Source organism: Streptomyces durhamensis (assembly GCF_000725475.1).
GTDB classification, from domain to species: Bacteria; Actinomycetota; Actinomycetes; order Streptomycetales; family Streptomycetaceae; genus Streptomyces; species Streptomyces filipinensis.
The window spans coordinates 57,672-173,014 of sequence record NZ_JNXR01000017.1; the positions used below are offsets into that span (position 1 = coordinate 57,672).

The 115,343-nt window shown below is 71.4% G+C and carries 79 protein-coding genes and 1 pseudogene (2 of these 80 cut by a window edge); 47 read left to right on the top strand and 33 right to left on the bottom strand.

Features of this window, described 5'->3' with window-relative positions:
• The 3 genes in view from IO33_RS0125765 to IO33_RS0125775 are tightly spaced (at most 57 nt apart) and all read left to right on the top strand, a layout consistent with a single transcriptional unit that may run on beyond the window.
• Positions 1–192 carry the 3' end of a hypothetical protein gene (locus IO33_RS0125765; protein ID WP_031169093.1) on the top strand. Its footprint begins 750 nt before the window's first position, so only the last 192 of its 942 coding nucleotides appear in the window; its start codon lies off the left edge, out of view; its stop codon occupies positions 190–192.
• A gap of 57 nt (positions 193–249) precedes the next feature.
• Positions 250–1,713 carry a 3' terminal RNA ribose 2'-O-methyltransferase Hen1 gene (locus IO33_RS0125770; protein ID WP_031169095.1) on the top strand — a complete coding sequence of 488 codons (1,464 nt, stop codon included), beginning with the start codon at positions 250–252 and terminating at the stop codon, positions 1,711–1,713.
• Positions 1,710–4,256 (top strand): polynucleotide kinase-phosphatase, encoded by a 2,547-nt coding sequence (locus IO33_RS0125775; RefSeq protein ID WP_031169097.1) that lies wholly within the window; start codon positions 1,710–1,712, stop codon positions 4,254–4,256. The genes IO33_RS0125770 and IO33_RS0125775 overlap by 4 nt, the downstream gene beginning before the upstream one ends.
• 398 nt (positions 4,257–4,654) lie before the next feature.
• On the opposite strand, the gene IO33_RS0125780 is transcribed toward IO33_RS0125775, so the two are convergent.
• Entirely contained in the window at positions 4,655–5,545 is an 891-nt protein-coding gene (locus IO33_RS0125780; protein WP_031169099.1) for an NAD(+)/NADH kinase, read from the bottom strand.
• Positions 5,542–6,720, bottom strand: coding sequence for an SPFH domain-containing protein (locus IO33_RS0125785; RefSeq protein WP_031169101.1), 1,179 nt, complete (start codon positions 6,718–6,720; stop codon positions 5,542–5,544). Before IO33_RS0125785 ends, IO33_RS0125780 begins: the two co-directional genes overlap by 4 nt.
• A 145-nt stretch (positions 6,721–6,865) precedes the next feature.
• Here IO33_RS0125785 and IO33_RS0125790 point away from each other — a divergent pair, with 145 nt between their 5' ends.
• The 3 genes from IO33_RS0125790 to IO33_RS0125800 all read left to right on the top strand — a co-directional run bounded on the left by IO33_RS0125790 (position 6,866) and on the right by IO33_RS0125800 (position 10,749).
• Positions 6,866–8,089, top strand: a complete 1,224-nt coding sequence (locus tag IO33_RS0125790) for an arginine deiminase (protein WP_031169103.1) — start codon at positions 6,866–6,868, stop codon at positions 8,087–8,089.
• Positions 8,090–8,151: 62 nt separating this feature from the next.
• On the top strand, positions 8,152–9,162 hold the full coding sequence (gene argF, locus IO33_RS0125795; RefSeq protein ID WP_031169105.1) for an ornithine carbamoyltransferase: 1,011 nt from the start codon (positions 8,152–8,154) through the stop codon (positions 9,160–9,162).
• Between the two features lie 120 nt (positions 9,163–9,282).
• Positions 9,283–10,749, top strand: coding sequence for an amino acid permease (locus tag IO33_RS0125800; RefSeq protein ID WP_031169107.1), 1,467 nt, complete (start codon positions 9,283–9,285; stop codon positions 10,747–10,749).
• Here the strand turns inward: IO33_RS0125800 and IO33_RS0125805 are convergent.
• Positions 10,706–11,161 (bottom strand): ATP-binding protein, encoded by a 456-nt coding sequence (locus IO33_RS0125805; protein WP_031169109.1) that lies wholly within the window; start codon positions 11,159–11,161, stop codon positions 10,706–10,708. The genes IO33_RS0125800 and IO33_RS0125805 overlap by 44 nt on opposite strands.
• A 296-nt stretch (positions 11,162–11,457) precedes the next feature.
• On the opposite strand from IO33_RS0125805, the gene IO33_RS0125810 reads away from it, so the two are divergent.
• Both IO33_RS0125810 and IO33_RS0125815 read left to right on the top strand, forming a co-directional pair.
• The gene (locus tag IO33_RS0125810) at positions 11,458–12,285 is read left to right on the top strand and encodes an enoyl-CoA hydratase family protein (protein ID WP_031169111.1); all 828 of its coding nucleotides are present in this window, start codon (positions 11,458–11,460) and stop codon (positions 12,283–12,285) included.
• A gap of 6 nt (positions 12,286–12,291) precedes the next feature.
• Positions 12,292–14,559 (top strand): bifunctional salicylyl-CoA 5-hydroxylase/oxidoreductase, encoded by a 2,268-nt coding sequence (locus tag IO33_RS0125815; protein ID WP_031169112.1) that lies wholly within the window; start codon positions 12,292–12,294, stop codon positions 14,557–14,559.
• Positions 14,560–14,617: 58 nt separating this feature from the next.
• Here the strand turns inward: IO33_RS0125815 and IO33_RS0125820 are convergent, their stop codons facing one another.
• Both IO33_RS0125820 and IO33_RS0125825 read right to left on the bottom strand, forming a co-directional pair.
• Positions 14,618–15,430 (bottom strand): PaaX family transcriptional regulator, encoded by an 813-nt coding sequence (locus IO33_RS0125820; protein WP_031169114.1) that lies wholly within the window; start codon positions 15,428–15,430, stop codon positions 14,618–14,620.
• 15 nt (positions 15,431–15,445) lie between these two features.
• Positions 15,446–17,038 (bottom strand): AMP-binding protein, encoded by a 1,593-nt coding sequence (locus tag IO33_RS0125825; protein ID WP_031169116.1) that lies wholly within the window; start codon positions 17,036–17,038, stop codon positions 15,446–15,448.
• 336 nt (positions 17,039–17,374) lie between these two features.
• Here IO33_RS0125825 and IO33_RS0125830 point away from each other — a divergent pair, with 336 nt between their 5' ends.
• Together IO33_RS0125830 and IO33_RS0125835 are read left to right on the top strand one after the other, a co-directional pair.
• A complete protein-coding gene (locus IO33_RS0125830) occupies positions 17,375–18,511 on the top strand; it encodes an acyl-CoA dehydrogenase family protein (protein WP_031169119.1) in 1,137 nt (378 codons plus the stop codon).
• Positions 18,508–18,906, top strand: coding sequence for a RidA family protein (locus tag IO33_RS0125835; protein WP_031169120.1), 399 nt, complete (start codon positions 18,508–18,510; stop codon positions 18,904–18,906). The genes IO33_RS0125830 and IO33_RS0125835 overlap by 4 nt, the downstream gene beginning before the upstream one ends.
• A 10-nt stretch (positions 18,907–18,916) precedes the next feature.
• Here the strand turns inward: IO33_RS0125835 and IO33_RS0125840 are convergent, their stop codons facing one another.
• Positions 18,917–19,120: a DUF5999 family protein gene (locus tag IO33_RS0125840; RefSeq protein ID WP_031169122.1), complete on the bottom strand. Its 204-nt coding sequence runs from the start codon at positions 19,118–19,120 to the stop codon at positions 18,917–18,919.
• A 233-nt stretch (positions 19,121–19,353) separates the two neighbouring features.
• Between IO33_RS0125840 and IO33_RS0125850 the strand changes: the two genes are divergently transcribed.
• Entirely contained in the window at positions 19,354–19,785 is a 432-nt protein-coding gene (locus IO33_RS0125850) for a DUF6299 family protein (RefSeq protein WP_031169123.1), read from the top strand.
• Between the two features lie 60 nt (positions 19,786–19,845).
• Here the strand turns inward: IO33_RS0125850 and IO33_RS0125855 are convergent, their stop codons facing one another.
• On the bottom strand, positions 19,846–20,664 hold the full coding sequence (locus IO33_RS0125855) for a GntR family transcriptional regulator (protein ID WP_031169125.1): 819 nt from the start codon (positions 20,662–20,664) through the stop codon (positions 19,846–19,848).
• A gap of 324 nt (positions 20,665–20,988) precedes the next feature.
• Here IO33_RS0125855 and IO33_RS0125860 point away from each other — a divergent pair, with 324 nt between their 5' ends.
• The 9 genes and pseudogenes from IO33_RS0125860 to IO33_RS0125900 form a co-directional block, all read left to right on the top strand.
• Positions 20,989–22,269, top strand: coding sequence for an extracellular solute-binding protein (locus IO33_RS0125860; protein ID WP_031169127.1), 1,281 nt, complete (start codon positions 20,989–20,991; stop codon positions 22,267–22,269).
• A gap of 97 nt (positions 22,270–22,366) precedes the next feature.
• Positions 22,367–23,365 carry a carbohydrate ABC transporter permease gene (locus tag IO33_RS0125865; protein WP_031169128.1) on the top strand — a complete coding sequence of 333 codons (999 nt, stop codon included), beginning with the start codon at positions 22,367–22,369 and terminating at the stop codon, positions 23,363–23,365.
• Positions 23,362–24,192 (top strand): carbohydrate ABC transporter permease, encoded by an 831-nt coding sequence (locus tag IO33_RS0125870; RefSeq protein ID WP_031169129.1) that lies wholly within the window; start codon positions 23,362–23,364, stop codon positions 24,190–24,192. Before IO33_RS0125865 ends, IO33_RS0125870 begins: the two co-directional genes overlap by 4 nt.
• A gap of 8 nt (positions 24,193–24,200) precedes the next feature.
• A complete protein-coding gene (locus IO33_RS0125875) occupies positions 24,201–25,712 on the top strand; it encodes a glycoside hydrolase family 3 protein (RefSeq protein ID WP_031169130.1) in 1,512 nt (503 codons plus the stop codon).
• 99 nt (positions 25,713–25,811) lie between these two features.
• Positions 25,812–26,846 carry a phytanoyl-CoA dioxygenase family protein gene (locus IO33_RS0125880; protein WP_031169132.1) on the top strand — a complete coding sequence of 345 codons (1,035 nt, stop codon included), beginning with the start codon at positions 25,812–25,814 and terminating at the stop codon, positions 26,844–26,846.
• Entirely contained in the window at positions 26,843–28,135 is a 1,293-nt protein-coding gene (locus IO33_RS0125885; protein WP_031169134.1) for a DUF6271 family protein, read from the top strand. The genes IO33_RS0125880 and IO33_RS0125885 overlap by 4 nt, the downstream gene beginning before the upstream one ends.
• 107 nt (positions 28,136–28,242) lie before the next feature.
• Positions 28,243–29,433: a type III PLP-dependent enzyme gene (locus IO33_RS0125890; protein ID WP_031169136.1), complete on the top strand. Its 1,191-nt coding sequence runs from the start codon at positions 28,243–28,245 to the stop codon at positions 29,431–29,433.
• Complete coding sequence (locus IO33_RS0125895) at positions 29,430–29,942, top strand: GNAT family N-acetyltransferase (RefSeq protein WP_031169138.1); 513 nt, start codon at positions 29,430–29,432, stop codon at positions 29,940–29,942. The genes IO33_RS0125890 and IO33_RS0125895 overlap by 4 nt, the downstream gene beginning before the upstream one ends.
• Positions 29,900–31,129: pseudogene (locus IO33_RS0125900) on the top strand (MFS transporter); the annotation flags it as partial. The gene IO33_RS0125895 and the pseudogene IO33_RS0125900, both read left to right, overlap by 43 nt.
• Here the strand turns inward: IO33_RS0125900 and sbnA are convergent.
• From sbnA to IO33_RS50510, 7 genes are all read right to left on the bottom strand, one after another.
• Complete coding sequence (sbnA, locus tag IO33_RS0125905; RefSeq protein ID WP_031169142.1) at positions 31,097–32,131, bottom strand: 2,3-diaminopropionate biosynthesis protein SbnA; 1,035 nt, start codon at positions 32,129–32,131, stop codon at positions 31,097–31,099. The pseudogene IO33_RS0125900 and the gene sbnA sit on opposite strands and share 33 nt — an antisense overlap.
• A gap of 36 nt (positions 32,132–32,167) precedes the next feature.
• On the bottom strand, positions 32,168–33,238 hold the full coding sequence (gene sbnB, locus IO33_RS0125910) for a 2,3-diaminopropionate biosynthesis protein SbnB (RefSeq protein ID WP_031169144.1): 1,071 nt from the start codon (positions 33,236–33,238) through the stop codon (positions 32,168–32,170).
• Complete coding sequence (locus IO33_RS0125915) at positions 33,235–34,239, bottom strand: TauD/TfdA family dioxygenase (RefSeq protein ID WP_031169146.1); 1,005 nt, start codon at positions 34,237–34,239, stop codon at positions 33,235–33,237. The genes sbnB and IO33_RS0125915 overlap by 4 nt, the downstream gene beginning before the upstream one ends.
• A gap of 42 nt (positions 34,240–34,281) precedes the next feature.
• The gene (locus tag IO33_RS0125920; RefSeq protein ID WP_031169148.1) at positions 34,282–37,563 is read right to left on the bottom strand and encodes a non-ribosomal peptide synthetase; all 3,282 of its coding nucleotides are present in this window, start codon (positions 37,561–37,563) and stop codon (positions 34,282–34,284) included.
• 13 nt (positions 37,564–37,576) lie between these two features.
• Positions 37,577–40,153, bottom strand: coding sequence for a Pls/PosA family non-ribosomal peptide synthetase (locus IO33_RS0125925; protein WP_031169150.1), 2,577 nt, complete (start codon positions 40,151–40,153; stop codon positions 37,577–37,579).
• Positions 40,154–40,483: 330 nt separating this feature from the next.
• Positions 40,484–44,659 (bottom strand): Eco57I restriction-modification methylase domain-containing protein, encoded by a 4,176-nt coding sequence (locus tag IO33_RS0125930; RefSeq protein WP_031169152.1) that lies wholly within the window; start codon positions 44,657–44,659, stop codon positions 40,484–40,486.
• A complete protein-coding gene (locus IO33_RS50510) occupies positions 44,659–44,826 on the bottom strand; it encodes a hypothetical protein (RefSeq protein WP_157857903.1) in 168 nt (55 codons plus the stop codon). Before IO33_RS50510 ends, IO33_RS0125930 begins: the two co-directional genes overlap by 1 nt.
• Positions 44,827–44,974: 148 nt before the next feature.
• On the opposite strand from IO33_RS50510, the gene IO33_RS0125940 reads away from it, so the two are divergent.
• Positions 44,975–46,630 carry an N-6 DNA methylase gene (locus IO33_RS0125940; protein ID WP_031169154.1) on the top strand — a complete coding sequence of 552 codons (1,656 nt, stop codon included), beginning with the start codon at positions 44,975–44,977 and terminating at the stop codon, positions 46,628–46,630.
• 84 nt (positions 46,631–46,714) lie between these two features.
• Here IO33_RS0125940 and IO33_RS0125945 read toward each other — a convergent pair whose 3' ends face one another.
• From IO33_RS0125945 to IO33_RS0125955, 3 genes are all read right to left on the bottom strand, one after another.
• Positions 46,715–47,962, bottom strand: coding sequence for an McrC family protein (locus IO33_RS0125945; RefSeq protein WP_245235890.1), 1,248 nt, complete (start codon positions 47,960–47,962; stop codon positions 46,715–46,717).
• Positions 47,959–49,785, bottom strand: coding sequence for a DUF4357 domain-containing protein (locus IO33_RS0125950; RefSeq protein WP_031169159.1), 1,827 nt, complete (start codon positions 49,783–49,785; stop codon positions 47,959–47,961). Before IO33_RS0125950 ends, IO33_RS0125945 begins: the two co-directional genes overlap by 4 nt.
• A gap of 105 nt (positions 49,786–49,890) precedes the next feature.
• Positions 49,891–50,337, bottom strand: coding sequence for an ATP-binding protein (locus IO33_RS0125955; protein WP_031169161.1), 447 nt, complete (start codon positions 50,335–50,337; stop codon positions 49,891–49,893).
• A 156-nt stretch (positions 50,338–50,493) separates the two neighbouring features.
• On the opposite strand from IO33_RS0125955, the gene IO33_RS0125960 reads away from it, so the two are divergent.
• Entirely contained in the window at positions 50,494–51,375 is an 882-nt protein-coding gene (locus IO33_RS0125960; RefSeq protein WP_031169163.1) for a helix-turn-helix domain-containing protein, read from the top strand.
• Positions 51,372–51,590: a DUF397 domain-containing protein gene (locus IO33_RS0125965; protein WP_031169165.1), complete on the top strand. Its 219-nt coding sequence runs from the start codon at positions 51,372–51,374 to the stop codon at positions 51,588–51,590. The genes IO33_RS0125960 and IO33_RS0125965 overlap by 4 nt, the downstream gene beginning before the upstream one ends.
• An 88-nt stretch (positions 51,591–51,678) precedes the next feature.
• Here the strand turns inward: IO33_RS0125965 and IO33_RS0125970 are convergent, their stop codons facing one another.
• From IO33_RS0125970 to IO33_RS0125980, 3 genes are all read right to left on the bottom strand, one after another.
• The gene (locus IO33_RS0125970; protein ID WP_031169167.1) at positions 51,679–54,624 is read right to left on the bottom strand and encodes a DEAD/DEAH box helicase; all 2,946 of its coding nucleotides are present in this window, start codon (positions 54,622–54,624) and stop codon (positions 51,679–51,681) included.
• A 41-nt stretch (positions 54,625–54,665) separates the two neighbouring features.
• Positions 54,666–60,992, bottom strand: a complete 6,327-nt coding sequence (locus tag IO33_RS0125975) for a protein kinase domain-containing protein (RefSeq protein WP_031169169.1) — start codon at positions 60,990–60,992, stop codon at positions 54,666–54,668.
• 215 nt (positions 60,993–61,207) lie between these two features.
• A complete protein-coding gene (locus IO33_RS0125980; RefSeq protein ID WP_031169171.1) occupies positions 61,208–62,737 on the bottom strand; it encodes a helix-turn-helix domain-containing protein in 1,530 nt (509 codons plus the stop codon).
• 207 nt (positions 62,738–62,944) lie between these two features.
• Between IO33_RS0125980 and IO33_RS0125985 the strand changes: the two genes are divergently transcribed.
• From IO33_RS0125985 to IO33_RS0125995, 3 genes are all read left to right on the top strand, one after another.
• On the top strand, positions 62,945–63,586 hold the full coding sequence (locus IO33_RS0125985; protein ID WP_157857904.1) for a hypothetical protein: 642 nt from the start codon (positions 62,945–62,947) through the stop codon (positions 63,584–63,586).
• A gap of 238 nt (positions 63,587–63,824) precedes the next feature.
• Positions 63,825–66,542 (top strand): aconitate hydratase AcnA, encoded by a 2,718-nt coding sequence (gene acnA / locus IO33_RS0125990; RefSeq protein WP_031169175.1) that lies wholly within the window; start codon positions 63,825–63,827, stop codon positions 66,540–66,542.
• A gap of 146 nt (positions 66,543–66,688) precedes the next feature.
• On the top strand, positions 66,689–66,925 hold the full coding sequence (locus IO33_RS0125995) for an ATP-binding protein (RefSeq protein ID WP_031169178.1): 237 nt from the start codon (positions 66,689–66,691) through the stop codon (positions 66,923–66,925).
• Positions 66,926–66,944: 19 nt separating this feature from the next.
• On the opposite strand, the gene IO33_RS0126000 is transcribed toward IO33_RS0125995, so the two are convergent.
• Positions 66,945–69,611 (bottom strand): SpoIIE family protein phosphatase, encoded by a 2,667-nt coding sequence (locus IO33_RS0126000; RefSeq protein WP_031169180.1) that lies wholly within the window; start codon positions 69,609–69,611, stop codon positions 66,945–66,947.
• Positions 69,612–70,109: 498 nt separating this feature from the next.
• Here IO33_RS0126000 and IO33_RS0126005 point away from each other — a divergent pair, with 498 nt between their 5' ends.
• Positions 70,110–73,382 (top strand): GH92 family glycosyl hydrolase, encoded by a 3,273-nt coding sequence (locus IO33_RS0126005; RefSeq protein WP_031169182.1) that lies wholly within the window; start codon positions 70,110–70,112, stop codon positions 73,380–73,382.
• Positions 73,383–73,441: 59 nt separating this feature from the next.
• Here the strand turns inward: IO33_RS0126005 and IO33_RS0126010 are convergent, their stop codons facing one another.
• The gene (locus IO33_RS0126010; protein ID WP_245235891.1) at positions 73,442–77,245 is read right to left on the bottom strand and encodes a GH92 family glycosyl hydrolase; all 3,804 of its coding nucleotides are present in this window, start codon (positions 77,243–77,245) and stop codon (positions 73,442–73,444) included.
• Between the two features lie 381 nt (positions 77,246–77,626).
• Between IO33_RS0126010 and ngcE the strand changes: the two genes are divergently transcribed.
• The 10 genes from ngcE (at position 77,627) to IO33_RS0126060 (ending at position 91,132) form a co-directional block, all read left to right on the top strand.
• Positions 77,627–79,072, top strand: a complete 1,446-nt coding sequence (gene ngcE, locus IO33_RS0126015; RefSeq protein ID WP_031169185.1) for an N-acetylglucosamine/diacetylchitobiose ABC transporter substrate-binding protein — start codon at positions 77,627–77,629, stop codon at positions 79,070–79,072.
• A 30-nt stretch (positions 79,073–79,102) separates the two neighbouring features.
• Positions 79,103–80,029: a carbohydrate ABC transporter permease gene (locus IO33_RS0126020; RefSeq protein WP_031169187.1), complete on the top strand. Its 927-nt coding sequence runs from the start codon at positions 79,103–79,105 to the stop codon at positions 80,027–80,029.
• A gap of 4 nt (positions 80,030–80,033) precedes the next feature.
• Entirely contained in the window at positions 80,034–80,957 is a 924-nt protein-coding gene (locus IO33_RS0126025) for a carbohydrate ABC transporter permease (protein WP_031169189.1), read from the top strand.
• Positions 80,958–81,183: 226 nt separating this feature from the next.
• Positions 81,184–82,395 (top strand): ROK family transcriptional regulator, encoded by a 1,212-nt coding sequence (locus tag IO33_RS0126030; RefSeq protein WP_031169191.1) that lies wholly within the window; start codon positions 81,184–81,186, stop codon positions 82,393–82,395.
• 134 nt (positions 82,396–82,529) lie between these two features.
• Positions 82,530–83,627, top strand: a complete 1,098-nt coding sequence (locus IO33_RS0126035) for a sugar ABC transporter substrate-binding protein (RefSeq protein WP_031169193.1) — start codon at positions 82,530–82,532, stop codon at positions 83,625–83,627.
• Positions 83,628–83,808: 181 nt separating this feature from the next.
• A complete protein-coding gene (locus tag IO33_RS0126040) occupies positions 83,809–84,600 on the top strand; it encodes an ATP-binding cassette domain-containing protein (protein ID WP_031169194.1) in 792 nt (263 codons plus the stop codon).
• Positions 84,597–85,889 carry a sugar ABC transporter permease gene (locus IO33_RS0126045; RefSeq protein WP_031169196.1) on the top strand — a complete coding sequence of 431 codons (1,293 nt, stop codon included), beginning with the start codon at positions 84,597–84,599 and terminating at the stop codon, positions 85,887–85,889. The genes IO33_RS0126040 and IO33_RS0126045 overlap by 4 nt, the downstream gene beginning before the upstream one ends.
• 129 nt (positions 85,890–86,018) lie before the next feature.
• Positions 86,019–87,947 carry a 1-deoxy-D-xylulose-5-phosphate synthase gene (gene dxs, locus IO33_RS0126050; RefSeq protein WP_031169198.1) on the top strand — a complete coding sequence of 643 codons (1,929 nt, stop codon included), beginning with the start codon at positions 86,019–86,021 and terminating at the stop codon, positions 87,945–87,947.
• A 151-nt stretch (positions 87,948–88,098) separates the two neighbouring features.
• Complete coding sequence (locus tag IO33_RS0126055; protein WP_031169200.1) at positions 88,099–89,598, top strand: amino acid permease; 1,500 nt, start codon at positions 88,099–88,101, stop codon at positions 89,596–89,598.
• A gap of 73 nt (positions 89,599–89,671) precedes the next feature.
• Positions 89,672–91,132: an ArnT family glycosyltransferase gene (locus tag IO33_RS0126060; protein WP_031169202.1), complete on the top strand. Its 1,461-nt coding sequence runs from the start codon at positions 89,672–89,674 to the stop codon at positions 91,130–91,132.
• 180 nt (positions 91,133–91,312) lie between these two features.
• On the opposite strand, the gene IO33_RS0126065 is transcribed toward IO33_RS0126060, so the two are convergent.
• Positions 91,313–91,738 carry a PIN domain-containing protein gene (locus IO33_RS0126065; protein WP_078963899.1) on the bottom strand — a complete coding sequence of 142 codons (426 nt, stop codon included), beginning with the start codon at positions 91,736–91,738 and terminating at the stop codon, positions 91,313–91,315.
• Between the two features lie 38 nt (positions 91,739–91,776).
• Entirely contained in the window at positions 91,777–92,751 is a 975-nt protein-coding gene (locus IO33_RS0126070) for a hypothetical protein (protein ID WP_037685969.1), read from the bottom strand.
• 20 nt (positions 92,752–92,771) lie between these two features.
• Between IO33_RS0126070 and IO33_RS0126075 the strand changes: the two genes are divergently transcribed.
• The 6 genes from IO33_RS0126075 (at position 92,772) to IO33_RS0126100 (ending at position 100,895) form a co-directional block, all read left to right on the top strand.
• Positions 92,772–93,989, top strand: coding sequence for a CapA family protein (locus IO33_RS0126075; protein WP_245235892.1), 1,218 nt, complete (start codon positions 92,772–92,774; stop codon positions 93,987–93,989).
• 254 nt (positions 93,990–94,243) lie between these two features.
• On the top strand, positions 94,244–96,652 hold the full coding sequence (locus IO33_RS0126080; protein WP_063765785.1) for a HAMP domain-containing protein: 2,409 nt from the start codon (positions 94,244–94,246) through the stop codon (positions 96,650–96,652).
• A gap of 6 nt (positions 96,653–96,658) precedes the next feature.
• Complete coding sequence (gene pgsB / locus IO33_RS0126085; protein WP_031169212.1) at positions 96,659–98,263, top strand: poly-gamma-glutamate synthase PgsB; 1,605 nt, start codon at positions 96,659–96,661, stop codon at positions 98,261–98,263.
• A complete protein-coding gene (locus IO33_RS0126090; protein WP_031169214.1) occupies positions 98,260–98,742 on the top strand; it encodes a poly-gamma-glutamate biosynthesis protein PgsC/CapC in 483 nt (160 codons plus the stop codon). The genes pgsB and IO33_RS0126090 overlap by 4 nt, the downstream gene beginning before the upstream one ends.
• 37 nt (positions 98,743–98,779) lie before the next feature.
• The gene (locus IO33_RS0126095; RefSeq protein WP_031169216.1) at positions 98,780–99,832 is read left to right on the top strand and encodes an NlpC/P60 family protein; all 1,053 of its coding nucleotides are present in this window, start codon (positions 98,780–98,782) and stop codon (positions 99,830–99,832) included.
• A gap of 46 nt (positions 99,833–99,878) precedes the next feature.
• Positions 99,879–100,895, top strand: a complete 1,017-nt coding sequence (locus tag IO33_RS0126100) for a PLL family lectin (protein WP_031169218.1) — start codon at positions 99,879–99,881, stop codon at positions 100,893–100,895.
• Between the two features lie 208 nt (positions 100,896–101,103).
• Here IO33_RS0126100 and IO33_RS0126105 read toward each other — a convergent pair whose 3' ends face one another.
• The 5 genes from IO33_RS0126105 to IO33_RS0126125 form a co-directional block, all read right to left on the bottom strand.
• Complete coding sequence (locus tag IO33_RS0126105; RefSeq protein WP_031169220.1) at positions 101,104–103,233, bottom strand: 3-hydroxyacyl-CoA dehydrogenase NAD-binding domain-containing protein; 2,130 nt, start codon at positions 103,231–103,233, stop codon at positions 101,104–101,106.
• A complete protein-coding gene (locus IO33_RS0126110; protein ID WP_031169222.1) occupies positions 103,230–104,447 on the bottom strand; it encodes a thiolase family protein in 1,218 nt (405 codons plus the stop codon). The genes IO33_RS0126105 and IO33_RS0126110 overlap by 4 nt, the downstream gene beginning before the upstream one ends.
• Before the next feature lie 374 nt (positions 104,448–104,821).
• Positions 104,822–106,111, bottom strand: coding sequence for a ribonuclease D (locus IO33_RS0126115; RefSeq protein WP_078963896.1), 1,290 nt, complete (start codon positions 106,109–106,111; stop codon positions 104,822–104,824).
• Between the two features lie 135 nt (positions 106,112–106,246).
• Positions 106,247–106,903, bottom strand: coding sequence for a response regulator transcription factor (locus tag IO33_RS0126120; protein WP_031169226.1), 657 nt, complete (start codon positions 106,901–106,903; stop codon positions 106,247–106,249).
• A gap of 291 nt (positions 106,904–107,194) precedes the next feature.
• Positions 107,195–107,872: a DUF3000 domain-containing protein gene (locus tag IO33_RS0126125; RefSeq protein WP_078963897.1), complete on the bottom strand. Its 678-nt coding sequence runs from the start codon at positions 107,870–107,872 to the stop codon at positions 107,195–107,197.
• Between the two features lie 103 nt (positions 107,873–107,975).
• Between IO33_RS0126125 and hemE the strand changes: the two genes are divergently transcribed.
• Positions 107,976–109,016, top strand: a complete 1,041-nt coding sequence (hemE, locus tag IO33_RS0126130; RefSeq protein WP_425347976.1) for a uroporphyrinogen decarboxylase — start codon at positions 107,976–107,978, stop codon at positions 109,014–109,016.
• A 1-nt stretch (position 109,017) separates the two neighbouring features.
• Here the strand turns inward: hemE and IO33_RS0126135 are convergent, their stop codons facing one another.
• On the bottom strand, positions 109,018–109,842 hold the full coding sequence (locus IO33_RS0126135) for a rhomboid family intramembrane serine protease (protein WP_031169231.1): 825 nt from the start codon (positions 109,840–109,842) through the stop codon (positions 109,018–109,020).
• Between the two features lie 91 nt (positions 109,843–109,933).
• Between IO33_RS0126135 and IO33_RS0126140 the strand changes: the two genes are divergently transcribed.
• Entirely contained in the window at positions 109,934–110,203 is a 270-nt protein-coding gene (locus IO33_RS0126140; protein ID WP_031169232.1) for an SMP domain-containing protein, read from the top strand.
• Positions 110,204–110,238: 35 nt separating this feature from the next.
• On the opposite strand, the gene IO33_RS0126145 is transcribed toward IO33_RS0126140, so the two are convergent.
• Complete coding sequence (locus IO33_RS0126145; RefSeq protein ID WP_031169234.1) at positions 110,239–111,633, bottom strand: FAD-dependent oxidoreductase; 1,395 nt, start codon at positions 111,631–111,633, stop codon at positions 110,239–110,241.
• Between the two features lie 43 nt (positions 111,634–111,676).
• Entirely contained in the window at positions 111,677–112,663 is a 987-nt protein-coding gene (locus IO33_RS0126150; protein ID WP_031169236.1) for a DUF4349 domain-containing protein, read from the bottom strand.
• A 180-nt stretch (positions 112,664–112,843) separates the two neighbouring features.
• On the opposite strand from IO33_RS0126150, the gene hemG reads away from it, so the two are divergent.
• Positions 112,844–114,298, top strand: a complete 1,455-nt coding sequence (gene hemG / locus IO33_RS0126155) for a protoporphyrinogen oxidase (protein ID WP_031169238.1) — start codon at positions 112,844–112,846, stop codon at positions 114,296–114,298.
• A gap of 5 nt (positions 114,299–114,303) precedes the next feature.
• Positions 114,304–115,035, top strand: coding sequence for a hydrogen peroxide-dependent heme synthase (gene hemQ / locus IO33_RS0126160; RefSeq protein WP_031169240.1), 732 nt, complete (start codon positions 114,304–114,306; stop codon positions 115,033–115,035).
• Positions 115,036–115,055: 20 nt separating this feature from the next.
• Here hemQ and IO33_RS0126165 read toward each other — a convergent pair whose 3' ends face one another.
• Positions 115,056–115,343: the 3' portion of an alpha/beta hydrolase gene (locus IO33_RS0126165; protein ID WP_031169242.1), read on the bottom strand. It continues 1,362 nt past the right edge of the window; the window shows 288 of its 1,650 coding nt (coding positions 1,363–1,650); the start codon falls outside the window, past its right edge; its stop codon occupies positions 115,056–115,058.

A 115,343-nucleotide genomic window follows, 5' to 3' on the forward strand; every position in this document is an offset into this window, starting at 1 on the left:
AAGGAGAAGAGGACGGCGACCGCCGACGCCCGCTGCAAGCTCGACACCGGCTACGTCCCCGCCGTGCACGCCCTCGAAGCGCGCGCGCAGGAATCCCTCATCCGCAGGCACAAGGGCGACCTGGAGGCGCAGCGCGCGGCGGAGCGGCGCGCGATACGGAACGCCCGGACGATCACCGGCCAGGCGAAATAACGGACACTACGAGAAATCCGGTGGTCAGCGGGCCTTGCGACCGGAAGACTCGGTCATGTGTTCCTGACGATCTCCACGCGCGGCGACGCCGCCCACCCGGCCACCGACCTCGGGTACCTGCTGCACAAGCACCCCGGCAAGGCGCAGAAGTTCTCCACGTCCCACGGCGCGGCGCACGTCTTCTACCCCGAGGCGGACGACCAGCGCTGCACGGCAGCGCTGCTGCTGGAGATCGACACGCTCGCGCTGGTCCGGCGGAGCAAGGGGAAGGGCCGTGGCGGCGCGCCCGACGCGGCGCTCGCGCAGTACGTCAACGACCGCCCGTACGCGGCTTCTTCGCTGCTCGCGGTCGCGCTGAGCGGTGTCTTCTCCAGCGCCCTGCGCGGGGTGTGCACCGCCCGCCCCGAGCGGGCCGCCACGCCGCTGCCGCTGCGGATCGAGGTCCCGGCCCTGCCCGCCCGCGGCGGCCCCGAGCTCGTACGACGGCTGTTCGAGCCGCTCGGCTGGAGCGTGGGCGCCGAACCCGTCCCGCTCGACACCGAGTTCCCCGCGTGGGGCGACTCGCGCTATGTCCGCCTCGTCCTGGACTCGGAGCGGCTCACCCTCGCCGAGGCGCTGCGCCACCTGTACGTCCTCCTCCCCGTCCTCGACGACGCCAAGCACTACTGGGTCTCCTCCGACGAGGTCGACAAGCTGCTGCGGGCCGGTGCGGGCTGGCTGCCCGGCCACCCGGAGCAGAAGCTGATCACCAGCCGGTATCTGTCCCGCCGCTGGTCGCTGACGCGGCAGGCGATGGAGCGGCTGGAGCTCGTACGCCTCGCCGAGGCCGACGACAGCGAGGTCGAGGCGATCGACAACGCGGTCGCCGAGGAGACGGAGGCCGAGGAGAAGCCGACCCCGCTGGCCGTCCAGCGCCGGGAGGCGATCCTCGCCGCCCTGCACTCCCACGGCGCCGCTCGCGTCCTCGATCTGGGCTGCGGCCAGGGCGAACTGGTGCGGGAGCTGCTGAAGGACGTGCGGTTCACCGAGATCGTCGGTCTCGACGTGTCCGTGCGGGCGCTCACCATCGCCTCCCGGCGGCTGAAACTGGACCGCATGGGGGAGCGTCAGGCGTCCCGCGTCCAGCTCGTCCAGGGCTCGCTCGCCTACACCGACAACCGGCTCAAGGGCTACGACGCCGCCGTGCTCAGCGAGGTCATCGAGCACCTCGACCTGCCCCGGCTGCCCGCCCTGGAGTACGCCGTGTTCGGGCACGCCCGCCCCCGCACGGTCCTCGTGACCACCCCGAACGTCGAGTACAACGTCCGCTGGGAGACCCTGCCCGCCGGACACGTCCGGCACGGCGACCACCGTTTCGAGTGGACCCGGGAGGAGTTCCGCGCCTGGGCGGCGACGGTCGCCTCACGGCACGGCTACGACGTGGAGTTCCGGCCCGTCGGCCCCGAGGACCCCGAGGTGGGTCCGCCCACCCAGATGGCAGTGTTCACGCTCACGACCGAGAAGGAGGCGAAGGCGGCATGACCGAGGCACAGAAGAACCAGGGGCGGGTCCTCCCCGTCACCGACCTCTCCCTCGTGGTCCTGGTCGGCGCCTCCGGCTCCGGCAAGTCCACCTTCGCCCGCCGGCACTTCAAGCCCACCGAGGTGATCTCCTCCGACTTCTGCCGCGGACTCGTCAGCGACGACGAGAACGACCAGAGCGCGACCCGGGACGCCTTCGACGTCCTGCACTACATCGCCGGCAAGCGGCTGGCCGCCGGCCGCCGCACCGTTGTGGACGCCACCAGCGTGCAGCAGGACGCCCGGCGCCAGCTGATCGAGCTGGCCAAGAAGTACGACGTGCTGCCCATCGCCATCGTGCTGGACATGCCCGAGGAGGTGTGCGCCGAGCGCAACGCGGCCCGCACCGACCGCGCCGACATGCCCCGCCGGGTGATCCAGCGGCACATCCGCGAACTGCGCCGCTCCCTGCGCGGGCTGGAGCGCGAGGGCTTCCGCAAGGTGCACGTCCTGCGTGGCGCCGAGGAGGCCGAGCAGGCCACCGTCGTCACCGAGAAGCGCTTCAACGACCTGACCCACCTCACCGGCCCCTTCGACATCATCGGCGACATCCACGGCTGCTCCGCCGAGCTGGAGGCCCTGCTCGCCAAGCTGGGCTACGTCGACGGTGTGCACCCCGAGGGCCGTACCGCCGTCTTCGTCGGCGACCTGGTCGACCGCGGCCCCGACAGCCCGGGCGTGCTGCGCCGCGTGATGGCGATGGTGAAGTCGGGCGACGCGCTGTGCGTGCCCGGCAACCACGAGAACAAGTACGGCCGTTACCTCAAGGGCCGCAACGTCCAGCACACCCACGGGCTCGCGGAGACCATCGCGCAGATGGAGGGCGAGAGCGAGGAGTTCAAGGCCGAGGTCCGGCAGTTCCTGGCCGGACTGGTCAGCCACTACGTCCTGGACGGCGGCAGGCTGGTCGTCTGCCACGCCGGCCTGCCCGAGAAGTACCACGGCCGCACCTCCGGCCGGGTGCGCAGCCACGCCCTGTACGGCGACACCACCGGCGAGACCGACGAGTTCGGGCTGCCGGTGCGCTACCCCTGGGCGGAGGACTACCGCGGCCGCGCGGCCGTGGTCTACGGCCACACCCCGGTCCCGGAGGCGACCTGGCTCAACAACACCATCTGCCTGGACACCGGCGCCGTCTTCGGCGGCAAGCTGACCGCGCTGCGCTGGCCGGAGCGCCAGCTCGTCGACGTGCCGGCCGAGCGGGTCTGGTACGAGCCGGCCCGCCCGCTGCGCTCCGAGGCGCCCGGCGGACAGGACGGACGTCCGCTGGACCTGGCGGACGTGTACGGCCGCCGGGCCGTGGAGACCCGGCACGCGGGCAGGGTGGCGGTCCGCGAGGAGAACGCGGCGGCGGCCCTGGAGGTCATGAGCCGCTTCGCGACCGACCCGCGCCTGCTGCCGTACCTGCCGCCGACCATGGCACCGACGGCGACCTCGCAGGTCCAGGGCTACCTGGAGCACCCGGTCGAGGCCTTCGCGCAGTACGCGGCGGACGGTGTGGAGCGGGTCGTGTGCGAGGAGAAGCACATGGGCTCGCGGGCCGTCGCCCTGGTGTGCCGGGACGCGGCCGCGGCGAAGAGGCGGTTCGGCGTCGACGGGCCCACCGGCTCCCTGTACACGCGTACCGGCCGCCCGTTCTTCGACGACGAGCAGGTGACCGAGGAGATCCTCGGCCGGCTGCGCTCGGCGGTCACGGACGCCGGGCTGTGGGACGAGCTGGCCACCGACTGGCTCGTGCTGGACGCCGAGCTGATGCCGTGGTCGCTGAAGGCCTCGGGCCTGCTGCGCAGCCAGTACGCGGCCGTCGGCGCCGCGTCCGGCGCGGTGTTCCCGGGCGCGCTGGCCGCCCTGGAGGCCGCCGCCGCACGGGGCGCGGACGTGGGCGGCCTGCTGGACCGGCAGCGGGAACGCGCCGCCGACGCGACCGCGTTCACCGCCGCCTACCGCCGCTACTGCTGGACCACCGACGGCCTGGACGGCGTACGCCTCGCGCCCTTCCAGCTGCTGGCCGTCCAGGGACGCAGCCTCGCGGCACTGCCGCACGACGAGCAACTGGCCCTGCTGGACCGGCTGGTGGAGCACGACGGCACCGGACTGCTGCAGACCACCCGACGGCTGTACGTCGACACCGGTGACCCGGAGTCGGTGCGCGCGGGCGTCGACTGGTGGCTGGAAATGACCGGCCGCGGTGGCGAGGGCATGGTCGTCAAGCCCCTCGGGGCACTGGTCCGCAACGGGGACGGCCGGCTGGTGCAGCCCGGCATCAAGTGCCGTGGCCGGGAGTACCTGCGGATCATCTACGGTCCCGAGTACACCCGCCCGGACAACCTCGCCAAGCTGCGGCAGCGCTTCCTGAACCACAAGCGGTCCCTCGCCCTGCGCGAGTACGCCCTCGGCCTGGAGGCCCTGGACCGGCTCGCGGACGGAGAGCCGCTGTGGCGGGTGCACGAGGCGGTGTTCGGGGTGCTGGCCCTGGAGTCGGAGCCGGTGGACCCGCGGCTGTAGGCAGGATCCGGCCGTCCGTCACAGAGCACCCTCGTGCCCCGCACACCGCTGTCCATATGGTGGACGGCCGTGCGGCACAAGGGCGTTCGCGCGCCGGGGGGAGCGGGGACCTGGAGCGCGAGTGCCAGGGCCTCGGCCTGGCGGTGCCCTGGCGGGCGGCGGGCGGTCCGCCGTACGGCACCGGCGTTCTGCGCCACCTGCCGCCGCCCGTCGAACTGCCCGGTGCCGAGGACTTCTCCTCGCCGCCTTCCTGCGCCTCCAGGAGCCCACACCGCTGGACGCGACCGACCCGGAGGCGGTGGCTGTCCTGGTCGCCGAGCGGCTGGTGCCGGCCGCCGGAGGCCGGGCGGTGGCCCTGCCCCGTGCGTCCGGCGCCGGCCCGTCCCGTGCACCGCGATCTAACCGACGAGCCGCAGCCGTTCCGCGCACACCCCGACCCGGACGCTCTGCCCCCAGGTGAGCTGGAGCGCGTCCGTCTCGATGCCGTCACCGAAGGCGATGAGCCGGTCCGACTCCACGGTGACCGTCAGCGCCGCCGAGGCGGCGAGTTCACCCGCCACCAGGGCCGTACCGGTGGCGGGTGACGGCCAGGCCTCCCGGACGAACCACACCAGCCGCTCCTCGGTGGGGGAGGGCAGCTCGATCCGGCTGCCCCGCTCCTGCCACACCGAGCGCAGCCAGCCGGTCGCGCCGGTGCCGGTGCCGACCAGCACCCCGGAGGAGGCCTGGGCCTCGACGACACCCCCGTCGTCGTCGAGGCCCAGCCGGTACCGGGCGGTCTGGTGGCCGGGCGTGCCCAGGTAGATCTCGTTGAGCGCCAGCAGCCGCTGGCTGTCGTCGGCGACGGCCTCCACCATGGTGAGTTCGTCCACCGACGTGCCCGCTGCCGCCAGCAGCCTCGCCGCGTCGCCCGGGCGGTGCCGGACCAGCACGCCCGGGTTGCGGCCGGGGTCGGTGTCGATGCCGATCACCGGCTGGCCCGTGAGGTACTTGGCGGCGTTCGCGACCAGCCCGTCCTGGCCGATCACCACGACGACGTCCTCGGGCGCGAACAGGAACCGGTCCAGGTCGCCCCGCTCCAGCCGCGCCTGCCGCCAGGCCAGCGGCACCGCCGCGGTCACCTCGGCCAGCGTGCGGCGGGCGCGCCGGTGGCGGTCGGCGACCTCCTCGATGTCCCGGCCCCGGGAGGCGAGGAAGAAGGCGGCCTGGCCGTGCGTGCCGTGCCGGGCCACCAGCTCCTCGTACTCCGTGGTGCGGTGGACCAGCACGGCGCGCGGGGCGAGGCTCACTCGGCCGCCCCCGGGGCGAGCCGGGCGAGCAGCCCGGTCAGCACGTCGGGTGAGACGGTCACGCTGTCGATGCGGGGGAGGTTCTCCGCCAGCCGGGTGGCGGTGAGCGCCTGCAGGGTCGTGGCGCCGTCGACGCCGGCCTCGGTGTGCACCCGCAGCCAGGCGGCCTGGGCCTCGGCCCGCGCCTCGCCCAGTTCGCGCGCGCCCTCGGCCTCGGCACGGGCGACCCGTACCGCCCGGGCCGCCTCGGCGTCGGCCAGCAGAGCCGTGCGCGCGGCCTCGGCCTCGGCGAGCTGGCGCGACCTGACCGTCTCGGCCTCCGTGAGCCGCAGCGACCGGGCGGCCTCGGCCTCCGCGAGCTTCACCGAACGCTCGGCCTCCGCCTCGGCGAGCCGCACCGAGCGGGCCGCCTCCGCCCGGGCGCGCACCGCGTCCGCCGCCGCCTCCTCCTCGGCCTCGCGGCGGGCGTTGGTGCCCCGCTGCTCCACCAACTGCTCTTCGCGGCGGGCGAGTTCGATGCGGCTGGCCAGTTCGTTCTCGGCGATGGTCCGTTCCCGTTCGACGGCCACGGCCCGCCGCTCGTAGGTCGCCCGGTCGGCCTCCTGCTGGATCTGCTCCCGGGCCGGGGTGCGCAGCGCCCGCTCCACCTCCGGCTCCGGCCGCAGCGCCATCACCCGTACGGCGACCACCTCGATCCCGGTGGCCGGCAGCCGCGGCTCGGCGCCGAGGCCGGAGGCGACGCGCTCGCGGACCGCCGTCACGCCGTCCACCAGGGCCGCCGCGAGCGGGGTGCGCGCCAGGACGTCCAGCGCGTGCTGCTGGGCCGTCTCGGTGAGGAGCGTGCCCAGCTGCTCCAGCGGGGTACCGCGCCAGGCGCCGGTGTCCGGGTCGACGGAGAAGTCCAGCCGCGCGGCCGCCACGGCGGGGTCGGCGATCCGGTAGGTGACCGTGGCCTGCACGGACACGTCCTGGAAGTCGGACGTCCGGGCGTGGAAGGTCATCGTCAGCTCGCGGTCGTCGACCGGCACCTCGGACAGTGCCGCGGACAGCGGCCGGAACCAGAAGCTGAGCCCGGGACCGTCGTGCACCAGCGTGCCCGACCGGTGGTGCCGGATGTGCGCGGTCGGCGCGCCCCGCAGATGGCGCCAGCCCAGGCGCCGGGTGATGTCGGCCATGGAACCCCCTCGTTGTCCCGCCCCCGTTTTTCGTCATAGAGACGATAAGACGGAGAGACGTTTCTCGTCAAGGCGACGAAAACAGGAAGTGGCAGAAACGGTCGACAAGGGCGTGAAGGCGGGCGGCGACGGCCAGGATGGAGGCATGGCATACCACGTCGACTCCGAGGCCGGGCGGCTGCGCCGGGTGATCCTGCACCGGCCCGACCTGGAGCTCAAAAGGCTCACCCCCAGCAACAAGGACGCCCTCCTCTTCGACGACGTGCTGTGGGTGCGCCGGGCGCGCGCCGAGCACGACGGGTTCGCCGACGTGCTGCGCGACCGCGGGGTCGCCGTGCACCTCTTCGGGGATCTGCTGGCCGAGACCCTGGCGGTCCCCCAGGCCCGCACGCTCGTCCTGGACCGGGTCTTCGACGAGAAGGAGTACGGTCCGCTCGCGACGGACCATCTGCGTGCGGTCTTCGAGGGCCTGCCCGCGCCGGAGCTCGCCGAGGCGCTGGTCGGCGGCATGACCAAGCGGGAGTTCCTGGAGGCGCACGCGGAGCCGACCTCCGTCCGCTTCCATGTGATGGACCTCGACGACTTCCTCCTCGGCCCGCTGCCGAACCACCTCTTCACCCGCGACACCTCCGCCTGGATCTACGACGGGGTCGCCATCAACGCCATGCGCCTGCCCGCCCGGCAGCGGGAGACCGTCCACTTCGAGGCGATCTACCGGCACCATCCGCTGTTCCGTGACGAGGCGTTCCACGTCTGGTCCCGCGGGCAGGCCGACCACCCGTCCACCATCGAGGGCGGCGACGTCCTGGTGATCGGCAACGGGACCGTGCTCATCGGCATGAGCGAGCGCACCACCGCGCAGGCCGTGGAGATGCTGGCGCACAAGCTGTTCGCGGCCGGCTCGGCGCGCACGATCGTCGCGCTCGACATGCCCAAGCGGCGCGCCTTCATGCACCTGGACACCGTGATGACCATGATCGACGGCGACACCTTCACCCAGTACGCCGGCCTCGGCATGCTGCGCTCGTACACCATCGAGCCGGGGGTCGCGGACAAGGAGCTGAAGGTCACCGACCATCCGCCGGAGCACATGCACCGCGCGATCGCCGCCGCCCTCGGCCTCGGCGAGATCCGGGTGCTGACCGCCACCCAGGACGTGCACGCCGCCGAGCGCGAGCAGTGGGACGACGGCTGCAACGTCCTCGCCGTCGAGCCCGGGGTCGTCGTCGCCTACGAGCGCAACTCGACCACCAACACGCACCTGCGCAAACAGGGCATCGAGGTGATCGAGATCCCGGGCAGTGAGCTCGGGCGGGGCCGGGGAGGCCCCCGGTGCATGAGCTGTCCCGTGGAGCGAGACGCTGTATAGAAATGTGAATGTTCGTATAGACTTCCAGAGTCATCTGTAGTCGTACCTCTGGAGCGCCCCCCATGGCGACAGTCCCGACCGCCCTCGCCGGCCGCCACTTCCTCAAGGAGGTGGACTTCACCGAGGAGGAGTTCCGCGGCCTGGTCGAGCTGGCCGCCGAGCTGAAGGCCGCCAAGAAGGCCGGGACCGAGACGCGGCACCTGCGCGGCCGGAACATCGCCCTGGTCTTCGAGAAGACCTCGACGCGCACCCGCTGCGCGTTCGAGGTCGCCGCCGCCGACCAGGGCGCCCACACCACCTACCTCGACCCGGCCGGCTCGCAGATCGGGCACAAGGAATCCGTGAAGGACACCGCCCGCGTCCTCGGCCGGATGTTCGACGCCATCGAGTACCGCGGGGACAGCCAGGCCAAGGTCGAGGAGCTGGCCGCCCACGCCGGGGTGCCCGTCTACAACGGCCTCACCGACGACTGGCACCCCACCCAGATGCTCGCCGACGTGCTCACCATGACCGAGCACAGCGCCAAGCCGCTGCGGCAGATCGCCTTCGCCTACCTCGGCGACGCCCGCTTCAACATGGGCAACTCCTACCTGGTCACCGGCGCGCTGCTCGGCATGGACGTGCGGATCGCCGCTCCCGAGGCCTACTGGCCCGCCCCGGAGATCGTCGACCGCGCCCGGCGGCTGGCCGCGGCGAGCGGTGCCCGGATCACCCTCACCGAGGACGTCGTGGAGGGCGTCGCGGGCGCCGACTTCGTCGCCACGGACGTGTGGGTCTCGATGGGCGAGCCGAAGGAGGTCTGGGCCGAGCGGATCAAGGCGCTCGCGCCGTACGCCGTGACCATGGACGTCCTGCGCGCCGCGGGCAACCCGGACGTGAAGTTCCTGCACTGCCTGCCGGCCTTCCACGACCTCGGCACCAAGGTGGGCCGCGAGATCCACGAGACCTACGGTCTCGACTCGCTGGAGGTCACCGACGAGGTCTTCGAGTCCGCGCACTCGGTCGTCTTCGACGAGGCCGAGAACCGCCTGCACACCATCAAGGCGGTGCTGGTCGCCACACTCGCCCGGTAACCCCTGGTCCACCGCCCCGACCTCGCCTTATCCTGACCGACGGCCCGGAACCACCCATTTCCGGCGTCGTCGCCGCGACCCACCGGTCGTCCGCACCACCAGAAACGAGCACCACCCGCAATGCCCGCTCCCCGCATCAAGTCCCCGCACCTGCTGGTCGCCGAATCCGGCGCCGACCGCGAGGGACACGGCCTGAAGCGCACGATGGGCCTCTTCCAGCTCATCTGCTTCGGCGTCGGCGCCATCGTCGGCACCGGCATCTTCGTCGGCCTCTCCGACTCCGTCGCCCAGGCCGGCCCGGCCGTCGTCGTCTCCTTCGTCCTCGCCGCGATCACCTGCGTCTTCACCGCCTTCTCCTTCGCGGAGCTGGGCGGTGCGATCCCGGTCTCCGGCTCCTCGTACTCCTTCGCCTACGCCGGCCTCGGCGAGTCCACCGCCTTCCTGGTCGGCTGGTGCCTGCTGCTGGAGTACGGCATCTCCATCTCGGCCGTCGCCGTCGGCTGGAGCCAGTACGTCAACGAACTGCTGCACAGCCTCACCGGCGTGCAGCTCCCGGCCGCGCTGTCCGCGGGCCCGGGCGACGGCGGGATCGTCAACCTCCCCGCCGTGATCGTCATCGCCATGGCCTCGGTGCTGCTGGTGCGCGGCGTGCGCGAGAGCGCCCGGGCGACGGCCGCCATGGCCGCGGTCAAGCTGGTCATCCTGCTGGCCTTCTGCGCCATCGGCTACAGCGCCTTCAAGCACGGCAACCTCACCCCCTTCTCGCCGGCCGGCCTCGGCGGCATCGGCGCGGGCACCACGGCCGCGTTCTTCTCCTACATCGGCTTCGACGCGATCACCACCGCCGGCGAGGAGGCCAAGAACCCGCGCCGGGACATCCCGATCGCGATCATGGTCTGCATGGGCATCGTGACCCTGCTGTACTGCGCGGTCGCGCTCGCCGCGATCGGCGCCGTCGGCGGCAAGCAGGTCGCCGGCCGCCCCGCGGCCCTCTCCTACGTCGTCAACGAGGTCACCGGCTCCGCCGTCGGCGGCGGCGTGATCGCCTTCGGCGCGGTCGTCGCCATCGCCTCGGTCGTCCTCGCGGTGATGTACGGCCAGACCCGCATCCTGATGTCGATGTCCCGGGACGGGCTGATCCCGCGCGTCTTCGAGAAGGTGAACCCGAAGACCTCCACGCCGGTCGCCGGCACACTGATCGTCGCGGTCGTCTTCGCGCTCCCCGCGGCCTTCGCCTCCCTGGACGCCGTGATGAACCTGTGCACCATCGGCACGCTCGCCATCATGGCCGTCGTCAACATCGTGGTGATCGCCCTGCGCCGCCGCGAACCGGGCCTCAGCCGCAGCTTCCGCGTCCCGTTCTACCCCGTGGGCCCGCTGCTCGGCGTCGCCTTCTGCCTCTACCTGATGTACGAGACCGGCTGGCAGACCTGGCTGCAGTTCGCCGTGTTCCTCGTGGTGGGCCTGCTGATCTACGCCGGCTACGGCCGCCGGCACTCGACGCTGGCCCAGGCGGCCCCCGAGGCCGCGGCGGCCCCGGAGGTCACGCCGAGCGTCGCCGCTGAGCGGGAATCACAGGCAGTCTGAACCACACCGCCTTGCCCGACGGGGTGGGGCGGTGACCGCAGGACGAGCTGAGGGCGCGGATCAGCAGCAGGCCGCGCCCGCCCTCCTGCCAGGGGTCGGGTTCCTCGATCACGGGCCGGGTCAGATGGCCGGGCGGCGCCGGGTCCGGGTCGTGCACCTCGACCTGGCAGCCGGTCGGCAACAGCTCCACCACCAGCTCGATCGGGCCGCGCCCGGCGGTGTGCTCCACCGCGTTGGCCACCAGCTCCGCCGTCAGCAGTTCCGCGGTGTCGCAGTCGGCGGGGTGCTCCACCTCGGCGAGGGCCGTGCGCACCAGGGCGCGTGCCACGGGCACCGCGGCGGCGGTGTGCGGCAGCGCGATGCGCCAGGAGGCCGGTTCGGTGGGGCGTTCGTGCAAGGCGAGTCCGTTCATGGAGCAGGCTGTCCTGCTTTCGACTGTAGGAATGGTACGGGCCCGGCCACCACAGACCGTCGTCGGGCTTCGCCCGGGACCCTCGTCCCCGGTACCGGCGGCCTACCCCGGTGAACGCCCCGCCTCGCGCGGCCGCGCCCACTGTTACGGCGCTGTCGACGACCGGTGACGCGCGTGACCGGACTCGGCCGATCGGACGGCGGCCTGTCGCGCACTCGTGACGACAGTCACAAACAAGTGATAACTTCGAAGGACCGCGCAACGTACGGCACCGCCCCCCTAGGAGGCCGCACGTCATGAGTCCCTTCACCGGCTCCGCCGCCCGCACCTGCGACTGGGAGCACCTGCGCCTCCAGCTCGCCGACGGGGTCGCCACCGTCACCCTCAGCCGTCCCGACAAACTCAACGCGCTCACCTTCGGCGCCTACGCCGACCTGCGCGACCTGCTGGCCGAGCTGTCCCGGGAGCGGGCCGTACGCGCCCTGGTGCTGGCCGGCGAGGGACGGGGCTTCTGCTCGGGCGGCGACGTCGACGAGATCATCGGCGCCACCCTCGCCATGGACACCGCCCAGCTGCTCGACTTCAACCGGATGACCGGCCAGGTGGTGCGGGCGATCCGGGAGTGCCCGTTCCCGGTGATCGCCGCGGTGCACGGGGTCGCGGCGGGCGCGGGCGCGGTCCTGGCGCTGGCCGCCGACTTCCGGGTGGCGGACCCGACCGCCCGCTTCGCCTTCCTCTTCACCCGCGTCGGTCTGTCCGGCGGCGACATGGGCGCGGCCTATCTGCTGCCCCGGGTCGTCGGCCTGGGCCACGCGACCCGGCTGCTCATGCTGGGCGAACCCGTCCGGGCGGCCGAGGCCGAGCGCATCGGCCTGATCAGCGAACTGACGCAGGAGGGCCGAGCCGACGAGGCGGCCGGCGAACTGGCCCGCCGCCTCGCCGACGGCCCGGCCCTGGCCCACGCCCAGACGAAGGCGCTCCTGACGGCCGAGCTGGACATGCCCCTGGCGGCGTCCGTCGAGCTGGACGCCTCGACCCAGGCCCTGCTGATGAACGGCGAGGACTACGCCGAGTTCCACGCGGCCTTCACGGAGAAGCGCCCGCCCAAGTGGCGGGGGAGGTGACCTTTCATGCGTGTGGCGGTCATCGGCGGCGGCCCCGGCGGCCTGTACGCGGCGGCGCTGCTCAAACGGCTCGACCCGAGCCGTGAGATCACGGTCTGGGAGCGCAACGCCCCGGACGAGACCTTCGGCTTCGGCGTGGTCCTCTCGGACGAGACCCTCGGCGGCATCGAACACGCCGACCCCGTGGTCTACGAGGCGCTGCAACGGGACTTCGTCCGCTGGGACGACATCGACATCGTGCACCAGGGTGTCACACACCGGTCGGGCGGCCACGGCTTCGCCGCGCTCGGCCGGCGCCGTCTCCTCGGCATCCTGCACGACCGCTGCCGATCCCTCGGCGTGGACCTGAGGTTCTCCGCCGAGGCCCCCGGCCCGGACACCCTCTGCGCCGGGTACGACCTCGTCATCGCCGCGGACGGCGTCCACAGCACCACCCGCGCCGGGTACGCCGACGCCTTCCGCCCCCGGGTGAGCGAACACCGCTGCCGCTACATCTGGCTCGCCGCCGACTTCCCCTTCGACGCCTTCCGCTTCGAGATCGCCGAGACCGAACACGGCGTGATGCAGCTGCACGGTTATCCCTACGCGGCCGACGCCTCCACCGTCATTGTCGAGATGCGGGAGGAGGTCTGGCGAGCGGCGGGGTTCGACGAACTCGGTGCCCACGAATCCGTCGAGCGGTGCGCCAAGATCTTCGCCGACGCGCTCCGCGGCCGGCCCCTGCACTCCAACAACTCGGCGTGGACGACGTTCCGCACGGTCGTCAACGACCGCTGGTCGCACGGCAACGTCGTCCTGCTCGGCGACGCCGCGCACACCGCCCACTTCTCCATCGGCTCCGGCACCAAGCTCGCCGTGGAGGACGCGCTGGCGCTGGCCGCGTGCCTCGCGGAACACCCCGACGTGCCGAGCGCCCTGGCGGCCTACGAGGAGGAGCGCAAACCCGTCGTCGCCTCCACCCAGCGGGCCGCGCGGGCGAGCCTGGAGTGGTTCGAGAACCTGGGCCTGTACCTCGGCCGGCCGCCCCGCCAGTTCGCCTTCAACCTGCTCACCCGCAGCCGCCGCGTCACCCACGACAACCTCCGGCTGCGCGACGCCCGCTTCACCGAAGCCGTCGAGCGCGAGTTCGGCTGCCCGCCCGGAACACCGCCGATGTTCACCCCGTTCCGGCTGCGCGGCCTGACCCTGCGCAACCGGGTCGTCGTGTCACCGATGGACATGTACTCCGCCCACGAGGGCGTCCCCGGCGACCTCCACCTCGTCCACCTCGGCGCCCGCGCCCTCGGCGGGGCAGGACTCGTCATGACCGAGATGGTCTGCGTCAGCGAGGAGGGCCGGATCACGCCGGGCTGCACCGGGCTCTACACCGGCCGGCAGGCCGAGGCGTGGCGGCGCGTCACCGACTTCGTGCACACCCAGGCGCCCGGCACCGCGATCGGCGTCCAGCTCGGCCACTCCGGCCGCAAGGGCTCCACGAAGCTGATGTGGGAGGGCATGGACGAGCCGCTGCCGCGCGGCAACTGGCCGCTCGTCGCCGCCTCCCCGCTGCCGTACAAGCCGGGCAGCCAGACTCCCAGGCAGCTGTCCCGGGCCCAACTGACCGACATCCGTGAGCAGTTCACCGCCGCCGCCTGGCGGGCCGCCCGCGCCGGATTCGACCTGCTGGAACTGCACTGCGCCCACGGCTATCTGCTCTCCGGTTTCCTCTCCCCGCTGACCAACCACCGCACCGACGCCTACGGCGGCTCGCCGGAGCGGCGGCTGCGGTTCCCGCTGGAGGTCTTCGACGCCGTACGCGCGGTGTGGCCGGCGGAGCGGCCGATGACGGTCCGCATCTCGGCCACGGACTGGGCCGAGGGCGGCACGGACGCCGAGAGCGCGGTCGGGATCGCCCGCGCCTTCGCCGCACACGGCGCCGACGCGATCGACGTCTCCACCGGACAGGTCGTGGCCGAGGAGCAGCCGGAGTTCGGGCGGTCGTACCAGACGCCGTTCGCCGACCGCATCCGGCACGAGGTGGGCGTCCCGGTGATCGCGGTCGGCGCGATCTCCTCCTGGGACGACGTCAACTCCCTCCTCCTCGCCGGGCGTACGGACCTGTGCGCGTTGGGCCGACCGCATCTGTACGACCCGCACTGGACCCTGCACGCGGCGGCCGAGCAGGGCTACGACGGCCCCGGCGCCGTCTGGCCCGCGCCCTACCGCGCCGGCAGCAGGCCGCCCCGGACGGGCCGCACGGACGCACCCAAGCCCCGGCTGTCGCTGGACGGCTGAGATGTCGGTGCCGTCGGGTGCACTCGGCCCGTGAGCACGAGGTACGAGTACGACCCCCTCACACCCCCGCGAACCGCGCCCCCGCGTCCCGCAGGCGGGCGTGCAGTCCCCGGAAGACCTCCGCCGAGCGCACGCCCGGCCAGCCCGCGGGCAGCAGCGGGGTGGGCAGGCCCGGATCGGTGTAGGGGAGGTGGCGCCAGGAGTCCAGGGCGAGGAGGTAGTCGCGGTAGGCCTCCGCGGGCGGGGTGTCCGGGCGGTGCTCCCAGGCGTGCAGGACCGGGGCGTGCGCGTCCAGGAAGCGTTCGTGCTCCTTGGCGATCGCGGCCAGGTCCCACCAGCGGGCGACCGCCTCGGCCGTGGGCGCGAAACCCAGGTGCTCGCCCCGGAAGAAGTCCACGTACGGATCCAGCTGCAGCCGGCGCAGGGTGTGCCGGGTCTCCTCGTACAGCCGGGCCGGGGCGATCCACACGCCGGGGGCCGCCGTGCCGAAGCCCAGGCCCGCCAGCCGGGAACGCAGCACATGCCGCTTCTGGCGTTCCGACTCGGGCACGGAGAACACCGCGAGCACCCAGCCCGCGTCCTCCACGGGCGTGGTGGCGTAGATCCGCCGGTCGCCGTCGTCCAGCAACTGGCGTGCCTCGGGGGAGAGTTCGTAGCCGGCCGCGCCCTGTTCCGTGCGGGCCGGCAGCAGCAGCCCGCGCCGTTTGAGCCGGGACACCGAGGAGCGGACGGAGGGCGCGTCCACGCCGACCGCGGCCAGGAGCCGGATCAGCTCGGCGACGGGCACCGGGCCCGGCATGAAGCGGCCGTACGCGCCGTAGAGCGTGACGATGAGGGACCTGGGGGCGTGCTGGTCGGACACGTTGATCATTTTAGGTCGTCGGCGTCACTGCCGGTCACCTTCGGTGCGAAGCCGGAACCGCTGGAGCTTCCCGGTGGCCGTGCGGGGCAGGGCGTCCAGGAAGACGAACTCGCGCGGACACTTGTACGGCGCCAGCTCGGACTTGAGGAAGGCGCGCAGGGGCTCGGGGTCGCGTGCGGCCCCGTCGCGCAGCACCGTGTAGGCGACGACCACGTGTCCGCGGGTCTCGTCGGGCCGGCCCACGACCGCCGTCTCCAGCACGTCCGGGTGCCGCAGCAGCGCGTCCTCCACCTCCGGTCCGGCGATGTTGTACCCGGCGGAGATGATCATGTCGTCGGCGCGGGCCACATAGCGGAAGTAGCCGTCGGGCTCGCGGACATAGGTGTCACCGGTGACGTTCCAGCCGCCCCGCACGTACTCCCGCTGTCGCGGGTCGGCGAGGTAACGGCAGCCGACCGGGCCGCGCACGGCGAGCAGGCCGGGCTCGCCGTCGGGCACCGGTGTGCCCTCCGCGTCCTGCACGCGCGCCTGCCAGCCCGGCACCGGAACACCCGTGGTGCCCGGCCGGATGTGCTCGTCCGCGGCGGAGACGAAGATGTGCAGCAGCTCGGTCGCGCCGATGCCGTTGATGACGCGCAGGCCGGTGCGGTCGTGCCAGGCCCGCCAGGTGGCCGCGGGCAGGTTCTCACCGGCCGACACACAGCGCCGCAGCGGCGAGAGGTCGTACCCGTCGAGCAGCTCCAGCATGGCGCGGTAGGCGGTCGGGGCGGTGAAGAGCACCGAGACACCGTGCTCGGCGATCGCGGGCAGCAGCCGGCGCGGGCCCGCCTCCTCCAGGAGCAGGGAGCTGGCGCCGGCCCGCATCGGGAAGACCACCAGGCCGCCCAGGCCGAACGTGAAGCCGAGCGGGGGGCTGCCGGTGAAGACGTCGTCCGCCCGGGGGCGCAGCACATGTTCCGAGAAGGTGTCCGCGATCGCCAGCACGTCCCGGTGGAAGTGCATGCACCCTTTCGGGTGACCGGTGGTGCCCGAGGTGAACGCGATCAGGGCCACGTCGTCGGCCGCGGTGTCGACCGCCGGGTACGGCGTGCCGGGTCCGGGGCGGTTGAGGAGGTCGTCGGGGCCGTCACCGCCGTACGTCGTGATCCGCAGCCCGGGTATGTCGGCCTTCGCCAGGTCGTCCACCGAGCGGATGTCGCACAGCGCGTGCCGCACCAGGGCGATGTCGCACAGCGTGGCCAGCTCGTGCGCGCGCTGCTGGGCCAGCACGGTGACCGCTATCGCGCCCGCCTTGAGGACGGCGAGCCAGCAGGCGGCGAGCCAGGGCGTGGTGGGGCCGCGCAGCAGGACCCGGTTGCCGGGGACCACGCCGAGGTCGCCGGTGAGCACGTGCGCGATCCGGTCGACGCGCTCGCGCAGGTCGCCGTAGGTCCAGCTGGGGCCGTCGGGGGTGTGGAAGACGGGGCGGGCAGGGTCGGCGTGGCCCAGGAGTTCCGCGGCGCAGTTGAGCCGGTCGGGGTAGCGCAGCGCCGGCAGGTCGAACCGCAGCTCGGGCCACTCGTCCGGCGGCGGCAGATGGTCGCGCGCGAAGGTGTCGACGTGGGCCGAGCGATGCATGGCGGTTCGCCCCCTTGCCGTGGCTGGCGTCGAGACGGGCGTCGTGATGGGCTCGCGATTCGAGCGTATCGTGTTGGTGACGGCAGTCAAGCTTGCGCGATAACGTGGGAAGTGAGAGGACGGGGGCCGCGACGGCCCGCCCCGGACGGTGAGGGTGAACAGGGCCCGGGCCCGCTCCGGGTGGTAGTGGTGAGGGGGCGTGACGGCCCGCCGCGGACGGCGGCGGGAGGGGGTCGGTGGCCGGCCCCCGGACAGGACGGGAGGCGCCGCGGTGGCGTCGGCCCGGACGGCGACGGGGTACGGTCCTGGCGGCCCGCCCCGGAGGGAGGACCGGCAGTGCCCGCATTCTCACTCGGACCCGAGCAGATCGCCTGGTGTGCCGAGCTGCGCACACGGGCCGCCGAACGGCTGCGCCCGCTCGCGGACAAGGGCGAACCGGGACACGTCAACCGGCCGCTCCTCGTGGAACTCGCCCGACTCGGGCTCCTGGCACGCCTGTTCACCTCCGGCGCCCTCGACCTGTGTCTGATGCGCGAGTCCCTCGCCCAGGCCTGTACCGAGGCCGAGACCGCCCTCGCCCTGCAAGGACTCGGCGCCCATCCGGTGCACGCCCACGGCAGCCCCGCGCAGCGTGAGCGCTGGCTGCCCCGGGTCGCCGACGGCAGCGCGGTCGCCGCCTTCGCGCTGAGCGAGCCCGGGGCCGGCTCGGACGCGGCCGCGCTCTCCCTGGCGGCCGAGCCCGACGGCGGCGCGGGCTGGCGGCTCACCGGCGTCAAGTGCTGGATCTCCAACGCCCCCGAAGCCGACTTCTACACCGTCTTCGCCCGCACCACACCCGGTGCCGGAGCCCGCGGCGTGACCGCGTTCCTCGTCCCGGCCGACCGGCCCGGCCTCACCGGCAGCGCGCTGGAGATGCTCTCGCCGCACCCCATCGGCGCCCTCGACTTCGATGCCGTCCCGGTCGGCGCCGACGACGTGCTCGGCGAGAGGGACCGCGGCTTCGCCGTCGCCATGGGGACCCTCAATCTCTTCCGGCCCAGCGTCGGCGCCTTCGCGGTCGGCATGGCCCAGGCCGCCCTGGACGCGACCGTCGCGCACACCCGGCGGCGCGAGGCGTTCCACGGGACCCTGCGGGACCTGCAGACCGTCTCCCACCAGGTCGCCGAGATGGCGCTGCGCACCGAGGCGGCTCGGCTGATGGTGTACGCGGCGGCGACCGCGTACGACGAGGGCGCCGCCGACGTCCCGAAGCGCGCCGCGATGGCCAAACTGCTGGCGACCGAGACCGCGCAGTTCGTCGTCGACACCGCCGTCCAGCTGCACGGCGCCCGCGCCCTGCGCCGCGGCCACCTCCTCGAACACCTCTACCGCGAGGTGCGCGCCCCGCGCATCTACGAGGGGGCGAGCGAGGTCCAACGGGGCATCATCGCCAAGGAGCTGTACGCCACGGCACGACCGGAGGAGGCCCGGTGAGCACCGAGCGCGTCAACCCGCCCGAGCTGTCCCCGCCCACGGGCTTCTCGCACGCCGTCGTCGCGACCGGCTCACGCGTGGTGTTCCTCGCCGGCCAGACCGCCCTCGACCCCGACGGCAAGATCACCGGGGGGACACTCCCCGAGCAGTTCGAGCGGGCCCTCACCAACCTCCTCGCCGCCCTGCGCGCGGCCGGCGGCACCCCCGCCGACCTCGCCCGCGTCACCGTGTACGCCACGGACGTGGCCGCCTATCGCGACCAGGTCCGCGAACTGGGCCGCATCTGGCGGAAGTCGGCGGGCCGGGACTATCCCGCGATGGCCGTCGTGGAGGTCGTACGGCTGTGGGACGAGCAGGCTCTGGTGGAGCTGGACGGGTTCGCCGTACTGCCGTAGGGAGCCCGGGTCAGGCGGCCACCGCGAGCCGCTCGGCCGGGACCCGGCGGGGCGGCACCACGCTGCCGTCCGGGTGCAGTTCCCCGCTGTCGTCGAAGACGATGGAGCCGTCGCACAGCAGGGTCCAGCCCTGCTCGGGGTGGGCGGCCACCGGGTGCGGCGTGCCGGTGCGGGACACGGGGCACCCGGAGAGGGAGGACGGACAGGAGCACATGGCGCACCTCCACATCGGCGGCGAGGGGGCCGGCGCGTTCGGCCGGCACCCGCATACCCAGACCATGCTCCCGCCGTGAACGCCCCGGAACCGCCTGTCGTGAAGCGTGACAACACGCGGACAACTCCCGGACGGTTCCAAGACGCGCCACCGAAGGAGTGACTATCACGCCTGCCGGACCGGCCGCCCGGTACGAGTGGAGCCCTGAGCTCACGAACACCGGGAGGTACCCCATGCCGGCTCGCCCCGCCCTCGCCGCGGCCCTCGGCACCGCGGCCCTGCTGTGCGCGGCCGTCGCCCCGGCAGCCGCCGGCGCGTCCGAGACCGTGACCGTCGACAAGACCGGCCACATCACCGAGGACGGCACCGTCACCCTCTCCGGCACCTACCGGTGCACCGGGGCGACGGGCGCCGCCTTCGTCAGCTCCGCGGTCAGCCAGAGCGACAAGGACAGCAAGACCGTGTACGGCATCGGCGGCAGCGTCGCCCGGTGCGACGGCGCCGAGCACCGGTGGAAGAACACCGGGAAGGTCTCGCCGGACTCCTTCAAGGCCGGCAAGGTCCACGTCCAGGCCACGGTGACGGAGCTGCGCTCCAGCGGCCTGCTGTTGCTGCCGTCCTTCCACGCCGTCCAGGCGAAGGACATCACGCTCACCCGGAAGTGACCGGGCTCCCGCCACGCCGCCGGCCACGTGCCCCGGGTGCGCGCGGGCCGCGCCGCCGGGTCAGGCGCGACCGCTCACGTCCCCGTCCGCCGCGGCCGGTCCGCGGCGGACCACCCGGCCGTCGGGTCTGCGCAGGGCGGCCACGAACTTGTAGCGGGAACCCCGGTAGACCGAGCGCACCCACTCCACCGGCCGGCCCTCCGCGTCCCGGGAGTGGCGGGACAGCAGCAGCATCGGCAGGCCCACGTCGGTGGCGAGCAACTGCGCCTCGCGCGGGGTGGACAGCGAGGTCTCGATGGTCTCGTCGGCCTCCGCGAGATGGACGCCGTGGACCTCGGCGAGCGCGGTGTACAGCGACGGGTAGGTGGCCAGGGACGCGCGCAGGCCGGGGAAGCGGCGCGCGGACAGATGGGTCGTCTCGATCGCCATCGGGTCGCCGCCGGCCAGCCGCAGCCGCTCGATGCGCAGCACCCGTTCGCCGATCCCGATGCCGAGCAGTCCGCAGAGCCTCTCGTCCGCCGGCACCTCCCCGATGTCCAGCACCTGCGAGGCGGGCGTCAGGCCCTGGGCGCGCATGTCCTCGGTGTGCGAGGTGAGCTGGAGCGTCCGGGAGAGCTTGGGCTGGGCGACGAAGGTGCCCTTGCCCTGGATCCGGTCCAGGCGGCCCTCGCCCACGAGTTCGGTGAGCGCCTGCCGGATGGTGGTCCGTGAGGTGTCGAACCGCACGGCGAGCAGCCGCTCGGCCGGCATCGCCGAGCCGGGCTGCAAGTCCTCGGCCATGGCGAGCAGCCGCTGTTTGATCCGGTAGTACTTCGGGACGCGCGCGGTGCGGCCGGACGCCCCTGAGTACGGCTGGGCGCTGCTGACGTCGGTGGTCATGCCTGCCTTCCCGGCTGTGTCGACGGTCTCCCGTTATAGCGACCAACTGCCCTATGGTCTAGTCCAACTCGCCTCCGCCGGGCCAGGTCCAGCCGGACGCCGGGCGAAAGGGGCGGATGTGGACGGACGCGCTCCGGTGACGTTCTCGTAACGGCCGGAATCGGCTTCCCTGGCCACCCTTGACACCCCGAAAGGTCTAGGCCAAGCTCCACCGTACTGGTCTACACCATTAGCGGCCAGGTCCCGAGCCCTACGTGCAACAGCGTCGTACGCAGGTCACCGCCGAGGGCGTGGGGGGTTAGTGGCATCCCTGAGGAGGGTGGCGTGAAGCGCAAGCTCGCTGCCGCGATCGTGATCGCGGGCATGATGGTCTCCGTTGCGGCGTGTGGCGGAAACGACGGCAAGGACAGCGGCAAGGACGCGGGACCGGACAGCTGGAAGGGCCAGACGCTCACGGTCTGGACCATGGACGGCTCCGCGCCGCCGCAGTGGACCAAGGACGTCCAGGCCGCGTTCGAGAAGAAGACCGGCGCGAAGCTGAAGTTCGAGATCCAGAAGTGGGACGGGATCCAGCAGAAGATCACCACCGCCCTCTCCGAGAACAACCCGCCGGACGTCCTGGAGGTCGGCAACACCCAGACCCCCGCCTACGCGGCCACCGGCGGTCTCGCCGACCTCGCCGACCTCAAGAAGGAGACCGGCGCCGACTGGACGCCCTCGGTCTCCCAGTCCTCGGTGTACGAGGGCAAGCAGTACGCCGCCCCCTGGTACTTCGCCAACCGCGTCGTCATCTACAACAAGAAGATCTGGGCGAAGGCCGGCATCAAGGGCACCCCGAAGACCCGCGACGAGTTCTTCAAGGACCTGGACACCATCGGCAAGAAGACCGACGCCGAGCCCCTCTACCTGCCGGGCCAGAACTGGTACTTCCTCGACGGCCTGATCATCGGCCAGGGCGGCGACCTGGTGAAGAAGCAGGGCGACAGGTACGTCTCCAACCTCGCCGACCCCAAGGTCGCCGCGGCCATGGACCTCTACAAGAAGTACGCCTCCTACTCCAAGGCCCCCAAGGACAAGGACGAGGCCACCCCGCAGCAGGCCACCATCTTCGCCAAGGGCAAGACCGGCGCGTTCATCGGAATGGGCTGGGAGGCCGGCACCGCCGTCCAGGCCGACAAGGCCATCGAGAAGGACCTCGGCTACTTCACCATCCCCGGCGCGAGCGCCGACAAGCCCGAGGGCGTCTTCCTCGGCGGCTCCAACCTCGCCGTCGCCCAGAACAGCAAGAAGCAGTCGCTGGCCAAGGAGTTCCTGAAGATCGCCCTGTCCGACCGGTACGAGGGCGAACTGGCCAAGCTCAACGGCGTCATCCCGAACAAGACGTCCCTGCAGGGCAACCTCAAGGGCAACGGCGCCGCCGAGGCCGCCGCGCCCGCCGCCGCGGGCGGCGGCACCACCCCGCTGATCCCGGAGTGGGCCGCGGTGGAGAACACCCCGAACCCGATCAAGTCCTACATGACCGCGGTGCTGGGCGGTAAGGCTCCCGCGGCGGCCGCCAAGGACGTCGAGGGCGAGATCAACAAGCGCCTGGCCCAGCAGAACTGATGTCCCGCCGGGGCGCCGCACAGGGCGTCCCCGGCTCCCTGTGCCGTTCCCACCGCGGCACAGGGAGTTCGTACGGCCACGGAAGAGATGGCAACTCATGTCAGTGCAGACCGAAGGCACGGACACGGCCGGGGAGCCCGCTGTCCGCAAGACCCGGATACCGGAACCGCCCAGGGGTGAGGACCGCGGCTCCCGGTCCCCGGCCCGCCGCGGGACCGCCGCCCCCTACCTCCTCCTGCTGCCCGCGCTGCTCGCCACGGTGGTCCTGCTCGGCTGGCCCCTGGCCAAGAACGGCATGCTGTCGTTCCAGAACCTCAACCCGCGCCAGCTCATCCAGCACCTCACCGAGTGGAACGGGACCGACAACTACAAAGAGGTCCTGACCGGTTCGGACTTCTGGGACGTCGTCGAGCGCTCGGTGGTCTTCACCGCGGTCAACGTCGTCCTGATCATGGTGATCGGCACCCTGACCGGGCTGCTCCTCGCCCGCCTCGGCAAGAAGATGCGGCTGCTGCTGATGATCGGTCTCGTCCTCGCCTGGGCCATGCCGGTCATCGCGGCCACCACCGTCTACCAGTGGCTGTTCGCCCAGCGCTTCGGCGTCGTCAACTGGGTCCTGGACAAGCTGGGCTGGCACTCCATGGCCGACTACAACTGGTTCGGCACCCAGACCTCCACGTTCACCGTGATCATCCTGCTGCTCGTCTGGGGCTCGGTCCCCTTCGTGGCGATCAACCTCTACGCCGCCACCACCACCATCCCCAAGGAGCTGTACGAGGCCGCGTCCCTGGACGGCGCCGGCGCCTGGAAGAGCTTCACCTCGGTGACCTTCCCCGTCCTGCGGCCCTTCCTGTACTCCACGACCTTCCTGGAGGTCATCTGGATCTTCAAGGCCTTCGCCCAGATCTTCGCGATCAACGAGGGCGGCCCCGACCACCTCACCGAGACCCTGCCGATCTACGCCTTCGTCCAGGGCGTCGGCAACCAGCACTTCGGCGTCGGCGCCGCCATCTCGTTCCTGACCATCGCGGTGCTGCTCGTCATGACCTCGTACTACCTGCGCATGGTGCTCAAGCAAGAGGAGGACGAACTGTGAAGCGCTCGCTCTTCGGCCGTCTGTGGCCCAACGCGACCGCCGTCGTCCTCTTCGCCGGCTTCGTGTTCCCCGTCTACTGGATGTTCGCGACGGCCTTCAAACCGACCGGCGACATCATCTCCGAGAACCCGGTGTGGTTCCCGACGAACGTCACCTTCAGCCACTTCGGGAAGGCCGTCCACGCCGACAACTTCTGGACGCTGGTCGGCAACTCCGTGACCGTGACGCTCTGTTCGGTGCTGCTGTCCCTCGTCATCGCCCTGTTCGCCGCCTTCGCGCTCGCCCGGATGCGGTTCAGGGGCCGGCGCGGACTCATCGTGACCTTCATGCTGGCGCAGATGGCCCCCTGGGAGGTCATGATCATCGCCATCTACATGATCGTCCGCGACAACGACATGCTCGACAGCCTGGTCCCGCTCACCGTCTTCTACACGATGATGGTGCTGCCCCTGACCATCCTGACGCTGCGCGGCTACGTCGCCGCCGTGCCCAAGGAGCTGGAGGAGTCCGCGATGGTCGACGGCTGCACCCGCGTCCAGGCCTTCCGCAGGGTGATCTTCCCGCTGCTCGCGCCCGGCCTCATGGCCACCTCGCTGTTCGGCTTCATCACCGCCTGGAACGAGTTCCCGCTCGTCCTGATCCTCAACAAGGACAACGAGAAGCAGACCCTGCCGCTGTGGCTGTCGCAGTTCCAGACCGCCTTCGGCGACGACTGGGGCGCCACGATGGCCGCCTCGTCCCTGTTCGCGCTGCCCATCCTGATCCTCTTCATCTTCCTGCAACGCAAGGCTGTCAGCGGTCTCACCGACGGCGCCGTGAAGGGATGACCCCGCCGATGACCACACTCGCCACCACGGGGTCCGACAGCGGCTCCGCCGCGGGTCCCACCCTCAGCCGCGACGCCCTCGCCGTCCTCCAGCCGGGGTTCGACGGCACCACCGCGCCCGACTGGGTGCGCCGCCGCCTCGCCGAGGGCCTCGCCTCCGTCGCCCTGTTCGGCCGCAACGTCGTCAGCGAGGAACAGGTCACCGCCCTCACCGCCCAGTTGCGCGCCGAGCGGGACGACCTGCTGGTGGCCATCGACGAGGAGAGCGGCGACGTCACCCGCCTCGACGTGCGCACCGGCTCCGCCTTCCCCGGCAACCACGCCCTCGGCGCGGTCGACGACCCCGGCCTCACCCGGGCCGTCTCCCGCGAGCTCGGCCGGCGCCTGGCCGCCTGCGGCGTCACCTTCGACTGGGCGCCCTCCGCCGACGTCAACGCCAACCCCGCCAACCCCGTCATCGGGGTGCGGTCCTTCGGCGCGAGCACCGACCTGGTCGCCCGGCACACCGCCGCCTGGGTCGAGGGCCTGCAGTCCACCGGCGTCGCCGCCTGCACCAAGCACTTCCCCGGCCACGGCGACACCAACGTCGACTCCCACCACGCCGTCCCCCGCATCGACGTCGACGCCGACACCCTCTACGCCCGCGAACTGCCCCCGTTCCGCGCCGCCATCGCCGCCGGCACCCGGGCGATCATGAGTGCGCACATCCTCGTACCCGCCCTCGACCCCGACCGCCCCGGCACCCTCTCCCGCCGCATCCTCACCGAGCTGCTGCGCGGCGAACTCGGCTACCAGGGCCTGATCGTCACCGACGGCATGGAGATGCGCGCCATCTCCGGCACCTACGGCCTGGAACACGGCGTGGTCCTCGCCATCGCGGCCGGCGCCGACGCCATCTGTGTCGGCGGCGGGCTGTGCGACGAGGACACCGTGCTGAAGCTGCGGGACGCGCTCGTGGCCGCCGTACGCTCCGGGGAACTGCCCGAGGAGCGGCTGGCCGACGCCGCCGCCCGGGTGCGCGCACTGGCCCGGTGGACGGCCAGGGCCCGCGGCGGCGCGGCGGACACCGAGCCGCACCCGGAGATCGGCCTGGTGGCGGCCCGCCGCGCCCTGACCGTGACCCGCGGCGCGACCGCCGCGCCGGTCACCGGTGCGGTGTACGTGGCCCGGTTCAACCCGGCCCCCAACATCGCCGTCGGCGACCAGACCCCCTGGGGCGTGGCCGCCGAGCTGGCGCGGCTGCTGCCCGGCACCGCCGCCGGCACCTTCACCGGCGACGGCGCGGGCACCGCGGCCCTCGCCGCCGCCGACGGCCGCCGGATCGTCGCCGTGGTCCGCGACGAGCACCGGCACCCCTGGATGGGCGCCGCCCTCGACACCCTGCTCGCCGCCCGCCCCGACACCGTCGTCGTGGAGATGGGCCTGCCGCAGGCCGCCCCGCGCGGCGCCCTGCACATCGCCACCTACGGCGCCGCCCGGGTCTGCGGCGTGGCGGCGGCGGAGGCCGTCGTCACCGACTGACCCACGGGCCCCGAGGCCGCCCGCGGGCGCGGGCGGCCTCCTCATCGTTTCCTGCTCTTTCCCGGATCCCAACCGCACCTTGTGTTCCAGAGGAATCGCATGCAGACGCCCCACCCCCACCTCCACCGCGCGGCCTCCGGCCGCCCCTACTTCAGCGCCGACGGCGAGACCTACCTCGCCCCGACCCCGCTGCGCCACATCGAGAAGTCCCAGCCCCTCAGGGTGCTGTCCGAACAGGACTTCGCCTTCTGGCAGACATACGGCTACGTCGTCGTCCGCGAGGCCGTCACGCCCGGCGAGGCCAAGGAACTCCTCGACTTCGCCTGGCGCTTCCAGGGCCTCGACCCCGACCGTCCCGACACCTGGTACGCCGAGCCCGAGTTCCGCTCCGAACTCGACCGGCACCTGTACATCTACGGCTTCGTCGAGGCCTACCACCACCAGCTCCTCTGGGACAGCCGCCAGACCCGGCGCGTCTACGACGCGTTCGTGGACGTGTGGGACTGCGCGGAGCTGTGGGTGACCCTGGACCGGCTGAACCTCAACCCGCCCAACATCCGCACCCGTTCGCGCTCCCGGATCGAGCCCGCCGACGAGGGCTTCGACATCGAGCTGCACTGGGACGTCGACACCACGCTCGCCGTGCTCCCGCAGCGCGTCCAGGGCATCCTCGCCCTGAGCGACACCCGGCCCGAACTCGGCGGCTTCCAGTGCGCCCCGGAACTCTTCCGCCGCTTCGAGGAGTGGCGCGTGGCCCAGCCGGCCGGCCGCGACCCGGTCCGGCCCGGCACCGACCGCGCCGAGTTCCCGGTGGTCCGCCCCGACCTCCAGGCCGGCGACCTGCTGATCTTCAACGGACTGCTGGCGCACGGCGTGGCGCCGAACCTCTCCGACAACGCTGTCCGAGCCGTCCAGTACCTGTCGATGATGCCCGCCCTGGAGGAGCACACCGCCCTGCGCGACTCCCGCGTGGAGTCCTGGCGCACCCTCGCCACCCCCGACTGGAACGCCACCCTCCTCGGCGACGCCCGCGAGCCGGAGGCCCGCCGCTACGGCCCCGCCACGCTCACCCCGCTCGGCAGCAGACTGCTCGGCCTGGACTCCTGGGCCACCGCCGCGGAAGAGGCACGGTGAACCAGCGCATCTGCCTCTGCCTGCCCACCAACCGGGCCTGCCCCGCCACTCTCACCGCCCTCAACGACGAGGCCGCCTACGCCGCGCGCCACCACGGCGCCGACGTGCAGCTCCTGATCCTCGACTCCTCCGACGCCCGCACCCGCGCCGAGCACGCCCGTGTCGTCGCCGGACTCCACCCGGCCCCCGGCGTCACCGTCCACCACCTCGACGAGGACGCCCAGCGCACCTTCCTGCGCCGCACCGTCGCGCGGGCCGGCCTGCCGGGCCCTGGCCGCCTGCTGCGTCTCCTGCTCCCGCCGGCCGTCTCCTACGGCGCCTGCACCAACCGCGCCTTCCTGCTGGCCGCCGCCCTCGGCTGCCACTCGCTGCACCGCAGGGACTCCGACAGCGCCTACCAACTCCACGCCGGGCGACCGGTGTTCCCCGTCCACCACGAGCTGCCCTGGCTGGGCCGGCCCGCCGCCGAAGCCACCGCCGCGGGCCTGCGCACCGACCTCGGCGCGACGCCGGCGGACCGGCCGGTGTCACTCGCGGGAGCCTCCTTCATCGGTGAACTCTCCGTCGACCTAGGGGAGATACGCCGGACGGACGAGGGCGTGTACCACGACGTCGTCAGCCTGTGGGCACCCGGCCACTGGCCGGAGGAACGCACCCGGCGCCTGGTCGAGGAGTCCTTCACCGGCGCGGGCACGGCACCGTTCACGCACGACCGGGCGGTACTCACCCGGGTCGACCCCATGCGTGTCGACATGTGCAACGTCGCCTTCCACCGGGCGGTCTACGAACGGATCCCGCTGCCACCCGCCACCGACACCATCGGCAGCGACTACTTCCTCCTCCACCTGGTCCACGACGCCGGTCTCCCCGGCATCCTGCACAACCGCCACATCGCGAACTTCCACACCCCCGAACGCCGCACCGCCACCGGCTTCCCGGCCTACCAGCGCCGCTTCGTGAAGTTCCTGCTGTCGATGCTGTACCTCCACCACGTCTACGACCGCATGGCCGCCGAAGGCGCCGGCCTGCTGGACGAGCGGCACCGGGTGCGGCCCGACCGGATCGTGGGGTTCCTGCGCGAGAGCACCGCCCTGGACCGCGCCGAGAACATCTGGCGCCTGGACCGCATCGACACGGCGTACCGCAAACTGGGCGGCCGGTACGAGGTGTTCGCCGGGCAACTCTTCGCAGAGCGCGCCCGGTTACTGGAAGAGGCCGAGTCGGACATCGAGGACCACGCACACCTGGCCGAAGCCTGGCCGGCACTGACGGAAGCGGCCCGCACATGAGCACCCCGAAGGGGCGCGGGACCCCGTCCGGCATGCGGCTGCCGCCGCGTGAGCGCGATCGGCCGCACCACACCCGCGGCCGCCCGACAGCACCGCGCGGCACGTCCATGGGCGCACTCGCCGAGCCCCTCGCCGCGGCCGAAACGGACCGCATCATCTACGACCTCACCGGCGTGGAGCGCCAACTCACCGCGCTGCAGAGCGAGTTGGGCGGCCTCGACATCCGTTTTGCAGTGAAGGCATGCCCCGTCGACGAGGTCCTCCACAGCCTGGCCACCCGCGGTGCGGGATTCGACGCGGCGAGCCCCGCCGAGATCACCCAAGCCCTCGACGCCGGCGCGCAGCCGGACCGTGTCCACTACGGCAACACCATCAAGTCCGACCACGACATCGCCGAAGCCCACCGCCTGGGTGTCCGCACCTTCGCCACCGACAGCATCGAGGACGTCACCGCCATCGCCGCGCACGCGCCCCGCGCCCGCGTCTTCTGCCGCCTGGCCACCCGTGGTGAAGGCGCCTTGTGGGGCCTGAGCCGCAAGTTCGGCTGCGCCCCCGACGACGCCGTGCGCGTGCTCGAAACGGCCCGCGCGGCCGGCCTCACCCCGGCCGGGCTTTCCGTGCACGTCGGCTCCCAGCAGATGACCGGCGAGGCCTGGCAGCAGGCCGTCGACACGCTCGCCGGGACCCTGACGGCGCTGGCCGGGCGGGGGATCGTACCCGACCACGTCAACCTCGGCGGGGGCCTGCCCGCGCTCGGCTACCGGGACCTCCACGGCAACCCGCTCGAACCGCCCCTGGACAAGATCTTCACCGTGCTCCGCGAGGGCATGGACCACCTGCGCGCCCTCAGCCCCGCCCCGCTCGGCTTCGTCATGGAGCCCGGCCGCCATCTGGTCGCCGACCACGGGGCCGTCCGTGCCCATGTTTCCCGCCTGACACGCCGCCGGCAGCCGGACGGAACCGAAGTCCACTGGCTCTACCTCAGCTGCGGCAAGTTCAACGGCCTGTACGAGATGGACCAGTTGACGCACCACATGGTCTTCCCCGGGCACACCGGGGACGAGGAGCACGTCCTCGCCGTCGTCGCCGGCCCCACGTGCGACAGCGACGACGCCTACGGCGGCGGCCGGCACCCGGTGCCCGTGCCCCGGTCCGTCACCTCCGGCGACCCGGTGTGGATCCTCTCCGCCGGCGCCTACGCCACCAGCTACATGACCCAGGGCTTCAACGGCATCAGCCCGCTGCCGTGCGTGTGCACACGCGGCGCCGGCGTACAGCGAAGGACACCACCGACATGACAGGCCTCGTACGGGGCATCACCGAGGCCGACTGGCCCCTGGTCGCGGCCCTGGAGGCCGGGGCGTACGCCGGCACCTCGCTGACGGAGGGCGAGGCCGTGCTGCGGACCCGCGCCTCGGCGGGCACCAGCTTCGTCCTGGACCTCGACGGCCGGCCGGCGGGCTATGTGCTCGCCCTGCCCTGCCCGATGTTCCGCTGCCCCGACCCGACCCGGGCCGAGCGGCCCCGCCACCGCTCCTTCCACGACTCCAACCTCCACCTGCACGACCTCGTCGTCAGCGCGCCCCTGCGGCGCAGCGGCCTCGGCACCCGCCTGGTCCGCCACCTGACGGACGCGGCCCGCACGCACGGCTACACGACCATGTCGCTGATCGCCCTCGCCGGCCGGGAGCCCTTCTGGCGGGCCCACGGCTACCGCGCCCACCACCGGGCGCGCGTGCCGGCCGGGTACGGCAGCGGCGCGGTGTACATGTCGGCGCGGCTCGCCGCCCTGCGGAAGGCGAGCTGATGCCCGCGCCCTCCTTCGCACGCGCCAAGTGGTCCGTCGCGGCGCTGTTCTGCTTCCTCGGCTTCCAGTACGGCACCTGGGTCTCCCGCCTGCCCGCGCTCAAGACCCGGCTGGACCTGGGCGCCGGGGAGGTGGGGCTGCTGCTGATGGCCTGCGGCGCCGGCGCGGCGGCCTCCTTCCCGCTGGTCGCCGTCCTGATGCGCCGTCTCGGCTCCCGCCGTCTGGCGCTCGCCTCCGCCCTCGGCCTGCTCGCCGTACTGGCCGCCCTCTCCGTCGTACCGGACTATCCGCTCGCGGTCCTCGCCGTGTGCGCCGACGGCGTCGCGGTCGGCTGCCTGAACGTCGCGATGAACGCCCAGGGCGCCGCCCTGGAGACGGTGTACGGCCGCGCCGTCATGTCCCAGCTGCACGCCACCTTCAGCGCCGGTCTGCTCACCGCCGCCCTGCTGGCCTCCGGCGTCACGACCCTCACCGGTTCCGTTCCGGGCCACTTCGCGTCGGCCGGCGCCCTGTTGCTGCTCCTGCTGGTCTGCTCCCGCCCGGGCCTGCTCGGCCACGGGGAGCCCGCGCCGCCGGACGAGCCGAGGCGCCGGGGCAGCCGGGCCCTGCCCTCCGGTACGACCCTGCTGATGGGCTGCGCGATGGCCTTCGGCACCGTCACCGAGGGCGCGATGAACGACTGGTCGACGCTCTACCTGAGGGACGTCGTCAGGGCCTCGGCGACGGTCGCGCCGCTGGGCATCGCGGTCGTCTCGGTGATGATGCTGCTGGCCCGGGTGTGCGCCGACCGCTGGCGCACCCGCTGGGGCGACGGCCGCGTGGTCCGCACCGGCAGCGCCGTGGCCGCCGGCGGCCTGGCCCTCGCCCTGCTCACGGGCGGGGTCGTGCCCACGCTCCTCGGCTTCGCGTGCGTCGGTCTCGGCGCGGCGGCCGTGACCCCGTGCGTGTACGTCGCCGCCGCCGACCGGGGCGCGCCGGCGCTCGCCCTGGTCGCCGCGATGGGCACGACGGGCCTGCTGGCCGGGCCCGCCCTGATCGGCTTCGTGGCGGGCGCGGCGGGCCTCGGCCCGGGTATGGCCACGGTCGCCGCGTCCGCCCTGGTCGTCACGCTGACGGCGACCTGGATCCCGTGGCGGCCCCGGGCCGCCGCTCCGCTACGGTCTTCGCCTGCGGCCCGTCGCCCGTGACGCGGACCTGGGTTCCCGGGGGGCGCTCGGTACCTCTTCGGCGCCGAGTCCGTCCAGCACCTGATCGCCGTACAGGTCCTGCAGCCAGTTGGTCTGGTAGACGGTGTCGAGATAGCGCTCGCCGAGGTCCGGCGCGACGGCCACCGCGGTGAGGCCACGGGTGTCGTGCCGGGCCAGCCAGTCCGTCGCGCCGCTGACCACCGTCCCGGTGGAGCCGCCGAACAGGAAACCGCGTCTGGCCATGCGGTGACACATACGGATGGTGTCCGTCTCCTCCACGCGGAGCACCTCGTCCACATAGGACTCGTCGAGCAACGGCGGGCGCATGCTCATACCGAGGCCCGGGATCATGCGGCGGCCGGGCTCGCCGCCGAACGCCACCGAACCCACGGCGTCCACGGCGACGATCCGCACCGGCCGGTGCCACTGCCTGAACCAGCGGGCGCAGCCCATCAGGGTTCCCGTGGTGCCCGCCCCGACGAAGAGGACGTCCAGTTCCGGGAACTCGGCGGCGATCTCCGGGGCGGTGGTGCGGTAGTGCGCCACCCAGTTCCCGGCGTTGGTGTACTGACTGAGCCAGACGTACCGGTCGTCGGACGCGCACAGGGCACGGACGTACTCGATGCGCACCCCCAGGAATCCGCCGTTGGAGTCCTGGTCGGCCACGACGTGCACCTCGCTGCCGAGCGCCTCCATCAGCAGTCTGGTCGACAGGTTGCACCGGGAGTCCGTCACACACAGGAACCGGTAGCCCTTGCTGGCGGCGATCATGCTGAGCGCGACACCGAGGTTCCCGGACGAGGACTCGACGAGGATGGAATCCGGCGTCAGGAGTCCGTCACGCTCGGCGCTCTCCACCATCTCGTTCGCGGCTTTCAGCTTGATGGAGCCGGCGAAGTTGAAACCCTCGCACTTCAGATAGAGGGGTCGTCCGCAGATCGACTCCAGGTCGACGAAGAGATGGCCCTCGTTGAAGGCGTAGGGAGCGGAAATGACAGGCACGGCGGGCCTCCTGGTGCCCGGCCGAGGACAGAGGCCTCAGCCATGTCGGCGCAGGTCGTGGAAGAAGTCGTCGATGAGGCGGAGGTCCCCCGCCCGGGCTACCTCGTCGTACACGTACTTGCCGACGACGAGGTCGAGGACGCCGAGTCCGAAGGGCGAGAAGACCACCGGCCGGTCGGTCGGCGGTGCGGCCCGTCCGAGCATCACGTCGTTGAGCGTCCCGTTCAGGAAGTCCCGGTTCCCGGTGCGCTGTTCGACCAGATGGGGGGATGTGTCGGCCTTCAGGCAGTGCTCGACGTCGTCGACGAAGTTGGCCGAGCCGAGCAGGATCTCCGGGGCGAGGTCGCGCAGCGACACGTGCAGGACCAGCGGGTTGTGCGTGAACCACGCCGGGTCGGTGACGTGCGGCTCACCGGCGACGGTGGCGAAGACCACGAGGTCGCTCTCCCGGACGAGGTCCTCTGCGCGGTCGTGGACGGTGACCTGTGCGGTGGTGCCGGACTGCCGCAGGTAGCCGCGGAAGCCGTCGGCGCTGTCCCGGGACACGTCGTGCACACCGACCGTGTCGAAGGACCAGCCGGTGCCCGCCAGGAAGGTGTGGATGTAACGGGCGATCAGTCCCGTGCCGAAGAATCCCACCCGGCGGGGGCGGGTCCGGTGCCGGCTGAGCCAGTCGGCCGCCAGCGCCGCGGACGCCGCCGTCCGGGTGGCGCTGATGATCGAGCTCTCCAGACAGGCGAACGGGTAGCCCGTGTCGTGGTCGTTGAGGATGAGCACCGCGGAGGCCCGCGGCAGCCCGTGGCTCACGTTCTCCGGAAAGCTGGAGATCCACTTCAGGCCGTCCACCCGGACCGGCCCGCCGATGGAGGCGGGCAGCGCGATGATCCGCGCGCTGGGGCGGTCGGGGAAGCGCAGGAAGTACGACGGCGGGTTCACCGAGTCCCCGGCGCCATGCAGCCGGTAGGCGGTCTCGACCAGCTCCACGAGCTGCTCCTCGCGCCCGCTCAGCGCACGCTGCACCTGCTCGCCGGAGATCACCGCGAACGCCGGCACCGAGGGCCGGCCGGGCACGGCCGGCTGGGCGGTGGTCGACAGCACATCGGTCATCGCTCGCTCGCCTCCGGGGTCGGGAGGGCGTCGGCCAGGCGCACGGGCTCGCCCATGCCGACCAGGACCTGCCGCTCTCCGGTGAAGGGCTCCCTGCTGTGCGCGGTGCGGATGTTGTCCACGAGCAGCAGATCACCGGCCTGCCAGGGCGCGCGCCGGGTGTGCGCCTCGTAGGTGCTGTTGAGCAGCTGGACGACGTCCTCGCCGATCGGACTGCCGTCGCCGTAACGGGTGTTGAACGGCAGGCCGTCCGGGCCGTAGATGTCCACCAGGTACTCGCGCACCTCCGGGGCCAGCGTCCACTCGTTGAGGAACGCGATCTGGTTGAACCAGCAGCGCCGGCCCGTGACCGGATGCCGTACGACGGCGCTGCGGCGCTGTTCGGTGCGCAGCGACCCGTCGGCCAGCCAGGTGAAGTCGATGGCGTTGGCCCGGCAGTAGCGCTCGATCCCGGCGCGGTCGGCGGTGCCGAACGACTCCGCCAGCGACGCGCCGATCTCGTCGTTGTAGGAGCGGGTCAGCAGCCAGCCCTCCCGCTCGAACCGTTCGGTGAGCCCGGTGGGCAGCGCCCGCAGGACCTCCTCGGCGTCGGCCACCGCGGTCGCCCCGTCCTGCTCGGGTGCGGTCAGGCACGCGAACAGCATCAGACCGGGCACCTGCAGCGGGTAGCTCAGCTCGTGGTGCATGCACATCGGCTGGTTGGCCGGCCAGGGTGTCGAGGAGTACAGCCCGGGGCCGTGCGCCTCGCGCGGGGCGAACGCCTCCCGCTCCGTCATGAGGTCACCGGCCAGACGCGCGAAGACGGCACCGACGGTGTCCGGGTCCCGCAGCCCGAGGCCGCGGACGACCAGCGCCCCGTGCTCGGTGACCAGCGCACGCAGCGCCTCGCGGTGCTCGGCTGCCCAGCTCGGGGCGTCGCCCGGGGCGTCGACGCGCAGCAGTGCCGGCCGGTCGGGCCGCAACTCCACGTCGGGGGGTGATGCCAGGGATGAGGACGGCATCTCGGTTTCCTTTCGGTCGACCGCCTGCTTGGTGGACGGGATTCAGGAGGAGGCAAGGGGGACGGCCGCGCTGAGGACGGCCTGTGCCGCCTCGGCCGGACGGGTGCGCGGGAAGTAGTGGCCCCCGTCGGCCAGTTCGTACAGATCGACGTGTTCAGCCAGGAGCAGCCAGTCCCGGTGCCGGTGCCGGTAGCCGTCCGTGTACGGGTCGTCGGCGGCGACGACCGCCAGGACGGGGGCGGCCAGCTTCACCGGCGGCGGGTTCTCCAGGGCGGCGCGGAAGTAGGCGTGCGCGGACAGGCAGTCGTGCCGGTAGGCGGCGCCGATGTGCCGGGCGTGCTGCTCGTTCAGTTCCGCGAGTTCGGTGTAGCCGCCGTCCGCGGCCAGCCGCGCCGCGATCTCGTCGTCGCTCCGGCTCGCCAGGTCGGCGATGGCGGCGGTGCGGTCGGCGGCGCTGCCGAGCAGGTGCGCGGCGAGGAACACCCGCGTCACCCGCACACCGCGCTCCTGGAGCCGCCTGGCCGTCTCGACGGCCGGCGCGGCGCCCGAGGAGTGGCCCCACAGCATGACCCGGCCGATGCCGCGCGCCGTGATCTCGGCGGCGACCTGCTCGGCGACCTGCTCGATCGGCGCGAACGGCTCGCGGTGCGCGGCCAGGTGGTGGCCGGGCAGCTCCACCGCGAGGACCGCGATGCCGCTGCCCGCCAACGCGCTCGCCACCGGCTGGTAGTTGACCGCGTTGCCACCCGCGTAGGGGAAGCACACCAGGGCGCACTCCGGCGTACCGCCCGCCGTCGTCAGCGGCTGCAGCAGCTCCGGGCGCCGCCGGGCCGTGCCGTCCAGGAGGGCGGCCAGGTCGGCGAGCACCGGGTGCCGGGTGATGTCCTTCAGGGACACCGCCCGGTCGAGCGCGATGCTGAGTCTGACCGCGGTCAGGGAGGTGCCGCCGGAGTCGAAGAAGTGGTCTCTGCGGCCGATCCGCCGCTCGGGCACCCCCAGCAGCTCGGCCCAGGCCGCCGCCAGTCTCCGCTCGGTCGGGCTGAGCAGGTCCCCGCCCGCCCCGTCCGCCCCGTCCGCCCGGTCCTCCTCGGAGGCCGGCACCGTCTGTTCCGCCATCCGGGTCAGCGCCTTGCGGTCGGTCTTGCCGTTGGCGGTCAGCGGAAGCCCGTCCCGCCAGTGGAAGGCCGACGGGACCATGTAGCCGGGCAGTGCCGCCCCGAGCGCCTCGCGCAGCGCCTGCGGCGACTGCCGGGTGCCGGTGTAGAAGGCGATCAGCTGCTTGCTCCCGCCGGCCCGCTCGGCGACGACCACCGCGCCGTCCCGGACGCCGTCCACCCGCAGCAGGGAGTTCTCGATCTCGCCGATCTCGATCCGGAAGCCCCGGATCTTGACCTGGTTGTCCCGCCGGCCGAGGAACTCCAGCTTGCCGCCGGGGTGCCAGCGCCCCCAGTCACCGCCCAGGTAGAGCCGTTCGCCGGGCCGGTACGGGTCCGTCCGGTACGCCTCGCGGGTCCGCTCGGGATCGTTGACGTACCCCCGGCCCACGCAGACACCGGAGAACGCGATCAGCCCCGGGGCGCCCAGCGGCACCAGGGACAGCCGCTCGTCCACGACGTAGACGCGCACGTTGCCCACCGGGCGTCCCAGCAGCACCCGGTCGGGTACGGCGTCCAGGACCTCGTGGTTGGTGTCGTCCGAGGTCTCTGTCAGGCCGTAGGCGTTGAGCAGCCGGATGCCCGGCTGGACCGCGAACCAGCGCTGCACCAGCTCCCGCTTCAGCGCCTCCCCGGTCACCGACACGCACCGCAGGTCCGGGAGCGCGCGCGGGTGCCGCTCCAGGTAGGAGACCACGACCTCCAGATAGGAGGGCACCACCTGGGCCACGCCGACCCGGCCGCGTTCGAGCGTGTCCACGAAGCGCTCCACGTCCGTGATCACGTCCTGCTCGACCAGCAGGGTCCGGCCGCCGACCAGCAGCGCCGAGATCAGCTGCCACAGCGAGATGTCGAAGCACTGCGGCGCCGTCTGCGCCACGACCACGCCCTCGCCGATGCCGAGGTCGTCGATCTTGGCGTGGAGATGGTTGAGCATGCCCGCGTGCTCGCACATCGCCCCCTTGGGCTCGCCGGTGGAGCCGGAGGTGAAGTAGATGTAGGCGAGCCGGCCGGCGTCGATCGGGGTGCCGAGGTCGCCGTCGTCGTGCGGTTCCGCGTACGCCGCGTCGATCAGCAGCTTCTCGCATCCGGGCAGACTGTCCAGCGCCTGGTCGAGGGTGTGGGTGCTGCCGGATTCGGTCAGGACCAGCCGGCACCCCGCCCGCGACAACGTTGCCGTGACACGGCCGGCCGGGAAGTGCGGCTCGATCGGCAGATACGCGCCCCCCGCCTTGAACACCGCCAGCGTCGCCGCCAGCCAGTCGAGGTTGCGTTCGGTGACGACGGCGACCACGTCCTCCGGGCCCAGCCCCCGTGCCAGCAGCGCCCGCGCCAGCCGGTTCGCGCGCCGGTTGAGCTCTCCGTACGTCCACTCCTGCTCGCCGTGCACGGCCGCCACCGCCTGCGGATGCGCCCGTACCCGCTGCTCGAAGAGTTCGTGCGCCCGTGCGTCCGGCAGCGGCCTGCGGGGGCCGGCCAGCCCCTCCAGCTGCTCCTGCCTCTCGTCCGCCGACAGCAGACTCTGCCGCGTGTGGTCGGCGTGCACGTCCGCCGCCATCGACCGCAGCGCCGCCAGGTGGTAGCCGCCGATCCGGGCCGCGGCCGCGGTGTCCAGCACGTCCGTGCGGAACCTCAGACGCAGCATCAGCCGTCCGCCCCGGTCGCACCAGCGCACGTGCAGCACACCGTCGTCGACGTGAGCCTCGTCGTCGCCCATGGGCCCGAACACGACCTCGTACGACGGCTCCGTCAGCCCCAGCTCCCGGCGCAGCTCCGCCACCGGATATTCCCGGGCCGCGAGGAGCTCCGCCTCGGTGTGCTCGGTGGCCGCCACCAGGTCCCGCCAGGATCCCGGGGAGACGGTCAGACGGCAGGGCAGCGGCTCGCCGTGCACGCCGGCGGTGTACCCCGTCACCACCTCCTGCTCGCCGGACAGTGCGGCCAGCACCTTGGCGTGCGCCGCCAGCAGCAGCGCGCTGATCGGCACGCCCGACCGCCGCACCAGTGCGCGGACCGCGTCCGCCACGTCGTCCGGGACCGCCGTCTCCTGCTCGGCCGTTCCGGCCACCGGCTCCTGTGCCCAGCGGGGCACGGCGGTGGCACCGCCGGCGGTCAGCACCCGGTTCCAGAACTCCCGCTCCGGCCGGTCCGTCTCCACGCGCGTTCCCATCGGACGTCCTTCCTCAGCTCACGGTCGCCGCACGGGCGTTTACTGTCGGCGTGGCCCGGCCGGTACCGGGGAGCCGCTGGTCGGCCTCGGACATGTCCACGGCGGGATTGCCACCCCACTGGGCGTTCGGGGGGACTTCCTCGCCCTTCATGAGGAAGGAATCGGGTGCCAGTACCGCACCGTCTCCCATGGTCACGCCGTAGTGCACATGGGCGGCGACGCCCAGCGTGCAGCCGGCGCCGAGCGTGGAGCGGTCGGACTTGAAGGTGCCGTCCTCCTGCGAGTGGCACTGGATCTTGCTCCCGGCGTTGAGGGTGCAGTCGTCGCCGATGGTGGTGAGCGTGCGCTCGGTCAGGTAGCAGCCGTCGTCGAACACTCTGCGGCCGATGCGTACGCCGAGCAGCCGCCAGACGAGGGCCTTGTAGGGCGTTCCGTTGAAGAGGTTGAGGTAGTGGTCCGGCACCTTCCACAGGCGCTCGTGCCACCAGAAGTACGGGTCGTAGATGGAGCACAACCGGGGCCGCAGGCCACGGAACCACGCGATGCAGCGCTCCACCAGGACGAAGTACAGGGTGCTGAACGCGAGCGTGACGGCCAGGTACCCGGCGATCACCACATGGCCGAGCACTCCGTACAGGTCCGCCGACGCGAGCCCGAACAGGGTGAGGGCGAAGGTGTGCAGCCAGCGCGCGAACAGCATGACGGCCATCGAGCGAAGGTTGTAGCGGTTCTTCGCGGCGAGACTGCGGCGCAGCGCGTCGCCGGTCCTGAGGTCGTCGAACCGTGCGTCACGTTCCACCGACCGGGGGATCTCGAAGCACGGTGAGCCGAGGAGCCCCACGTCCTCGCGGACCTCGCCGTCGAGGGGGACCATCACCTTCGTCGCCAGCAGACAGTTGGCCCCTGTTCTGCCGCCCGCGGGGTAGGCGATGTTGTTGCCGAGGAAGTTGCGCGGCCCGATCGTCGCGGTGGACACCCGGAAGGACGTGCCGGAGTAGTCCGCGTTGATGACGGACAGTCCGTCGGCCACCATCGTGCCGCTGCCGACGGAGACGTGGAACGGGGTCTCGTGCTGCACCTCGGTGCCGAAGTTCGACCCGGTCTGCTCGACCCGTGACAGGTCGTAACCGAGGCCCTGCAGATAGTGGACGATGTAGGAGCTGTCACCGAACAGCCACGCGAAGAACTTGATGTTCGTCATGCGGGCCGACGCCCGGTGGACCGCGTAGTGGAATCCGTAGAGCGGATAGACCCGGTCGGGTCTGACGGCCAGGCTCAGCAGCCGCGGAACCGTGTACAGGGCGACCAGGCCGAGGACGACGAAGCCGAAGAACAGGACGAGCGAGAGTTCCAGCGCGTCGGGGATCAGCTCGGACCGCTTCAGCGGGGCCGTCTGCGGGTCGAGCCGGTTGCCGATGGCCGGTACCTCCAGGAACAGCATGTACACACCGCCGACGGCCAGCGGAATGTACAGGAGGAACAGCTGCACCAGCGTCCCGCAGCCGAACCAGGCCCGGCGCGCGGTACCGCACCTGGCCGGCGCGACCCGCACGTAGTCGATCTGTGTGGGCTCCGCCGGCGAGCCGTGCCAGTGCTCACCGTCCGGGACCGCCTGGCCGCGGTGCAGGGCGGAGGCGTGACCGAGCTGAGCGCCGTCGCCCATCGAGGTGTCGATGTCCAGGACGGTCTTCTCACCGATGTACACGTCCCGGCCGAGGGTGATCCGGCCGGTCTGGATGCGTCCCTCGTGTGCCCGGTATCCGAGGAGGAACGAGTCCTTGCGGATCACCGTGCCGGCGCCGATCGTGAGCAGGTCGGTGCAGACCGGTACCGAGTGGGAGAGGATCGTGACTCCCTTGCCGATCCGCGCGCCGAGGGCCCGCAGATACAGCACGTACAGCGGAGTTCCGGTGAGGAAGACCATCGGATTCGCGTGGAGCAGCACCTTGACGAGCCAGAAGCGCAGATACGTCAGGCCCCACACGGGAAACTCGCCCGGTTTCCAGCGGCCGACGAGGAGCCATTTCGCGGCGACCGGGAAGGCGCACAGGGCGATGAACGCGATGCCCCCGAACAGAAGCGACCGCAGATAGATGTCGGCGATGCCCGAGCCGGTGGCGATCCACTCGTATCCGGCTGCGGTGACGAACCCGGAGACAAGGGAGTAGCCGAGGAAGAACAGCAACTGGAAGGTGCCGCAGAGAGTATGACTCCGCCGCTTTCCGTGCTCCCGGGGAGCCGGCGCCGCCACGTCCTGCGACGGCGCCGCCGCGGCGGGCGCGGGAGCGGCCGGTCGGAGGGCCGCGGCCAGGCTGCGGACGGTGGGGTACCGGTAGATGTCCTTCATGGACGGCGAGGGCAGATCCGGCCTTTTCCTTATCCGTGCGCAGAACTGGGCCATGACCAGGGAATTGGCGCCGAGGTCGGTGAAGAAATGACCGTCGACCGGAACCTGCGCGGCGCCTGTCACGTCGGCCAGTGCCTCCGCGAGTCTGCGTTCGGTCTCCCTGGCGTCCGGTCCGCTGTCGCTCAAGGTGACGGCAGGTTCGTCCGGACCGGATATATGGACCTCGGAGGACTGCTCCACCATGCGATCTCCTGGAGGACGTGTGAAACGCCGGTGGCTGGCTCTTTCCTGATGCGAACCGGCATATTCAGTGTGGGCAGACAGCCGTGAGGCTGCCACTCCTCGTAGATCGCCCCGGGCGCGAAGAATTGCGCCGGGCGTCCGTATTCCTTGGTCACGCGCCCGAACGGGGCGCGGCGTGAATCACCCGAACAGCAGTCCCCGCGACCGCCGCACCCGGCGCCCGGCCGAGGCCGCCTCCGGTGGCTCCATGAAACGTTCACATGGCCGATGCCGTCTGTGTATGTTGTCAACAGGTACCCGTTTCAGCGGTACCAGGCCGACCTTCCGGGATCAGCTGTGACGGGGACCCCGGCCGGGCGGCGGGGTGAGGGGGGAGCGGTACGTGCCGGACCCGGCCTCGGTGAGCGGGGTCCTCAGGGTCAGGCCGGCGCCGGCCATGCGGTCGTACTCGGTGAGGACCAGGCGCTTGGTGCGGTACTCGCCGAACGCGGCGATCTCGTTGTTCCTCAGACCGCCCGACTCCGTCCGGAAGGACTCCAGGACGTAGTCGGTGTCCTCGCGGGAGATTCCGTACAGATGGAAGAAGTACGCGTCCAGTTCGCCGCGCAGCTGCGCGCGGCGGTCCTCGTCCCACCGGAACGGTCCCCCCTCGTCACCCAGGTCCCGGGCGAGCGGCGTCATGTCGTGGGCGGTGTGGACGAGTTCCACGACACGGGGGAGAAGGAACGGCAGATGGGGTGCGAGGGCGTCGGGGGTGGGCACGGGGAGCTGCTTCCAGATGAAGAGCCCCATGCTCGTGCCGCCGATCTTCTGGCGGCTGATGAAGTCGAAGACCAGGGAGGACTGAGCGGCGACCAGCGCCGCGACCAGGGGAGGGGTCACGCGCGGCATCATCAGGGGGAACTTGTGGCCGACGGCCGTGCGCGGGAGGAAGGCGGGGATGGCGGTGCGCTCGTTCGTCGAGGCGGTGACGTCGCACCAGCCGCAGAGCCAGTCGCGGTCCCAGCCCTCCTCGGCGAGGCGCGGCTCGATCCCCTTGACCTGGACGTCCCTGGAGTTGCGGCGGGTGGGCACCGTGCCGTCGCGCTGGATCCAGTGGAGCGGCAGCGCCGGCCGCCCGGGATCCCGCAGCTCCTCGGCGGACAGGTACCTGGGCTGGTTCTGACGGGTGACGGCGGTCGGGCTCTTGACCACGTCGGCGGCCCGGTGGTTGAAGAAGTCCACCATCTTCGCCTCGTACAGCGGCAGCATCCGCTCCCCGCGCCGCTCGAAGACGTTGCCCCGCAGCTCCCAGCCCTCGCCTTCGAGCCGCTCGCGGCTGCGGAAGAGGTCGGAGTCGTCGGTCATGTCGAACAGGCGCTTGAAGGCCATGCCCCACGGGTTGCCGTCCGGGCGTCCCTCGTGCCACAGCACCGGCAGCCGCCGGTACACTGCGGCCGTGATGTCCGCGTCGCGCTGCGTGCGGAACACCGGGAGGGTGCCCGTGTTGGGGTTGATCCGGGCCAGGTCCTCCGGGTCCAGGGCGAACAGCCGCCGCGGGTCCTCCAGATCCGTGAGGTCGGACAGGAAGAAGCCGACGCGGCTGGCGTCCGCGCGCGCGGCGCGGCCGGTCAGGGAGAGCAGACAGAACTTGTAGCGGGAGTCCACGCTCTCGAACCACTTGCCGCCCCTGGGCAGCGCGGGCGACTTCGGGCGGCGGTTCTCGAAGTCGTACAGCGACGCCAGGACCCCCCGCCGGGTGAAGTCGCCGAACAGGTACTGGGAGCCCGCGCCGGTCGCGACCGCCGTCGGCAGGATCAGACCGAACCGCCCCTCGGGGGCGGCCACGCCCGCCATCCGCTCGGCGAACAGCGTGTCCGTCTGCAGGGAGTTGACCCCCTTGACCGTCAGCCCCTTCGCGCACAACGGGAACACCCCCGAGTCCCCCGCGAAGTGGAACGTCCCCTTGACCGCGCGCCGCGCCTCCCGGTACCGCCTGCCGGCCTCCGGATGCTCCCGCTCCCACTCGGCGATGCGGGTACGGCGGGCCGTGCCGGAGATCTCCGCGATCTCGGGGGCGACCACGCTGAAGTACTTCTTGTCCTCGAAGTCGACCTTGTCCCAGGGCGGGTTGCCCACCACGCACGAGAACCCGCCGGCCCACCCCGTCACCGGGTCGACCGCGCCCGGGTCCGCCGACGCGTCGCCGTCCTCCGGGACCCGGAAGATCTCGGGGAACTCCAGGTGCCAGTGGAAGAAGGCGTACTGGTCGCGCAGGCGCACGATCTCGTCGTGCGTCGAGCGCGGCGCCGCGTCGCCCCCGGGGTCCTGCAGCCCCCGGAACACCTTGTGGGTGACGGCCGGCGGCGCGTCCTCGCGCTTGACCCACACGAACGCCGCGCACCAGGCGTCCGCCAGGTGCAGGGCGTGCAGGTACTCGGCCGAGGTCGACCAGTCGCGGTAGGCGGCCTCCTTGCGGCGGACGTCGGTGAGGCTGTCGGCCGGGGACGCGGTGATCCGGCGCAGCCCGCGGGCGAACGAGGCGTTGGCGACCTTCGTCTCCGTCTCGACGTCGAACAGGCCGCCCTGACCCCCGCGTTCGAGTGCGTTGCGGTGCAGCAGCGACCGAGCCCAGGCCTCGTCGTCGCCCTCGGCCCTCTTGAACGCCCGGTCCGGGATGCCGTCCCGCAGCAGGGCCGGGGTCGCCCCGACGAGGCCGTTGCCGTGCCTGATGCGGGAGTCGAGGAAGCCGAGGGGGCGGCCGGGCTCCATGGCCTCCAGCCAGAGGGAGACCTTGGCCAGCTCGACGGCCATGGGGTTGAGGTCCACGCCGTACACGCAGCGCGCGACGACCTCGTGCAGGGCGTGCCGCACGGCCCCGGCCGTGGGCTCGGGGTTGCGCTCACGGACGGCCGCCACGCGCTTCGCGATACGGCGGGCCGCCGCCACGAGGAAGTGGCCCGACCCGCACGCGGGGTCGCAGACCGTGAGGGACAGCAGTTCCTCGACGATCGTGTCGGCCTCGGGGCGTCCCTCGGCGCTCGCCCGCCGCTCCCCGCGCTGGACGGCGTCGTCCATCACCGGGTTCAGCGTCGAGTCGAGCAGGGTCTCGGTGAGCGCGCTCGGGGTGTAGTAACTGCCGGTCCGCTTGCGGTCGTTGCCGATGCGGTCGACCAGTTCGAAGGTGCGGTCGGCGGCGCTGTGCTTCGGCACCAGCTCCAGCAGCGCCTCGTACACCGAGCCGAGTTCCTCGGCGCCCATGTGCAGGTAGTCGACGGGACGCCAGCGGGCGGAGCCCGCGTCGCGCACCCGCGCCAGATGCTTGACGGCCTCGAAGAGATGGCGGTTGGCCAGCCGCGCACCGCGCAGCGGCCCGTCGGCTGGGGTGCTGTCGAAGAGGCCGCCGAGACCCCGCAGACCCAGCTCGGGGCGGCCCTCCTCGGAGCCCAGCGCGTCGATCAGCAGCTCCAGGGCGCGGTACTCGTCGTCGTGGTTCGTGCCCAGGCGGCGCAGGGCACGGCGGCGCAGCCGGGCCGTGGAGAAGTAGCGGGCGAAACGCTCGCGGGTCCGTTCGTCCGCCCCGGGATCCAGCAGGGCGTCCCGGTCCTCGGCGACGAAGAGGAAGATCATGCGGTACACGAGCCGCAGCAGCGCCGTATGGAAGGCGTGGACGTCCAGGCGCTCGCGGAGCGCGGTGTTGTGCGGGTGGCTCAGGAACCCCGTGCCGAGGACGGTGAGGGCCGCCTGGACGCCGTCGCGGAAGTGGTCGAGCGCCCGGCTGCCGGACTCGATGGCGACCGTCCGCCACTTCTCCAGCCAGCACCCGGAAGCCGCCGCCCCCTGCGGCACCGTGAACCGGGAGGCGTGCAGCAGGCTGTACAGCAGCACGAACTCGCTGAACAGCTCGCCGTCGAAGAGGGCTTCCAGATCGAAGTCGACGTAGGCCGCGGTGGAGAAGGACGAGGAGTCGCGCAGCAGACGCAGCCGGCGGCCGTTGGAGAGGACCGCCCACAGGTGGGCCTCGGTGCGGTTGAGGCAGTCCTGGAGCATCGACTGCGCCGGTACCTGGCCGGGGGCCGGTCGTCTGTCCAGCTCCTGGTTCCACGGCAGCAGATGGACCAGGGCCGGGCCGTGGTGGTGGGAGACCGGGAACCGCTTGTCCGGGTCGGAGTCGGCGGGGATGCCGTCCGGGTCGACCTCCCTGAGCGCCCCGAAGTCCAGCTTGCGGAAGAGCTGGGCGAGCCAGTCGGTGCCGGCCCGGCCGGTCGGGTCGGCGGCGGGCGCTCCGGTGGCCGGGTCGGAGGGCAGGGCCGTGCGCAGGTCGCGCCAGAGCGGCTTGAGGTACTCCCAGGCGCGCTCGGCCTCGTCGCGCACGGGGACCGAGGCGGGCAGGCCGTAGTCGGCGGGCTGGGTGCCCGGCAGGTTCCGGGCCTCGGCGATGCGCAGCAGCATGTCGGCGGGGAGCAGTCCGCCGACCGTGGTGACGGCGGTGAAGGCCAGGGCGGTGCGGGTGGCGGCGGCGGGCATCAGGCTTCGGCTCCGGAGACAGTAGACGCTGGCTGCGGCAGGTGGACGTACACGCCGAGGACGTCGGCGGGCTCCTGCGGGACGGCCTTCAGGCCGCGGACGATCTCGTCGTCGGCCTCGTGCACCCGGCGGTGCGAGTAGGCTCCGTCGACCGTCTCCCCGTCCACTGGCCCTCCCGGTTCACCCGCTAGCGTGCGAGGCGGGCACCTCCCGCTACATCCCCGGAGGAGCGTATACCTTCACAGCGGTCTTATGTGTACGTCGTCAACGTGTCATTTTCTAGCGGGTTGGCGGCGGTCCGTGTACGGTGGGGCTATGACGGACAATGCCGCTCCACCGGTCGCCCCCCTGGTCACCGGCGCCGAGATCGCTCGGCTGGCCGGAGTCACTCGGGCTGCTGTCTCCAACTGGCGTCGGCGGTACGACGACTTCCCCGCGCCGGCGGGAGGTGGTGCGAACAGTCCGCTCTACGCGCTCGCGGAGGTCCAGGAGTGGCTGGACAGACAACGAAAAGGCCAGGAGGTGTCCCCCGAGGTCGAGTTGTGGCAGGCCATGCGGGCCGTGTACGGGGAGCAGATGGTCGAGGGCTTGGCGCAGGTCGCCGCGGTGCTGGCAGGGGAGACCGGCCCCGGGCTGCCGGATGACGTCGTCACCCGGGTACAGGGACTCGCGCAGACCGAATCGCCCGTCGACCTCGTCAACGGACTGACCGATCGGTTCATGGACTCCGCTCGGCGTACGGGTTCCGACCAGGTGACCCCCGAGCGCGTGGTGCGTGCCGTGTGCCACTTCGCTCCGGAGCTGGCGTCCGACGCCACGGTCTTCGATCCTGCCTGCGGAATCGGGGTACTGCTTCTGTCCCTCGCTTCCGAGGCCGGGATGCGTTGCCGTGGCCAGGAGATGGATGCCGACGGCGCTCGCTTCGCACAGCTCCGGGCCGACCTCCTGGGCCGATCAGGCGTGCGCATCGTGTCAGGTGATTCTCTGCGCGCGGATCAATGGCCGGACCTCAAGGCCGATCTGGTCGTCTGTGACCCACCAGCGGGCGTGACCGAGTGGGGGCGGGAGGAGCTGCTGCTCGACGCCCGCTGGGATCTCGGCACCCCGTCCAAGGCCGAAGGGGAGCTCGCGTGGCTCCAGCACGCCTATGCGCACACCGCGCCCGGCGGCCATGTCCTCATGGTCATGCCGGCCTCGGTCGCCTACCGCAAGGCGGGTCGCCGCATCCGGGCGGAACTCGTACGCAGGGGCATCGTGCGCCAAGTCATCGCCCTGCCACCGGGGACGGCGACCTCGCACGCCCTGCCTGTCCATCTGTGGTGTCTGCAGCGTCCCGTGAGCCCGGGAGTCGCCGACACCGGCCACACCGTGCGCATGGTCGACCTGACGGACAACAGCCCCGACGGGGATCTGGAACCACGCTCCGACCAGGTCGCCGACGTACCGCTGATCGAACTCCTCGACGACACCGTCGACCTGACACCTGGGAACCATCTCCGTTCCCGGCACCGCGACTTCCCCGGTGAGTACGCTGACCTGCGCAAGGAACTGGAGGACCAGGTCCGCCGACTCGCCGCCCTTCTGCCCGGGCTTGTCCCGGGCGGCGGCCCGGGCTCGCTGGACGGCGCCACCACCAGCGTCGCGGATCTCGCCCGCGCCGGGCTCGTGGCGTACGACGGTCCGGAGCCGGTCTCGGCCAGCGAGCAGCTCGACACGGACTATCTGCAAGGATTCCTGCGCAGCTCCGCCAACGCCCGCAGGTCCACGAGCGCCAGCGGGTCCTATCGGTTGGACGGCCGGGGTTCACGAATCCCCCGGATGGGCATCGACGAGCAGCGCCGGTACGGTTCCGCCTTCCGGGCCCTGACCGCCTTCGAGGAAGGGATGCGCAAGGTCGATGAGCTGAGCCGTCAGCTTGCCGAGGTCGCCCGTGACGGTCTCGCCACGGGCGCCCTGGCACCGGAGGAATGAGGAACCGCGCCGTGCGGCCGATCAGGCGACGTGCGGAAGAAACGACATGAGGTCGCTTCCTTTCCGCAAGCTGGTTATGGGTGATCACGAACGGAGGGCGCTCACGGTCAGCCGACCGGCGATCTCCCGGAGCGCTGTGAGGAGTTGTACGGGCTCGCGGGAGAGGTCGAGACTGTGCTGGTACAGCCGCACGCCCCGCCCGCCCGGCCCCGCCGCCGTTCCCCGCACCTCATGGAAGCGCTCCGGCTGTCGTCCGGCGGCGTACACGAGATGCGCCTCGGGCAGACCGAGCACGGTGGCGTAGGCGAGCGCCTGGTACAGGTCGGCGTTCAGGAGTCCGTCGGCTTTCTCGACCTTGTACTTGGCGTCGACGACGGCCAGCGGAGTACGGCCGTCGCCGGTACGGACGACCAGGTCGGGCCGGATGCGTACGAGACCCGCGAGGTCGAGGTGATGGGGGTCCTGGAGACGCGCGGTCAGGCCGCGCTCCCGAAGAGCCTCGCGCAGGGCGGATGTGACGAAGTCCTCGAACAGCTTGTTCATGTCGAGCAGAAAGCCGTCCACGGCGAGCGGATCGCCCCCGGCCGGCCGGTGCTCCGGCGAGGAGCCGCGCAGGACGGCTTCGGCGAGCCGCAGCGCGGGCTGGTACCGGGAGTTGAGGCGCGACGGCTGCCAACGCGGCAGTTCCTGCCCCCGTATCAGCGGCAGAACATCGGCGAGACGTACACGCTGATGAGCGAGGCGCCGCCGGAGGGGACCGGGAACGCCCGGCAGCCGCAGCAACCGCTCGGCGGCGGCGCGCAGGATGCGGTTCTCGGCGGTGTCGACGGTGTACGCGTCGTAGCCGATCTCCACGGGCGGCGTACGGCCGAAGTGCCGCCGGATCTGCTCGGCCTCACGCAGCCGCCCGCGCACGACCAGCGCGGACTCCTCCACTTCCCGGTAGCCCTGGAGGATCCCCTGCCGCAGTGCTCCGTCCAGCTGCCGCTCCACCGCGTGCGCGAGTGCGGGGACGACGTCGTCGTACGCGCCGGTGTCGACGGTGCCCTCCCCGCTGTCCCGCCAGGCGCGGGCGGGGTCGAGGCTGAACCCGAGAAGGAAGAACAGCCGGCTCACCGGGGTCTTGGGCATGATCCGTACGACGGGACCGCCGGGTGTGCGCACGGCGCCGACGCGGCTGCCGGCCCGCAGGAGCCAGTGCCCGCTCCGGCGGGGATCGGGGGTCGCGCTCTGCAGGATGCCGGAGGCGGCCAGCACCCGCCCGGCCTCGGTGCTCAGCGGGACGGAGACGGCGGGCCCGTATTCGCGGAGCGAGACGTCGGGCACGGTCACGGGCGCTGCTCGCGCAGGGAGTCGAGGCCGTAGCGGGCGGCGACGTCGAGGCCCTCGCCGTAGTGGTGTTCCTCCAGCAGAGGAAGGATCTTCGTGCGCCAGGTCCGTTCGAGCCCGCCGTCGCGGTACACGCCCGGCTTCATCAGGTACGACGGCCCGATGGCGAAGTCGGCATCGTCGATGAGGGAGTTGAGGGCGTCGAGAAGGCGGGCGGGCTCCAGCTGTCTGCCCTCGCGCTCCAGCCAGCGCGCGAGCAGGCCGGCGGTCGGTTCGGTGCGCGGGGACAGCTCCACGAACGCGAAACGGCGCCGCATCGCCGCGTCGACGAGGGCGATCGACCGGTCGGCGGTGTTCATCGTGCCGATCACGAAGAGGTTGGGCGGCAGTGCGAAGTCGTCCCCGGAGTAGGTGAGACGGACCGACTTCGTCCGGTACTCCAGGAGGAAGTACAGCTCGCCGAAGACCTTCGCCAGATTGGCACGGTTGATCTCGTCGATGATCAGGAAGTGCGGGATGTGCCGGTTGCCCTCGCGGGAGGCGAGATCGGCGAGCTCCCGGAGCGGGCCCGCCGTCAGCCGGAAGGCCACCTCACGCGTCTCGGGGTCCTCCACGGGCCGGAACCCCTCGAAGAAGTCCTCGTAGGCGTACGAGGGATGGAACTGCACGATCTTGACCTGCTCGGGACCGCCACCGAAGTACTCGGCCAGCCTCATCGCCAGGAAGGTCTTGCCGGTGCCCGGTGGGCCGTAGAACACCAACTGCCTCTCGTCCACGAGAAGTTCACGTATCTCGTCCAGCCAGGATCGGTCGTGGACGAGAAGGTCGGTCGCGAGCGCCTCGGTGATGTGGGGCAGTGACAGCTCTCGCTGCACCGGCCGTTCTTCGGCGGGGTGCTCGCCCGCGCCGCCGGCAGCCGCCGGGGCCGTGCGTTCCGTCTGCCCTGTGAGCCCGTCGAGCGCGTCCAGTACGGCGGTCAGGTCGACGACGTCATGCTGAACGGACAGCTTCTGCTGCACCTCTTCCGGCAGTTCCTCGTACGCATGGCTCTGCGGCAGCCAGATGACGGTCCTGCGCAGATTGGACAGTCCGCCCGGCGACGAGTTCTGCACGGCCTCCCCGGTGATTCGCCCGATGTGCAGCCGGCCGTCGCCGATGGTGGCGACGGTGTCGCCGACGCGCATCTGCGTCAGGAAAGCGTGCAGTTCGTCGACGAGACCTCGCTTCTGGCTGTAGGAGGCCGCCCCTTCGTAGCCCTCCTCCACGAAGCGGCGAAGCGTGCTCTTGGTCGGATCGGTCTCTTCCACGGGCGGCAGATGGGCGGCCGCGAGGGAGATGAAGCCCTCCTTCAACCACAGCTGTCGCACCAGGTTGTGCCCGGAGACGTTGGAGCCGCGCACCAGCCACGCCTTGCGTGGGGGGCGCCAGCCGGTGGACAGGTAGTCGGCGAGCGGGTGGCCCTCCGCCGTGCGCCACGACTCGGGTCCGGACGCGGCGTAACCGTAGACGAGAGCGGCGGCGGCCGAGGAGGAGTTGCACTCGATGTCCCGGGTCGCCACCCAATGCGGTGGTGCCTCGGGCCGGGTGAGGTCGGCGGGAGCGTCGGCGAACCCTCCGTTCGTGCGCAGTTCGGCGCGCAGCCGACGCGCGTGGTCGCCGAGACCCGGCCACGCCTCGGCGACCACTGCCGACCCCTCCAGCAGGAGGAACTTGTGCGTGCCGTTGTCGCCGAACTCGGTGAGCAGGTGTCCGCGGGCCTCGCCGGCCTCCTTGGGGAGCTTGATGCGGAACTCGGGAGTGCCGGGGAGGCGGTCGAGCTGCGGCATGGGCGACCTTCCGGAATGAGCGAGGCCTGCGTGAACGCGCTCACCCTACCTGTTGGCGACGTCAACACACGATGGAGTCGGATGACTGGTTTTCGCCAGGCGCTTTCAGGCCGGACCGACCAGTTCCGCCCGAACGGTCTTGCCACTGGGCGGATAGGGGAGCGTCTCCCAGTGGTCGGCGACGGCGGCGACGAGCGAGAGGCCGCGCCCGCTGGTGTGGAGTGGCGTGTCAGATGCGGCGCTCAGGGGACGGCCCTGCGGCCACCTGTCCCCGCGCGCGTCGGTGACGTCGACGCGGAGGAGACGGGATGACGCCTCGAACGCGAGGGTCAGTCGAAAGCTACGACCGGGCAGGCTGCCGTGGAGTACGGCGTTCGCCGCAAGCTCCGCGACGACGATCTCGGCACGCTCCGTGAGGTCCTGTGGGGCGGCCCAGGACTGGAATTGGCTCAGGGTGAGCAGCCGGGCGAGCCGAGCGCCGCGCCGTGTGGAGGAGAGCAGCTGCGTGAAGGTGACTGGGCAGGTGGTGAGTTGGGGAGCGGGTTGGTTCATGGCGCCAGAGTGGCGTCAGCTGCGGGGCGTTGCGAGCCCTGGACCCCGTACGCGGAGTCAGCGTACGGGCACGGGGAGTGGACAGTACGCGTGCCCGGCCGTCACGCTGAGTGTTGAATGTGTGCGGGCCCGTGCGGCTGGAGAGAGGGGCGGCGGATGGACATCGTCGAGGCGGAGGGGGCCACGGGCGTAGGCGCCCGGACGGTTCCGGCGGGGGAGTGGGAGCGGGAACCCCGTCCGTCGGACAGTCTGCGTACATTCGGTGCGGTCGTCCAGGCGTTACGCGAGCATGCGGGGCTCAGCCGGGGAGAGCTTGCGGCTGTCGTCCAGTACTCCAAGCACACGGTGGAGTCGGTGGAGTTGGGGCGACGGATGCCGGACGAGGCGTTCGTCGAGCGCGCGGAGGAGGCAACCGGCAACACCGGGGCGCTGCGTAGGGCCGCTCGTCATCTCAGCCGGGGTGAGGTGGGGCTCGCGGCGTGGTTCCGGCGGTGGGCTCGGCTGGAGCGGGAAGCGGTGAGCCTGTGCACGTACGAGTGCCGGCTGGTGCCGGGGTTGTTGCAGTCGGAGGCGTATGCGCGGGCACTCTTCGAGAACCGGATTCCGCTGCTGACGGATGAGCAGTTGGAAGCTCAGGTTGAGGCGAGGATGGAGCGGCAGCGGATGCTGTATGAGCGTCCGACAGTTCCGTTCCACTTCATCGTCGAGGAAGCGGTCCTGCGACGGAGGCTGGGTGGTGCCGAGGTATGGCGCGAGCAGCTGAACCACGTCCTGGAGCACACGTTGCCTCGCAATGTGACGTTGCAGATCATGCCGCTGGAAGCCGAGTACCACTCGTGCATGGATGGGCCTCTGCGTCTACTGGAGACCCCCGAGGGGCGTCGACTCGCATACTCGGAGGGCCAGGAGAGCGGGCGGCTGATCGGCGACTCGAAAGAGGTGAGAGTTCTCCAGCAGCGCTATGACACACTGCGGTCGCAGGCCCTGCACCGCAAGGATTCCTGGGCCTTGCTGGAGCGACTGCGAGGAGAGACATGAGCGCGCCGGAACTCGCCTGGTTCAAGTCAACCTATAGCGGTAGCTCGGGCGATGACTGTGTGGAGGTCGCCGCCACCGAGCAGGCCGTCCATGTACGGGACTCCAAGGACCTGGCCCGCCCGCCCTTCGCCGTGGCCCGCGAGGGCTGGGCGCCCTTCGTGAGGTTCGTGTCGGGTGACTCGGAGGCGTATCCGAGCCCGGCACGGTTGATGTAGCGGTCGCCGAGACAGAGCGGCTTGAGGTACTCCCAGGCGCGCTCGGCCTCGTCGCAGGCCAGGGCGGTGCGGGTGGCGGCGACGGGCATCAGGCTCCGGCTCCGGACACAGTAGACGCCGGCTGCGGCAGGTAGACGTACACGCCGAGGACGTCGGCCGGCTCCTGCGGGACGACCTTCAGGCCGCGGACGATCTCCTCGTTGGCCTTGCGCACCCGGCGGTGCGAGGCGTCGAGTTCGGCGGCCAGGCGCGTGCCGTACTCGGTGAGGTGCGCCGACAGGTCCGGCAGGCCGTCCAAGGCGCGGGTGATCTGGTTGCGGGCGAGCTGCTCGTGGGTGTTGGCGCTGGCGCGGGCCGCGAGGAGCGCGGTAGCCGCGTCGTCGTCCAGCCAGCGGGCGCGCGAGGGCATCCCCTCGTACGCGAGCAGCCGGGCGTCCTCCGCGACCAGCTGCCGTTCGCCGGTGCGGGACGGCAGCGTGAGGTGGAAGCGGTAGCGGACCAGGAGGAGCGTGGTGCGGATCGTGACCGCGTCCGTGGTCACCACACCGCAGCGGCGGGCCGGGCGGGGGCCCGGGGTGTTCGCGTCGAGGGCCGAGTCCAGGACGTACGAGGCGATGGCGCCGATCGCCGGGTCGGTGCGGACCAGCGCGGCCTCGCCGCGGGCGATCGCCGGTGTCGTACGGAACGGGATCTCCCGGTCCTCCTCGATCAGCCGGCCGCCTAGCGTGGCGGCGAGCGCGTCGCGCAGGCCGGCCGGGGCGCCACCGGCCTGGGCGGTGAAGTCGCCGCTGCCGTCGCGCGGGTCGCGGACCAGCGCGTCCAGGTCGCGCAACGCCTCCAGGGCGAAACCGCGCACCTCGTCGGCGCCGCCGAGCGCGGCCCGTACGGCGGCGACCTCGCGCGCCACCTCCTCCGGGTGGATCGCACGCTGGGCGTACTTGGAGCGGGACGTCTTCTCCCGCTCGGCGGCCGAGTTCCACTCGCGCTCGATACGGTCGAACGACTCCTGGTGGCCGTCCAGGTCGAACAGGCTCTCCTGGCTGCCCTGCCGTCCGTGCAGCAGCAGCCACTCCACGACGGCGTCGGTGACGCCGGAGGCGGTCTCGTCGGGGACGGAGACGGAGATGCCCAGGTCCTTCTTGATCTGCCGGTGCTTCTTGAACAGCACGTCCAGGACCTTGCCGTCGATGCCGTTGTCGTCACCGAACATGGTGATGACACGGACCTGGTCGCGCTTTTGGCCGTAACGGTCGACTCGGCCCTCCCGCTGGTCGTGGCGGGTGGGGTTCCAGGCCAGGTCGTAATGGACGACGGCATCGAAGTGGTGCTGGAGGTTGACGCCCTCGGAGAGGCAGTCCGTGGCGATCAGCACGCGGCGGACGGCGGGGTCGCCGGCCTCCTCGGCGGACTCGGCGGCGAGCTGCTCGATGCGCTCCAGACGCTGCTGCGGGGAGAGGGTGCCGGTCACCGCGGCGATCTTCGTCTTCTTGCCGAGCTTGCCTTCGAGCTGTGCGGCGAGGTACTCGGCGGTGGGGATGTAGCGGCAGAAGACGATCGGGTGGTAGCCGTCGGCGATCAGGCCCTTCAGATGCCGGGTGAGCGCCTTCAGTTTCGCGTCCTCGGCCGGGCCGACCAACTCCGCTGCCCGCTGGGAGAGTTCGAGCAGCCGGGCACCCGCCTCCTCCGACTCGGCGGCGCCCGGCGCGACGTCCATGCCCTCCAGCCGGTCGTTCTCGGCGGAGTCGGCGGCCACCGGGGCGCCCAACGCGTCCGCCTCCTGCGCGGTTCGGGCGGTGGCGGACTCGGAACGGGTCTTCAGGGTCTGCGCGGCGGCCGCGGGTGAGGACACCATCGAGCGCAGGAGCGCGATCACCGACCACCAGGCGATCCGGGCCTCCCGCTTGCCCTGCTCCCCGGCCGCCGTGACGCGGTCCCGCGCATAGGCGATGGCGTCGTCGAGCAGCGCCCGGTAGGCGGGCGTCAGCTTGTACGGCTCGTCCTTGGTCCAGCGGTCGGACGGGAAGGCGGTCCGCTCGGCCAGGGAGTCGTCGGCGAGGCCGTCCTCCTTGGTGAGGTAGGTGCGGACGTCGGCTCGCTTGCGGGCCACGAAATGCTCGGCGAGCTTCGCGCGCCCCGCCGGCGCCTCCAGGTCCAGCGTGGCGAGTTCGGGCCGCACCAGGCCGAGCAGGTTGCGGAACGCGGACTCCTTGCCGGAGTGCGGGGTCGCGGTGAGCAGGAGCAGGTGCCGGTCGGCGTCGGCGGAGACCCGGCGCAGCAGCTCGTACCGGAGCTGGTTCGCGGCGGACGACGTGCCGCCCTGCGCGGTGTCGTCGGCCGCCACGCAGGCGTGGGCCTCGTCGACGATCACCAGGTCGGGGCAGTGCCGTACGAAGTCCTCACGGTGGCGGGTCGACTTGATGAAGTCCGTCGAGATGATCGTGCAGGGATGCTTGTCGAACAGGGACTGGCCCAGTTCCAGGCCGCGCTCCAGACGCGACACCGTGGAGGCCAGGACCAGTTCGGCGTCGATGCCGAACTTCTCCCGCAGCTCGCCCTGCCACTGCTCGGCCAGGGCGGGGGAGCAGAGCACGGCCAGCCCGGTCGCCTCGCCCTGGGCGAGCAGCTCCTTGGCGACCAGGCCGGCCTCGACCGTCTTGCCGATGCCGACGTCGTCCGAGATGAGCAGGCGCACGGTGCGCTGACGCAGCGCCATCAGCAGCGGGACCAGCTGGTAGGCCCTGGGCTCCACGGCGATCGACGCCAGGGAGCGGAACGGGCCCGCACCGGAGCGGAACCCGATGCGCAGCGCCGTGCGCAGCAGACCGGCGGCCCGCTGGTCGCCGAGGTCGGCCGGGCTCGGCGCCGCGAACTCGGCCGGCCGCACCTCCTCGAAGGCGGGGAAGACCGCCGCGATGTCGTCCTCGCTCCCACCCAGGGGGCGCAGCACCAGCATGTCGGAGGCGCTCTCGGGCAGCACCACCCATTCCCGTCCGCGGGCGGCGACCAGGGAGCCGGCTGTGTACGTGAGGCTCATGAGATGTCTCAGTTCCTAGAGGTCGGGAGCCGGTCAGGCGATCAACGGAGGTGGAAGTAGGCGGCGTTGTCGTCCACGATGGCGTCCCAGTCCGCGTCCGCCGGGAAGCGCAGGACGTCCCAGCCGGCGTCCTCCAGGCGGTACCCCGCCTCGACGTCACGGGTGGAGTCGGCCGTGTGGCCGCGGACGTCGACGAACACGGCGAGGTTGGCACCGTCCAGGCGGAAGACGAGATCGGGGCACGCACCCGCCTCCGGGACGAGGACACCGGCCTCGTCCGGCAGCCGGTAGCCCTTCGCCCTCAGCCAGCCGAGCAGGTCGCCCTGTGCGACCAGCGCCGCCAGATCCGCCTCCACCGGGGTCGGCGAGTCGTTCCCGGTGCGGGGAGCCAGCCTGCGGAACCGCTCGCTACGGGACTCGCCGCGGTCCTCCCGCTCGGTACGGGCGTCGGCCAGCCGCACCAGCAGCGGTCGGGCGGCGTGCCGGCTCAGCTGGCGGTGGTGGGTCTGGTTGGCGTAGGTCAGCAGGCAGGCGTAGCAGCCGCGGGCGCACTTCTCGCCGTGCGCGGGGCCGCCCTTGTCCTTTCCGGTCTTCCGGTCGAAGTGGCAGATCTCCAGCGCGGTCCGTGCGGCTTCGGCGAGGGCGTCCTTGTCGTGCTGGAGCCGGCGCAGCACACCGGCGCCCCCCTCGGCGGCCTCCGTGAACAGCATGCGGCGGCGCGGACCGTCGTCCGGCGGCAGCAGCTCCGCGGTCAGCTCGGAGTCCTCCAGCTCGAACGCCGCCTCGATGCCCCGCTCCAGCGCGTACAGGAACGACAGGGCCACCGGCTCGGGCAGCGGCTCCTCCAGGGTGACCACGAGGATGTTGCGGCGGTCCTCCACGAAGGGCAGGACCCGCTTCTTGCGGCGCTTCTCGTTGCCGTCCTCGTCGACCACGGGCATGCCGGTGCCCTCGATGGCGTCCGCGGCGGCCCGGTCGTTGAGCCAGCGGCCGTCGCCCAGGTCCAGCCAGTAGCCGTCCGGCTCGCCCTCCTTGTCACGGACGCGGCCGAGGTTGGTGATCCGGACGGTCGCGGAGTCGCCGTAGTCCAGGTCGAGGACGGGCGCCCCGCCGGCATCGGCGACATGCGAGGTGAGGCGTCCCTTGCGGGCGCCGTGGTCCTGGAACGCGTACGAGGTCTCCAGACGGAAGCCGGCCCGGCGGCGCTCCTCCTCGTCGGAGGAGATCCGCTCGCGCGGCGTGGTGTACACGGTGTGCAGGTGGAGCAGGCCGGTGCGCTTGCCCCGCAGCTCCTCCCCGCACATCGTGCACTTGTCGGAGCCGGGCTTGACGGCGTAGTGATAGCCGCAGCCGTCGCAGCGCCGGGCCTCCGCCGTCGCCAGCTCGCCCGAGGCGTCCGGCGGCAGCTGCACCCGGGTGACCTGGTAGCGGGCGCCCTCGTGGTAGATGAGCGCGCCGGGGCCGAACTCGCGGATCGCGAGGAACCGGGGACGCTGCAGATAGTCGCCGTCGGCGGTGCGGCGGTTGCCCGAGCGCGGGATGTACGCGGCCAGCGGCAGCCGCGGGAAGCTGTAGCCCGGCAGGAACCCCTCGGACGCCAGATAGCGGTACGGATTGAAGTCGCTCATCACCGACTTGCTGTCGACGGAGCGGTTCAGCAGCAGGTTCGTCTGCGTCTCCGCCTCCCGCCGGCGACCGCGCGCCCGGCTCTGCTCGCCCGGGGAGAGGGTGTGGTCGACGACGCGCTTGTTCTGCTCGTACTGGTCGATGACGGCCGCCCGGAACAGATCCCGCCACCGGTCGAAGGAGGCGTCGAACTTGTCCGGGGCCCGCTCGATCCGGTCCTCGATCCACTCGTCGTACCACCAGGTGGTCGACTCGAACTCCGCGATCAGCGGGGCGAGGACGGTACGGGCGGTGGCGGCCGCGCGTCTGCGGGCGTCCTCGTCCAGGGACGCGCTGAGGATGTCCGGGAGGAGGGGCAGCGGCATGTGCGGGTCGGGGCGGTCGCCGCCGTCGGGGTCGTAGGCGACGTCGATGACCTCCGGGATCGCGATGCCCAGCTTCATGCCGGTCTCCGCCAGCCAGATGCCCTGCAGATGGGAGCGGACCAGATCCTCGTTGGCCAGGTCAAGACGCGGCGGGGCCACCTGCCCCGACACCATGTCCTGGGAGCGGCGGAAGTAGTACTGGTCATGGCTGTTGCCCGTCGCGCAGTACGTCGTCACCAGCGCGGGCTGACCGGAACGGCCCGCCCGGCCCGAGCGCTGGGCGTAGTTCGCCGGGGTCGGTGGCACATTGCGCATCATCACGGCGTTGAGCGAGGAGATGTCCACGCCCAGCTCCATCGTCGGCGAGCAGTACAGCAGCGGCAGTTCGGCGTCCCGGAACAGCCTCTCGCGCTCCAGACGGTCCTCGGGAGTGACCTGAGCGGTGTGCTCCCGTGCGAACAGGCCGGCCAGCTCGGCCGCCGCGGTCCGGTACAGGTCGCGGAAGAACGGGTTGACGCGCGGGCCCTCGCCGCTGGTGTAGGTGCGCGCCAGGGGGTCGGTCGCGCCCCGCTCACCGTTTCCGGCCCGCCAGATCAGCGCGGCGGCCGACACCCGGTAACCGGTGCGCTTCTGGGCCGCACGGCGGCGATAGGCCGGACCGGACTGCTCGGGGGTCGCGTCCACCTCGCACACCAGATGCGCGTCGCGCAGCACCTTCAACAGGTCCTCGATGACCTTCTGTACGTCGTCGAGGGGGAGGTCGCGCAGGTCGGGGATGTTGCGCCGCAGGTACTTGCCGAACTTGCCGCGCGCCGACAGGAACTGGGCCGTCCGCTCCATACCCGGCCGCGAGCCGTACGGGTACGCGGTGCCGACGGAGGGCCGGTCGCTCTCGCCGAGCACCCACGGCCCGGTCAGGCGCTCTTCGCTCGCCCGCTGCAAGGTGTCGAAGTCGTCGCGGAAGTACTGCACATCGATGGCGAGGGCGCGCCGCATGAAGTCGAGCAGCGTCCGGGCGACCTCCTCGCGCAGTGCTGGATCGGCGTCGCGCAGTGCGGCCTGCGCGGGCTGCCAGCGTTCGGGGTGAGCGGCGATCCAGCCCAGATCCTCGTAGTCGATCCGCAGCAGCCCCGTCTGCTCCAGGTTCGGCATGGTGATGCGCCAACCGCGCTCCAGATCGCGGTAGAGGCGGTACCCCACGACGTCCCGGAACGCCTTCGTGGCCCGGCGCTCCATGGACGGAGCCAGGTCGGTGCCGGCCGCGTACTCGCGGGGCGTCAGGCCCATCACCTCGGTGACGGCCTCGGCGAGATCGTCGTGGCGCAGCCCCTCCTCACCGGAGCGCACCGCTGCCTGGTAGAGGGCGCCGCGCAACTGGGTCACCTGAGCGAAGTCGTTGAAGTGCCCGGCCTGCAGCGAGGCGTCCTGCCGGTTGTCGACGAAGGTGAGGAGCTTGCGCGCCTCCTTGCTCAGGCTCTCCTCCGGTACCGCCCGCAGGGACTTCACGATCGACGCGGAGATCAGAGAGGTCGCCGAGGAGCGTCCCTCCTGATCCAGGGTGGCGAGCTTGGCGAAGTCCCGGCCGCGGGTCTGCTCGTAGGAGACCTGACAGTGCACGCAGAACAGGAACGGTGCCGGGACGAACGCCGCCACCAGTCCCTCGCCCGACTCGTTTCCATGGGCGTCCACGACGACACGCTTGGGCAACCGGGGCCTGTACGACTTCTTGACGACCGTCACACCCTGCGCGTCCGACTCCAGCCACGACTCCGGCAACCGCCGGTCGTCCACGGCCTTCTGCGGATCGGCCGGCCACTCGTAGTCCTCTCCCGGCATGCCCAGGTAGAGGTAGCCCTCGCCCTCGCGGCCCCCGGAGGCGGAGGTGTCCCGGCGCGGCTCGTACCGGAACGAGCCGCCGTCCCCGGCGCGCCAGACGGTCAGATACTCCTGGCCGCACTCGCGGCAGAAAGCCAGCGGGAACAGCGGCTTGCCGTCGCTGTCCGGCTGCTCCAGCTGATAGGTGCGGGTCAGCGGCCGGGTGAGCGGGTCCTCCAGCGTCGTGTAGACGGTGTCGCCCTTGGAGAGGAACTGGTGCAGCCGGAACGCGAACAGCGGCCGTTCCGTCACCGGATGCTTGGCCTGCGCACCTGCCTCCAGGGTCGTCCGGATCGCCTCGCGCACGCTCTCCTCGGCCACCCCCGACTCGGCGGCCAGCTCGGCCGCCGCCTCCTCGACCGTGCCCGGGGCACAGCGGCGCAACCGCCCCGTGCCCTTCTCGCGCTCCAGACCGAACCGGGACTCCACCCAGCGGGCCAGCGGGTCCTTCGTCAGTGCCTCGTACGAGCGGGGCGCCGCCGGGACCCGAAGCCGCTCGGCGGGCACGGTCGCGGGGGCCTCCTCGGTCGCCCGGACCAGGGTCTCGCCGATCACCCGCTTCGGCAGCAACGTCGTACCGAACAGCCGGCCGGCGACCCTGGCCACCTCACGCTGCTGCTCCTCCCAGGAGCCCTCGGTGGACATGGTCGCCGAGGTACCGATGCACTGCAGGGTCGCGGACGCGCGGCAGGCCTCACGGACCCGGCGGATCAGGAACGCCACGTCCGCGCCCTGGCGGCCCCGGTAGGTGTGCAGCTCGTCGAAGACGAGGAACTGGAGCCCCTCGGCCTTGTGGATCAGGCCGGACCGGTCGTCGGGCCGGGTCAGCATCAGCTCCAGCATCACGTAGTTGGTCAGCAGGATGTCCGGCGGGTTCCTGCGCAGCTGCCGGCGGTCCTCGTCGGATTCCTGGCCGGTGTAGCGGGCGAAAGTGACCGGCTCGCGCCCCTTCCCGAAACCGTGGCGCAGGTACTTCTCCAGCTCTCCCAGCTGCGAGTTGGCCAGCGCGTTCATCGGGTAGACGACGATCGCGCGCACCCGGCCGACCGCGTTCGGCCCGGCCGCCTGACGCTCCTTCAGGACGCGATCCACGATCGGGACGATGTAGGAGAGCGACTTGCCGGAACCGGTGCCCGTGGTGAGCACGTAGGAGTCGCCCGCCTGCGCGGCCTCGATCGCCTGCCGCTGGTGAAGGTGGAAGGTGAGGGGCCGGCCGTCGGGGCGCGGCGAGGTCTCCTTCTTGCCGGCCTGGAAGATCTCCGCGCACTTCGGGTGCAGCACGTCGTCCCGCACGAGGTCGGTGACCTGGCCGCCGTCGGCGAAGAACGGATTCAGTGACAGCCAGGGGTCGGGCCACTGCGACTTTGCCGCCAGGTCGTCCGCGACGAAGCCGTCGATGCGGGCGTCCCGGATCACCGTCGCGCTCTTGGTGAAGTCCTCGTACTCGCTGATCAGGTCGGCGTGGATACCGAAGACGTCCATCGCCTCGGGCAGCCGCGGCTCTCTGCGCGGCATCGGCGCGGGGGCGGCCGGGGCGGGTTCGGGGAGCAGGGCACGCAGGCGTGCCACCGGGTCCATCGCCTGCCAGTGGGGGGCCAGCAGGGCGGCCGTGTCGTCCGGTGCGAGCGCGAGCGGGATCAGCGCCTCGTGGACCTGGGCGGCGTTCTCGGGCCGGTGTTCAGCGTCTTTCTCCAGGAGGCGGTCCACCAGCCGGACCAGCTCGGCGGGCAGGTCGGGGCGCACCAGAGTCAGCTTCGGCGGGTCCTCGTGCTGGTGCTGTCCGGACAGCTCGTAGGGGGTCCTGGCGGAGAACGGCGGCCGTCCGAGCAGCAGCTCGTACAGGATGCAGCCGAGTGCGTAGAGGTCGGCCGAGGCGGAGACATGCTCGGCGCGGAACTGTTCGGGTGCCATGTAGCGGGCCGTGCCGACGCTGACGCCCGTGCTGGTCAGCCGCGTCTGGTCGGGATCGTCGACGACCGAACCCATGCCGAAGTCGAGGATCTTGACGGTGCCGTCGCGGGTCAGCATCGCATTGGCCGGCTTCAGATCGCGGTGGACGACCCCGGCGGTGTGGGCGGCGGTGAGGCCTGCGGCGATCTGCGCCCCGACGGCGGCGGCCCAGGAGACAGGCAGCTGGGGCTCCTCGTCGATGAGGTCGGCGAGCGGATGACCGTCCAGCAACTCCATGGCCAGGTAGGGCAGGCCGCTGCCGCCGGGCGTGCGGTCCACACCGCCGTCTATCAGCAGGGTGAGGTTCGGGTGGCCCTGGGAGAGCATGCGCATGATCCGCACTTCACGGCGGAAACGGTCGATCTCCTTGCTCGGCCCTGACGCGTCGACGGCGACGCCGGTCCGGGCGCGAAGCACGGTCTTGACCGCGACCTCCCGGTGAGGGGAGTCCGGGGCGGCCTGGAGGTCTTCGGCCCGGTGAACTTCCCCCATGTTCCCGCGCCCGAGGATCCCCGTGATCCGGAACCGTCCGTCGACCGTCTCCTGGCTCACTGGCCCTCCCCGTTTCACCCGTCGCATACAAGGTGGGTACACCGCGTAGGGAGCGTATACCGTCACCCGTTGGCGAGCATCACATCCTTCTGTTGACAATGCCAACAGAAGGTCCCTCTCCTGCGTCGTGGCGGGATCCAGAGACGCCGCCGCGTCTATCCCGACCTGTGTTCGTGCTGGTCGGAATGGATGCGGCGGCGCTCATCCGGAGGGGGTCAGATGTCCCGGAAGATCTCGATCTGCGCGCCGATCGAGTTCAGGCGCTCGGCCAGGTCCTCGTAACCCCGGTTGATGACGTACACGTTGCGCAGGACCGAGGTGCCTTCGGCCGCCATCATCGCCAGCAGGACGACCACGGCGGGGCGCAGGGCCGGCGGGCACATCATCTCGGCGGCGCGCCAGCGCGTCGGCCCCTCGACCAGGACCCGGTGCGGGTCGAGGAGTTGCAGCCGGCCGCCGAGGCGGTTGAGGTCCGTGAGGTAGATCGCGCGGTTGTCGTAGACCCAGTCGTGGATGAGGGTCTGGCCCTGCGCCACCGCCGCGATGGCCGCGAAGAACGGGACGTTGTCGATGTTCAGGCCCGGGAACGGCATCGGGTGGATCTTGTCGATCGGCGCCTCCAGCTTGGAGGGCCGGACGGTCAGGTCCACCAGCCGCGTACGGCCGTTGTCCGCGAAGTACTCGGGGCTGCGGTCGTGGTCGAGGCCCATCTCCTCCAGGACCGCCAGCTCGATCTCCAGGAACTCGATGGGGACGCGCCGCACGGTCAGTTCGGACTCGGTCACCACGGCGGCGGCCAGCAGGCTCATCGCCTCGACCGGGTCCTCGGAGGGGGAGTAGTCCACGTCCGCGTCGATGTTCGGCACACCGTGCACGGTGAGCGTGGTGGTGCCGATCCCCTCGACCTTGACGCCGAGGGCCTCCAGGAAGAAGCAGAGGTCTTGGACCATGTAGTTGGAGGAGGCGTTGCGGATGACCGTCACGCCGTCGTGGCGGGCGGCGGCCAGCAGCGCGTTCTCGGTCACCGTGTCGCCGCGCTCGGTCAGTACGATCGGGCGGTCGGGCCGCACGGTGCGGTCCACCTGGGCGTGGTACTGACCCTCCGTGGCCGCGATGTCGAGGCCGAACCGGCGCAGCGCGATCATGTGTGGCTCGATGGTCCGCGTGCCCAGGTCGCAGCCGCCCGCGTAGGGCAGCTTGAAGTGGTCCATACGGTGCAGCAGCGGACCGAGGAACATGATGATCGAGCGGGTGCGTACGGCGGCGTCCGCGTCGATCGCCGCCATCTCCAGCTCGGCGGGCGGCACCAGTTCCAGGTCGACGCCGTCGTTGATCCAGCGGGTGCGCACGCCGATGGAGTTCAGCACCTCCAGCAGGCGGTACACCTCCTCGATCCGGGCGACCCTGCGCAGCACCGTGCGCCCCTTGTTGAGCAGGGAGGCGCACAGCAGGGCCACACAGGCGTTCTTGCTGGTCTTGACGTCGATGGCGCCGGACAGCCGGCGCCCGCCGACGACGCGCAGGTGCATCGGACCCGCGTAACCCAGCGACACGATCTCGCTGTCCAGGGCTTCACCGATTCGGGCGATCATCTCAAGGCTGATGTTCTGGTTCCCGCGCTCGATGCGGTTGACCGCGCTCTGGCTGGTGCCGAGTGCCTCCGCGAGCTGGGTCTGTGTCCAGCCTCGGTGTTGCCGGGCGTCACGGATGAGCTTGCCGATGCGTACGAGGTAATCGTCTGCCATGAGGTTGAGGTTATCTCAGATATGAGATGGCGCCCGTTGGGGGGTCCGTTCGGGTGACGGGCGTGACGCCCCGTCAGCGCTGCCTGGCCGTAACGGTGTGAGCCACCCGGAGAGATCCGGGCAAATCGACCGATGTCGTATGACACTCGGTTACCCGGGCAACCCCTGTCCATGTGTATCCCTCTCTGTTCCCGAAGGGGGATACACATGAGGACCAGGATGCGCCGGCGGCTCGTCGCCGCGCTGCTCGTCGGCTGTTGCACGCTCGTCTCCTGCGGGGCGAAGCACGCGGACACGGCCCGGGACGACGCACCGGCGCCGCGCGCGACGGTGCTCGACAAGGCGTGCGATGTCGAGAACCCTCCGCAGGACACGACCGACGACCAGGGGCTCCCGGACGCGACGACGGACGACCAGGAGCTCCCGGACACCACCACGGACGACCAGGGGCTCCCGGACACGACGACCGACGACCAGGAGCTTCCGGACACCACCACCGACGACCAGGGGGCGCCCGCGGGCGACACCACGGAGGACGGCGCGGACGTGCCGGGGGCCGGTCCGCACCGCTGGTTCTCGATGGCGCGCGAATTCCGCGCGTACCTGACGACGAAGGCCCCGAAGGGGGATGCCGCCGTCGCCGCCCATGTCACCCGGGTCTGCGTCCGCACGCCCGACGACAGCGGTCGCACGGAGGCCGACGTATGGGTCGACTACGGCGTGTGGCAGGACGACGAGCTGAACGACGCCGCCAAGGCGTTCGTCCACTGGCGGCGGTCCGTGTACGGCGACCACGGCCACGTGACGGCCCTGGCTCCCGCCAAGATGGACACCGAGCTGAGCTGGTAGCCGCCGCGGGGTGCGGACCGGGCCGGGTGCGGCCCCGGGCCGGGTCGGGTACGGGTTGGGCATGACCATCCAGCGCCCATGTACTACTGTTATCTCGACATCGAGATATCTGCCGAGGCGCACCGTAGCCGCCACTCCAGTAAGGCCTACCTAACTTAGCCTGACCTTACTGGATCGGCCAAGCCGGCGTGGCGGCACGATTGACGGTGGTACGCGCACATCAATGAAGGAGACTGTCGTGTCGGCGAACAGCTTCGACGCCCGCAGCACGCTGCAGGTGGGCGACGAGTCGTACGAGATCTTCCGGCTGGACAAGGTGGAGGGCTCGGCCCGCCTGCCGTACAGCCTCAAGATCCTGCTGGAGAACCTGCTCCGCACGGAGGACGGCGCGAACATCACCGCCGACCACATCCGCGCGCTCGGCAACTGGGACTCCCAGGCCCAGCCCAGCCAGGAGATCCAGTTCACGCCGGCCCGCGTGATCATGCAGGACTTCACCGGCGTGCCCTGTGTCGTGGACCTCGCCACGATGCGTGAGGCCGTGAAGGAGCTCGGCGGCGACCCCGCCAAGATCAACCCGCTGGCGCCGGCCGAGCTGGTCATCGACCACTCCGTCATCGCCGACAAGTTCGGCACCAACGACGCCTTCAAGCAGAACGTCGAGCTGGAGTACGGCCGCAACAAGGAGCGCTACCAGTTCCTGCGCTGGGGCCAGACCGCCTTCGACGAGTTCAAGGTCGTCCCGCCGGGCACCGGCATCGTCCACCAGGTGAACATCGAGCACCTGGCCCGCGTCGTCATGATCCGCGACGGCAAGGCCTACCCGGACACCCTGGTCGGCACCGACTCGCACACCACGATGGTCAACGGCCTCGGCGTGCTGGGCTGGGGCGTCGGCGGCATCGAGGCCGAGGCCGCCATGCTCGGCCAGCCGGTCTCCATGCTGATCCCGCGTGTCGTCGGCTTCAAGCTCACCGGTGAGCTGCAGCCCGGCACCACCGCCACCGACCTCGTGCTCACCATCACCGAGATGCTCCGCAAGCACGGTGTGGTCGGCAAGTTCGTCGAGTTCTACGGCGAGGGTGTGGCCGCCACCTCCCTGGCCAACCGCGCCACCATCGGCAACATGTCGCCGGAGTTCGGCTCCACCGCAGCGATCTTCCCGATCGACGACGAGACCCTGAACTACCTGCGCCTGACCGGCCGTTCCGACCAGCAGGTCGCGCTGGTCGAGGCCTACGCCAAGCAGCAGGGCCTCTGGCTGGACCCGAAGGCCGAGCCGGACTTCTCCGAGAAGCTGGAGCTCGACCTGTCGACGGTCGTGCCCTCCATCGCCGGCCCGAAGCGCCCGCAGGACCGCATCGTCCTCGCGAACGCCGCCGAGCAGTTCAAGCTGGACGTCCGCAACTACGTGGACGACGTCGACGAGGCGGGCAAGGAGTCCTTCCCGGCCTCCGACGCCCCGGCCGCCCACCGCAACGGCTTCCCGTCCAACCCGTGCCAGGTCACCGCCCCCGACGGCACGACCTACGAGCTGGACCACGGTGCGGTGACGGTCGCGGCCATCACCTCCTGCACCAACACCTCCAACCCGTACGTCATGATCGGCGCCGCCCTCGTCGCCAAGAAGGCGGTCGAGAAGGGCCTGACCCGCAAGCCGTGGGTCAAGTCCACCCTCGCCCCGGGTTCGAAGGTCGTCACCGACTACTTCGAGAAGGCCGGGCTCACCCCGTACCTGGACAAGCTGGGCTTCAACCTCGTCGGCTACGGCTGCACCACCTGCATCGGCAACTCCGGCCCGCTGCCGGAGGAGGTCTCCAAGGCCGTCAACGACCACGACCTCGCGGTCACCTCGGTCCTGTCCGGCAACCGGAACTTCGAGGGCCGTATCAACCCCGACGTCAAGATGAACTACCTGGCGTCCCCGCCGCTGGTCGTCGCGTACGCCATCGCCGGCTCCATGAAGGTGGACATCACCCGTGACGCCCTGGGCACCGACCAGGACGGCAACCCGGTCTACCTGAAGGACATCTGGCCCTCCGAGGCCGAGGTCAACGACGTCGTCGCCAACGCCATCGGCGAGGACATGTTCGCGAAGTCGTACCAGGACGTCTTCGCCGGCGACGCCCAGTGGCAGGCGCTCCCGGTCCCGACCGGCAACACCTTCGAGTGGGACCCCGAGTCGACCTACGTCCGCAAGCCCCCGTACTTCGAGGGCATGCAGCACGAGCCGGCCCCGGTCACCGACATCATCGGCGCCCGCGTCCTGGCCAAGCTCGGCGACTCGGTCACCACCGACCACATCTCCCCGGCCGGCGCCATCAAGGCCGACACCCCGGCCGGCAAGTACCTCACCGAGCACGGTGTGGAGCGTCGTGACTTCAACTCCTACGGCTCCCGCCGAGGCAACCACGAGGTCATGATCCGCGGCACGTTCGCCAACATCCGCCTGCGCAACCAGATCGCGCCGGGCACCGAGGGCGGCTACACCCGCGACTTCACCCAGGCCGACGCGCCGGTGTCGTTCATCTACGACGCCTCGCAGAACTACCAGGCCGCCGGCACCCCGCTGGTCATCCTGGGCGGCAAGGAGTACGGCTCCGGCTCGTCCCGCGACTGGGCCGCCAAGGGCACCGCGCTGCTCGGCGTCAAGGCCGTCATCACCGAGTCGTACGAGCGCATCCACCGCTCGAACCTCATCGGCATGGGCGTGCTGCCGCTGCAGTTCCCGGCGGGCCAGTCGGCCGACTCGCTCGGCCTGACCGGCGAGGAGACCTTCTCGATCGAGGGCGTGACCGAGCTGAACAACGGCACGACCCCGAGCACGGTCAAGGTCACCACCGACACGGGCGTCGAGTTCGACGCGGTCGTCCGCATCGACACCCCCGGTGAGGCCGACTACTACCGCAACGGCGGCATCATGCAGTACGTGCTGCGCAACCTGATCCGCAAGTAAGCGGCACAGGGCGGTCGAGGGCCGCGTTCCCGGTACCGGGAACGGGGCCCTTCGCCATACCGTGACCGGGTCATCGCCCCGGCCCGGTCGAACACAGCCTTCTCCCAGCGGACCGGCACAGAACCGCTGCACTCCGGCCCGCGCTGGTGCCCGCCGTCTTCGACCCCTTCACCTGTGCCGACCCCTCGCGCACCCGCAGCGGCCTCGCCGAGGGCGGCTCGGGCCTGGGGCCGGCGGTCGCGGCGGCGATCACCGGCGCGCACCAGGGGCGCATCGACGTGCACAGCGACCCTGGCCGCACCGGGTTCACCCTCAGCCTCCCCGCCTCCCTCGCGGCGGCCCGCCGCGTCGTCCGGTGCGAGCGAGGAGCCGCCCCGGGCTGAGCCCCGCCCGCGGGCCGGCTCAGTCGACGAGGAACTCGCCCAGGTCCGGCAGGTCCGGCACGTCCGGCACGGTCAGTTCGGCCCAGATCACCTTGCCCTGGTCCGTGTAGCGGGTACCCCAGCGCTCGGCCAGCTGCGACACCAGGAACAGACCCCGGCCGCCCTCGTCGGTCGTCGCCGCGTACCGCAGATGCGGTGAGGTGCTGCTGGCGTCGGCCACCTCGCAGATCAGCGTGCGGTCGTGGATCAGCCGCACATGGATCGGATCGGAGCCGTAGCGGATGGCGTTGGTGATCAGCTCGCTCAGCACCAGTTCCATGCCGAAACCCAGCTCGGACAGGCCCCACTGCTCCAGCCGGCCGGAGACGGCGGCGCGCATGCCCGACACGGCGGCGGGGTCCCGCGGCACGTCCCAGTCGGCGACCTGGTCGGCCGGCAGCGCGCGGGTCCGCGCGATCAGCAGCGCCACGTCGTCCACCGGCCGCTCGGGCAGCAGCGCGTCCAGCGCCGCCTGGCAGCTCTCCTCCGGCGTCCGCTCGGGGTGACCGGCCAGCGCCCGGCGCAGCAGCTCCATGCCCACGTCCAGGTCGCGCGTACGGTCCTCGATGAGCCCGTCGGTGTACAGCACGAGCTGGCTGCCCTCGGGAAGGTCCAGCTCGGCCGTCTGGAACGGCATGCCGCCCAGGCCCAGCGGCGGCCCGGCCGGCACGTCGGGGAAGGTCACGCTGCCGTCGGGGTGGATCAGCGCCGGTGCCAGATGCCCGGCGCGGGCCATGACACAGCGGCGCGTCACGGGGTCGTAGATCGCGTACAGGCAGGTGGCGCCCACGATCTCCCCGGCGGTCTCCGGACAGGTCTCGTGCTGGTCGATGCGGCCGACCAGGTCGTCCAGATGGCTGAGCAACTCGTCGGGCGGCAGATCGAGGGTGGAGAAGTTGTGCACCGCGGTACGCAGCCGGCCCATCGTGGCGGCCGCGTGCAGACCGTGTCCGACCACGTCGCCGACGGCCAGCGCCACCCTGCTGCCCGGCAGCGGGATCACGTCGAACCAGTCGCCGCTCACTCCGGACTGGGCGGGCAGATAGCGGTAGCCCACGTCGAGGGCGCTCTGCTCGGGCAGCGTGCGCGGCAGCAGGCTGCGCTGGAGGGTGACCGCGAGGGCGTGCTCACGGGTGTACCGGCGGGCGTTGTCGATGCTCACCGCGGCCCGGGCCACCAGCTCCTCCGCCAGCGACAGCTCCTCGTGGTCGAAGGGCTCGCGTTTGGACCGCCAGAAGTTGACCATGCCGAGCACTTCGCCGCGGGCCTGGATGGGGGCGGTGACCAGCGAGTGGATGCCGAATTCCACGATCTGCCGGGCGCGCTCCGGGTCCTGCGCCTGCCAGTCCTGCGCGCTGGACAGATCGGTCACCAGCTCGGAGCGGCCGGCGTCGTAGCCGCGCGCCTGCGGGGTCGAGGGCAGGAAGTCGATCAGCCGGCCCTTCTCGTAGAGCGGATGGTCGTCCCGGATGCCGCCCACGGCCACACGCCGCATGTCCGTCGCCGTGGGGCCCGGCTCCTCGCCGTGCAGGACGGCGTCGGCCACGTCCACGGTGACGAAGTCGGCGAAGCGGGGGACGGCGACCCGCGTCAGCTCGTCGGCCGTACGGACCACGTCGAGGCTGGTGCCGATGCCTAGCCCGGCGTCGTACAGCAGCTCCAGGCGCTCCCGCGTGACCTCCGCCCGGCCCGACACCGCCTGCAGCTCGGTGGAGTCGCGCAGGGTCACCACGGTGCCGCCGGGGCCCCCCGCGCGGTCGGTGGGCCGCTGGTTGACCGCCAGCAGCCGGCCCCCGGCGAAGTGCACCTCGTCGCCCGCCTCGCGGCCGGAGACCAGCAGCTCCGTCATCGCCGGGTCGAGGCCCGGCAGTTCCCGCACGGTGCGCCCCTCGACGTCGGAGGGCAGCTCCAGCAGCCGCCTGGCCTCGTCGTTCGCGAGCAGGATCCGCTCGTCGGCGTCGATGATGAGCACGCCCTCCCGCACCGAGTGCAGCACCGTGTCGTGGTGCTCGTACATGCGGCTCATCTCGTCCGCCGCCAGGCTGTGCGTCTGCCGCCGCAGCCGCCGGCCCACCAGCGCCGTGCCGCCGGTGGTGACCACCAGCGCGCCGGCCCCGGCGGTCAGGATGATCGGCAGTTGCCGGTCCACCGCGTTGGTCACGTTCTTGACCTTCAGCCCGGCGGAGACGAGGGCGGTCACCCTGCCGTGGTCGTCGTCGATGGGAACGGTGGCCTGGACCTCGTGGCCGAGCGGGCCGTGGACGCTCTCCGTGTAGACCTTCCCGGCCAGCGAGGGTCCGATCCGGCCGACGAAGCGGTGACCGATCTTGCTGGGGATGGGGTGGGTGTAGCGGATGCCCTTGGTGTTCATCACCACGATGAAGTCGACGCCCGCCGACTTGCGCCCCCTCTCGGTGAGGGGCTGGAGCACCTTGGACGGGTCCTTGGTGTGCAAAGCCTGGAGGACGCCGGGGGAGTGCGCGAAAGTCTCCGCCACGGCTATGGAACGGCGCTTGGCCTCCATGCCGGTGTCGCGTTCCGACTGCAGGACGAGTGCCAGGACGCCGCAGACCACGAGCAGCACCACCAGCGCGATCTGGAGAAGGAAGACCTGGCTGGCCACGCTCCGCGGGCTCCGGTGGACCATGGAACGCCATGACTTACGCCTGAATCGGGCGAAACAGTCCGACATGCGGCATTTCTAGCACCGGTCGCGCGCGTTGACTATGCCGGTCCACGAGATGGACGCCACATTTAATCGCCTCGCAGGTCACAGGACCCGCGTCGAGCAACACGCGTCACGCCCGCATCGCCCGGATGTGTCCGGCGGAGATGCTCGGGCGGACCCGGTGGCCATGCGCACCGGGTCCGCGAGCCGGGCGGGTGAGGGGGGTCGGTGTCCCGCCCGGGTGGTGCTGGCTTGTGTGTCGTGAGGTGTGCGACAACGTTGTCGAATGGTCTGTACATGACTCTACCGCCTGAACCGACAACGATGTCAACCCACTTGGGGTAGCCCGACCGGGTGACCCCGGCGCGCGCCCACGGCGTGTACGCGGTCTTCCGTGGTACCGCTGGCGCACGTTACTGTCCCTGCGGCTTGTGCGACCTGTGGTGCGCGACCCGTCCATGAAGGAGGAAGGGCCGCGTGCGTTTCAGACCCTTGTCCCTGCTGCTCGCCGCGCTGCTCGCGACCGGCGGCGTCACCGCCACACCCGCCCTCGCGGCGACCGTCGTATCCCCCGGTCTCGTCAAGGACCCCACCTCGTACGTCGATCCGCTGATCGGCACCAGCAACGGCGGTGACGTCTTCCCGGGCGCCGTCGTCCCCTTCGGCATGCTCTCCTGGAGCCCCGAGAACACCAGGGGCGACGCCACCAGGACCGCCGCTCCCGGCGGCTACCAGTACGACGCCACCCGCGTCCGTGGCTTCAGCCTCACCCACATGTCCGGCACCGGCTGCGCGGGCGGCAGCGGCGACATCCCCTTCTTCCCGTACGCCGGCCAGGTGACCTCCTCACCGGCGAGCGACACCGAGGACGCCGTCTACGCCTCCGACTTCACCCACGCCGACGAGACCGCCGAACCCGGTCACTACAAGGTGGGCCTGGCCTCCGGCGTCACCGCCGACCTCACCGCCACCGCACGCACCGGCTCGGCCCGCTTCACCTTCCCGTCCGGCAAGCCCGCCTCGCTGCTGGTGCGCACCGCCCGCTCCGAGGTCGGCTCGCAGGACTCGTCCGTCACGATCGACCCGGACAGCCGGACCATCTCCGGGTCCGTCACCTCCGGAAACTTCTGCGGCTATCTGGATCCGGAAGGCCGGCGCGCCTACTACACCCTCTACTTCACCGCCCGCTTCGACCGCGCCTTCACGGGCACTGGCACCTGGCAGGACGACCGGCTGGACCCCGGCTCACTGACGGCCTCCGGCGGCACCGGCGGCTTCTCGCACGGCGGGCGGCCCGTCGCGGGCAAGGGCGCCGGCGGCTATGTCGAGTTCGCGCCCGGCACCGGTCCGGTGAACGTCAAGGTCGGCATCTCCTACGTCAGCCGGGCGGCGGCCGAGGCCAACCTCGCCGCCGAGAACCCGCCCGGCCGCTCCTTCGACGCGGTCGAGAGCGCGGCCCGCCGGGCCTGGCGCGAGCGGCTCGGCGCCGTCCGCGTCGGCGGCGGCACGGACGCCGACCGCACCACCTTCTACACCGCGCTGTACCACGCGCTGCTGCACCCGAACGTCATCAGCGACGCCGACGGCCGCTACCGGGGCAGCGACGCCGAGGTGCACCGGGTGGGCCACGGCCACCGCGCCCAGTACGGCACCTTCTCCGGCTGGGACGTCTACCGCGACCAGCTGCAGCTGCTCACCCTGCTCGATCCGCGCACGGGCTCCGACATCGCCCAGTCGCTGTACGAGCTGGCCCGGCAGAACGGCGGCACCTGGGACCGCTGGCTGCACGGCGCGAGCGGAACCCACGTCATGAACGGCGACCCCTCACCGACCGCGCTGGCCGGCATCCGCGCCTTCGGCGGCACAGACTTCGACCTGCACGGCGCGCTGGACTCGCTGGTCCAGGCGGCCACCGTGCCGACCGAGCAGGACCTGTCCCCGGCGGGCAAGCCGGTGCTGTCCGCTGGCCAGCGGCCCTCCCTGGACAAGTACCTCAGGCTGCACTACATGCCGAGCGTCTCCAACGCCTGGGGCGGCGCCGCCGAGACCCTGGAGATGTCCACGGCCGACTTCTCCCTCTCCCAGCTCGCCGCGGCGGCGGGCGAACAGGACACCCGGGCCGCCTTCGCCCGCCGCGCCCAGTGGTGGCAGAACAACTTCGACATCGCGGCCGATCCCGGCGGCGGCTACATCGCCGACCGCAAGGCCGACGGCAGCTGGGTCACCGGCTTCACGCCCGGCACCGGCAACGGCTTCGTGGAGGGCACGGCGGCCCAGTACACCTGGATGGTCCCGCACGACCCGGCGGGCCTGTTCGCCGCGCTGGGCGGCCGGGACAAGGCGCTCGCCCGGCTCGACGGCTTCTTCCACGACGACGACGGCGGCTGGGCCTTCACCGGCCACGGCGGCACCAGGTCCGAGCTGGACAACGAGCCGTCGATCAACGTCCCCTACCTGTACGACTACGCGGGCGCCCCGTACAAGACGCAGGAGACCGTACGCGCCGCCATGCGGCGGCTGTGGTCGACCGGGCCCGGCGGGATCCCCGGCAACGACGACCTCGGCGCGATGTCGTCCTGGTACGTCTTCTCGGCCCTCGGCATGTACCCGCAGGTGCCCTCCCGCGCCGAACTGGTCCTCGCCTCACCGCTGTTCCCGCGCGTCGAGATCAGCCGTCCACAGGGCAACGACATCTCCGTGCGCGCGACCGGTGCGGCGGCCGGCGCACCGTACATCCGGTCCCTGAAGGTCGACGGCCGTGACAGCGACCGCCCCTGGCTGCCGGCGTCCTTCGTCCGCGACGGCGGCCGGCTCGACTACACCCTGTCCGCCACCCCCGACCCCACCTGGGGCGCGGACAGTCCGCCACCGTCCTTCCGCGAGGGCGAGCAGCCCTACCAGATCGGCGTCGGTCCCACCGCCGCCACCGTCGCCCCCGGCGAGAGCACCAGGACCGTCGTGCGCGCCCTGTCGCTGACCGGCGGCACCGGCCCCGAGGTGCGCTTCCGGGTGGACACCCCGGCCGGCGTCACGGCCACCCCCGCCGAGGGCACGGTCACCGACGGCGCCCAGGAGATCACCCTGACGGCCGCGAAGGACGCCGCGCAGGGCTTCGCCACCGCCACGGTGACGGTGACCTCGGGCGACACCTCCTACCGGCAACCGGTGTCGCTGACCGTGGCCGCCCCCGGCACCCTGCTCGCCGCCTACGACAACACCGCGGTCTCCGACGACACCGGCGACCACGACGAGGCGGACTACGACGGCGGCGGCTGGAGCTACTCCCGCCAGGCCCTCGCGGCGGCCGGCCTGACGCCCGGCGGGCAGGGCACGGTCGAGGGCCTCGCCTTCACCTGGCCCTCCTCGCCCGACGGCCGCCCGGACAACGCCACGGGAGCCGGCCAGACCGTACAGCTCCCCACGCCCGCGGCCACGCTGTCCTTCATCGGCAGCGCGGTCAACGGCAACCAGCAGGCCAAGGCGACCGTCACCTACACCGACGGCACCACCGGCACCGTCGACCTGTCCTTCACCGACTGGACCGTCGGCGGCGGGGGCGGCACCGTCCAGTACGACAACCGGGTCGTCGCCAGGACCCCGTACCGCAACGTCGCGGGCGCCGACCAGGACCCGGTGGCCACCTACGTCTTCGCCACCAGGCCGTTCACCGCCCCCGACGGCAGGGCCGTCCGCAGCGTCCGGCTCCCGGACAACGCTGACCTGCACGTGTTCACCCTCGCCACGAGCTGAGGCACGAGAGCGGCCGTCCCCCCGGGGACGGCCGCTCACTTCCGTGTGCCAGGCGCCCGTCAGGCCAGCAGCTCCACCTCCGCCAGCGTCGCCGCGCGGTCCAGGACGAGCCGGTACTTCGGGTACCTGCCCGGCGTGGCGACGGTGAACGCCCGGGTCTGACGGTCCCAGGCGAACCGTTCGCCCGAGCGGTGGTCCAGGGTCCGCCAGGTGGTGCCGTCCGTGGAGCCCTGGAGGGTCCAGCCGGTCGGCGCCCTGGTGTGGTCGGCCGACGACGTCAGGGTGTACTGGACGGGCTGGACGGCTTTGCCCACCGGCAGGTTCACCGAGGTGACCGTCGCCTCCGTCGCCGACGTGTCGTCGAAGAGCGGCCCGTCGCCCCTGAGGACGTCCGCCCGGGGAGCCGGCACCTTGTCGTCCTGGGTGATCGAGACCGGGGCGGCGTTCTTGCCCGTGCCCCACGTCGAGGGCTTGGCGCCCATGAAGAACTCCAGCTCTCCGCCCTTGGACAGCAGCGAGTGCGGGAGCGACGTGGACGTCCACGGACGGCCGTCGAAGGTCACGCCCTGGACGTAGACGTTCTTCGCGCTGTTCCCCGCTGCCTTGACGACCAGGTCGCGGCCGTTCTCCAGATGGACGGTGACCTTCTTGAACAGCGGGGAGCCGATGGAGTACTCGCCGCTGCCCATCACCAGCGGGTAGAAGCCGAGCGCGGAGAAGAGGTACCAGCCCGACTGCTCGCCGTTGTCCTCGTCGCCGTGGTAGCCCTGCCCGATCTCGCTGCCCGTGTACAGCCGGGACAGCGCCTCACGGACGTACGCCTGCGCCTTCCAGGGCTCGCCGGCCGCGTCGTACATGTAGATGACGTGGTGCGCGACCTGGTTGGAGTGGCCGTACATGCCCATCCGGACGTCCCGGGCCTCGGTCATCTCGTGGATGACACCGCCGTAGGAGCCGACGTAGTCCGGCGAGGCCGTCTCCGGTGTCGCGAAGTACTCGTCCAGCTTGTCCGCCAGGCCCTGCCGGCCGCCGTACAGGTTGGCCAGGCCCCGGCTGTCCTGCGGAGCGGTGAAGGCGTAGCCCCAGCCGTTGGTCTCCGTGTAGTCGTAGCCCCACACCCGCGGGTCGTACGCCGAGGAGGCCAGCCGCCAGTCGCCCTTGGCGTCGCGGCCCTGGAAGAAGCCCGCCCTGGAGTCGAACAGGTTCACGTAGTCCCGGGCGCGGTTGAGGAAGTACGCCGACTCCTCCGCGTAGTGCTTCTCGCCCGTCTTCCGGTACAGGGCCTCGCCCATCTTCGCGATGCCGTAGTCGTTGACATAGCCCTCCATCGCCCAGGACAGTCCCTCGCCGGTCGCGGTGCTGGTGTAGCCGAGGAACGGCGAGGTGCTCATGCCCTTGCGGCCCACGCCCGACGTCGGCGGGACGACGGTCGCGTTCTTCAGGGCCGCGTCGTAGGCCGCCTTCGCGTCGAACTGCACGCCCTTCACATACGCGTCGGCGAAGGCCACGTCCGAGGAGGTGCCGGTCATCAGGTCGGCGTACCCGGGGGAGGACCAGCGCGAGGTCCAGCCGCCGTCCTTGTACTGCTGCACGAACCCGTCGACCATCTCGCCCGCCTGGGAGGGGGTCAGGAACGAGTACGCCGGCCAGGTGGTGCGGTAGGTGTCCCAGAAGCCGTTGTTGACGTACACCTTGCCGTCGACGATCTTCGCGCCGGTGCGGGTCGGGGTGTCCTGGCTCTGCATCGGGGAGAAGGGCGAGGCGTACCGGTAGGTGTCCGCGACCTTCTCGAAGCCGGAGTTCGGGTACAGGTACAGCCGGTACATGCTGGAGTACAGCGTGGTCAGCTGGTCCGGGGTCGCGCCCTCCACCTCGACCTTGCCGAGCAGCGTGTCCCAGGCGCGCTGCGCCCGCGCCTTCACCGTGTCGAAGGAGGTGCCGTCCGGGATCTCCTGGCGCAGGTTCTCCTTCGCCTGGTCGACGCTGATCAGCGAGGTCGCCAGGCGCAGGGTGACGGTGCGGTCCGCGCCCGCGGCGAAGCGGAGATAGCCCTTCACCCCGCTCGATCCGCCGGCGGTGACCGGCTTGTCGAAGGTGCCGTACACGAACAGCCGGGTGGCCCCGGTGGACAGGCCCGACTTCACGTCCGAGTAACCGGTGACGATCCCGTGCCCCTTGTCCAGGGTCAGCCCCGCCTGCTCGGTGACGTTGTCGAACAGGACGCTCGCGTCGTCGCCGGGGTAGGTGAAGCGCAGCACCGCCGCATGGTCGGTCGGGGTCATCTCGGCCCTGAGACCGTTTTCGAAACGCACCCCGTAGTAGTACGGCCGGGCCGTCTCGTTCTCGTGCCGGAACGGCAGCTCACGCGCCGTCCGGCCGGTGTCCGGGGTGCCGGCGGCGGCCGACGGCATCACCTGGAAGGTCTGCCGGTCACCCATCCACGGGCTCGGCTCATGGCTCGCGCTGAACGCCTGTATCGTCGGCAGGTTGTCATCGTTGTTCGCACGTGCGTACTCGTACAGCCAGCTCAGCGAGGACGCGTTGGTCACCGGCGTCCAGAAGTTGAAGCCATGCGGCAGGGCCGTCGCCGGGAAGTTGTTGCCGCGCGAGAAGCTGCCGCTGGAGTTGGTGCCGCGCGTGGTCAGCGCGTAGTCCGACAGATGTGCCCTGGGCTTCTCGGGTGCCACGGGCTTGATAGCCACGTCGTCGATCCAGCCCCGGAACTTCGCCGGGCCGTCGGGGGAGTCGTACGCCACCAGGATCCGGTCGACCGTCTTCCCGGCCGCCACCGAGCCGATCCCCGAGACCACGTTGTTCCACTGGTTGACGTACAGCGACTTCGACGTGCCCTGTCCGCGCGGCGAGAGCGGGAACCCGTGCTGGTCCAGCGCGCCCAGGTCACTCAGATAGGTGCCGTCCGTGAAGGCCAGGTCGAGGGAGACGTCGGTGGCGTCGTAGTCCCGGTCGCCATCGGCCATCGACGGGAAGATGCGGTACGACAGCCGGGTGTCGCCGGCGACCTTCACGTTCACGTCGAAGACCTTGTTGAACGAGTAGGCCCGGCCGGCCGCCGTGTGCCGTCCGGCGTAGCGCAGGGCCCTCTTTCCGGTGAACCCGGCCCGCGCCTTGGCCGTCGGCGAGCCGGTCGGGCCCTTGTCGACCAGGGTGAGCATGTCCTGGGGTACCGGGCCGCCCCCGCCGCCGGTGGAGAACTGGACGTCGGCGAGCTGCAGGATGTCCGGGGCGCCGTTGTTCTTCGTGACCTCCAGCCGGAAGTGCTGGTACTCGGCCGGCTGGTCCAGGTCGTACGACCTGGTCTGGAACCGCTCGGAGAAGGCCTGGCCCGAGCGGGTGTCGACCGTCTTCCAGGCCTTGCCGTCGGCCGAGCCGAGCAGCGTCCAGTCCTTCGGGTCGCGCTGGGCGTAGTCGTTGGCCGAGGTGAGCGCGTACGTCAGCAGCCTGACCGGCTTGTCCAGGTCGAACTCGACCCAGCCGGTGGGTTCGAAGGTCAGCCACTTGGTGCCGGGCTCGCCGTCGACCAGGTTCTCCTTCACCTCGCCGGCCCCCGAGTTCTCGCCGCTCGCCCGGACGTCGGTGACATGGTCGGTGACGTTGCCCGGGATCCCGGTGCTGTAGCCACCGTCCACGCCGGAGGCGCGCTTGGTGCCGTCCGGCCCGGTGTCCACGGTGTTCAGCCAGTCCGGCGCGGGATCGCCCGTCTCGAACGAGGATGCGAACTCCCGGTCGGCGACCCGAGCCTTGGCGGGCAGGGCGACCGCCGCGCCCTGAGCGCCGACGGCCATGACAAAGGCGGCCGTGAGGACGACCGCCGGGCCCCATCTGTGCCGAGTTCTCCGCTGCATCTACGGATTCCCCTCCTGCACCCCCTACAGACAACGTTGTCAACTTCGGGGCGCAGGAACCAGTAGGGCGTCAAGTGGCCCGTGATGTCAAGGGTGTTGGGTGTGGCATTCAGGGACTTATGTCGCCACTTTTTCCGCCTGGCCGCACACGGGCCGCTCATATTTCCGCGAGGTCTCAACTCGGAAAAGACCCAGGGCGAACCCTGCATTCGATCTTGCTCAGCCGACCGAAAGTGGACTATACCTGTCGGCGTTTCCCGCACGATCCTGCACGACTCTGCATGACCCAGCACGACTCTGCACGACCCAGCACTACCCGACCGCGGTGCCGGGGAGGATCCGGTTCACCGCCTGAGTCCTGGAGAAGGCGAGGACTTGAGCATGGGATCCACCTCGAACCACGGTGCCGAAGGCGTCGGCCGTCGCGATCTGATCAAGCGGTCCGCCGCGCTCGGCCTGGTCGCGGCCCCGGGCATGGGCCTGCTGTCCGCCTGTGCGAGCAGCGGCGGAGGCGGCCAGAAGAAGGACAAGGCGGGGAAGAAGACCGCCAAGAACCCGCTCGGCGTCAACGACACCGCCAAGATGGAGTTCGTTCTCTTCGACGGCGGCTTCGGCAAGGAATACGCCCAGGACGCGGTGAAGATCTACGAGAAGGACTTCCCCAAGGCCACGGTGAAGTTCTCCGCCACCCAGAAGATCCAGTCGACCCTGCAGCCGCGCTTCAACCAGGGCAACCCGCCGGACCTCATCGACAACTCCGGCGCCGAGCAGATGGACATGGGCGTGCTCGTCGGCAAGAACCAGCTGGCCGACCTGACCCCGCTGCTGGACGCCCCGTCGTACGACGACCCGGGCAAGAAGGTCCGCGACACGCTGCGCCCCGGCATCGTGGAGATGGGCCAGTTCGACGGCAAGCCGGTCTGGATCCTCTACTACGCCTACACGGTGTACGGCGTCTGGTACTCGCAGAAGGCCCTGGACTCGCTCGACGAGAAGTACCCCGAGACCTGGGACGAGATGCTCAAGGTCTGCGAGAAGGCCAAGAAGAAGGGCATTGCGGGCTGGACGTACGCGGGCAAGTACCCGTACTACGTCCCCTTCTCGCTCTACCCGATGATCGGCAAGGTCGGCGGGCGCGAGGTGCTCGACGCCATCGACAACCTGGAGCCGAACGCCTGGAAGCACCCGGCCGTCAAGGCCTGCTTCGAGGCGTACTACGAGCTGTACAAGAAGGGCTACATCCTCCGGGGCACCCCCGGCCTGGACCACATCCAGTCGCAGACCGCCTGGGCCAAGGGCAAGGCCCTGTTCATCCCGAACGGCTCCTGGGTGGAGAACGAGTCGGCCAACGTCATCCCGGCCGACTTCGACCTCGCGGTGTCCGCGCCCACCGGCATCGACTCCTCCGACAAGATGCCGTTCGGCACCATCTGGGCCTCCGGCGGCGAGCCCTTCATCGTGCCGGCCAAGGCCGCGAACGCCGAGGGCGGCATGGAGCAGCTGCGCATCATGCTCTCCGAGGCGTCCTCGAAGAACTTCACCGCCAAGGTGAAGTCGCTGACCGCGTACAACGGCGGCACCACCGGCATCACCCTCACCCCGGGCCTGAAGTCGGGTGTGGCGGCGCTCAAGCTGGCCGGATCCAACGTGGTGAATCCGCGGCTGCAGGACTGGTACGTGCAGCTGCAGAAGGAGAAGATCGGTGTCGCCGGGCTCGGCGAGATGATGGCCGGCCGGCTCACCCCCGCCGAGACCATCAAGAAGATCCAGGGATTCGCCGACGAGGCGGCCAAGGACACCTCCATCAAGCACTACAAGCACCAGTAACCAGCACCCTCTCAACGCACCGGAGTGGCGATGCAGCACGGCAAGTACCGGTTCATCGTGGGGTTTCTGGTTCTGCCCCTGGGACTGTACGCGCTCTTCGTGGTGTGGCCGTTCATCCAGTCCATCTACTACTCGTTCACGGACTGGACCGGCCTGAGCCCCGATTTCAAGATGGTCGGCCTCGACAACTACAAGAGGATGCTCGACGACGACGTCTTCTGGAAGTCGTTGCAGCACAGTCTGCTGTTCGCCCTGGTGCTCCCGCTGGTGACGATCGGTCTGGCGCTGTTCTTCGCCTTCATGATCAATGTCGGCGGACGCCGCAGAAGGGGCGGCCCCGTGATCTCCGGGGTCCGGGGCTCCTCCTTCTACAAGATCGTCTATTTCTTCCCGCAGGTCCTGTCCATCGCGATCGTCTCGCTGCTGTTCGCCTTCGCCTACAACCCGGACAGCGGTGCGATCAACTCGGTCCTGCGGGGTATCGGCCTCGACCACGTCCAGCCCCTGTGGCTGGGCGACCCGAGCCTCGCGCTGTGGTGCGTCATGGCGGTCCTGGTGTGGTCCACGGTCGGCTTCTTCGTGGTGCTGTTCTCGGCGGGCATGGCCTCCATCCCGGCCGAGCTGTACGAGGCGGCGCTGCTCGACGGCGCCAGCCGCTTCAGCACCTTCTTCCGCATCACCCTGCCGCTGCTGTGGGACACCGTGCAGTCCGGCTGGGTCTACATGGGCATCCTCGCGCTCGGTGCCGAGTCGTTCGCGGTCGTACAGATCATGACGACCGGACCGGGCGGGCCCGACTACTCGACCACGGTGATGGTCCTGTACGTGTATCAGAAGGCGTTCCGGGACGGTCAGGCCGCCTACGCCACCACCATCGGCGTCGCCCTCCTCCTGGTCACGCTCGCCTTCGCGGCGATCGTGATGCGGCTGGGCCGTCGCGAGCGGCTGGAGTTCTGAAGCGATGAAGACGACCGAGACCCCCGCCCCGCTGCCGGCCGAGTCCGGCGCCACCGTCTCCAAGGCCGAGACACCGGCCCCGAGGCCCGCCCGGCCGAAGAAGGAGGGCGGTGTCCTCAACGTCTTCTCCCACGGCGTGCTGGTCATCTGGGCGATCATGGTGGTCACGCCGTTGCTGTGGGCGGTGATGACGTCCTTCAAGGACGACAGCTCGATCTTCGGCTCGCCCTGGTCGCTGCCGCACACGCTGCACTTCGACAACTGGTCGCGGGCCTGGACCCAGGCCAACATGAGCGACTACTTCCTCAACACCGTCCTGGTGGTCGGGGGCTCGCTCATCGGCACCCTGGTCCTCGGCTCCATGGCGGCCTACGTCCTCGCCCGCTTCGACTTCCCGGGCAACCGCTTCATCTACTACCTGTTCATCGGAGGCATGAGCTTCCCGATCATGCTCGCGCTGGTGCCGCTGTTCTACGTCGTGAACAACATGGGACTGCTGAACACCATCCACGGCCTGATCCTGGTCTACATCGCGTACTCGCTGCCGTTCACGGTCTTCTTCCTCACGGCCTTCTTCCGCACCCTGCCCACCTCGGTCGCGGAGGCGGCCTTCGTGGACGGCGCTTCGCACACCCGTACGTTCTTCCAGATCATGCTGCCCATGGCCAAGCCCGGCCTGATCAGCGTCGGCATCTTCAACTTCCTGGGCCAGTGGAACCAGTACATGCTGCCCACGGTCCTGAACACCGACCCCGACAAACGGGTCCTCACCCAGGGCCTGGTCCAGCTGGCCGTCAGCCAGGGGTACAAGGGGGACTGGTCCGGCCTCTTCGCCGGCCTGGTGATGGCCATGCTGCCGGTCCTCGGGGCCTACATCGTCTTCCAGCGCCAGGTCGTCCAGGGCCTGACCGCAGGGGCGCTGAAATAGCGCCGCGCACCCGGCGGGGTGACGCCCCGCGTCCGTCCGTACGCACGCCGTCCCCCTCGCCGGGGGTGGCGTGCGTGCCGTTTTCGACGGTGTACGTACCGTTTTCGGGGTACCCGGAAACGGTTCAACCTCTTGACGTAAGCAACCCCGAACGGCTCAGCTTAGAGTTCACTAGTTGGACATACGCGGGGCCTCGCCGAAGCGGCCCCGCGCTCAGGAGGTCGTCGTGGAGACTCCAGGGTCGCAGTCGTCGCTGCACCGAGCCAACCTGGAGCGGGTTGTACGGGCCGTGCGCCTGGCCGGGTCCCTCACGCAGGCGGAGATCGCGCGGACGACCGGCCTGTCCGCCGCGACGGTCTCCAACATCGTGCGGGAGCTGAAGGACGGCGGGACCGTCGAGGTCACGCCCACATCGGCGGGCGGGCGCCGGGCCCGCAGCGTCAGCCTCAGCGGAGACGCCGGGATCGTGATCGGCGTCGACTTCGGGCACACCCATCTGCGCGTCGCGATCGGCAACCTCGCCCACCAGGTGCTGGCCGAGGAGGCCGAGCCGCTGGACGTCGACGCCTCCGCCGCGCAGGGCTTCGACCGGGCGGAGGAACTGGTCAACCGCCTGATCGCGGCAACGGGCGTGAACCGGTCCAAGGTGGCCGGCGTGGGCCTTGGCGTGCCGGGACCGATCGACGTGGAGTCGGGGACGCTGGGGTCCACCGCGATCCTGCCCGGCTGGGGCGGCACCAAGCCCGCCGAGGAGCTGCGCGAGCGGCTCGGCGTGCCCGTGCACGTGGACAACGACGCCAACCTCGGTGCCCTCGGCGAGCTGGTCTGGGGCAGCGGGAAGGGCGTCCGGGACCTCGCGTACATCAAGGTCGCCAGCGGCGTCGGCGCCGGTCTGGTGATCGACGGGAAGATCTATCGAGGCCCGGGTGGCACAGCCGGGGAAATCGGACATATTACACTCGACGAATCCGGCCCGGTCTGCCGTTGCGGGAACCGCGGCTGCCTGGAGACCTTCGCGGCCGCGCGCTATGTGCTCCCGCTGCTCCAGCCCAGTCACGGCCCCGATCTGACGATGGAGGGTGTCGTGCGGCTGGCCAGGGACGGTGACCCGGGCTGCCGTCGGGTGATCGCCGACGTCGGCCGCCACATCGGCAGTGGAGTGGCCAACCTCTGCAATCTTCTGAACCCGAGCCGGGTGGTCCTGGGCGGTGATCTCGCCGAGGCCGGTGAGCTGGTGCTCGGGCCGATCAGGGAGTCCGTCGGCCGCTACGCCATCCCCAGTGCGGCGCGTCAACTGTCCGTTCTCCCGGGAGCACTTGGGGGTCGTGCCGAGGTGCTCGGAGCGCTCGCCCTCGCCCTCAGCGAGATGGGCGATTCGACGCTTTTGGACGGGTCTGCGTCCGGTGCGCTGCCCGCAGTGGCCCCCGCCTTCACTTAGAGAACGGATGGCACCGTTGCCATCTCGTTAAGGATTTACTTCTTGACGTCGCACGTGTGGCCGAGTTGACTTCCAGCCACCTCGGCCGCAACGACGCGGCCTCGTCAGGGAGGTTTCTAGAAGTGAACACGCGTATGCGTCGTGCGGCCTTCGCCGTTGCTGCTGGTGCCATGGCCGTCTCGCTCGCCGCTTGTGGCAGCGCCAAGGAGTCCGGTGGGGGCTCCAAGTCCTCCAGCCCCAAGAAGGGCGACGCCATCAAGGTCGGCCTGCTCCTGCCGGAGAACCAGACCGCCCGTTACGAGAAGTTCGACCGCCCCTTGATCGAGAAGAAGGTCAAGGAGCTCACCAACGGCAAGGGCGAGGTCGTCTACGCCAACGCCAAGCAGGACGCGACCACGCAGAACCAGCAGGTCGACAGCATGGTCACCAACAAGGTGGACGTGCTGATCGTCGACGCGGTGGACGCCGCGGCCATCAAGAACTCGGTGCAGAAGGCCAAGGACGCCGGCATCCCGGTCGTCGCCTACGACCGCCTGGCGCAGGGCCCGATCGACGCGTACACCTCGTTCGACAACGAGACGGTCGGCAAGACCCAGGGCGAGGCCCTGCTGAAGGCCCTGGGCTCCAAGGCCAAGTCCGGCAAGATCGTCATGATGAACGGTTCCTCCACCGACCCGAACGCCGCGCAGTTCAAGGCGGGTGCCCACAAGGTGCTCGACGGCAAGGTGAACGTCGGCAAGGAGTACGACACCAAGGAGTGGAAGCCGGAGAACGCCAACTCCAACATGGACGGCGCCATCTCCGCTCTGGGCAAGAAGAACATCATCGGCGTCTACTCCGCCAACGACGGCATGGCCGGCGGTATCATCACCGCCCTCAAGGCCGCCGGTATCTCGAACATCCCGGTCACCGGCCAGGACGCGGAGCTCGCGGGTGTCCAGCGCATCGTCGCCGGTGAGCAGTACATGAGCGTCTACAAGCCGTACGCTCCCGAGGCCGCCGCCGCCGCCGAGATGGCCGTGGACCTCGCCCAGGGCAAGTCCCTCGACGCCGTCGCCAAGGACAAGGTCGACAGCCCGACCACCAAGCAGGTCCCCTCGGTCCTGGTGCCGGTCACCGCGCTGACCAAGGACAACATCAAGGACACCGTCATCAAGGACGGCGTCTACACGGTCGCCGACATCTGCACCTCGCAGTACAAGGCGGCCTGCGACAAGATCGGCCTGAAGTAAGCAGCCGCAGTGCCTTTCCACCCGAGGGAATCCACTCTTGAATTCCCTCAGCGGGAAAAGGCCTCCACAGCTCCGCCGGCGTCCCGTGTATCAGACAGCCCCGCAAGCTCGTTGCGGGACGCCGGACGGAACACCCCCCAAACTTCTGCACAACCTCCCGCCGGGTCAGGCGGCGAAGGAGATGGTTCACGTGTCCGCTACGCCCGTGCTGGCGTTGCGCGGGGTCTCCAAGCGGTTCGGTGCCGTTCAGGCGCTCACCGACGTAGAGCTTGAGGTCCACGCCGGTGAGGTGGTCGCCCTGGTCGGCGACAACGGCGCCGGAAAGTCCACGCTGGTCAAGACGATCGCCGGCGTGCACCCCATCGATGAGGGCGTCATCGAATGGGAAGGCAAGGCCGTCCAGGTCAACAAGCCGCACGACGCCCAGAACCTGGGCATCGCGACGGTGTACCAGGACCTCGCGCTCTGCGACAACATCGACGTCGTCGGCAACCTCTACCTCGGCCGGGAGATCCGCCGCCGTGGGGTGCTGGACGAGGTGGAGATGGAGCGCCGCTCCCGCGAGCTGCTCACCACGCTGTCGATCCGCATCCCGAGCGTCCGCATCCCGATCGCCTCGCTCTCCGGCGGTCAGCGCCAGACCGTGGCCATCGCCCGCTCCATGCTCGGTGAGCCCAAGCTGGTCATCCTCGACGAGCCCACCGCCGCCCTCGGTGTCGAGCAGACCGCGCAGGTCCTCGACCTGGTGGAACGGCTGCGGGAGCGTGGTCACGCCGTGATCCTCATCAGCCACAACATGGCCGATGTGAAGGCCGTCGCCGACAAGGTGGCCGTCCTGCGTCTGGGTCGCAACAACGGCGTCTTCGAGGTCAAGTCGACCTCGCAGGAAGAGATCATCTCCGCCATCACCGGCGCCACGGACAACGCCGTGACCCGTCGTGCGGCGCGCTCCAATGGGGAGATCAAGAAGTGAGCATCGACAAGACCTCCACGCCCCCCGAGGACCACGTGGTGGAGAACCCCGAGGCGGCACGCGGCTCCGACGTCGCGGTCGACCCCCGCCTGCTGGTGCGCGAACAGGGCCTCGCGGGCTACGTCACCGAGTTCAAGCGGAAGATGAAGGCCGGTGACCTCGGCTCCCTCCCGGTCGTCATCGGTCTGGCGGTCATCTGGATCATCTTCCAGAGCCTGAACTCCAACTTCCTCACCGCGGGCAACCTCTCCGACATCTCCGTCGCCATGGTCGGCACGGGCATGATCGCCGTCGGTATCGTGTTCGTCCTGCTGCTCGGCGAGATCGACCTGTCCGTCGGTTCGCTCTCCGGCGTCGCGGGTGCCACCTTCGCGGTGCTCAACATCACCCACGGCATGAACGAGGTCCTGGCCCTCGTGCTGTCCATCCTCACCGGAACGGTCGCGGGCGCGCTGCAGGGCTTCTTCTTCGCGAAGATCGGCGTACCCGCCTTCGCGGTCACGCTGGCCGGTCTGCTGTTCTGGAACGGCCTCATGCTCAAGATCCTGGGCGACAACGGCACGATCAACCTGAACGACAACGGCCTGGTAGCCAAGCTGACCAGCTACTACTTCTCCGACGTGGCCGCCGCCTACGGCCTGGCCGCCGCGGTGACGGTGCTGTTCTTCGTCAGCTCCTACCTCGGCAACAAGCGCCGGGAGGCCGCCGGCGTGCCGTCCCGCCCGCTGAGCGAGACCATCCTGCGCACCGCCCTGCTGGGGATCGTCGCCTTCGCCGCCGCGGTCGTCTTCAACCAGTACAAGGGCCTGCCGCTGGCCGTGGTGGTCTTCATCGCCGTGCTGTTCATCACCGACTTCGTGCTGCGGCGCACCGGGTACGGCCGCAAGATCTTCGCGCTCGGCGGCAGCGTCGAGGCCTCCCGCCGTGCCGGTATCAACGTCGACATGATCCGCATCTCGGTGTTCGCCATCTCCGGTACCTTCGCGGCGATCGGCGGTCTGTTCATCGCCTCCAAGATCGCGTCCGCCAACCAGGGCGCCGGCGGCGGCGACCTGCTGATGAACGCGATCGCGGCGGCCGTGATCGGCGGTACGTCCCTCTTCGGCGGCCGAGGCCGCACGTGGAACGCGCTCCTCGGCGTACTGGTCATCGTCTCGATCCAGTACGGCCTCGCCCTGCAGGGCATCGCCTCGCCGGTGCAGTACATGATCACCGGTGGTGTTCTGCTCGCCACAGTCGTCATCGACGCGGTGACCCGCAAGACCCAGAAGACCGCTGGTCGCGCGTAGCGCCCCCAGCCGTACGGCAGCGCCCGGTGCCCGAAAGGGGCCGGGCGCTGTCGTGTCGTGCAAAGCATGAACATTAGACTCGGGCGAGCCCGGCGAAAGCTCGATCAGCTCTACTGCAAGGAGGCACGGGTGCCGCTGCTGACCCGCATCAGGGGACCGCGCGATCTGGACCGGCTCAGCCTGGAGGAGCTGGACCAGCTGGCAGAGGAGATCCGGACCTTCCTCGTCCAGGAGGTCTCCAAGACCGGCGGGCACCTGGGCCCCAACCTCGGTGTGGTGGAACTGACCATCGCCCTGCACCGTGTCTTCGAGTCCCCGAAGGACAAGGTCCTGTGGGACACCGGCCACCAGTCCTATGTGCACAAGCTGCTCACCGGCCGGCAGGACTTCTCCCGGCTGAAGATGAAGGGCGGCCTGTCCGGCTACCCCTCGCAGGCCGAGTCCGAGCACGACGTCATCGAGAACAGCCACGCGTCGACCGTGCTGGGCTGGGCCGACGGCATCGCCAAGGCCAACCAGCTGAAGAAGCGGGACAGCCATGTCGTCGCCGTCATCGGTGACGGCGCGCTGACCGGCGGTATGGCCTGGGAGGCGCTGAACAACATCGCCGAGGCCAAGGACCGCCCGCTCGTCATCGTCGTCAACGACAACGAGCGCTCCTACGCCCCGACCATCGGAGGTCTCGCCAACCACCTGGCGACCCTGCGCACGACCGACGGCTACGAGCGCTTCCTCGCCCGGACCAAGGAGATCCTCGACCGCACCCCGGTCGTCGGCAAGCCGCTGTACGAGACGCTGCACGGCGCCAAGAAGGGCCTGAAGGACTTCATCGCCCCGCAGGGCATGTTCGAGGACCTGGGCCTGAAGTACGTCGGCCCGATCGACGGGCACGACATCGAGGCCCTGGAGTCCGCGCTGGCGCGGGCCAAGCGGTTCGGCGGTCCGGTCATCGTGCACTGCCTCACCGAGAAGGGGCGCGGCTACCAGCCGGCCCTGCAGGACGAGGCCGACCGCTTCCACGCCGTCGGCAAGATCCACCCGGACACCGGTCTGCCGATCGCCAGCTCCGGCGCCGACTGGACCTCCGTGTTCGGCGACGAGATGGTCAGGCTGGGCGAGGAGCGGGAGGACATCGTCGCCATCACCGCGGCCATGCTCCAGCCCGTCGGCCTGGACCGGTTCGCCAAGCGGTTCCCCGACCGGGTGTACGACGTCGGCATCGCCGAGCAGCACGCCGCCGTGTCGGCCGCCGGCCTCGCGCACGGCGGGGTGCACCCCGTCTTCGCCGTGTACGCCACCTTCCTCAACCGCGCCTTCGACCAGGTCCTGATGGACGTGGCCCTGCACCGGTGCGGGGTGACCTTCGTGCTCGACCGGGCCGGTGTCACCGGCACCGACGGCGCCTCGCACAACGGCATGTGGGACATGTCGATCCTGCAGGTCGTGCCGGGCCTGAGGCTCGCCGCGCCGCGCGACGCCGAGCAGGTGCGGGCGCAGCTGCGGGAGGCCGTCGAGGTGACGGACGCGCCGACCGTCGTCCGCTTCTCCAAGGGCGCCGTCGGTCCCGCCGTCCCCGCCGTCGGACGCGTCGGCGGGATGGACGTGCTGCGCGAGCCCGGCACCGACCGGCCGGACGTGCTGCTGGTCTCCGTGGGCGCCCTCGCGCCGATGTGCCTGGAGATCGCCGGCCTGCTCGACAAGCAGGGCATCTCCACCACCGTCGTCGACCCGCGTTGGGTCAAGCCCGTGGACGAGGCCATGGCCCCGCTGGCCGAGCGGCACCGGGTCGTCGTCACCGTCGAGGACAACAGCCGCGCCGGCGGTGTCGGCTCCGCCGTCGCCCAGGCCCTGCGCGACGCGGGCGTGGACGTGCCGCTGCGTGACTTCGGCATCCCGCCGCGCTTCCTGGACCACGCCTCCCGCGGCGAGGTCCTCGCCGAGATCGGCCTGACCGCCCCGGACATCGCCCGCCAGGTCACCGGCCTGGTCGCCAAGCTGGACGGCCGGTTCGACCGTACGCCCGCCGGGGTGGACTCGGTGGAGCCCGCCCGCGACTGACCCGAAACGCGCCCCACGGGCCGGTTCCGCCACTCCTTGCGGTGGCGGAACCGGCCCGTTTGCGTGAACCTGCCTGTGCCGGGGCATACGCACCCCGACCCTCTCGATCATGTCGGGCCCCGGCGAGGTCCCCAAGCGTGGGAGGCAGAACGTGAGCAGCGCGCTGTTCAGGACGAAGAACGTCGAGCAGTCCATCCGGGACACCGAGGAACCCGAGCATTCGCTCAAGAAGTCCCTCTCCGCGCTCGACCTGACCGTCTTCGGCGTCGGTGTCATCATCGGCACCGGCATCTTCGTCCTCACCGGGCAGGTCGCCAAGAACAACGCCGGTCCGGCGGTGTCCCTGGCCTTCGTGGTGGCCGGCGTGGTGTGCGCGCTCGCCGCCCTCTGCTACGCCGAGTTCGCCTCCACGGTCCCCGTGGCCGGCTCGGCGTACACGTTCAGCTACTCCTCCCTGGGCGAGCTGCCCGCCTGGATCATCGGCTGGGACCTGGTCCTGGAGTTCGCGCTCGGCACGGCGGTGGTGGCGGTCGGCTGGGCCGGCTACATCCGCTCGCTGCTGGACAACGCCGGCTGGCATCTGCCCGGCTACCTGGCCGGCCGGGACAACGCCTCCGGCTTCGGCTTCGACATCCTCGCCGCCGCCCTGGTGCTGGTGCTCACCGGCATCCTCGTCCTCGGCATGAAGCTGTCGGCCCGGATCACCTCGATCGTCGTCGCCATCAAGGTGGCCGTGGTACTCATCGTGATCATCGCCGGCGCCTTCTTCATCAAGGGCGCCAACTACACGCCGTTCATCCCGCACCCGCAGCCGGTGCCGGCCGGCGGCAACCTCAAGGCGCCGCTCATCCAGCTGATGTTCGGCTGGGCGCCCGCCAACTTCGGCGTGATGGGCATCTTCACGGCCGCCTCGGTGGTGTTCTTCGCGTTCATCGGCTTCGACATCGTGGCCACGGCCGCCGAGGAGACCCGCAACCCGCAGCGGGACATGCCGCGCGGCATCCTCGGTTCGCTGCTCATCTGCACCGTGCTGTACGTGGCCGTGTCCATCGTCGTCACCGGCATGGAGAAGTACTCCCACCTGTCCGTGGAGGCCCCGCTCGCCGACGCCTTCAAGGCCGTCGGACATCCCTGGTACGCCGGTGTCATCAGCTTCGGCGCCGCCGTCGGCCTGACCACGGTGTGCATGATCCTGCTGCTCGGCCAGACCAGGGTGTTCTTCGCGATGAGCCGCGACGGGCTGCTGCCCCGGTTCTTCTCCCGGGTCCACCCGCGCTTCAAGACCCCGCACCGGCCCACCATCCTGCTCGGTGTGGTCATCGCGGTCGTCGCCGGTTTCACCAGCCTGAGCGAGCTGGCCGAACTGGTGAACATCGGCACCCTCTTCGCGTTCGTCGTCGTCGCGATCAGCGTGATCATCCTGCGCCGGACCCGCCCGGACCTGCCGCGCGCCTTCCGCACCCCCTGGGTCCCGTTCGTCCCGATCGTGTCCGTGTGCGCCACGTTGTGGCTGATGCTCAACCTGCCCGCCGAGACCTGGATCCGGTTCGCGGTCTGGATGGTCATCGGCTTCGTCGTCTACTTCCTCTACGGCCGCACCCACAGCCGGCTGGCCCTGCGGGAGAAGGCCGCCGAGCAGACCACTCCGTAACCGCTTCCCTCGCCTTTCCGGCCCCGTATGTCCCGCTTCGGCCGGGACGGCGGGGCCGGATAGCGTGCTGCCCATGCTCGCCGCCCCGCTCGTCCCCCGACGGACCGCAGGCACGAGGACCGTCACCCGGACGGCGTACTGGACGCGGCTCGTACCGCTCCTCGCGGCGCTGGCCTGTGTCACCCGGCTGCCGTCCTTCCGCCGGCCCCTGTGGAACCCGGACGAGGGCTACCTCGCCGTACAGGCGCGGCTGCTGGCCCAGGGCGGGCAGCTGTACGACACCGTCGTCGACCGCAAGCCGCCGCTCGTGCCCTGGCTGTACGAGGCGGCGTTCGCGGTGTGCGGGTCCGGCTCCCTGACCCCGCTGCGGGTGCTGGCGGTCCTCGCCCAGCTGCTCACCGCCGCGACGGTGGCCTCGCTCGCCCGGCGCCGCTGGGGCGACGGTGCGGGCCGCACCGCCGGGGTGCTGTACCTGCTGGTCTCGGTCGGGCTCAACCCCGAGGACGCGCAGGCCGTCGGCTTCGAGATCTTCATACTGCCCGGCACGGCCGCCGCCCTGTGGTGCGCCGACCGCGGGCGCTGGGGCGCGGCCGGGGCCGCCGTCGCCGCCGCGTTCCTCACCAAGCAGACCGGGGGCGCGGTGCTGCTGCCGGTGGCCTGGCTGCTGCACCGCGGGGGTGCCCCGCGCGCGGGCGCGCTGCGGCTCGCGGCCGGCTGCGCGCTGCCGGTGCTGGGAGCCGCGCTGCTGACGGACCCGGCCCGGTTCCTGTTCTGGACGGTGACCGGTTCCGTCGCCTACGCCTCCTTCGCCGGCTCCGAGTTCCACGTCCTCGCGCGCGCCCTGGCCAACACCGCGCTCCTGGCGACGGCCTCGGCCGGTCTGCTCCCGCCGGTCGCACGGGCCCTGCGGACCGTCCGTACCGCGGCGCTGGACCTGTGGCTGTGGCTGGCCTCCTCGGCGGCCGCGGTGACCGCCGGCCTCCACTTCTTCGGCCACTACTACCTGCAACTCACCCCGCCCCTCGTCCTGGTGGCCACCTCCGCCCTGCACGTACTGCCGCCGGAACGGAGCCTGGCCGCCCTGCGCACCTCCGCCGGTGTCTGCGCCCTCTTCCTCGCCTGGGGCCTGTGCGCCCCGCGCCCCGAACTCGCCCATGCCCAGCGGCTCGCGGCCGTCCTCGAACAGCGCACCGCCGCCGCCGACCGCGTCCTGGTCTGGGGCATGCACCCGGAGACGTACTGGCTGGCCGGCCGCACCCCCGCCACCCGCTACCTCACCGCCGGCCTGCTCACCAACTACAGCGGCGGCCGGGACGGGTCCGAGGTCGGCGAGAAGTACGCCGTGGCGGGTGCCTGGCCGGTCTTCCGGCGGGAGCTGGACGCCCAGGCCCCGGCCCTGGTGGTCGACGACTCCCGGGGCGAGCCGTACGCCCCCGACCGGGTCCCGGCCCTGCGCCGGCTGCTGGCCGCGCGCTACGAGGAGGCGGGCACCGTGGACGGGGCGGTCCTGTACACCCGGGTGCCGGGGGAGTGAACCGCACGGGGGCGGGAAGCGCTCGGGCCGGTGCCGGTGCCGGTGCCGGTGCCGGGGCCGGGGCGGGGCGGGGCCGGGCCGGGCGGGGCGCTGACGGTGCCGGGGAGGGGCGGGGGCGCTGACGGTGCGGGGAAGGAGCGGGGCGCTCAGCCCGGGACGGTGCGGGCAGGGGCGGGGCGCTCAGCTCAGGACCGTGCGGGGGCCGGTGACCTCGGCGCCGTGTTCCCGGACCCGGCGGCGCAGCGCACGGTCGGCGGTGACGACCAGGCAGGGGCGCCCGCCGGCCGCCGCCGCGAGGTCCACGATGCGGTCGTCACCACTGCCGGGGGCCTCCTCGACGCGCACCCCGGGCACCGGGGTCACGCCCCGGGCGGCACCCTCCACCACCAGGACCAGCTCCACGGGGCCGGGCAGACCGGCCACGCCGGACCGTGCGAAGGGCGCCAGCCGGTCGCGCAGACGCTCGGCGGCGGCGCGGCGGTCGCGCCACCAGCCGTCGGGCACCGATCCGACGACATTCGCACCGTCGACGATGAGCAGGGGCAGCGGCTCGCCCCTCCCGTCCGTTCCGTCCGGCTCGCTTGACCTGTCCGAGGTGTCCGTCATGTCGGTAACAGCCTTGTTGTGTCGGATGCGGGGCGGGCTCAGTGTGTCACGGGCCTGCTCGCCCACCGGCGTGTGATCTCCGTGACCGCGTCGGCCGCCCGGTCGGCGGGCCGTCCGCCCGCGCGCACCGTGGGGGAGAACTCGACGTGCAGGAACGGCACATGGTCGTCGTCGGCCACCCGGCCCTGCATATTGGTCCGGCCCTCCAGCGGGCAGGACCGCACCCAGGCCCGGCACACCCGGAAGCCGTGGCCGCGCAGGTCGTCGGCGAGGTCGCGGCCGTCCTGCCTGCCCGCCGACCCGGCGCCGGTGGAGGTGATCACGTCGTACTCGGGCGCGGCGGAGGCGGCGAAGCCGTGCAGCTGGATCCCGGGCATCCCGCGGCGGGCCAGTTCGGCGCAGATGGCGTGGAAAACGGTGTCCAGGCGGTGCGCCACGTCCGCGGAGTTACCGGCTCCTGCTTTGCGATGTGCACCTGCGATGATCAGGACCCCGCCGGGTGAGCCGCGCAGCACCCGTACTCCCAGCTGCTCGGTGCCCAGGTCGAAGCCCGGGTGCGGGACCTGGACCGACCAGCTCGGGTGATGGTCCAGATCGAGGTAGACCCGACCCCAGCCGCGCGGTGTCACGGCGGAGTCGGTGCGGTCGGCCACCTCGGTGTAGCGATGCCCCGAGGGCCGGTCGAAAACCGTGCGCACGGTGAAGTCGCGTTGCGAAAGCTGCTGTTCCGCTTGTTTGCGATGGCCGTCGAGCAACAGACCGACGGCCGTGGCGATGTCCTCCCGGTCGGACCGCCCGGGGTGCAGATAGCCCCGGCCGGGGCCGAACCGGCCGGTGTAGTCCGCCACCTCGCGCGCCAGGTCGATCTGCTCGGCGCCCTTCGGGACGGGCCGGCCGGCCTGGCCGGCACCGTCGTCCGTGTCGCGGAGCAGGGCGACGAGACCCCCGGCGAGACCAGCGGTGACGAGCAGAATTATTGCGATCGTTATGACGCGTGAGCGATGGGCTCTCATGGTTGTATCAAGATATCTTGGTGAACAGACGCCGTAGCCGGACCCTGCTGTCCCTGCTGACCCCGCTCGCTCTCCTCGCCGCCACCTCCGGCTGTGGTCTCCTGTCGGACGACGCCGGTGCCCCCGGCGGCGGGCGCACCTTCACCGTCGCCGCCGCCGGGGACATCCTGATGCACCCCGAGCTGGTCGACCAGGCGCGCAAGGACGCCAAGCGCACCGGCAAGGGTGTGGACGGGCTGGACTTCGGGCCGATGATGGCCGGCATCAAGCCGCTGATCAGCAAGGCGGACCTGGCGATCTGCCACTTCGAACCGGTGATGGGCCCGGCGAAGGGCCCGTTCGAGGGCTTCCCGGACTTCCAGGTGCCGCCGCAGCAGGCGAAGGCGATCAAGGACATCGGCTACGACACCTGCTCCACCGCCTCCAACCACACCCTCGACCACGGCTACGAGGGCGTGAAGCGCACCCTGGACGCGCTGGACGCCGCCGGGCTGAAGCACACCGGCTCCTTCCGGACCCAGAAGGAGGCGCTCACCCCGCTGGTCATGAACGTCAAGGGCGTCAAGGTCGCGCAGATATCCTTCGCCTACGGCTTCAACGAGCCGCACACGCTGCCGAAGGACAAGCCCTGGCTGGCCAACGAGCAGGACCTGGGCCGGATCAAGGCCGCCGAGCAGCGGGCCCGCAAGGCCGGCGCCGACGTGGTGATCCTCTCCCTGCACTGGGGCCGCGAGCACCATCCGGAGCCGTCCGCCGGACAGATCTCCTTCGCCCGGAAGATCGCCCGGAACACCGGCATCAACCTGGTCATCGGCCACCACGCGCACGTCGTGGAGCCGATGGAGAAGGTCGACGGCACCTGGATCAGCTACGGCCTCGGCAACCAGATCGCCCGGCACGAGGTGCCCACGGGTCTGACCGAGGAGGGCGTGATCGCCTGGTTCACGTTCACCGAGCGCGGCAAGGGCCAGTGGGACGTCCAGCCGCGCTTCGAGCCGACGCTGCTGACGATCCCGCCGGACGCCGAGAACGTCCGGGACGGCGGCACCGCCGCCTACTCCGGCGACGACGTGCGGGACTACCGCCTGCTGGACGTGCCGGCCGCGCTGCGCGACGACCACGGCCTCACGGACGCCCAGAAGGCCCGGCTGCGGCTCGCCTTCGAGCGCACCGAGGGCACCCTGCTGAACCGTGGCGCGGGCGCGGACGGACTGAAGCCCCTGAACCCGCTGCCCTAGCAAGACGTGGACAGGACGTGAACAAGCCCCGAACGGGTTCCGAACCGGAAGTGCATATGTCCGTTCTTGACCTGCGGTTGCGCGATGTTGCCTAGATCACGTCCTACTTACTGCAACTTAACCCGTCCCTTACATGTCTGAGCTTTCCGGGCGCGGTCTTACATTCACGTGCCCGGACCGTATTTCCTGAGAGGACCCGTTCTGTGGCGTCATCGCCCCCGGCGCGGCAGCACCGAGCCCGCCGCCGAGCCGACATGTCGCTGATCGGAGGCATCCGCCCGCCGATCGCGGTTCTCTCGGCACTCCTGCTGACGCTCGCCACCCTCACCGCACTGGTGCTGGGCCGCGTCGACGACGCCGGAGTGCCGAAGGCGGTGCTGACGTCCCAGCAGCACTTCGCCGAGGACGGCGCGATCGCGCTGCGCGCCTCCATCGACGAGTCCGTCACCGACGTCACCCGCTCCGCCGCGCTGTTCAGCGCCGGGCAGCCGGTCTCCGGCGACGCGGTCCTCGACAAGCTCGGCAGCACCTACCAGAAGTGGATGGGTACCGCCGTCGTCGAGATCCGCTCCGGCAAGCTGGTCGCGGCCCGCGGTGAGACGGTGCCGCTGACCGACGTGGACCTCTCCAGCCTCAGCCGCGAGGACGGACTGGCCCCGCGCATGGTCCGGCTGAAGAACGGCGAGGTGCGGCTGCTCTCCTTCGGTCTGCTGACCTGGCCGGGCAAGTCGCAGCTGCTGTTGGTGGCCTCCAGGAACCTGAAGTTCCCCGGCATCAGCCTCGGCCAGTTCCGCTCCATCGCCGTGGTCGACGCGGGCGGCGCGATCCTGAGCAGCGACGGCATCGCCGACCCCGCGTCGGCGCGCAACAGCATCGACCGCAAGGACCTGCAGACCTCCCGCAAGCAGCTGAAGGACTTCGCCGAGCGGGCCTCCCACCGGGCGCAGCAGGACCCGCGCAGCAGCAAGGAACCCGGCAGCGGCGGCTACCAGGGCGTCAGCGGCAGCCTGCTCGGCGGCAAGCTGCTCGGCGACCGGTCCGTCGCCGGATACGCCACGCTCGCCGCGGCCCAGCCCGGCGAGGGCACCACCGCCTCCGGGCTCGGCCTGTCCGTGGTCGCCATGGTCAAGGTGACCGAGGAGTCTGCCCCGGCGGGCTCCCCGGTGTTCGGGGTGCTGGCGGCCGGCGCGCTGCTCGTCGTCGGCGCCCTGGCCGTGGCGGTGCTGCTGGGCACCGTCCAGCGCCCGCTCATCCGGCTGTTCCTGGAGTCCCGCAGGCTCACCCGCGGTGACCTGACCCGGCCGGTGACCGTCCCCGGCTACGGCGAGGCGCGCCGCATCGGCGGTGCCCTGGAACGGCTGCGCCGCCAGCTGCTCGGTGAGAGCGCCGAGGCCACCGGCTCGGCCGAACGCCCGCGCGGGCTGCGCCGGGTGGGCACCCCGGCCCTCCTCGCGGTCTGCGCGGTGCTGCTGCTGGCCTGGTCCGCGCCGCTGATGCTGCTGTTCAACCGCGCGGACAACACGGCCGACATCCCCCGGCAGCTCGTCAACGACCAGCGCGAACGCACCGACACGCTCAGCGACCGGGTGCGCCGCGCGCTGAACGAGGGCGACGCCGACCTGCAGTCCGTGGCCTCCCTGATCGGCGACAAGACCTCGCCGGAGGCCATGGAGACGGTGCTGGAGCACACCTACAACGAGAACAAGCGCTACCGCTCCCTGTACGTCGTCGACTCCCACGGTGAGGTCCAGGCCCGCGAGGGCAAGAGGCCCCAGGTGAACGAGTCCGACCGGAACTCCGGCAAGCCCATCCGGCTGCTGGGCCGCGGCAGCAAGGAGCCCGTGGTCGTCGCCGCCGCCGAGATACCCGGCCGCGGCGGATCCCAGCTGGTCGGCGAGTTCCGCGTCGAGTTCTTCAACGCGCTGCTGACCCGGCCGGGGCTCGGCGTGGTCCGGCTCGTGGACGACCAGAACAAGATCATCGCCGGCAACACCGGCTTCCTCGCCTTCCAGTCGCTGCCCGACGACCACCTGAAGGACCTCGTCGCGGCCAGCGCCCAGCAGCTGGGCAAGAAGCCGCAGCCGAGCGGCGTGCTCTACCGCGAGCACGGCGCGCGGATCGCCGCCGCCGCGCCGTTCTCCGGCAGCGGCTCGGCCGAGTCGCTGCACTGGAGCGTGGTCAGCTGGCAGCCCGTGGACCGGCTCGCCATCCCCGAGTACGACACCCAGAACCGCACCGTCCTCGCCGGTCTGCTCGGCGCCGCCGCGGCCGTCGCCTGCCTGGGCTGGATGCACATCGTCGTCGCCCGGCCGCTGAGCACCCTGGCCGACCGGGCCGAGGCGCTGGCCGGAGGCGACCGCAAGACCGTGCTCTTCCCGCAGCACCACGACGAGGTGGGCGCCGTCACCCGCTCGCTGGAACTCGTCCGGCAGCAACTGCAGGACCAGCGCCGGCAGCAGCCCCGCCGCACCCCGCCCCCGCCGGCCGCCCGGCAGCAGCCCGCGCCGCAGCAGTCCGAGCGGCGGCAGGACCCGCCCGAGCAGCCCACGTCCCGGCAGCACCTGCCCGAGCAGTACGGCCCGCGCGAGGACCCGCCCCATGCGGCCACGCCCCAGCCGTACCCGCCGCAGCAGTACCCGCCCCAGCAGTACACAAGGAACTGATCACCCGTGCTCTTCCTCTACACCGTGCTGCTGGTCTGCTGTGCGATTCTGCTCGCCGCGGGCATCGTGGAGCAGCGTCGGCACTTCGACAACCTGGACCACATACCCACCCGGGTCCTGGTCAACGGCATCCGCGGCAAGTCCTCCATCACCCGGCTATGCGCGGGTGCCCTGCGCGGCGGCGACCTGGTCACCGTCGCCAAGACCACCGGCACCGCGGCCCGCTTCATCCACCCGGACGCCACCGAGGAGCCGGTCTACCGCAAGTTCGGCATCGCCAACGTGGTCGAGCAGATCGGCATCGTGCGCCGGGCCGCCGCGTACAAGCCGGACGCGCTGGTCATCGAGTGCATGGCCGTCATGCCGGCCCTGCAGGAGATCAACCAGTCCAAGCTGATCCGCTCCACCATCGGCGTGCTGTGCAACGTCCGTGAGGACCACCTCGCCGAGATGGGCCCCACGCTGGACGACGTCGCGCGCTCGCTGTGCCGCTCGATGCCCGAGGACGGCATCTGCGTCACCGCCGAGAAGGACCGCTTCCACATCCTCCAGGAGGAAGCGGACGCCCGGAACTGCAAGCTGATCTACGCCGACCCGGAGACCGTCACCGACGAGGAGCTGCGCGGCTTCAGCTGGTTCACCTTCAAGGAGAACGTGGCCATCGCCCTCACCGTCGCCGAACTCCTCGGCGTCGACCGCGAGACGGCCCTGCAGGGCATGTACGACGCCCCGCCGGACCCCGGTGTCCTCTCCGTCGAGCGCTACCAGACGCCCGAGGGCAAGAAGCTGCGCTTCGCCAACGTCTTCGCGGCCAACGACCCCGAGTCGACGCTGATGAACATCAACCAGCTGCTCGACCTCGGCGCCATCCACCGGCCGCTCAACGTGGTCATCAACTGCCGCCCCGACCGTGTCGAGCGCAACGGGCAGATGGGCGAGATCATCCCCGACCTCGACCCCGAGCGCGTCTTCGTCATCGGCCACCCGGCCAAGTCCGCCATCGACGCCATCCCCGCCGAGTTCCGCTCGCGCGCCGTCGACCTCGGCGGCGACAAGCGCGACGCCGAGGAGTTCATGGGCAAGATGCTGGACATGCTCGGCCAGGACTCGTCGATGGTCGCGATCGGCAACATCCACGGCCAGGGCGAGATCCTGCTGGAGCACCTCGCCGAACTGCCGCCGGACGAGAGCGCCGACGAACCGGTGGCCACCGCGCCCGCGACCCCGGCCGGCCGCGCCGAGGCTGCGCCCGCCGCGGCCGACCCCAGCGAGACCATGCAGCTGTACGCGCCCCGCATCGACCCGTACCAGCACTACTCGGAGGCGTACGAGTCGCGCTACGCGCAGCACCAGCAGCCGTCCGTCCCCCAGATCCCGGTGCAGCGCGACAGCGCGCACGACTACCCGCACCAGCAGCCGGTGCACCAGGCCGGACACGAGCAGGCGCAGTCGCACGGCACCTGGACCGGTCCCCAGCCGGACCACGGCGGCCTGCCCGCCCTGCCCCCGGCCGATGCGGCCCAGCCCCGCGGGCTGTTCGAACCCCGCATCCAGCCCCAGCCTTCCGCCGACGACAGCCAGCAGTGGCACAGCCCAGGAGAACAGCGTTGATCCCCTCCGTCCTCACCCCCGAGATCGCCGCGATCGGCATCGGCCTGGGGCTGATGTTCTCGCTCATGTGCTACCTGACGACCAACCTGTCGCCGGGCGGCATGATCACCCCGGGCTGGCTCGCGCTCACCCTCATCGAGGACCTCCAGCGGGCCGCGCTGGTGGTCGGCGTGACCGTGCTGACGTACCTCGCCACCCTGCTCATGCAGAAGTTCGTGATCCTGTACGGCAAGCGGCTCTTCGCGGCGGTCGTGCTCAGCGGCGTGCTCATCCAGGCCACCGTGATCATCGTGCTGCAGATGGAGTTCCCGCTGCTGTACGCGAACCAGACGCTCGGCTTCATCGTCCCCGGGCTGATCGGCTACCAGCTGGTCCGCCAGCCCAAGGGCGCGACCCTGCTGTCCGTCGCCTCCGTCTCGCTCGCCACCTATGTGGTGCTGACCGCCGGCATCCTCCTCGGCGCCATGCCGACCGCCTGAACCGCCCGAATCCGACGCACTCCTGGAGCCCCCAACCATGCCGAAGCGCAAAGGCCGCCCCGTCGTCCACACGGTGACGGTCCTGGCGCTGCTCGCGGGCAGCGCCTACTTCACCTACGAACTGCGCAAGGACGAGCAGGCGAAGCTCCCCGCCGCCCAGACGATCACCGAGAACCTGCAGGGTTCGGGCAAGGCGACCGGCAAGCAGACCTGGGAACGGCTGAGCAACCCGGCGCGCTCGGTGCTGCGCGACGGCAAGGGCGCGGTCATCGCCACCTTCACGGACGGCGCCCGTACGGCCACCCTGAAGGGCCCGACGCGGACCTTCACCGAACCGGTCAACACCACCACCAAGGTGGTCACCGACGACTGGGTCCGCCTGATGCCGGAGAGCTGGACCAAGGGCGCCGAGAAGCAGCAGTGGTTCAAGGACTGGTTCAAGCAGTACTACGGCAGCGAGGAGGACGACGTCTTCGCCTTCGCCTTCTCGTACATCCAGGGCGCGCCGGTCAAGAAGGACGACCAGGGGGTCCAGTACGCGGGCCACGCCACCTACGGCCCCCTCAAGGCCGACGGCGTCGACCGCTACGAACAGACCGACTTCTACGACTACCTGGGCATCCCGTACACCTTCCGGGACGGGGTCACCGTGTATCCGCAGAAGGACCGCCTGCGCGCCGTGGACTGCTCCGGCTATCTGCGGCTGGTGTACGGCTACCGGGCCCGCTTCCCGCTGATGTCCGACAACGTGCACGGCGACGGACTGCCGCGCACCGCCGACGGCATGGCCCGCGGCAAGGAGGGCGTCGACATCATCAAGCTCCAGGGTCCGAGCCCCTGGTACGTGCGGCCGCAGAACATCGACGTACTGCAGCCCGGCGACCTGCTGTTCTTCAAGATGGACCACCGCACCGCCAACCACATGGACCACTCCGCGATCTACCTGGGTCCGGACACCGAGGGCCACAAGGTCTTCATCTCCAGCCGCAAGGAGCAGAACGGCCCCACCATCGGCGACCAGGGCGGTGTCTCGCGCCTCGACGGCGACGGCTTCTACGCCAAGCTGTTCCGCAGCGCGAAGCGGCTGTGAGCGGGCGGCCGGGGGCCGGGCCGGCCCCACGGCTTAGAGTGAACCGGTGAACGGCGACTGGTTCCTGCGCGGCCGGGACGGCCGGCTCAGTGTCTACCAGCTGTCGGGCGACGCCGTCCGGTGCCGGGCTGAGCGCGAGCCCGGCGGTCCCTGGACCGCCCCGCGCACCGTCGGCGGCGACCAGAGCCTGCACCCCGTCCTGGCGATCGGCCAGGGCGCCGACGGCTACGCCCACCTGGTCTCCTGGCGGCCCACCGTCAAGGGCGAGTCGGGGCTGGTCCACTCCACCCACTTCCGCCCCCGCCTCTCCGCCCTGGACTGGCACCCGATCGGACACCCGCTGAAGAAGGGCGACCGCACCGGCACCCCCGCGGTCGCCGTCGACGCCCAGGGCCGCGCCCATGTCTTCGTGCCCGACGGCCAGGGCGGGGTGCGGCTGCTCACGCAGAAGGAGAAGGGCGGCTGGGCGGCCTGGCGGGACCTGAAGGGCGACGGGGTACGGGACGGGCTCGCGGCGGTGACGGGGGAGTCCGGCCGGGTCGAGCTGTACGCGGCCGGCCCCGACGGCATCCAGTACTGGCGCCAGGAGGAGCCGGCCGCCGAGCCGGTCCCGGCGGAATCCCTGCGGGCCACGGTCCGCCCGGGCACCCTGCACGCCCTCGCCACCTCTCCCGACAGCACCACCCTCTACTACACCGACACCTCCGGCGACCTGTGCGCCTGGCGCCCCGGCGGCAAGCCGGTCACCCTGCTGCCGTCGGCCGGCCACGGCCCGGTCTCGGCAGTGCGCTGCGACCTCGACGGCCACGACTGCACCCTGCTCGCCCAGCGCTCGGCGGACGGCCGCGTCGCCTTCGCCGCCTACCCGACCGAACAGGAGTCGGCGGGCGCCTGGTGGACCGAGTCGGGTCCGCAACTGCCCGTGGACGCACGGGTGTCGCTGACGACGGACGAGGACGACCGGGTCGTGGCGGCGACGTTGTCCCCGTCGACCGGCCAACTCCTGCTGACCCGCCGCAAGGACGAACCGGGCCTCGCACTGGAGGCGTGGCGGCAGGTCTGAACCGCCGGCGAGGCCGACGGCGGGAAGAACGACGGGAACGCTGAAGCGGTGAAGGATCGTCCGCCGGGCCGTGGGCCCTCGCCGGGCCCGGATCCTCGGATGGACCGCCTGCCGTGTCCCCTGGTGCGCGCTCTGACCGGGCACACGGAAACGCCGGGTGCCCGCACCCCGACAGGAGTGCGGGCACCCGGCGTTCACCGGTGAGGCGTTACGCCGGCACGCTCGCCACGCCGGGGGCCAGGAACTTCTTGCCGTTCACCCGCTCCGAGACGCCCTCGCGGTCCAGGTACGGCGTGATGCCGCCCAGGTGGAAGGGCCAGCCGGCACCGGTGATCAGGCACAGGTCGATGTCCTGGGCCTCGGCGACGACGCCCTCGTCGAGCATGAGCCCGATCTCCTGCGCCACCGCGTCGAGCACACGGGCCCGCACCTGCTCCTCGGTCAGGACGACATCGCCCTGCTTGAGCAGCGCGGCGACCTCCGGGTCCAGCTCCGGCTTGCCGCTGTCGTAGACGTAGAAGCCGCGCTTGCCCGCCTCGACGACCGCCTTGAGGTTCGGGGAGACCTTGAACCGGTCCGGGAACGCGCCGTGCAGCGTCTCGGAGACGTGCAGGCCGATCGCCGGGCCGACCAGCTCCAGCAGCACCAGCGGGGACATCGGCAGACCGAGCGGCTCGATCGCCTTCTCGGCGACCTCGACCGGGGTGCCCTCGTCGATGACGTTCTGGATCTCGCCCATGAAGCGGGTCAGGATGCGGTTCACGACGAACGCCGGGGCGTCCTTGGTGAGGACCGCGGTCTTCTTCAGCTTCTTGGCGACGGCGAACGCCGTGGCCAGCGAGGCGTCGTCGGTCTTCTCGCCGCGGACGATCTCCAGCAGCGGCAGGATCGCGACCGGGTTGAAGAAGTGGAAGCCGACGACCCGCTCGGGGTGCTTCAGCTTCGACGCCATCTCCGACACGGACAGCGAGGAGGTGTTGGTGGCGAGGATCGCGTGCGCCGGGGCGACCGCCTCGACCTCCGCGAACACCTGCTGCTTGACGCCGATCTCCTCGAACACGGCCTCGATGACGAAGTCCGCGTCGGAGAAGCCCTCGGCCTTGTCCAGCACACCGGTGACCAGGGCCTTGAGGCGGTTGGCCTTGTCCTGGTTGATCCGGCCCTTGCCGAGCAGCTTGTCGATCTCGGCGTGGACGTAGCCCACACCCTTGTCGACGCGCTCCTGGTCGATGTCGGTCAGCACGACCGGCACCTCCAGACGGCGCAGGAAGAGCAGCGCGAGCTGGCTGGCCATCAGACCGGCGCCGACGACACCGACCTTGGTGACCGGACGCGCCAGGTTCTTGTCCGGGGCGCCGGCGGGACGCTTGCCGCGCTTCTGGACGAGGTTGAACGCGTAGATGCCGGCGCGCAGTTCGCCGCCCATGATCAGGTCGGCGAGGGCCTGGTCCTCGGCGTCGTAGCCCTGCTGCAGGTCGCCGTTCTTGGCGGCCGCGATGATGTCGAGGGCGCGGTAGGCGGCCGGAGCCGCGCCGTGCACCTTGGAGTCCGCGATGAAGCGGCCCTTGGCGACGGCCTGGTCCCAGCCCTCGCCGCGGTCGATCACCGGGCGCTCGACCTCGACGTCGCCCTTGAGGACCTGAGCGGTCCAGATCAGCGACTGCTCCAGGAAGTCCGCGCCCTCGAAGATCGCGTCGGCGATGCCGAGCTCGAAGACCTGCTTGCCCTTGAGCTGCTTGTTCTGGTTCAGGGAGTTCTCGATGATGACCGAGACGGCCTTGTCGGCGCCGATCAGGTTCGGCAGCAGGGTGCAGCCGCCCCAGCCGGGGACCAGACCGAGGAAGACCTCGGGCAGCGAGAACGCCGGGATCGCCTTGGAGACGGTCCGGTAGCTGCAGTGCAGGCCGACCTCGACGCCGCCGCCCATCGCCGCGCCGTTGTAGTAGGCGAACGTGGGAACGGCCAGCTGCGACAGGCGCTTGAAGACCTCGTGGCCGCCCTTGCCGATGGCGAGCGCGTGCTCGTGCTCCTTGAGGATCTCCACGCCCTTGAGGTCGGCGCCGACCGCGAAGATGAACGGCTTGCCGGTGATGCCGACGCCGACGATCCCGCCGTCCGCCGCCTCCTTCTCGACCTGGTCGATCGCGGCGTTCAGGTTCGCCAGCGAGCCGGGCCCGAAGGTGGTCGGCTTGGTGTGGTCGAAGCCGTTGTCCAGCGTGATCAGCGCGAAACGGCCGGCGCCGAACGGCAGGTCGAAGTGGCGGACGTGCGCACTCGTGACGACCTCGTCCGGGAACAGTTCCGAAGCCTGCTTCAGAAGCTCGGTGGTGGTGCTCACTTGTCCCCCTCGAAGTGCGGGTTCTCCCAGATGACCGTCGCGCCCATGCCGAAGCCGACGCACATGGTGTTCAGGCCGTAGCGGACGTGCGGCTGCTCCTCGAACTGGCGGGCCAGCTGCGTCATGAGACGGACACCGGAGGAGGCCAGCGGGTGGCCGTAGGCGATGGCGCCGCCGTACTGGTTGACGCGCGCGTCGTCGTCGGCGATGCCGTAGTGCTCCAGGAAGGCGAGGACCTGGACGGCGAAGGCCTCGTTGATCTCGAAGAGACCGATGTCGGAGATGGACAGGCCCGCCTGGGCGAGCGCCTTCTCCGTGGCCGGGATCGGGCCGTAGCCCATGACCTCGGGCTCGACGCCGGCGAAGGCGTACGAGACGAGACGCATCTTGACCGGCAGCCCGTTCTCGCGGGCGAAGTCCTCGCTCGCGATGATCGAGGCGGTGGCGCCGTCGTTCAGGCCGGCCGCGTTACCGGCGGTGACCCGGCCGTGGACGCGGAACGGGGTCTTGAGGCCCTGCAGGTTCTCCAGGGTCGTACCCGGGCGCATCGGCTCGTCGGCCGTGACCAGGCCCCAGCCGGTCTCGCCGGCCTCCGCGTTGGTGCGCCGCACCGAGATCGGCACCAGGTCCTGCTGGATCTTGCCGTCGGCGTACGCCTTGGCGGCCTTCTCCTGCGAGCGCACGGCGTATTCGTCGGCGCGCTGCTTGGTGATGGTCGGGTAGCGGTCGTGCAGGTTCTCGGCGGTCATGCCCATGAACAGGGCGGACTCGTCGACCAGCTTCTCGCTGACGAAGCGCGGGTTCGGGTCCACGCCCTCGCCCATCGGGTGGCGGCCCATGTGCTCGACACCACCGGCGATGACGGCGTCGTAGGCGCCGAACGCGATCGAACCGGCGGTGGTCGTCACGGCGGTCAGGGCACCGGCGCACATGCGGTCGATCGAGTAGCCGGGGACGGACTGCGGCAGGCCCGCGAGGATGCCGGCCGTACGGCCGAGCGTCAGACCCTGGTCACCGATCTGGGTGGTCGCGGCGATGGCGACCTCGTCGATCTTCTTGGGGTCCAGGCCGGGGTTGCGGCGCAGCAGCTCCCGGATCGCCTTCACGACGAGGTCGTCGGCGCGGGTCTCGTGGTAGATGCCCTTCGGGCCCGCCTTGCCGAACGGGGTGCGGACGCCGTCAACGAAGACGACGTCCCTGACGGTACGAGGCACGATGGCTCTCCTCCAGATGCGGGATGGCACTGCTGCGCTGCGCTGAGCGCGCGCTCAGGGCCCATGCTACTTACGAGTAACGTGACTGCCCAGTCCTCTCGGCTGGAGCGGCGAACGTCACATCCGCACGCCGGGTGACCGAAGCGCATCGAAGGGGAGCGGGGAAACCGCGTGCTCGACCCGACCAGGTCATGACCCGTCGCCGACACGTCCCGCGGCCCGCGCGGCCGCGTCCGCGCGGCCGTCGACCGGGACCGCGTCGCCCGTCCCCAGCCACGGGCCCCGCCGCCAGGATCTTGGCGTGATCTCGACGTCCCTGTTCCGCTTCCGCGGCCCGTGGGGCGTCCCCGGGCCGCGGCGACCGGCAGACGCGCTCAGGCCCCCTTGGCCGACAGCGCCGACACCAGCACCGGCGTCACCAGCTCCACCTGCCACGCCCGCGCGCCGTACCCCGCCAGTGCCTCCTCCACGGACCCGGTGTCGACACTCCTCGGCGGCTCCCAGCAGATCCGCCGAACCGTGTCCGGGGACACCAGGTTCTCCTGGGGCATGTTGAGCCGCTCGGCGAGAGCCGTCACCCCCGCCCGGGCCGCGGACAAGCGCGCCGCGGCGGCGGGATCCTTGTCGGCCCAGGCGCGCGGCGGCGGGGGCCCGGTCACGGGCTGACCCGGCTGGGGCAGCGCGGTCTCCGGCAGGGACCGGGCCCGGTCCACCGCCGCCTGCCACTGCTCCAGCTGCCGCCGCCCCATCCGGTGCCCGAACCCGTTCAGCGCGGCCAGCGCGTGCACACTGCCGGGCAGGGCGAGCGCGGCCTCCACGATGGCCGCGTCACTCAGCACCTTGCCGGGTGACACGTCCCGCCGCTGGGCGATCCGGTCCCGCGTCTCCCACAGCTCCCGTACGACGCCGAGCTGCCGGCGCCTGCGCACCTTGTGCATCCCGGACGTGCGCCGCCACGGATCCTTCCTCGGCTCGGCCGGCGGCGCGGCCGCGATCGCGTCGAACTCCTGCAGGGCCCACTCCAGCTTGCCCTGCCGGTCCAGCTCCTTCTCCAGGGCGTCGCGCAGGTCGACGAGGAGTTCCACGTCGAGCGCGGCGTACCTGAGCCAGGGCTCGGGCAGCGGCCGGGTCGACCAGTCGACGGCGGAATGGCCCTTCTCGAGGACGAAGCCGAGGACGCCCTCGACCATCGCGCCGAGGCCGACCCGGGGGAACCCGGCGAGCCGGCCGGCCAGCTCGGTGTCGAAGAGGCGGGTCGGGGACATGCCTATCTCGCGCAGGCAGGGCAGGTCCTGGGTGGCCGCGTGCAGCACCCACTCGACGCCGGACAGGGCCTCGCCGAACCCGGACAGGTCGGGGCAGGCCACGGGGTCGATCAGGGCGCTCCCGGCGCCCTCGCGGCGCAGCTGTACCAGATAGGCGCGCTGGCCGTAGCGGTAGCCGGAGGCGCGCTCGGCGTCGACGGCGACCGGGCCGGAGCCCGCGGCGAAGGCGGCGACCACCTCGGCGAGCGCGGCCGCGTCGGTGACGACGGGCGGAATGCCCTCACGGGGTTCGAGCAGCGGTGTCGGCGCCCCCGTCACAGAAGATCCGGCGTCGTCCGGAGGGGTACCCCCGGTGATGCGCAGGGAGCTGTCTGCTGCGGTGTCTTGGGCCTCGGTCACCTGTCAAGGGTATCCGTGCGTGGACGTCGCCCGTCGCCGGAACGTTCCGTCGACGGGCGCGGGAGGGTCGTAAACCAGTCAGGTCGGTGAAAGGTGCGGTTCACGTGAGTGAACCCCCATGTTGCCGTGGACGGCTCAGTGGATGATCCCGGTGCGCAGGGCCACGGCCACCATGCCGGCCCGGTCGCCCGTGCCCAGCTTGCGGGCGATGCGGGCGAGGTGGCTCTTGACGGTCAGGGCGGACAGGCCCATCGAGACGCCGATCGCCTTGTTGGACTGGCCCTCCGCGACCAGCCGCAGCACCTCGACCTCACGTCCGGACAGTTCGCGGTAGCCGCCCGGGTGGCTCGGGGCACCCGGGGGGCGGCGGTGCATCCGGGCGGCGCCGAGGGGAGCGGCTCCGGGCCGGGCGGGCAGGCCGATGTTGGTACGGGTACCGGTGACGACGTACCCCTTGACCCCTCCGGCCAGGGCGTTGCGCACCGCGCCGATGTCGTCGGCGGCGGACAGCGCCAGCCCGTTGGGCCAGCCCGCGGCGCGGGTCTCGGAGAGCAGGGTCAGGCCGGAGCCGTCGGGCAGGTGGACGTCGGCGACGCAGATGTCGCGCGGGTTGCCGATGCGGGGACGGGCCTCCGCGACGGACGAGGCCTCGATGACATCGCGCACGCCGAGAGCCCACAGATGGCGGGTGACGGTGGAGCGGACGCGCGGGTCGGCCACGACCACCATGGCGGTCGGTTTGTTCGGGCGGTAGGCGACCAGGCTTGCGGGCTGCTCGAGGAGAACGGACACCAGGCCTCCTGGGTGGGGGACGGGGCCGGCTTTGGGGAGGAAGCCGGGACGAACCGTGCTTTCAAGGTCACAGTCGTCTTCGGCAGCAAACTCGTCCGCCTTTAGAGAATGATCACGATCTAGTGAGTAACAATCTGCGCAATTCGGACACGCGATCGATCATCCGAAGATCGAGTCGGCCCGAGCGGATGCGATTCCGGGTCGGAAAGTGGCCGTATCGACAAAGAGATGGTCAATAAGGCGCCCATGCGGATGACGCCGCCGACAACCGCCGGTCGGCTCACCGTCACATCACCGCGGCTGCGGCCCCCTGCGCTGCGGCAGCGTCACCACCGAGGCGTCGCCCGGACCGGCCGGCGGCAGGCCCGCGACCTGGGCCAGCAGGTCGCACCAGGACGTCAGGTGGGAGGCCGTGTCCGGCACCCCGCCGAGCCCCTCGCGGGGCGTCCAGGACGCCCTGATCTCGATCTGCGAGGCCGACGGCCGCTCGGCCAGACCGCCGAAGTAGTGCGAACTCGCGCGCGTGATCGTCCCGCTCGGCTCTCCGTACCCCAGCCCGCGCGCCTGCAGCGCCCCGGTCAGCCACGACCAGCACACCTCGGGCAGCAGCGGATCCGCCGCCATCTCCGGCTCCAGCTCCGCGCGCACCAGCGTCACCAGCCGGAACGTTCCGCGCCAGGCGTCGTGCCCCGCCGGGTCGTGCAGCAGCACCAGGCGGCCGTCGGCCAGCTCCTGCTCGCCGTCGGCCACCACGGCCTCCAGCGCGTACGCGTACGGGGCGAGCCGTTGCGGGGCGGGCGTGGGCTCCACCTCGACCTGCGGCCGCAGCCGGCTGCTGCGCAGGGCGTCGACCGCGGCCCGGAAAGCCGGCGGACCCGCGGTACTCGAGCGTCGGTCCGCCTCCTCGGTGTCCTTCACGTCGTCCATTCCGTCGGCGCTGTCCGACATTCGTCCGTGAGCCGCAGCCATGCGGGGAAGAGTAAGGGGAAGCGAGGCCTTGTGCAGGGCAGACACCCCGCGCCGTCGCCCGCCGCCGTCATGCGAGACTTGCCCCGTGACCGCCAACGACAGCATGCAGCCGACAGCGACGTACGACAGCGCCTTCCTCAGGGCGTGCAGGCGCGAGCCCGTGCCGCACACCCCGGTGTGGTTCATGCGTCAGGCCGGCCGCTCCCTGCCCGAGTACCGCAAGGTGCGCGAGGGCATCCCCATGCTCGAGTCCTGCATGCGGCCCGAGCTGGTCACCGAGATCACCCTGCAGCCGGTGCGCCGGCACAACGTGGACGCGGCGATCTACTTCAGCGACATCGTCGTCCCGCTGAAGGCCATCGGCATCGGCCTCGACATCAAGCCCGGTGTCGGCCCGGTCGTCGACCAGCCCATCCGCACCCGCGCCGACCTGGCCCGGCTGCGCGACCTGACCCCCGAGGACGTCCCCTACGTCACCGAGGCGATCGGCCTGCTCACCCGGGAGCTGGGCCCCACCCCGCTGATCGGTTTCGCGGGCGCGCCTTTCACCCTCGCGAGCTACCTGGTCGAGGGCGGTCCCTCGCGCACGTTCGAGAACGCCAAGGCGATGATGTACGGCGACCCCGAGCTGTGGGCCGACCTGCTGGACCGCCTGGCCGACATCACGGCCGCCTTCCTGAAGGTGCAGATCGAGGCCGGCGCGAGCGCGGTCCAGCTGTTCGACTCCTGGGTCGGCGCGCTCGCCCCGGCGGACTACCGGCGCTCGGTCATGCCCTTCTCCGGGAAGGTCTTCGACGCCGTGGCCGGCTACCGCGTCCCGCGCATCCACTTCGGCGTCGGCACCGGTGAGCTGCTGAAGCTCATGGGCGAGGCCGGCGCGGACGTGGTCGGTGTCGACTGGCGGGTCCCGCTGGACGAGGCGCACCGCCGTGTCGGCCCCGGCAAGGCGCTGCAGGGCAACCTCGACCCCACGGTCCTGTTCACCGACAAGGACACCGTCGAGGTCCGGGCCCGCGAGGTGCTGGACGCGGCCGCCGGCCTGGAGGGCCACGTCTTCAACCTCGGCCACGGGGTCCCGCCGAACACCGACCCGGACGCGCTCACCCGCCTCGTGGAGTACGTCCACGCGCAGACGGCGCGCTGAGTCACCACGTGTACCGGGGCCGTGCCCGTCTGCCGAACAGCAGGCCGCGCGGCTCCGGCGGGGGCGGGGTGCCGGGCTTGAGCGGCCAGGCGAGCAGCATGCCGGCCAGGAAGCCGACCACGTGCGCCGCGTACGCCACCGTGCCGGGCCCGGACACACCGTGCCCCGAGGAATACACCGCCTGCAGCACGAACCAGAAGCCCAGCACCAGCCAGGCGGGCAGCCTGAGCGGCAGGAAGACCAGGAACGGGACGAGGACCCAGACCCGCGCGCCCGGCCACAGCACGAGGTAGGCGCCGAGGACCCCGGCGATCGCGCCCGAGGCGCCGATCAGCGGGTCCCCCGACGTGGCGTTGAGCAGCGCGAAGCCGTAGCCGGCGGCGTAGCCGCAGACGACGTAGAAGAGGAAGTAGCGGATGTGCCCCATCCGGTCCTCGACGTTGTTGCCGAAGATCAGCAGGAAGAGCATGTTCCCCAGCAGGTGCAGCCAGCTGCCGTGCAGGAACATCGCCGTGAAGACCGACAGCGGCGGCGACTTGTCGTAGGACGGCGGGGCCACGACGCAGCCGGGGCCGTGCGGGCCCACGCCGATGTCTCCCGTCGGGACCAGCCGGGGCAGCTGATGGTGGATCAGTTCCCTGGGGACCGCGGCGTACCGGTCCATGAAGGCCTGCAGATGACACAACCGCGCCAGGTCGCCGCCGCCCGCCGCGGGACCGGCCATGCCGGGCATGGTGACGAACACGAGGACGTTCATGGCGATCAGGGCGTACGTCACCCAGGGGGTACGGCGCAGCGGGTTCACGTCATGGACGGGGATGACCACACAGGACTACTGCCCGGGATGGGGCGGGCGAACCGGTGAACGGCGCGGGGCGGCCGTGCGTATCTGTTCTCAACCGACGTGAGGACAGGCGATGACGAACGCTCCGCAGGTGACGGCGATGCATGCTCTGCCCGATGGAGAGGCCGAGCTGTCTTTGGTGGTACGGCTTCCCTGGGAGGACGTCGCGCGACTCGGCCAGGAGGCCGGCCGGCTGGCCTCGCAGATGCAGCGGCCGGTGACGCTGGACGAGGCGGTGAGCTACCGGCTGCGGTCCAGCCGGCCGGCCGCCTCGCACGCGAAGCCGGCCGGGGAGCAGCCGGCCGCGGTGTCCGCGCTGCCGCGGATCAGCGGAACCGCCTAGACCGCGCGACGCCGGGATGATCCGGACGGCATCCCCTAGGAGACGCGTACCCTCGCCGCCGCCTTTCTCGCCGCCACCAGTACCGGGTCCCACACCGGTGAGAAAGGCGGGGCGTAGCCCAGGTCCAGGGCCGTCATCTGTTCCACCGTCATCCCCGCGGTCAGCGCCACCGCGGCGATGTCGACCCGTTTCGCCGCGCCCTCCCTGCCGACGATCTGGACGCCCAGCAGCCGGCCCGTGCGGCGCTCGGCGAGCATCTTGACCGTCATCGGGGACGCGCCGGGGTAGTAACCGGCGCGGCTGGTGGACTCGATGGCGACGCTCTCGTACCGCAGGCCCACCCGGCGGGCGTCCTTCTCGCGCAGGCCCGTGCGGGCGATCTCCAGGTCGCAGACCTTGCTGACCGCCGTGCCGACCACGCCGGGGAAGGTGGCGTAACCGCCGCCGGCGTTGCTGCCGATCACCTGGCCGTGCTTGTTGGCGTGGGTGCCGAGGGGCACGTACTGCTCCTGGCCCGAGACCAGGTTCAGCACCTCCACGCAGTCGCCGCCCGCCCAGATGTTCTCGTGCCCGCGCACCCGCATCGCGAGGTCCGTCAGCAGTCCGCCGTGGGCGCCGAGCGGGAGGCCCGCGGCCTGGGCGAGAGCCGTTTCCGGACGGACACCGATGCCGAGGATCACCACGTCCGCGGGGTACTCGGCGTCCTGCGTGGCGACCGCGCGGGCCCGGCCGTCCTCCCCGGTGAGGATCTTGGTGACCTCGGCGTCGTTGACCATGGTGATGCCGAGGCCCTCCATCGCCCGGTGCACCAGGCGGCCCATGTCCGCGTCGAGGGTCGACATGGGCTCCCTGCCGCGGTTGACGACGGTCACCCCGAAGCCGCGGTTGATCAGCGCCTCGGCCATCTCCACGCCGATGTATCCGGCACCGACGACCACCGCCTGCCGGCCACGCGCGCGTGCCAGTGTGTCCAGCAGGGCCTGGCCGTCGTCCAGGGTCTGCACGCCGTGCACGCCGGGGGCGTCCGCGCCGGGCAGGTCGGGGCGGACCGGGCGCGCGCCGGTCGCGATGACGAGCTTGTCGTACGCCGTCCAGGACTCGGCGCCGGAATCGACGTCACGCGCGCGTACCCGCTGTCCGGCCACGTCGATCTCCGTGACCTCGGTCCGCAGCCGCAGATCGATGCCCCGCGCGCGGTGCTCCTCGGGCGTGCGGGCGATCAGGGCGTCCCGTTCGGGGACGTCGCCGCCCACCCAGTACGGGATGCCGCACGCCGAGTAGGAGGTGAAGTGGCCGCGTTCGAACGCCACGATCTCCAGTTCGCCGGGCCCCTTCATCCGGCGCGCCTGTGACGCCGCGGACATCCCCGCGGCGTCACCGCCGATCACGACCAGTCGTTCCGTCCCGCCCCGCCCACCGCGCATGCTCATGGGAACACGCTACGGGGCGAGGGCATGTCAGGCCGCGTGCATATCAGTCACGGTCGGGCCGCTCACCGGCGGACCCCGCCGCGCGGGCCGACGGCAGTGTCCCCGGCGCGGTCGTCACCGCGGCGGGCTCCCGGCGGCGCGGCGGCCGAGGGCGTACGATCCGCAGCCACAGCAGCGCCGACAGCGCCGCGAAGGCCGCGAACGGCAGGACGGCGCCGAGCCCGAGGGCGATCCAGCGCAGCATCGCGACGAACACGCGCCAGCCGCCCGACAGCGCGTCCACGATGCCGGGCGAGTCGTCACCGGCCGGCTTCCGCACCGGCGTCTCGGACAGGGACAGCGTGACCGTGGCCAGGCTCGTGCGGTCCTTCAGGGACGCCTGCCGGGCCAGCAGCGCCTCCAGGTCGGCCTGCCGGCTGCTCAACTCGCCCTCCAGCGCGACGACATCGCTCAGCTTGGCGGCCCGGTCCATCAGCGCCCGGATCCGGTCCACGCTGGCCCGCTGCGACCTGACGCGGCTGTCCACGTCCACGACCTGGTCGGTGACGTCCTCCGCCTGGGCCGTACGCTCGACCAGCCGGCCCGTCCTCTGCAGGCCCGTGAGGACCTCGTCGTACTTCGCGCCGGGCACCCGCAGGACGACCCGGCTGCGTTCATGGCCGTCGGCGTCCCGGCTCGTGTTCTCGGTGCCGACGTAGCCGCCCGCGTCCTCGGCGGTGGTGCGGGCCTCGGCCAGGGCCCTGGGCACGTCCTTGACCTCGACGGTGAGGGACGCGGTGCGGATGATCGCGCTCGGGGCGAGGTCGGGCGTCCGCGCGGCCGGCGAGGCCCCGCCGGATCCGCTCCCGCCCCGCGCGCCCTGCCCGCCGGCCGCCTGGGCGCCGCCCGCGGCGGACTTCGCCGAACCGCCGCCGGAGTCGTCCGCGGCGCTGCAGCCGGCGAGTGCGAGGCAGACGGCGAGCAGCAGCCCGGCCGGCGCCCGGACGGAACGTGCGGGACGCGCGGGTCGTACGGAGCGTGGTGTGCGCATGGGCGGTACCCCCCGGGGGCCGGAACCGGTGACGCTCCTTCGACGCCCGAGCGCCCCGGAACGTTGGCGCGGGGTGGTTCCGAAGCGGTCACGGTCCGGCCTCGGCCCGGACACCGGGCCGCGCCGCGGCGGACCTCGGGCCCCGGCGGGGATGTCAGTGCGGTCTGAGAGAGTGGGGGCATGAGCGCAACGGGTACGCGTACGGGGCATGTCGTCGTCATCGGAGCCGGAATCGCCGGGCTGTCCGCCGCCCACCGGCTGCTCGGGCGCGGCACGCGCGTGACCGTGCTGGAGGCCGCGGACCGGGTCGGCGGCAAGCTGCTGCCCGGTGAGATCGCGGGCGTGCGGGTCGATCTGGGCGCCGAGTCGATGCTCGCCCGCCGCCCCGAGGCCGTGACCCTCGCGCGCGAGGTGGGCCTGACCGGGCGACTCCAGGCGCCCGCCACCGCGACCGCCTCGATCTGGACCCGCGGCGCCCTGCGCCCCATGCCCAAGGGCCATGTCATGGGCGTGCCCGGCACCGCCGCCGCCCTCAGCGGCGTGCTGTCCGACGAGGGCCTCGCCCGCATCGAGCGCGACGCCGGCCTGCCGCGCACCGAGGTCGGCGACGACATCGCCGTGGGGGAGTACGTGGCCGCCCGGCTCGGCCGCGAGGTCGTCGACCGCCTGGTCGAGCCCCTGCTCGGCGGTGTGTACGCGGGCGACGCGTACCGCATCTCGATGCGCTCGGCCATCCCGCAGCTCTTCCAGGCCGCCCGCACCCACACCTCGCTCACCGAGGGAGTCCGCGAGATCCAGGCCAGGGCGGCGGCCGGCCCGCAGACCGGACCGGTCTTCATGGGCATCGAGGGCGGAGTGGGCACGCTGCCGCTCGCGGTCGCCGACTCCGTCCGGGCGCGCGGCGCGGAGATCCTGACCGGCACGCCGGTCACCGGGCTGCGCCGCCAGGCGTCCGGCGGCTGGCGGATCACCGCCGGCCCCCGCGAGCTGCACGCCGACGCCGTGATCGTCGCGGTGCCCGCCCCGGTGGCCGCCCGGCTGCTGCGCGCCGAGTCCCCGGAGGCCGCGGCCGAACTGGCCGCCGTGGAGTACGCGTCGATGGCGCTGGTCACCCTCGCCTACCGCCGCTGCGACCTGAGCCTTCCGGAGGGCAGCGGCTTCCTGGTCCCGCCGGTCGACGGCCGCACCATCAAGGCGTCCACGTTCGCCTCCCACAAATGGGGCTGGATCGCCGAGGAGGACCCGGACGTGATGGTGCTGCGCACCTCCGTGGGCCGCCACGGCGAGACGGAGATCCTGCAGCGGGACGACACCGCCCTGGTCGAGGTGTCCCGGCACGACCTGCGCGAGGCCACCGGCCTGGCCGCCGTCCCCCTGGAGACCCGGGTCACCCGCTGGACCGACGGTCTGCCGCAGTACCCGGTCGGGCATCACGCGCGCGTGGCCCGCATCCGCGAGCACGTCGCCAAGCTGCCGGGCCTCGCGGTGTGCGGCGCTCAGTACGACGGCGTGGGCATCCCGGCCTGCATCGCGAGTGCCCACGCCGCCGTCGACCAGCTCGGCGGCGACCTCACCGGTGTCCGGGAGCTGACCGCCGACCCGGTGCAGAGCCTCCACGGCGGAGCGGGAGAATAGGGGCCATGAGTGACGACGCCTCCACCACCGAGTCCGGCAGGATCCCGAACAAGGGCAAGCTGGCCAAGGACCTCAACGAGGTCATCCGCTACACCCTGTGGTCGGTCTTCAAGCTGAAGGACGTGCTGCCGCAGGACCGCACCGGTTACGCCGACGAGGTCCAGGAGCTGTTCGACCAGCTCGCCGCCAAGGACGTGACGATCCGCGGCACCTACGACCTCTCCGGACTGCGCGCCGACGCAGACCTCATGATCTGGTGGCACGCCGAGACCAGCGACCAGCTGCAGGAGGCGTACAACCTCTTCCGCCGCACGAAGCTCGGCCGCGCGCTCGAACCCGTGTGGTCCAACATGGCGCTGCACCGCCCGGCCGAGTTCAACCGCTCGCACATCCCGGCGTTCCTCGCCGACGAGACGCCCCGCGACTACGTGAGCGTCTACCCGTTCGTGCGCTCCTACGACTGGTACCTGCTGCCCGACGAGGACCGCCGCCGCATGCTCGCCGACCACGGCAAGATGGCCCGCGGCTACCCGGACGTGCGCGCCAACACGGTCGCCTCGTTCTCCCTCGGCGACTACGAGTGGATCCTGGCCTTCGAGGCCGACGAGCTGTACCGCATCGTCGACCTCATGCGCCACCTGCGCGCCTCCGAGGCCCGGATGCACGTCCGCGAGGAGATCCCGTTCTACACGGGCCGCCGCAAGGACATCGGGGACCTGGTGGCGGGTCTGGCCTGACCGGCGCCCCCGCAGGTCCCTTACCGCCGGCCACTTCGAAGAGCGCCCCGCCGGGCCTCTTTCGCCGGCCCCGTCGCCGCCGAAGGCAACCGGTGCGGCGCGCACGCCGCGCGCCGCCCGGGAACGCGGCCCTCCAGCAGGTAGGCCTCGAAGTGGCCGTTGACGCACTGGTTGGCGCCGCCCCCGATGCCGTGCGTACCCGCGTCCCGCTCGGTCACCAGCACCGAGCCGGCCAGCCGCCGGTTCATCTCCAGCGCCCCCGGGTACGGCGCCGCCGCGTCCCGCTCGGCCGCCAGGATCAGCACCGG

Coding starts and splice junctions, on each gene's coding strand:
- IO33_RS0125775 (WP_031169097.1), top strand. CDS start 1,710: ATGACCGAGGCACAGAAGAACCAGGGGCGGGTCCTCCCCGTCACCGAC.
- IO33_RS0125785 (WP_031169101.1), bottom strand. CDS start 6,720: ATGGCCGACATCACCCGGCGCCTGGGCTGGCGCCATCTGCGGGGCGCG.
- IO33_RS0125790 (WP_031169103.1), top strand. CDS start 6,866: ATGGCATACCACGTCGACTCCGAGGCCGGGCGGCTGCGCCGGGTGATC.
- argF (WP_031169105.1), top strand. CDS start 8,152: ATGGCGACAGTCCCGACCGCCCTCGCCGGCCGCCACTTCCTCAAGGAG.
- IO33_RS0125800 (WP_031169107.1), top strand. CDS start 9,283: ATGCCCGCTCCCCGCATCAAGTCCCCGCACCTGCTGGTCGCCGAATCC.
- IO33_RS0125805 (WP_031169109.1), bottom strand. CDS start 11,161: ATGAACGGACTCGCCTTGCACGAACGCCCCACCGAACCGGCCTCCTGG.
- IO33_RS0125810 (WP_031169111.1), top strand. CDS start 11,458: ATGAGTCCCTTCACCGGCTCCGCCGCCCGCACCTGCGACTGGGAGCAC.
- IO33_RS0125815 (WP_031169112.1), top strand. CDS start 12,292: ATGCGTGTGGCGGTCATCGGCGGCGGCCCCGGCGGCCTGTACGCGGCG.
- IO33_RS0125820 (WP_031169114.1), bottom strand. CDS start 15,430: ATGATCAACGTGTCCGACCAGCACGCCCCCAGGTCCCTCATCGTCACG.
- IO33_RS0125825 (WP_031169116.1), bottom strand. CDS start 17,038: ATGCATCGCTCGGCCCACGTCGACACCTTCGCGCGCGACCATCTGCCG.
- IO33_RS0125840 (WP_031169122.1), bottom strand. CDS start 19,120: ATGTGCTCCTGTCCGTCCTCCCTCTCCGGGTGCCCCGTGTCCCGCACC.
- IO33_RS0125850 (WP_031169123.1), top strand. CDS start 19,354: ATGCCGGCTCGCCCCGCCCTCGCCGCGGCCCTCGGCACCGCGGCCCTG.
- IO33_RS0125855 (WP_031169125.1), bottom strand. CDS start 20,664: ATGACCACCGACGTCAGCAGCGCCCAGCCGTACTCAGGGGCGTCCGGC.
- IO33_RS0125865 (WP_031169128.1), top strand. CDS start 22,367: ATGTCAGTGCAGACCGAAGGCACGGACACGGCCGGGGAGCCCGCTGTC.
- IO33_RS0125875 (WP_031169130.1), top strand. CDS start 24,201: ATGACCACACTCGCCACCACGGGGTCCGACAGCGGCTCCGCCGCGGGT.
- IO33_RS0125880 (WP_031169132.1), top strand. CDS start 25,812: ATGCAGACGCCCCACCCCCACCTCCACCGCGCGGCCTCCGGCCGCCCC.
- IO33_RS0125890 (WP_031169136.1), top strand. CDS start 28,243: ATGGGCGCACTCGCCGAGCCCCTCGCCGCGGCCGAAACGGACCGCATC.
- IO33_RS0125895 (WP_031169138.1), top strand. CDS start 29,430: ATGACAGGCCTCGTACGGGGCATCACCGAGGCCGACTGGCCCCTGGTC.
- sbnB (WP_031169144.1), bottom strand. CDS start 33,238: ATGACCGATGTGCTGTCGACCACCGCCCAGCCGGCCGTGCCCGGCCGG.
- IO33_RS0125915 (WP_031169146.1), bottom strand. CDS start 34,239: ATGCCGTCCTCATCCCTGGCATCACCCCCCGACGTGGAGTTGCGGCCC.
- IO33_RS0125920 (WP_031169148.1), bottom strand. CDS start 37,563: ATGGGAACGCGCGTGGAGACGGACCGGCCGGAGCGGGAGTTCTGGAAC.
- IO33_RS0125925 (WP_031169150.1), bottom strand. CDS start 40,153: ATGGTGGAGCAGTCCTCCGAGGTCCATATATCCGGTCCGGACGAACCT.
- IO33_RS0125930 (WP_031169152.1), bottom strand. CDS start 44,659: ATGCCCGCCGCCGCCACCCGCACCGCCCTGGCCTTCACCGCCGTCACC.
- IO33_RS0125940 (WP_031169154.1), top strand. CDS start 44,975: ATGACGGACAATGCCGCTCCACCGGTCGCCCCCCTGGTCACCGGCGCC.
- IO33_RS0125950 (WP_031169159.1), bottom strand. CDS start 49,785: ATGCCGCAGCTCGACCGCCTCCCCGGCACTCCCGAGTTCCGCATCAAG.
- IO33_RS0125955 (WP_031169161.1), bottom strand. CDS start 50,337: ATGAACCAACCCGCTCCCCAACTCACCACCTGCCCAGTCACCTTCACG.
- IO33_RS0125960 (WP_031169163.1), top strand. CDS start 50,494: ATGGACATCGTCGAGGCGGAGGGGGCCACGGGCGTAGGCGCCCGGACG.
- IO33_RS0125965 (WP_031169165.1), top strand. CDS start 51,372: ATGAGCGCGCCGGAACTCGCCTGGTTCAAGTCAACCTATAGCGGTAGC.
- IO33_RS0125970 (WP_031169167.1), bottom strand. CDS start 54,624: ATGAGCCTCACGTACACAGCCGGCTCCCTGGTCGCCGCCCGCGGACGG.
- IO33_RS0125980 (WP_031169171.1), bottom strand. CDS start 62,737: ATGGCAGACGATTACCTCGTACGCATCGGCAAGCTCATCCGTGACGCC.
- IO33_RS0125985 (WP_157857904.1), top strand. CDS start 62,945: ATGAGGACCAGGATGCGCCGGCGGCTCGTCGCCGCGCTGCTCGTCGGC.
- IO33_RS0126000 (WP_031169180.1), bottom strand. CDS start 69,611: ATGGTCCACCGGAGCCCGCGGAGCGTGGCCAGCCAGGTCTTCCTTCTC.
- IO33_RS0126010 (WP_245235891.1), bottom strand. CDS start 77,245: ATGCAGCGGAGAACTCGGCACAGATGGGGCCCGGCGGTCGTCCTCACG.
- ngcE (WP_031169185.1), top strand. CDS start 77,627: ATGGGATCCACCTCGAACCACGGTGCCGAAGGCGTCGGCCGTCGCGAT.
- IO33_RS0126020 (WP_031169187.1), top strand. CDS start 79,103: ATGCAGCACGGCAAGTACCGGTTCATCGTGGGGTTTCTGGTTCTGCCC.
- IO33_RS0126025 (WP_031169189.1), top strand. CDS start 80,034: ATGAAGACGACCGAGACCCCCGCCCCGCTGCCGGCCGAGTCCGGCGCC.
- IO33_RS0126035 (WP_031169193.1), top strand. CDS start 82,530: ATGCGTCGTGCGGCCTTCGCCGTTGCTGCTGGTGCCATGGCCGTCTCG.
- IO33_RS0126040 (WP_031169194.1), top strand. CDS start 83,809: ATGGTTCACGTGTCCGCTACGCCCGTGCTGGCGTTGCGCGGGGTCTCC.
- IO33_RS0126060 (WP_031169202.1), top strand. CDS start 89,672: ATGCTCGCCGCCCCGCTCGTCCCCCGACGGACCGCAGGCACGAGGACC.
- IO33_RS0126065 (WP_078963899.1), bottom strand. CDS start 91,738: ATGACGGACACCTCGGACAGGTCAAGCGAGCCGGACGGAACGGACGGG.
- IO33_RS0126070 (WP_037685969.1), bottom strand. CDS start 92,751: ATGAGAGCCCATCGCTCACGCGTCATAACGATCGCAATAATTCTGCTC.
- IO33_RS0126080 (WP_063765785.1), top strand. CDS start 94,244: ATGTCGCTGATCGGAGGCATCCGCCCGCCGATCGCGGTTCTCTCGGCA.
- IO33_RS0126095 (WP_031169216.1), top strand. CDS start 98,780: ATGCCGAAGCGCAAAGGCCGCCCCGTCGTCCACACGGTGACGGTCCTG.
- IO33_RS0126125 (WP_078963897.1), bottom strand. CDS start 107,872: ATGGCTGCGGCTCACGGACGAATGTCGGACAGCGCCGACGGAATGGAC.
- hemE (WP_425347976.1), top strand. CDS start 107,976: ATGCAGCCGACAGCGACGTACGACAGCGCCTTCCTCAGGGCGTGCAGG.
- IO33_RS0126140 (WP_031169232.1), top strand. CDS start 109,934: ATGACGAACGCTCCGCAGGTGACGGCGATGCATGCTCTGCCCGATGGA.
- IO33_RS0126145 (WP_031169234.1), bottom strand. CDS start 111,633: ATGAGCATGCGCGGTGGGCGGGGCGGGACGGAACGACTGGTCGTGATC.
- IO33_RS0126150 (WP_031169236.1), bottom strand. CDS start 112,663: ATGCGCACACCACGCTCCGTACGACCCGCGCGTCCCGCACGTTCCGTC.
- hemG (WP_031169238.1), top strand. CDS start 112,844: ATGAGCGCAACGGGTACGCGTACGGGGCATGTCGTCGTCATCGGAGCC.
- hemQ (WP_031169240.1), top strand. CDS start 114,304: ATGAGTGACGACGCCTCCACCACCGAGTCCGGCAGGATCCCGAACAAG.